The organism is Roseateles sp. P4_D2 (assembly GCF_056401875.1).
The window spans coordinates 1-113,225 of sequence record NZ_JBFUIM010000018.1 but is presented as its reverse complement, the minus strand read 5'-3'; the positions used below and the strand labels follow the sequence as shown (position 1 = coordinate 113,225).

The 113,225-nt window shown below is 67.4% G+C and carries 85 protein-coding genes and 1 tRNA gene; 45 read left to right on the top strand and 41 right to left on the bottom strand.

From position 1 onward, the window contains the following. The 5 genes from AC1DW0_RS26955 to tssK all read right to left on the bottom strand — a co-directional run. Positions 1–464, bottom strand: a 464-nt coding sequence (locus AC1DW0_RS26955; protein ID WP_477949099.1) for a type VI secretion system contractile sheath small subunit, incomplete at its 3' end; no start/stop codon positions are given. A gap of 167 nt (positions 465–631) precedes the next feature. Next, a complete protein-coding gene (gene tagF, locus AC1DW0_RS26950) occupies positions 632–1,240 on the bottom strand; it encodes a type VI secretion system-associated protein TagF (protein WP_477949097.1) in 609 nt (202 codons plus the stop codon). Further along, positions 1,237–4,779, bottom strand: a complete 3,543-nt coding sequence (gene tssM / locus AC1DW0_RS26945; protein WP_477949095.1) for a type VI secretion system membrane subunit TssM — start codon at positions 4,777–4,779, stop codon at positions 1,237–1,239. Before tssM ends, tagF begins: the two co-directional genes overlap by 4 nt. Before the next feature lie 2 nt (positions 4,780–4,781). Next, a complete protein-coding gene (locus AC1DW0_RS26940) occupies positions 4,782–6,128 on the bottom strand; it encodes a DotU family type VI secretion system protein (protein ID WP_477949093.1) in 1,347 nt (448 codons plus the stop codon). 35 nt (positions 6,129–6,163) lie between these two features. Further along, positions 6,164–7,501, bottom strand: coding sequence for a type VI secretion system baseplate subunit TssK (tssK, locus tag AC1DW0_RS26935; protein WP_056194134.1), 1,338 nt, complete (start codon positions 7,499–7,501; stop codon positions 6,164–6,166). A 169-nt stretch (positions 7,502–7,670) separates the two neighbouring features. Between tssK and AC1DW0_RS26930 the strand changes: the two genes are divergently transcribed. Next, positions 7,671–8,231, top strand: coding sequence for an OmpA family protein (locus AC1DW0_RS26930; protein ID WP_477949091.1), 561 nt, complete (start codon positions 7,671–7,673; stop codon positions 8,229–8,231). Positions 8,232–8,292: 61 nt separating this feature from the next. Here the strand turns inward: AC1DW0_RS26930 and AC1DW0_RS26925 are convergent, their stop codons facing one another. The 19 genes from AC1DW0_RS26925 to tssA form a co-directional block, all read right to left on the bottom strand. After that, positions 8,293–8,700 carry a DUF4280 domain-containing protein gene (locus tag AC1DW0_RS26925; RefSeq protein WP_057297205.1) on the bottom strand — a complete coding sequence of 136 codons (408 nt, stop codon included), beginning with the start codon at positions 8,698–8,700 and terminating at the stop codon, positions 8,293–8,295. Positions 8,701–8,710: 10 nt separating this feature from the next. Beyond that, entirely contained in the window at positions 8,711–9,460 is a 750-nt protein-coding gene (locus tag AC1DW0_RS26920; protein WP_457356284.1) for a PP2C family protein-serine/threonine phosphatase, read from the bottom strand. 10 nt (positions 9,461–9,470) lie between these two features. Next, complete coding sequence (gene tagH / locus AC1DW0_RS26915; protein ID WP_477949089.1) at positions 9,471–11,237, bottom strand: type VI secretion system-associated FHA domain protein TagH; 1,767 nt, start codon at positions 11,235–11,237, stop codon at positions 9,471–9,473. A 61-nt stretch (positions 11,238–11,298) separates the two neighbouring features. Next, on the bottom strand, positions 11,299–12,117 hold the full coding sequence (locus AC1DW0_RS26910) for a hypothetical protein (protein ID WP_477949088.1): 819 nt from the start codon (positions 12,115–12,117) through the stop codon (positions 11,299–11,301). An 80-nt stretch (positions 12,118–12,197) separates the two neighbouring features. Then, positions 12,198–13,937 carry a hypothetical protein gene (locus tag AC1DW0_RS26905; RefSeq protein ID WP_477949087.1) on the bottom strand — a complete coding sequence of 580 codons (1,740 nt, stop codon included), beginning with the start codon at positions 13,935–13,937 and terminating at the stop codon, positions 12,198–12,200. Continuing rightward, positions 13,937–14,479, bottom strand: a complete 543-nt coding sequence (locus tag AC1DW0_RS26900; protein WP_457356280.1) for a DUF4123 domain-containing protein — start codon at positions 14,477–14,479, stop codon at positions 13,937–13,939. The genes AC1DW0_RS26905 and AC1DW0_RS26900 overlap by 1 nt, the downstream gene beginning before the upstream one ends. Then, complete coding sequence (locus AC1DW0_RS26895; RefSeq protein ID WP_477949086.1) at positions 14,476–17,028, bottom strand: type VI secretion system Vgr family protein; 2,553 nt, start codon at positions 17,026–17,028, stop codon at positions 14,476–14,478. Before AC1DW0_RS26895 ends, AC1DW0_RS26900 begins: the two co-directional genes overlap by 4 nt. Positions 17,029–17,193: 165 nt before the next feature. Beyond that, positions 17,194–19,869: a type VI secretion system ATPase TssH gene (gene tssH, locus AC1DW0_RS26890; protein ID WP_477949085.1), complete on the bottom strand. Its 2,676-nt coding sequence runs from the start codon at positions 19,867–19,869 to the stop codon at positions 17,194–17,196. Between the two features lie 59 nt (positions 19,870–19,928). Then, positions 19,929–20,987 carry a type VI secretion system baseplate subunit TssG gene (gene tssG, locus AC1DW0_RS26885; protein WP_477949083.1) on the bottom strand — a complete coding sequence of 353 codons (1,059 nt, stop codon included), beginning with the start codon at positions 20,985–20,987 and terminating at the stop codon, positions 19,929–19,931. Further along, a complete protein-coding gene (gene tssF, locus AC1DW0_RS26880) occupies positions 20,984–22,855 on the bottom strand; it encodes a type VI secretion system baseplate subunit TssF (protein ID WP_477949081.1) in 1,872 nt (623 codons plus the stop codon). Before tssF ends, tssG begins: the two co-directional genes overlap by 4 nt. Before the next feature lie 117 nt (positions 22,856–22,972). After that, entirely contained in the window at positions 22,973–23,509 is a 537-nt protein-coding gene (gene tssE / locus AC1DW0_RS26875) for a type VI secretion system baseplate subunit TssE (RefSeq protein WP_056194104.1), read from the bottom strand. Continuing rightward, positions 23,509–24,351 carry a type VI secretion system accessory protein TagJ gene (locus AC1DW0_RS26870; protein ID WP_457325120.1) on the bottom strand — a complete coding sequence of 281 codons (843 nt, stop codon included), beginning with the start codon at positions 24,349–24,351 and terminating at the stop codon, positions 23,509–23,511. Before AC1DW0_RS26870 ends, tssE begins: the two co-directional genes overlap by 1 nt. Continuing rightward, complete coding sequence (locus AC1DW0_RS26865) at positions 24,341–24,910, bottom strand: double zinc ribbon domain-containing protein (RefSeq protein WP_056194100.1); 570 nt, start codon at positions 24,908–24,910, stop codon at positions 24,341–24,343. Before AC1DW0_RS26865 ends, AC1DW0_RS26870 begins: the two co-directional genes overlap by 11 nt. Before the next feature lie 6 nt (positions 24,911–24,916). Then, positions 24,917–25,786, bottom strand: a complete 870-nt coding sequence (locus AC1DW0_RS26860; RefSeq protein WP_457447920.1) for a hypothetical protein — start codon at positions 25,784–25,786, stop codon at positions 24,917–24,919. Then, positions 25,786–26,313 (bottom strand): hypothetical protein, encoded by a 528-nt coding sequence (locus AC1DW0_RS26855; protein WP_457356272.1) that lies wholly within the window; start codon positions 26,311–26,313, stop codon positions 25,786–25,788. The genes AC1DW0_RS26860 and AC1DW0_RS26855 overlap by 1 nt, the downstream gene beginning before the upstream one ends. A gap of 44 nt (positions 26,314–26,357) precedes the next feature. Continuing rightward, entirely contained in the window at positions 26,358–26,858 is a 501-nt protein-coding gene (locus AC1DW0_RS26850) for an Hcp family type VI secretion system effector (protein WP_056194090.1), read from the bottom strand. A gap of 95 nt (positions 26,859–26,953) precedes the next feature. After that, positions 26,954–28,447: a type VI secretion system contractile sheath large subunit gene (tssC, locus tag AC1DW0_RS26845; protein ID WP_056194087.1), complete on the bottom strand. Its 1,494-nt coding sequence runs from the start codon at positions 28,445–28,447 to the stop codon at positions 26,954–26,956. Between the two features lie 44 nt (positions 28,448–28,491). After that, positions 28,492–28,986 (bottom strand): type VI secretion system contractile sheath small subunit, encoded by a 495-nt coding sequence (gene tssB, locus AC1DW0_RS26840; RefSeq protein WP_457394438.1) that lies wholly within the window; start codon positions 28,984–28,986, stop codon positions 28,492–28,494. A gap of 104 nt (positions 28,987–29,090) precedes the next feature. Continuing rightward, positions 29,091–30,194, bottom strand: coding sequence for a type VI secretion system protein TssA (gene tssA, locus AC1DW0_RS26835; protein ID WP_477949077.1), 1,104 nt, complete (start codon positions 30,192–30,194; stop codon positions 29,091–29,093). A 156-nt stretch (positions 30,195–30,350) separates the two neighbouring features. On the opposite strand from tssA, the gene AC1DW0_RS26830 reads away from it, so the two are divergent. From AC1DW0_RS26830 to AC1DW0_RS26815, 4 genes are all read left to right on the top strand, one after another. Then, the gene (locus AC1DW0_RS26830; protein WP_477949075.1) at positions 30,351–32,171 is read left to right on the top strand and encodes a serine/threonine protein kinase; all 1,821 of its coding nucleotides are present in this window, start codon (positions 30,351–30,353) and stop codon (positions 32,169–32,171) included. A gap of 162 nt (positions 32,172–32,333) precedes the next feature. Further along, positions 32,334–32,822, top strand: a complete 489-nt coding sequence (locus AC1DW0_RS26825; protein ID WP_477949073.1) for a hypothetical protein — start codon at positions 32,334–32,336, stop codon at positions 32,820–32,822. Positions 32,823–32,969: 147 nt separating this feature from the next. Further along, on the top strand, positions 32,970–33,533 hold the full coding sequence (locus tag AC1DW0_RS26820; RefSeq protein WP_056194288.1) for an RNA polymerase sigma factor: 564 nt from the start codon (positions 32,970–32,972) through the stop codon (positions 33,531–33,533). Between the two features lie 109 nt (positions 33,534–33,642). Beyond that, positions 33,643–33,719: transfer RNA gene (locus tag AC1DW0_RS26815), tRNA-Met, on the top strand. 182 nt (positions 33,720–33,901) lie between these two features. Here AC1DW0_RS26815 and AC1DW0_RS26810 read toward each other — a convergent pair. Continuing rightward, positions 33,902–35,401: a protein adenylyltransferase SelO gene (locus AC1DW0_RS26810; RefSeq protein ID WP_477949071.1), complete on the bottom strand. Its 1,500-nt coding sequence runs from the start codon at positions 35,399–35,401 to the stop codon at positions 33,902–33,904. A 299-nt stretch (positions 35,402–35,700) separates the two neighbouring features. Between AC1DW0_RS26810 and AC1DW0_RS26805 the strand changes: the two genes are divergently transcribed. The 27 genes from AC1DW0_RS26805 to AC1DW0_RS26675 all read left to right on the top strand — a co-directional run bounded on the left by AC1DW0_RS26805 (position 35,701) and on the right by AC1DW0_RS26675 (position 71,281). Further along, positions 35,701–50,196 carry a LysM peptidoglycan-binding domain-containing protein gene (locus tag AC1DW0_RS26805; RefSeq protein WP_477949070.1) on the top strand — a complete coding sequence of 4,832 codons (14,496 nt, stop codon included), beginning with the start codon at positions 35,701–35,703 and terminating at the stop codon, positions 50,194–50,196. Between the two features lie 900 nt (positions 50,197–51,096). Next, the gene (locus tag AC1DW0_RS26800) at positions 51,097–51,744 is read left to right on the top strand and encodes a tetratricopeptide repeat protein (RefSeq protein WP_477949068.1); all 648 of its coding nucleotides are present in this window, start codon (positions 51,097–51,099) and stop codon (positions 51,742–51,744) included. 296 nt (positions 51,745–52,040) lie between these two features. Further along, positions 52,041–52,307 carry a flagellar biosynthesis protein FliQ gene (fliQ, locus tag AC1DW0_RS26795; RefSeq protein WP_457323196.1) on the top strand — a complete coding sequence of 89 codons (267 nt, stop codon included), beginning with the start codon at positions 52,041–52,043 and terminating at the stop codon, positions 52,305–52,307. Positions 52,308–52,312: 5 nt separating this feature from the next. Continuing rightward, on the top strand, positions 52,313–53,071 hold the full coding sequence (locus AC1DW0_RS26790; RefSeq protein WP_457323195.1) for a flagellar biosynthetic protein FliR: 759 nt from the start codon (positions 52,313–52,315) through the stop codon (positions 53,069–53,071). After that, complete coding sequence (locus AC1DW0_RS26785; protein WP_477949066.1) at positions 53,068–54,156, top strand: EscU/YscU/HrcU family type III secretion system export apparatus switch protein; 1,089 nt, start codon at positions 53,068–53,070, stop codon at positions 54,154–54,156. The genes AC1DW0_RS26790 and AC1DW0_RS26785 overlap by 4 nt, the downstream gene beginning before the upstream one ends. After that, positions 54,153–56,195: a flagellar biosynthesis protein FlhA gene (locus tag AC1DW0_RS26780; RefSeq protein WP_477949064.1), complete on the top strand. Its 2,043-nt coding sequence runs from the start codon at positions 54,153–54,155 to the stop codon at positions 56,193–56,195. Before AC1DW0_RS26785 ends, AC1DW0_RS26780 begins: the two co-directional genes overlap by 4 nt. Continuing rightward, positions 56,192–56,899: a flagellar hook-basal body complex protein gene (locus tag AC1DW0_RS26775; RefSeq protein ID WP_477949062.1), complete on the top strand. Its 708-nt coding sequence runs from the start codon at positions 56,192–56,194 to the stop codon at positions 56,897–56,899. Before AC1DW0_RS26780 ends, AC1DW0_RS26775 begins: the two co-directional genes overlap by 4 nt. Further along, positions 56,896–57,657 (top strand): flagellar hook-basal body protein, encoded by a 762-nt coding sequence (locus AC1DW0_RS26770; RefSeq protein WP_477949060.1) that lies wholly within the window; start codon positions 56,896–56,898, stop codon positions 57,655–57,657. Before AC1DW0_RS26775 ends, AC1DW0_RS26770 begins: the two co-directional genes overlap by 4 nt. After that, the gene (locus AC1DW0_RS26765; RefSeq protein ID WP_477949058.1) at positions 57,654–58,340 is read left to right on the top strand and encodes a flagella basal body P-ring formation protein FlgA; all 687 of its coding nucleotides are present in this window, start codon (positions 57,654–57,656) and stop codon (positions 58,338–58,340) included. Before AC1DW0_RS26770 ends, AC1DW0_RS26765 begins: the two co-directional genes overlap by 4 nt. Next, positions 58,337–59,008, top strand: coding sequence for a flagellar basal body L-ring protein FlgH (locus AC1DW0_RS26760; protein WP_477949056.1), 672 nt, complete (start codon positions 58,337–58,339; stop codon positions 59,006–59,008). Before AC1DW0_RS26765 ends, AC1DW0_RS26760 begins: the two co-directional genes overlap by 4 nt. A gap of 1 nt (position 59,009) precedes the next feature. Further along, entirely contained in the window at positions 59,010–60,116 is a 1,107-nt protein-coding gene (locus tag AC1DW0_RS26755; protein ID WP_477949054.1) for a flagellar basal body P-ring protein FlgI, read from the top strand. A 15-nt stretch (positions 60,117–60,131) separates the two neighbouring features. Then, positions 60,132–60,491 (top strand): flagellar basal body rod protein FlgB, encoded by a 360-nt coding sequence (locus tag AC1DW0_RS26750; protein WP_457391243.1) that lies wholly within the window; start codon positions 60,132–60,134, stop codon positions 60,489–60,491. After that, positions 60,491–60,922 (top strand): flagellar basal body rod protein FlgC, encoded by a 432-nt coding sequence (locus AC1DW0_RS26745; RefSeq protein WP_457323201.1) that lies wholly within the window; start codon positions 60,491–60,493, stop codon positions 60,920–60,922. Before AC1DW0_RS26750 ends, AC1DW0_RS26745 begins: the two co-directional genes overlap by 1 nt. Continuing rightward, positions 60,919–61,224, top strand: a complete 306-nt coding sequence (gene fliE, locus AC1DW0_RS26740) for a flagellar hook-basal body complex protein FliE (protein WP_457323202.1) — start codon at positions 60,919–60,921, stop codon at positions 61,222–61,224. The genes AC1DW0_RS26745 and fliE overlap by 4 nt, the downstream gene beginning before the upstream one ends. A 4-nt stretch (positions 61,225–61,228) precedes the next feature. Beyond that, positions 61,229–62,677 carry a flagellar basal-body MS-ring/collar protein FliF gene (fliF, locus tag AC1DW0_RS26735; protein WP_477949051.1) on the top strand — a complete coding sequence of 483 codons (1,449 nt, stop codon included), beginning with the start codon at positions 61,229–61,231 and terminating at the stop codon, positions 62,675–62,677. Next, positions 62,674–63,129 (top strand): hypothetical protein, encoded by a 456-nt coding sequence (locus AC1DW0_RS26730; RefSeq protein ID WP_477949049.1) that lies wholly within the window; start codon positions 62,674–62,676, stop codon positions 63,127–63,129. Before fliF ends, AC1DW0_RS26730 begins: the two co-directional genes overlap by 4 nt. Before the next feature lie 11 nt (positions 63,130–63,140). Then, positions 63,141–63,842: a FliH/SctL family protein gene (locus AC1DW0_RS26725; protein ID WP_477949047.1), complete on the top strand. Its 702-nt coding sequence runs from the start codon at positions 63,141–63,143 to the stop codon at positions 63,840–63,842. A gap of 39 nt (positions 63,843–63,881) precedes the next feature. Beyond that, positions 63,882–65,156: a FliI/YscN family ATPase gene (locus AC1DW0_RS26720; RefSeq protein WP_477949045.1), complete on the top strand. Its 1,275-nt coding sequence runs from the start codon at positions 63,882–63,884 to the stop codon at positions 65,154–65,156. After that, a complete protein-coding gene (locus AC1DW0_RS26715; RefSeq protein ID WP_457323207.1) occupies positions 65,153–65,686 on the top strand; it encodes a hypothetical protein in 534 nt (177 codons plus the stop codon). The genes AC1DW0_RS26720 and AC1DW0_RS26715 overlap by 4 nt, the downstream gene beginning before the upstream one ends. Position 65,687: 1 nt before the next feature. Next, positions 65,688–66,887: a hypothetical protein gene (locus AC1DW0_RS26710; RefSeq protein ID WP_477949043.1), complete on the top strand. Its 1,200-nt coding sequence runs from the start codon at positions 65,688–65,690 to the stop codon at positions 66,885–66,887. Beyond that, positions 66,877–67,263, top strand: a complete 387-nt coding sequence (locus AC1DW0_RS26705) for a flagellar hook assembly protein FlgD (RefSeq protein WP_457323209.1) — start codon at positions 66,877–66,879, stop codon at positions 67,261–67,263. The genes AC1DW0_RS26710 and AC1DW0_RS26705 overlap by 11 nt, the downstream gene beginning before the upstream one ends. Before the next feature lie 20 nt (positions 67,264–67,283). Further along, complete coding sequence (gene flgF, locus AC1DW0_RS26700; RefSeq protein ID WP_477949041.1) at positions 67,284–68,477, top strand: flagellar basal-body rod protein FlgF; 1,194 nt, start codon at positions 67,284–67,286, stop codon at positions 68,475–68,477. Further along, positions 68,474–69,187, top strand: a complete 714-nt coding sequence (locus AC1DW0_RS26695; RefSeq protein ID WP_477949039.1) for a FliM/FliN family flagellar motor switch protein — start codon at positions 68,474–68,476, stop codon at positions 69,185–69,187. Before flgF ends, AC1DW0_RS26695 begins: the two co-directional genes overlap by 4 nt. Positions 69,188–69,203: 16 nt before the next feature. Further along, entirely contained in the window at positions 69,204–69,518 is a 315-nt protein-coding gene (locus AC1DW0_RS26690) for a FliM/FliN family flagellar motor switch protein (protein ID WP_477949037.1), read from the top strand. Then, entirely contained in the window at positions 69,515–69,850 is a 336-nt protein-coding gene (locus AC1DW0_RS26685) for a flagellar biosynthetic protein FliO (RefSeq protein WP_457391258.1), read from the top strand. The genes AC1DW0_RS26690 and AC1DW0_RS26685 overlap by 4 nt, the downstream gene beginning before the upstream one ends. Continuing rightward, entirely contained in the window at positions 69,847–70,587 is a 741-nt protein-coding gene (fliP, locus tag AC1DW0_RS26680) for a flagellar type III secretion system pore protein FliP (RefSeq protein WP_457323214.1), read from the top strand. Before AC1DW0_RS26685 ends, fliP begins: the two co-directional genes overlap by 4 nt. Next, positions 70,541–71,281, top strand: coding sequence for a sigma-70 family RNA polymerase sigma factor (locus AC1DW0_RS26675; protein WP_477949035.1), 741 nt, complete (start codon positions 70,541–70,543; stop codon positions 71,279–71,281). Before fliP ends, AC1DW0_RS26675 begins: the two co-directional genes overlap by 47 nt. A 103-nt stretch (positions 71,282–71,384) precedes the next feature. Here the strand turns inward: AC1DW0_RS26675 and AC1DW0_RS26670 are convergent, their stop codons facing one another. After that, positions 71,385–71,990, bottom strand: a complete 606-nt coding sequence (locus AC1DW0_RS26670; RefSeq protein WP_477949033.1) for a hypothetical protein — start codon at positions 71,988–71,990, stop codon at positions 71,385–71,387. A gap of 102 nt (positions 71,991–72,092) precedes the next feature. Here AC1DW0_RS26670 and AC1DW0_RS26665 point away from each other — a divergent pair, with 102 nt between their 5' ends. The 10 genes from AC1DW0_RS26665 to AC1DW0_RS26620 all read left to right on the top strand — a co-directional run bounded on the left by AC1DW0_RS26665 (position 72,093) and on the right by AC1DW0_RS26620 (position 86,862). Further along, positions 72,093–72,980 (top strand): LysR substrate-binding domain-containing protein, encoded by an 888-nt coding sequence (locus AC1DW0_RS26665; protein ID WP_477949031.1) that lies wholly within the window; start codon positions 72,093–72,095, stop codon positions 72,978–72,980. A gap of 52 nt (positions 72,981–73,032) precedes the next feature. Next, positions 73,033–73,929, top strand: a complete 897-nt coding sequence (locus AC1DW0_RS26660; protein ID WP_477949029.1) for an HpcH/HpaI aldolase/citrate lyase family protein — start codon at positions 73,033–73,035, stop codon at positions 73,927–73,929. Beyond that, positions 73,926–76,307, top strand: a complete 2,382-nt coding sequence (locus AC1DW0_RS26655; protein ID WP_477949027.1) for a sodium:solute symporter family protein — start codon at positions 73,926–73,928, stop codon at positions 76,305–76,307. The genes AC1DW0_RS26660 and AC1DW0_RS26655 overlap by 4 nt, the downstream gene beginning before the upstream one ends. A gap of 47 nt (positions 76,308–76,354) precedes the next feature. Continuing rightward, positions 76,355–77,230: a LysR family transcriptional regulator gene (locus tag AC1DW0_RS26650; protein WP_056194060.1), complete on the top strand. Its 876-nt coding sequence runs from the start codon at positions 76,355–76,357 to the stop codon at positions 77,228–77,230. A 163-nt stretch (positions 77,231–77,393) separates the two neighbouring features. Beyond that, positions 77,394–79,571 carry a TonB-dependent receptor gene (locus tag AC1DW0_RS26645; protein ID WP_477949024.1) on the top strand — a complete coding sequence of 726 codons (2,178 nt, stop codon included), beginning with the start codon at positions 77,394–77,396 and terminating at the stop codon, positions 79,569–79,571. A 35-nt stretch (positions 79,572–79,606) separates the two neighbouring features. Beyond that, positions 79,607–80,818, top strand: a complete 1,212-nt coding sequence (locus AC1DW0_RS26640; protein ID WP_477949022.1) for a serine hydrolase domain-containing protein — start codon at positions 79,607–79,609, stop codon at positions 80,816–80,818. Continuing rightward, complete coding sequence (locus tag AC1DW0_RS26635; protein ID WP_477949020.1) at positions 80,815–81,705, top strand: ribokinase; 891 nt, start codon at positions 80,815–80,817, stop codon at positions 81,703–81,705. The genes AC1DW0_RS26640 and AC1DW0_RS26635 overlap by 4 nt, the downstream gene beginning before the upstream one ends. Before the next feature lie 4 nt (positions 81,706–81,709). Next, positions 81,710–83,827, top strand: coding sequence for a formylglycine-generating enzyme family protein (locus AC1DW0_RS26630; RefSeq protein WP_477949019.1), 2,118 nt, complete (start codon positions 81,710–81,712; stop codon positions 83,825–83,827). Further along, complete coding sequence (locus AC1DW0_RS26625) at positions 83,817–85,628, top strand: glycoside hydrolase family 127 protein (protein WP_477949017.1); 1,812 nt, start codon at positions 83,817–83,819, stop codon at positions 85,626–85,628. The genes AC1DW0_RS26630 and AC1DW0_RS26625 overlap by 11 nt, the downstream gene beginning before the upstream one ends. Before the next feature lie 79 nt (positions 85,629–85,707). After that, positions 85,708–86,862 (top strand): CaiB/BaiF CoA transferase family protein, encoded by a 1,155-nt coding sequence (locus tag AC1DW0_RS26620; protein WP_477949015.1) that lies wholly within the window; start codon positions 85,708–85,710, stop codon positions 86,860–86,862. On the opposite strand, the gene AC1DW0_RS26615 is transcribed toward AC1DW0_RS26620, so the two are convergent. Continuing rightward, positions 86,859–87,233, bottom strand: coding sequence for a VOC family protein (locus tag AC1DW0_RS26615; RefSeq protein ID WP_056194037.1), 375 nt, complete (start codon positions 87,231–87,233; stop codon positions 86,859–86,861). The genes AC1DW0_RS26620 and AC1DW0_RS26615 overlap by 4 nt on opposite strands. A gap of 103 nt (positions 87,234–87,336) precedes the next feature. On the opposite strand from AC1DW0_RS26615, the gene AC1DW0_RS26610 reads away from it, so the two are divergent. The 3 genes from AC1DW0_RS26610 (at position 87,337) to AC1DW0_RS26600 (ending at position 89,137) form a co-directional block, all read left to right on the top strand. Beyond that, complete coding sequence (locus AC1DW0_RS26610; RefSeq protein ID WP_477949013.1) at positions 87,337–87,810, top strand: Lrp/AsnC family transcriptional regulator; 474 nt, start codon at positions 87,337–87,339, stop codon at positions 87,808–87,810. 110 nt (positions 87,811–87,920) lie between these two features. Continuing rightward, positions 87,921–88,649, top strand: coding sequence for an NIPSNAP family protein (locus AC1DW0_RS26605; protein WP_477949011.1), 729 nt, complete (start codon positions 87,921–87,923; stop codon positions 88,647–88,649). Between the two features lie 5 nt (positions 88,650–88,654). After that, a complete protein-coding gene (locus tag AC1DW0_RS26600; protein WP_477949009.1) occupies positions 88,655–89,137 on the top strand; it encodes a DUF1579 domain-containing protein in 483 nt (160 codons plus the stop codon). Here the strand turns inward: AC1DW0_RS26600 and AC1DW0_RS26595 are convergent. The 14 genes from AC1DW0_RS26595 to xylB all read right to left on the bottom strand — a co-directional run. Next, on the bottom strand, positions 89,134–91,650 hold the full coding sequence (locus AC1DW0_RS26595) for a hybrid sensor histidine kinase/response regulator (protein WP_477949007.1): 2,517 nt from the start codon (positions 91,648–91,650) through the stop codon (positions 89,134–89,136). The two genes, AC1DW0_RS26600 and AC1DW0_RS26595, sit on opposite strands and share 4 nt — an antisense overlap. A gap of 160 nt (positions 91,651–91,810) precedes the next feature. Beyond that, positions 91,811–93,031 (bottom strand): glycoside hydrolase family 5 protein, encoded by a 1,221-nt coding sequence (locus AC1DW0_RS26590; RefSeq protein WP_477949005.1) that lies wholly within the window; start codon positions 93,029–93,031, stop codon positions 91,811–91,813. Beyond that, entirely contained in the window at positions 93,028–94,611 is a 1,584-nt protein-coding gene (locus AC1DW0_RS26585; RefSeq protein WP_477949003.1) for a GH39 family glycosyl hydrolase, read from the bottom strand. Before AC1DW0_RS26585 ends, AC1DW0_RS26590 begins: the two co-directional genes overlap by 4 nt. Beyond that, the gene (locus AC1DW0_RS26580; protein ID WP_477949001.1) at positions 94,608–96,212 is read right to left on the bottom strand and encodes a family 43 glycosylhydrolase; all 1,605 of its coding nucleotides are present in this window, start codon (positions 96,210–96,212) and stop codon (positions 94,608–94,610) included. Before AC1DW0_RS26580 ends, AC1DW0_RS26585 begins: the two co-directional genes overlap by 4 nt. Before the next feature lie 61 nt (positions 96,213–96,273). Beyond that, positions 96,274–97,284: a glycoside hydrolase family 62 protein gene (locus AC1DW0_RS26575; protein ID WP_477948999.1), complete on the bottom strand. Its 1,011-nt coding sequence runs from the start codon at positions 97,282–97,284 to the stop codon at positions 96,274–96,276. A gap of 122 nt (positions 97,285–97,406) precedes the next feature. Further along, a complete protein-coding gene (locus AC1DW0_RS26570) occupies positions 97,407–98,855 on the bottom strand; it encodes an MFS transporter (RefSeq protein WP_457391291.1) in 1,449 nt (482 codons plus the stop codon). Positions 98,856–99,080: 225 nt separating this feature from the next. Beyond that, positions 99,081–100,544: a GH1 family beta-glucosidase gene (locus tag AC1DW0_RS26565; RefSeq protein WP_477948996.1), complete on the bottom strand. Its 1,464-nt coding sequence runs from the start codon at positions 100,542–100,544 to the stop codon at positions 99,081–99,083. Between the two features lie 75 nt (positions 100,545–100,619). After that, positions 100,620–101,987 (bottom strand): GH1 family beta-glucosidase, encoded by a 1,368-nt coding sequence (locus AC1DW0_RS26560; protein ID WP_477948994.1) that lies wholly within the window; start codon positions 101,985–101,987, stop codon positions 100,620–100,622. A gap of 103 nt (positions 101,988–102,090) precedes the next feature. Beyond that, positions 102,091–103,407 (bottom strand): GDSL-type esterase/lipase family protein, encoded by a 1,317-nt coding sequence (locus AC1DW0_RS26555; protein WP_477948992.1) that lies wholly within the window; start codon positions 103,405–103,407, stop codon positions 102,091–102,093. A 41-nt stretch (positions 103,408–103,448) separates the two neighbouring features. Next, positions 103,449–105,767, bottom strand: coding sequence for a glycoside hydrolase family 95 protein (locus AC1DW0_RS26550; RefSeq protein ID WP_477948990.1), 2,319 nt, complete (start codon positions 105,765–105,767; stop codon positions 103,449–103,451). A gap of 4 nt (positions 105,768–105,771) precedes the next feature. Then, positions 105,772–107,412 (bottom strand): DUF5597 domain-containing protein, encoded by a 1,641-nt coding sequence (locus AC1DW0_RS26545; protein WP_457356487.1) that lies wholly within the window; start codon positions 107,410–107,412, stop codon positions 105,772–105,774. Between the two features lie 51 nt (positions 107,413–107,463). Further along, positions 107,464–110,508 carry a TonB-dependent receptor gene (locus tag AC1DW0_RS26540; protein ID WP_457356488.1) on the bottom strand — a complete coding sequence of 1,015 codons (3,045 nt, stop codon included), beginning with the start codon at positions 110,506–110,508 and terminating at the stop codon, positions 107,464–107,466. 175 nt (positions 110,509–110,683) lie between these two features. Further along, entirely contained in the window at positions 110,684–112,000 is a 1,317-nt protein-coding gene (xylA, locus tag AC1DW0_RS26535) for a xylose isomerase (RefSeq protein WP_477948987.1), read from the bottom strand. 10 nt (positions 112,001–112,010) lie between these two features. Further along, the coding region (xylB, locus tag AC1DW0_RS26530; RefSeq protein WP_477948985.1) for a xylulokinase at positions 112,011–113,225 on the bottom strand (1,215 nt) is incomplete at its 5' end.

Sequence of the window (113,225 nt, the reverse complement as noted above, 5' to 3'; positions counted from 1 at the left end):
GCGCCGGCCGACGGGCTGGCGCCGCGAGCGCGCGCGCCGCGGCCCGCGCGCGAGGCCTTCTGGGTGCTGCCGGCGAACTTGGCGACCTCGGCGGCGGCCTTGTCGAAGCTGGCGGTGTTGTTGAGGCGTTTGCGCAGGTCATTGAGCTTTTTGAACAGGTCGAGCTCGCGGAACAGCGTGTCGGGATGGAAGGAGTCCAGGTCGGCGAGCGGGATCTCGACCGGCGCGCCGTCGGTGCCCACCGGAAGGTTCAGCGTGATGTTCTGCTGGCCCAACCAATCTTCGAGCGAATCGAATTCGACGGCGCGCGGCTTGCGGCGGGTGAGCTCATCGCCGGTGTCCAGGCGGCCGGCCGCGGCGCCCGCGCCGAAGTCGCCCAGCAGCGCGATGCGGATCGGCCGCTTGGCAGCCCAGGCAGGAGCGGGGGCCGAAAGTTGGCCGTAATTGGGGGTCCAGTCGCTCATGGTGTCCAGAAGCTGTGAATGGGCTCGGCGCGGCCGAGCAGACCGTTGCGGCGGCGCCAATCAAGGCGCAAAGCGCAGCCGTGGCGTGGGCTACGGCGAGCATTTGCAACGCCGAGTGGCGGCGTTGCGGCGGGATGAGCGGCTGTGCGGAGTCCGTTCACAGCTTCTCAAGGTCTGAAAAGGGCGGCGAAGGCCGCGCCTTGGGGGAGGGCGGGCTGCACGCTCGGGCCGCCACCGGCATGCAGCCACAGGCTGCAGCCTTGCAGGCCGTCCCAGGCGGCCTGGCTGAGCAAGGCGGCCAGTGCCGGCGGCAGGCCGTTGTCGGGCAGGGAGGTCGGAGGCGGAACATCGGCCAGGGCCGCATCCAGCGTCTCCGCACTCCAGTCGTCATGCAGCGCGTTGACGGCGATCTCCTCGATCTGGCCGGCCCATTGCCACAGCGCGGCCACCTGGGCGCCGTCGTTGGGGCGCGGCAGGGGCGGGCTGATGACGACCAGGGGGAAGTAGCGGCCCACCCGGTCCACCGAAGGGATCATCACGCCGACGCGCAGGCCTTCACCCGAACCGTCAGGCAAGGCGCCGGGCAGCAGCGCGAAGCGCCAGGCAGGGCTGGCGAGGTAGTCGTTCAGCCAGGTATCGGGCGCGTCCACGCGCAACTGGTGCAGGCCGGCGGCCAGCCAGCCATCCCACTGCGCGATCCATTCCGGAGTCAGCCGGCGCGACGCGAAATCGCCGAGCGCCGGCAACTTGCCATACCAACCGGCAACGCCGCTCACAACGCCCCCGGGCAGCGGAACTGCTGCAGCTCGCGCAGCCGGAACGGATTGAAGACGCTGCTGGCCGTGACCTCCAGCCGGGCGCGATGGCCGTCGAGGTTGATGACGACGACGAAGCGCTCGGGCTGTTGCGGCGAGCCCTGCACCTCGAAGCGGTCGAAGAGGCGGAACAGCGCCCAGGGGCCGTCGAAGGTCACCGGCGTGCCGCCCGGCTGGCCGCTGAGCTTGATCTGCGAACTCAGGCGCGCGCCCGGCCATTGCAGGCTGACGGCCTGGTTGCTGCCGGCGGTGAACTTGCTGACCTGGCCGTCGATGTCCAGCGTCAGCTCCTTCAGGCCGTCATTGAGCTCCAGCACGCGCACGTCGACGCGGAAGGCCGGGGCCTTGCCGCCGCCGCGGAAGAAGACCTCGCGAATACGGGTGGCGCGCTGGAAGTCGGCCAGGGCGGCCGGCGACACCGGCTTCGCTCCATCACCCGTGGGCCGGAAGCTCCAGGGGTTGGTGCCGACATCGACCAGGGGGCTGAGCTTGCGCGTGAAGAAGTCATCCATCATGCCGCCGGGGGCAAAGAACTGGCCGAAGTCTTCCGGCAGCACGTCGACCTTGGAGCCCTGTGCGACCGGATAGCGGCCGGCGATGGCGCGGCTGCAGAACTCGCTGACCGGTTGCAGTTCGCCGGTCAGGCTCTGGCGCTCCACCAGGCGGCTCTGGTTGTCGGCGGCTTCGGCCAGCGTCTCCAGCGCACCGCGCAGCGGCTCGGGCTGTTGGCCGGCGGCGGCCTTGAGCTTGCCGCCACCACCCCCCGCGGGCGGCGGCGATTTGCTCTTCAAGGCTTCCTGCACGGCGCTGAGCTGCACATAGACCTCGTTGAACATCTTCATCACATCGTCCAGCGGCGGCGGCGTGCCGGTCACGAGGCGGCGCAGCGCGGCGAAGTGGTCGTCGACGATCTTCTCCAACGGGCCGTCGCGCGAGATGGACGTCGGTGCCTTGGCCTGGTTGCCGGCCAGGCGGGCCAGTTCGCCACCCTTGGCGAAGACGGCGTCGTCGGCGCGCTTGTTCAACTCCTTGTTGATGCTGTTGTCGTTGCTGACCGGGTCGATCAGCGTCGTCTCCTTGGACGCGGCGCGCAGGAAGGCGGCCAGCGGCGAATCCACCGCCGACACCAGGCGCGACACGGCAATGCCGCGGTCCAGGCCGTTGAGCTTCACGAGGCGCACGTCGGCCAGGTAGGCGTCCCAGACCTTGACGTATTCCTCCAGGTAGAGGCGGCGCACGCGCTCCACCAGGGTCTTGTCGGCCGCCTGCCGCTTGGCCGTGGCCGCGTTGGTGCCCAGCACCCAGGCCTCCTCGTCGGCGAGCTGCTTGGCCGTCTTGTCCACCGAGGTCTGGAAGGCCTTCTTGTAGCCGTCCTTGGTGAACATGCCCGGGATGCCATGGGTCAGCGGCTGGCCGCTGGCACGCACGAAGACGTTAGGGCTCTGCGGGCCGGCCGCGGCCGCCACCGTGAAGGGCGGCAGGTCGCCGTCGATCTGGGCGCGGCGCAGGCGGCTGAAGATGCGGTACTCCAGCGGGTAGGCGCCCAGCATCTCGCGCACGCTGGCCACCAGCGTCTTGTCCATCGGCTGGGCCACTTCAAACGCGCCGCGCGACAGCAGGGCGTCGAGGTGGTTCTTCAGCAGGGCCACCTTCTCGGCGCCCAGGCTGCCTTCGAGGTTGGCGTCCCAGTCCAGGCCCACCCAGGCCTGCAGGCCTGGAGCGTCCAGATGCTCGGGCGTGTAGAGCATCAGATAAGCCTTCAGCGACTCGTAGGCGAACTCGAGGTTGTCGCGGTTGGCGGTGCGCAGGCGCTCCTCCAGGCGCGCTGCGACGCGTGGTGCCAAGCCGCGTTGCAGCAGGCGGTGGTAGGACACCTGGGCGCCGGCGTCGAGCTTGTCGCCCTGGAAGAGGCCGAAGCCCAGGGACAGCGGCGGGTTGTCGAGTGCGAAGCCGGGCGGCTGGGCCGCGTCGCGGATGGCAGCCAAGGCCTCGGGCAGTGCCGAGGGGTCGCTGCCGCTGGTCGGCGGCAGGGCCTTGATGGTGTCCTGCAGGGCCGGCAGCTTGGCCTCGATGTCGGTGATGTAGCGCTGGTTGCCGAAGTAGCTGAAGCCCCAGCCGACCAGCAACGTCAGCGTGACGAGGCCCAGGGTCGCCAGGCCGGCCAGTCGCAAGCGCGCGCTACGGCGCTCGACCTGGGCGTTCTGGCCCACCAGCCCTTGCTCGACGAACACCACCTTGCGAAGCAGGTGGTTCAGGAAATAGCTGCGGCCCTTGGCCGCGGCGGGTGGCGTCAGGCGCCGCTCGACGCCGAAGGTGCGGGCCAGCGCGCCGAGCACGCGGTCGATGGGCGTGCCCTCCTGCGTGCCGCTGGTGAAGTAGACGCCGCGCAGGCGCGGGGCTTCGTCGAGCGCACCGCTGCCGCCGAAGACGGTCTCCAGGTAGCCGCCCAGCAAGCCCTTGAGCCCGCCGAACTGCTGCGGGAAGGCGAACAGGGTGGCGCGCTTGAGGGTGTCGCTCTCGGCTTCCATGCGTTCGATGAGGCGCTCGCGCAGGCGCTTCTCCAGCGACGCGAACTCGCTGCCGAAGTTGGCCAGCGTCTCCTCGCCGGGCGCCATGGACACCGGGAAACTGAAGCCGAAGACCTGGTCGCGTTCCTCCTTGCCCATGGGGCCGAAGGTCTCGTTGAAGCCGGCCAGCAGGTCGCACTTGGTGACCATCACATAGACCGGTGCGCGTACACCCAGGCGCTGCTGCAGCTCCTGCATGCGGCCGCGCACGCGCGAGGCCTGCTCCTTGCGCTGGTCGGGCGGCAGGGCCAGCAGATCCTGCACGCTGATGGTCAGCAGCACGCCGTTGATGGGGCGGCGCGGGCGTGCCTTGCGCAGCAGGTCCAGGAAGGTGTTCCAGGCCGCGGCGTCCGTTTCCTTGTCGGAGTCCTGTGTGGCGTAGCGGCCGGCGGTGTCGATGAGGACGGCCTCGTCGCTGAACCACCACTCGCAGTTGCGCGTGCCGCCGACGCCGCGCACGCTGGCCTGGCCTAGCTTCTCGGTCAGCGGGAAGTTGAGGCCTGCATTCAGCAGCGCCGTCGTCTTGCCCGAGCCCGGTGCGCCGACAAAGATGTACCAGGGCAGGTCATACAGCGAGCTGCCGCCGAACAGGCCCTTCTTGGCGCCCGGGGCCTTCTTCAACAGGCTGAGGGCCTGCGTGAAGCGCTCCTGCAGCACCGCCTCTTCCTTGGCGGAAGCGGAAGGGCCGGAGCCCATGCCCTTGACGAGGGCAGCGTTGATGCGGCGGCGCCGCATCTGCGTCCACACCAGCCGCAGGCCGCCCAGCAGCCAGACGATGGCCAGAGCAATCCAGCGCGAGAGGCTGGTGTCCAGCGGCCGGTGCTCGCCGAAGGCGATCAGCGGGCCGACCCACCAGACCAGGGCCGAGATGACGAGCAGGCCGAACACGCCGAGCGTGACGGGATGGAACAGGAAGGACAGGACTTTTTTCATGATCAACGGCCGTCCTGCACCATCAGGGTCACTTCAACGCGGCGGTTTTTCGAGCGGCCGGCCGGTGTGCTGTTGTCAGCCACCGCCTCGGCGTCGGCGCGCCCTTCGGCGCGCAGGCGGCCGATCTCGACGCGCTCGGCCAGCAGGTTGCGGAAGGCCTCGGCGCGGGCCTGCGACAGATGCCAGTTGGACGGGAAGCGCAGCGAGCGGATGGGCTGGTTGTCGGTGTGGCCGGTGATCTGCACCTGGCCCTTCATGCGCTGCAGGGCCTCGGCGATGCGCAGCACCAGCGGCCGCAGCTCCGATGACACCTCGGCGCTGCCGGGGTTGAACAGGCCATCGCCCTTGATGATGACGATGGAGCGGTCGGCCAGGTCGTTGACCTGCACCAGGCCGGCCTTGACGTCGAGGTCCAGCAGGCCGGCCAGGCGCGGCGCTGCGGGTGGCGGCGTGGGTGCGGCGACGGCGGCGGTCTTCACATCGAAGCCGCGCAACGTGGCGAAAACGGTGTCCGATGCGCCGTTGATGCTGAAGCGCAAGCCGATGTAGACCAGCAGCAGCACCAGGGCCGTGGCGGCCCAGATCACCCACAGCGGCAGCTTCTGGCGCAGGCCACCCTCGCCGGGTTCGGCACCCTGCCAGCGAGGTGACAGCGCCGGGTCGGGGTTGAGGCCTTGGCGCAGCATCTGCGCCAGGCGGGCGCGCACGCCGTCGAGCTGGGCGCGGCCGTTGTCGACGACGCGGTAGCGGCCCTCGAAACCGAAGGCCAGGCAGACGTAGAGCAGCTCCAGCAGGTTGCGGTTGGCCGGCACGTTCTCGGCCAGCTTGGCCATCAGTGCGAAGACCTTCTCGCCGCCCCAGGATTCGTTGTGGAACTGCACCAGCAGGCTCTGCGCCGCCCAGGCGCCCGAGCCGCCCCAGGGCGTGCTGGCGGCCGATTCGTCGAGCAGGGTGCACAGGATGTAGCGGCCGGCAATGACCTGCTCGTTGGGCAGGCCTTCCGCACGCGCCTTGGCCTCGAAGGCGCGGATGCCTTCGGCCAGGGCCTCCTTCAGCCCGGCGGGGTTGGGATGCTGGGCGCTGTGGCGCACGCGCGGCGCTGCTGACAGCAGCGGCATGGCGGCGGCCACCAGCGGGTTGAGGCTGGCGGTGGTGAGTGCCTCCAGCGCCATCGGGGCCTCTTTCCCGATCGGGCCGGCGGGAATGCCGGCTGGCGCGTGGCCTGGGGCCGCGGCCGGCCGGACCGGCGGCTGGGGCGCCGTCGTCGCCGCCCGGCCCGCGCTGGGCTTGATGACGGTGCGGTCCTGCCCGAAGGCGGCGAAGGGGTCGTCGTTGTTGGGATCGCTCATGGGGCGGACCGATCAGGGATCAGGGTGAGAGGGGGTCAGGCACGGATGGCCCAGAACTCCAGCTCAAGGCCGGGGAACTCGCCGGCGATGTGCATGGCCAGGCCGCCCGAGCTTTCGAGCTGCTTCCACAGCTCGTTGCCGCGGGTCTCCAGCTCGAAGTAGTTGTGGCCCGCGTGATAGGGGATCTGGCGCGGCGCGACCGGCAGCGGGCGCAGCGTGACGCCGGGCAGCTGCAGGTTGACGAGGTCGCGGATGCGCTCGACCGGGCCGATCTTGACCTGGGTGGGGAAGCGCGCCCGCAGCGCGTCGCCGGGCAGCTGGGCCGACACGGCCAGCACGAAGGTGGCGCTGCGCTGCAATTGCACGTCGGGGATGAGGGCGACGCGCACGCCGTAGGCGCGGTCCTGCAGCTCGATGGGGATGGCGGTCTGCTCCATCACCATCGACAGCGACTGGCGCAGGTCGTCGATGACCGGGCGGAAGGTGGCGGCGAGGTCGTCGTGCACATACTCGGCGTATTGGGCCGGGCGGCGGCTGTCGCGGAAGGTGGCGAGGTCGCCGGCCAGCGTCAGGCAGTCGCTGTAAAGCCGCTCCGGGTGCAGCAGCGAGACTGAGCGCAGGTGGTTGAACAGGGCCTGGTTGCGGTTGACGGCTTCCAGCAGCAGGAAGTCCGAGATCTCGCCGACACCGCCGCGGCCGGGAGCGGCCAGGCGGGCGGCAAGCGCTTCACCGCGCTGGTTCAGCAGGCCGCAGAGTTCGCGCACATAACCGTCCAGCACCGGGTGGGCCGGCGCATGCAGCAGCGGCGGCACGAAGCTGGGGTCCAGCACGACGCGGTTGTCGGCACGGCGCTCGACGACGCGGGCCACGCCCAACGTGGCGTAGCCCTCACCGGCATCGCGTTGCAGCATCAGGCGCAGGTTGAGCCGGCCGATCTGCAAGGCGGCGTCGCGGTCGAGCTGGGAATTGCTGTCGCCGACATTGACCTCGGCGGCCATGAAGCGCGGGCCCATGGCGCCGGCGGCCTGTTCGGCATCGGTCTCGACGACGCCCGGGCGCTGCAGCGTGACGGCCAGCACGACGATCTCGTTGCGGGCATCGGCCGGGATGTCCAGGGCCGCGGGTGCGGCATCGCCGCCGGGGGCGGAGAAGGCCGTGCCGTCGGGCAGCAGGCCCTGTGCCGAAGCCAGGCCCACCTTCCCCAGTGTCAACGAGGCCTCGTCCAGGCTCAGGGCACCGAAGCCCCAGGCATAGGCCACGGCCTGCTGCAGGCGTTGGCGCCACTGGTGCTCCCAGTGGCGGTCGTGCTGCTGGAAGTGCTGCGGCTGGAGGAACATGCCCTCCGTCCAGATCACTCGGTCACGCCAGGTCATGGATGGGATCGCCTCAATGGAGCAGAAAAACAGACGGTAAGCAGCCACGGCGGCCTGCGATCAGGCACTGAGTGACTGTGGGGCGCGCTTGGTTCCCCGCTCCATCGGGAACCAATCGGCAGCGACGGTCACTCAGACAGCGGTTCATTCCGCCACACGAGTACCCGTCATGAAGAAGTTTCGCCCCCTCCTGATCCTTTCCTTGTGCGGTCTCACCCTGAGTGCGGCAGCCCAGACGCCGGAGATTCCCCCTCCGGCGGCGTCCGCTGCCGACGCGGTCGACCTGGGCAAGACCGTGCCCACGGCAGAGTCCATCGCCGAAGGCCTGTTCCCTGACGACAAGTGCAAGGAACTGGAGGCTTCGGGCTTCAAGTGCATGGGCTTCAAGCCGGCCATCAAGTACTCGCTGCCGGCCACGGCCTTCAAGGTGGGCTCGGCCGAACTGCCGCCTGTGCTGAAGAAACAGCTCGACGTCTTCGCCGACGTGCTCAAGACCAAGAAGAACAGCGACCGCAAGGTGCGCGTCATCGGCCACGCCGACGCCTCGGGCACGCCGCAGGCCAATCAGGCCCTGTCCATCAAGCGAGCCGAGTCGGTGCGCGACTATCTCGTCAGCAAGGGCACCGATCCGGCCTTGCTGGTCATCGAAGGCGTGGGCTCCAAGGACCCGAAGAATCCCGCCAAGCCCAACGCCGACGAGAACCGGCGCGTCGAAATTGGCCGCAAGTGAGCTGACACCGACGCCAACAGAAAAGCCGCCCGAGGGCGGCTTTCTCTTTGCGCTTGCCGGTTCAGGGCACCATCTCGGTCATCTGACCGGGTGACACGATGCTGACGACGCCGGCATAGGCGCACATCAGCTTGGAGGTGTTGTTCAGCACCGGCATATTGGCCAGCATGACGGTCGGGGCGCCTGGCACCCAGGGCGCGGGAAAGACCGGCACGCAGGGCATGGGCGTCAGCGTGAACACGCCCTGCGCCGCCGCCGTGGCGGCCGCGGTGGCTGCGGCGACCGTCGGGTTGGCCATGCTCTTGCACGGGCCGAAGGGCTGGATGTTCACCATGGGCTTGTTGTCCATGATGTTGGCCGCAAACTGGTTGCTGGTCTTCATCTTGTTCAGCGGCAGCACTTCCAGCGCGCTGGGCTTGGAGCCGAAGGTGCACATCAGCTGGGCACCCTTGCAGACGTGTTGAGGCATGACGGTCTCCTCAATCGGGCCTGAGCCAGAGGGCCAGGCCGGTGAAGTTGTCGTGGTTGGGCTTGTCGGCCGCGGCCAGCCGCACGCGCTGGCCGAGGTCGTTCAGCCAGGCTTGCGGCTCTGCCGCAAAGGACAGCGCGATGGCGATCTCGTCGTCGGTCAGCCATTCCCACAGGCCGTCGGTGCACAGCATCAGGGCCTCGCGACCCTCCAACGGCCAGGGTTGGGGCGCGACGCTGATGTGCAGATCCTCGCCCTGGGTGCCCAGGGCCGAGTAGAGCTCGCTGCGCTTGGGATGTACCCGAGCACCGGCCTCGTCAAGCAGGCCGCCGTCGATGAGGGACTGCACCAGGCTGTGGTCGCGCGTGCGCTGGGCGAGAACGCCATCGCGGAAGGCATAGAAGCGCGAGTCGCCGCAGTGGCCCCACAGCGCGGTGCGCTCCTGCAGGTCGATGGACAGCACGACCACCGTGGAATGCATATTGCGCAGCTGCGGGTTGGCGGCGCGCTGGGCGAGCAGCTCGCGGTTGGTGTCCGCCAGCAGGGCTTCCAGCGCCTGCGGGTGGTGGGCGGGCAGGCTGGCATAGCCCTGCAGCACATGGCTGACGGCGAGCTTGGACGCGATGTCGCCGCCGCCATGGCCGCCAGCGCCATCGGCCAGCACACAGCACAGGTAGCGCTCGGAATGCCAGTGGCCGCAGGCGTCCTCGTTGTAGTCGCGGCCGCCCTGTTCCGACATCAATGCGAGCTCGATTTGCACGGGGCTCCTTCTATCGTTGTTCTTGCTCAAGCGCGTCGAGCTGCGCTTCATAGGCGCGCAGGAACTCGCGCCCGAAGACCTGGTGGAAGTCGTCCGACAGTTCACCGGCGATCTGCTGGTATTCGTTCTGGAACACCGACCAGAGCTGGGCCTTGCGCGCCGCGGGCAGCAGGCTGGACAGCACCGACTTCTGCGTCAGCCGCGATTCCAGCTGGGCGGGGTCGAAGCGCTGCAGCAGGCCTTCGAGCGCCGCGCGCATGCCTGCCAGGAAGGCGAGCTGGTGAGCGCGCAGGTCGTCGAAGGCGTCGCGCAGGGCGCGATGGGGTTCGATGAAGCCGCGCACCGACGGCCCAAGCAGGTGGCCGAGCGCCACCTCGGCCGTGGGTGAGAACTTCAGCGGGTTGTTCTCCTTGGCGACGATCATGGTGGCCTCGGCGCGTACTTCGCGCTTCAGGGCCGCACGAGCGACCAGCAGATCCACCGTGCCGCGCGCCGACTCGTGGACGAGCTGGCCCAGCAACCGCATGAACTCGGGCGTGAGACCACCGGCCGGCAGGTTGGGAATCCCCAGACCTTCACGGAAGGCGGCCAACAGGGCGGCTTGATCGGCGGGCATGCCTGGAGCCATGGGTGTGGGCTGGGCGACCGGTGCTGCCATGGCCGGCGGAGGGGGCGGCGGCATCAGCGGTGCGGCGGGCGCGGCCACGGGCGCGGCGGCTTCGGGCTTCTTGCCCGCCCGGATGATGGTGCGGCCCTCGCCGGCGCTGTCGTTCCAGGACACGACGGCGCCCGACAGCGTGCCGGATGGGTCGAGTGCGTTCAGCGCGGCCATCGAGGCAGCAGAAGGCCGCGGGTGCTGGGCCGACGAGGAGGGTGACGCGGCCGGCTTGGTGGGCGGCAGGAAGGGCCGGTTCAGCTCCGAGGTCGTGTCCGGCAGCGCCTGCCCGGCCGCGGCGGGCAGCATGCCCAGGGCCTGCATCGGGTCGGCATGGCCCGCCATATTGGGCTGGGCGACGGCCTCGCCGAGCAGGGATTGGGCCAGCGGGTTGTTGCTGGCGGGCGTGGGCGCGCCCAGGCCGAACAGCATGTCCAGCGAATCGCCGCCGGCACCGCGGCCACTGCTGGCGCCGGGCAGGTCGGGGATCAACGGTGCGGGTGCGCCGGCGCCCAGGTCCAGGCCAAGGGCACGTGCGCCGGCCGAAGGCGCCGGGGCGGCTGCCTGCCTGGGTGCGGCCACCGGCGCGAAGGGGTCCCAATCGGCCGGGATGCCACCCATCGCCGCGGGCGGTGGCGGTGCGGTGAAAGACGGCGCAGGCGCGGGCGGGGCGGGAGGGTTGGGGCCGCCGAAAAGGCCGAGTGGGTCGGCGGCCGCCACGTCACGCCGAATGCCGGGCTGGGTCAAGGCCGTGGCCGGTGCCATGCCGAAGAAGTCGGCAAAGGGGTCCGCCGCTGCGCCGCTGGGATTGCCGGCTTCGACGACGAGGACATAGCCGCCGATCTGGATCTGGTCGCCCGGCTTGATGGCGGCCTCGCGGCCCTTGCCAAGCTGGATGCCGTTCACGCTGATGGCATTGCTGCCCTGGTCGACGATGCCGAAACCGCTGCTGGCGCGGAACAGCACACGGGCGTGCACGCGTGAGATCGTGCGCTCGGGGTCGGGCAGCACCAGCTGGTTGGTGTCCGCGCGGCCGATGTCGCCGCCGAGTTCGTCGAACTGGGCGGACAGCGGCTGGCTCACGGGCAGCCCGTTGAAGGTGGTGACGTTGAGGCGAATCATGGTGAGCGATTCTCAGCGCGGCATGGGTCTGCGACGACCCCTGCAAAGCGGGTATGGATGCTCATCTGAGCACATAAACCTTGCCTTCGATCAGGGTCAGCCGCAGCGGCCAGGCGATGTTGCCGAGCGTGGCATCGTCGTTCTGGCTGCTGAGCACCGGGGCGCCCAGGGGATTGAGGCATTCCAGCAGGCGCCCGCCGGCCACCACGCGCAGCAGCAGGTTCTCCGTCATGGGCGGCTGCAGCGTCGCCAGAGCTCCCGCCTGCCAAAGCTGCTGCACCTGCTCGCGCAAGGCGGTGACGCCCTGGCCGGCAGGGCGCTGGTAGGCCTGGTCGACCTCCTCCAGCTTGAGGCGGCATGCGGCGAGAAAGCTGTCGGGGTTGCCGCGTGACAGGTCGAAAGCGAGGCGCTGCACGGCGGCGAGCACGGTCTGGCGGTCCTGCGGGCCGGGGTTGAGCACGGGGGCGTCCAGCCAGCGCCAGCGCGGGAAGCCAACCGGCAGCTCCAGGTCCTGGTGCACGACGGTGGGCGCCTCGAAGCCCTGACCCTCCTCGATGCCCCAGGCCACCTCCGCCAGCACGCGCACGGCCTCGTCGGCCAGGCTCTTGCCCTGGCGCAACAGCACGAGGCGGGCACGCGCCTGGGCGGCGCGCGCGGCCATGCGGGGCTGGGCGGGTGCGTTCGGCGCGGCCACGGCCTGCGCGATGGGCGGCGGCGCGACGACCAGCGTGATGCGGTTGCTGCCGTTCTGCAGGTATTCGTGCACCGTCACCGACTGACTGCCCGCGCCGGCCGGCAGGCTGAGCACGGGCACGCCGTTGACCTGCACCTCGACGGGCTCGCCGCTGGTCTGCACGTGCAGGCACATCAGGCGGTCCATGTCAGCGCCGCCCGGCCGCCCGAAGGCGCTGACGCGCCCCCTCGGGGGGCAGTGAATGGAATGAGCGTGGGGGCCTCATATCAGCCTCCACTCCAGTCGATGAGGGTCAGAGCCGGGATCAGCTCGCGCTGCTGGCGCTGCGCGCCGCCGAGCGGGTCCTGGCGCAGCAGGCAGACGTTCACCGGCTCGATCGCCAGGCGGTAGAACCATTGCTGGCCACGTCCGTCCGGGCGCGGACGCAGGCCGCATTCGCCGACGATGGCGCCGCGCAGCGGCTCGGCCAGCGGGCCGGCCGACAGCAGGGCCGGCTGGCCGTTGGCAATCGCGTCGAGGCTCAGCGTGAAGGGGTGGCGCCAGGACGCCTTGGCTTGCTCCAACGCGGCGCCGTCAGCGAGGCTCATGCGCCACTCGCTGCGGCCCTGGGCGCGCAGGCTGACACGGGCTCGGCTGCCGAGCCAGTCGAGTTCGCCGCTCAGGCGCAGGTCCAGCACCAGGGCGGCAAAGTCGATGGCGCCCTGCACGCGCAGCGCGACGGCGCCGTCTTTTTCGTGTTGCCAACCCCAGGTGATGCCGGCCTGGCCGACGAGGGGCGCCAATTCGGCCTCCATGCGGCCGCTGCTGCCGGCCATGTGGCGAGACCAGGCGATGAAGAGTTTTTCGAGCCCGGCGCGGCTCAACGGCTGGAGCGTCTGCCAGGCCTTCAGCCAGGCCGGTGCGGGTTCGGTATGGCCATCGGCTTCGAGATGGCAGGCGGTACCTGCCGCGTTCAGCAGCGGGGCTTCGCCTTCGACGGGCCAGGCCTGGGCGGGCAGTGCGCCATGCCTGACTTCGACAAGGCGCTGCGTGGCGGCATGCACCTGCAGGCCGAGCTCGATGCGGCCCAGTGGCGCGCCCGCGTTGCGGATGCCGCAGCTGCTGATGCTGACGCTCTGCACATCGGGCGGCTCGCCGTGGGCGATGCCGGCGGGGCCGAGCTTGGGGTCGGGCGGCGGGCTGGGCGGTGCATGCAGCGTCAGGCTCAGGCGGGCAGTGTCGGCGCCGCGCCAGGTCAGGCGGCCGGCGCCGGTTGCGTGCAGCACCTCGGGGTGGTGGGCATCACAGGTGGCTTCGGTGCTGACCGCGAGCTGCAGCCGCGCGCTCGCGCCTGCGCCCACGGCGCGGCTGAGCACCGGCAGCAGGCGGGGTTCTTCCAGCGGTGTGGACAAGGTTTCTGGCTGCGGCGCCCAGGGCGCCAGGTCGACGCGCCGCCAGCTGCCGTCCTGGCCCTGGTAGGCCTGCAGCGGTTTTGGCTCGGCGACGGCGAAGGTGATGGCGGCGAGATCGCAGGCCTTGGGCCGGGGCGGCGGCGGCTGGTCGAGAAAGATGGCTCGGCCACGCGCTGCACGGCCGAGCCCCGCTTCAACGGCGGCCAGGGCCTTGTCGTAGCCGGCGGGTGTCATCGCGTCGCCGGTTGGGGCGGCCTTGGCGGCGCGGCGCACCAGTTCCTCGCGGGAGCGATGGGTGAGCTGGTGAAGGCGCAGCGTCGGGCTCAGCGTGGCGTCGGCAGCAATGGCCGCTGCCCATTCGAAGCGCGGCTTGGCCTCGAAGCCCGCGCCCCACAGGCAGCACAGCGAGGCATAACGGGCCAGCTCAGCGACATGGCGCAAGCCGATTTGCTGTGCATGTTCCAGCGCCACTTCGATGAAGGCTGGCCAGCGGGCGTGGAGCTGTTCGGCGACCTCGGGCCAGGCGCTGCCCAGCAGTTGCAGCAGCTCGCGCGAGTCGCGCTTGAGCTGCAGGGCCTCGACTTTTTCCAGCTGATCCGCGTTGAGTTGGAGCATCAGTTCACCCGCTCCCGGACTTGGCTGTCCAGCACGCCGTTCAGGCGCTGCCACCAGGTCCAGCGCTTCGCGGCCGGGCAGACAAGCTGCTGCCCGGCCGCGAAGAAGGCGTCGAGCTGCGACGGCGCGAGGCCGGGTAGCAGCAGGGCCAGCAGCTCGGGGTCCCACCAGCGCCAGGGCCGGCGGCGGCCCTCGGGCGTGCGCACCTCCGCGAGGTCACGGCTGTGCTCGCGCATGGCGAGCAGCGGCCGGTTGGACGTCATCAGCACACCCCATCCCTCGAAGGCGGTGCAGGCTTCACCGAGCAACCAACGGGTGAGATCGGCCTCGGGTTGCAGCTCGACGATGTAGGCCGCCTGCGCGGCGGCCTCGGGCTTGAGGGCGCCGCGCTGCAGGCAGTCCCAGCCGACGGACTGCCCGGCCTGCAGCCGTTCCAGCAGGCCGGGGATGACACCACCGTCGACGACGGCATGCACGCGCCCGTCCGGCCGGTCCCACAGTGCTGATCGGATCTGGGCCGTGGCCAGAGCGGCAGCGTTCAAGCCGGCCCTCCGCCGCCCTCGGGGCCTGCGGCGTCGTCGGGAGGTGGGGCGGCTGCGTCGGCGTTTTTCGCGTCGTCCTCGTTGTCCTCCGCCCCGCCTCCGCCGCCGGCCGCGGCCGCGGCCAAGGCGGCCGCTGCAGCGCCTCCTGCTGCAAGGGCGGCGGCTGCGCCGGCAAGGCCGGCAGCGCGGATCTTCGCCGCACGGGCTGCAGCGGCCGCGGCGGCAGCAGCGGTATCTGCGGCGGCCTTGGCCGCTGCTGCGGCGTCCGCGCTCGCATTGGCCGCGGCGGCGGTGTTTGGCGCCTCTTGGCCGACGGTCAAGGGGTCTTCAAAAAGCTTGTCGTAGTCCGTGGCCTTGGCGGACGTCAGCAGTTCCTGGTTCATGGCGTCTTCCGGCGCCTTGGGCTCGGCCGCGGCCGCGCTCTCGGCTGCGCCGGCGGAGCCGCCGCCACCGCCACAGTTGACCTTGACGAGGGGGCCGTCGATGGTGACGCCCGCCGGGCCCAGCGTGATGACCGAGCCGCCGCAGACGATCTTGATGCCGGCCGTGGCCTCCAGCACGATCTCGGCGCTGCCCTTGGCCTTGATGTTGACGGCTTGCATCAACAGGTCGGCTGTGGCCTTCAGCGACAGCTTGGCACCGGCCTCGCCGACCAGGTTGCCGGTCGTCTTGAAGTTGCCCGCGCCGCCGCTTTGCAGGTTGATGTCGCCGCCGGCCTTGACGGCCGTCTTGCCGGTGACGTCAAGCCCGTAGTCGGCACCGACCTTGGCGTTGAAGTCTTTCTCAAGCTTGAGCTGGTAGGTGGCCGCACCCGTGGTGAAGATGTCGCCGGCGACCTTGGTGTGCAAGTCCTTGCCGAGGTCGTGCATGACGTCCTTGCCGACGTTGACATACCAGTTCTCGCCGACGACCTCCTTGCGCGTGAGCTTGACCTTCTTGGTCTCGTTCATCTCGATCCAGTCGAAGGCGTCTTCCTTCACGTGGCGATGGAAGTTCTTCTGCGACTGCAGCCAGACGTATTCCTTGCCCGTCTTGTCGTCGAAACGCAGTTCATGGCGAGCGTCGGCCGCGCCGTTCTTGGTCGAGTGGGTGCGCCAGCCGCTGATGTCGGAATTGGCGGGCAGGGGATAGATGGGCGTGTTGATGTCGTTGTGCACCGAGCCCGTGATGAGGGGCCGGTCGGGGTCGCCGCCGATGAAGCTGACGACCACTTCGTGGCCGACGCGCGGGATCATCCACAGCCCCATGCCCTTGCCCGCCCAGGGCTGGGACAGGCGCACGAAGCAGGAGCTGTTTTCGTTGTTCTCGCCCAGGCGGTCCCAGTGGAACTGCACCTTGATGCGGCCGTGCTTGTCGGTCTCCACCTCGTTGCCCGAGGCGCCGACGACGATGGCCGTCTGCGGCCCGTACATGATGGGCCGCGGCGTGCGGCGCTGCGGGCGGAAGGCATTGCCGCCCGTGCTGATGCACATGAGATTGGCGATCACGCCGTCGCGGCGGCGCGGCAGGGACCTGAGATCGTCGATGGCCTCGTGGTCGGCGAACTCGGCGTGGAAGTTCATGCCGACGATCAGGTAGCTGTCGTCGTCGGCCGCATTCAGGGCGTCTTCGAGATCGAAGGTGGCGCCCACCGTGATGTCGTTGCAGTTGGTGGTGCCGGTGTAGATCTGCTGCAGCGACTGCAGCTCTTCCAGCCGCATCTTGGCGACGCGAATGGCGGCCGCCGCGGTCGGCTGCGCGTCGGGCTTGACCTGGTTTTGCACCGCACGCGCCGGGAACTCATAGACCTCGGCGTCGCCGAGCTTGGCGGTCGCCGCCGTGGGCAGCGCGCTGTGCTCCTGCTGGATGGCAGACGCCGTCGCGAGGTAGTCGTAGTCGCGCACCACGGCCTTGACCGAATGCACTTCCTCGACCATCTTCCAGTCGACGAGGGTGGGCTTGGTGGCATCGAGCTTGTGGGACCATTTGACGGTCTTGTCGCCCGTCTTGGCCTTGTGCTTGCCCATCGAGTCGATCAGCACCAGGGTGTGGGTGGTGCTGGTGTGCTCGAAGAAATAGTAGATGCCGAACTCTTCCAGCAAACGGCTGACGAAGTCGAAGTCCGATTCCTGGTACTGCACGCAATACTCGAGCGGCTTGTAGACCGCGGCGTCCTGCAGCCGCCAGGCGAAGTCGGCGCTGTAGGGCGTGAGGACGGCGGTGACGATGTCCTTCACGCTCTTGTTCTGGAACACCTTGGAGTTGCGCGTGCGCGTGGCGAACCAGGTCCAGGGCCGCATGGTGATGCGGAAGGAGTCAAAGCGGCCATGGCGTTCACCGCGCTGGACTTCGGTGATGAAGCCATTGAAGTGACGCTTGGCACCATGCTCGATGCTGACATTGGCACGCGAGCCCAGCAGGGCGTGCAGGTCGATGGACTCGCGCACGCCCAGCAGGCTGACGTTGCCGACCAGGTCGACCTGCCACTCGGGCAGCGCGCCGAGCTGCTCCCGACCCTCCATGCGCAAGACCAGCAACTTTTCACCACCCAGCTTGGTGGTGATGGACATCACACTAGACATGTGTCGGCCCCTCGTCCGATGAGTACATCGACCGGTCCCCCGAGGGGACGGCGATGCTTGCGGCGTTGAGCCGCAAGCACATCGCCCGGCGGGCCGGCTTGGGAGCGGCCCGGCGCTCGGCCCGGGAAGTCACTACGGCCTTCATCTGCGGCCTCAATCGAACGCGTAGGAGAAATCCCCGTCCGCCACGCCCAGGGCGACGCGTGCCAGCGGCTGACCCGAGGCCGTGCGCGACAGGTACTCGATCGACACCTTGGGCAGCACCGTGTTGGTCAGGATGGCGTCGATGATGCGGCCGCCCGACTCCGCGTTGTTGCAGCGCTTGACGATGAGCTCCACCGCCGCGTCGCTGTACTCGAACGGGATGCGGTGGTTCTCGGCGACGCGCTTGACGATGCGGCCGAGCTGCAGGCGCACGATGCGGGCCAGCATCTCATCGCTCAGCGGGTAGTACGGGATCGTGACGATGCGGCCCAGCAGCGCCGGCGGGAAAACCTTCTGCAGCGGCTCGGTCAGGGCCGTGGCCAGCGACTCGGGGTCGGGCAGCAGCTCGGGGTCGCGGCACATGTTCATGATGAGCTCGGAACCCACATTGCTGGTCAGCAGGATGATGGTGTTCTTGAAGTCGATCATGCGGCCTTCGCCGTCCTCCATCCAGCCCTTGTCGAAGACCTGGAAGAAGAGTTCGTGCACGTCGGGGTGGGCCTTCTCGACCTCGTCCAGCAGCACGACGCTGTAGGGCCGGCGGCGCACGGCCTCGGTCAGCACGCCGCCCTCGCCGTAGCCCACGTAGCCCGGAGGCGCGCCCTTGAGCGTGGAGACGGTGTGCGACTCCTGGTACTCGCTCATGTTGATGGTGATGACGTTCTGCTCGCCGCCGTACAGCGATTCGGCCAGCGCCAGCGCCGTCTCGGTCTTGCCCACACCCGAGGTGCCGCACAGCATGAAGACGCCGATGGGTTTGTTGGGGTTGTCCAGCTTGGCGCGCGAGGTCTGGATGCGCCGGGCGATCATGTCCAGGCCATGCTGCTGGCCGATGACGCGCTGGCCTAGCGTGGCGCCCAGGCGCAGCACGGCTTCCAGCTCGTTCTTGACCATGCGGCCGACGGGGATGCCGGTCCAGTCGGCGACGACGCTGGCCACGGCCTGCGCGTCGACCGAGGGCAGGATCAGCGGGGCGTCGCCTTGCAGCTCGGCTAGCTGGGCCTGGGCGGCGTGCATCTCGCCCAGCAGGCCGTCGCGGTCGGGTTGGGCTGAAGCTGCTTCGTCCACCGGCTGGCCATCACCGCGCAACTTGGCGCGCAGCTCCAGGATCTTGGCGACGACATCCTTCTCCTGCTGCCAGCGCACTTCCAGCGTCGCGAGGCGCGCGCGCTCGTTGGCCAGCTTCTCTTCCACCGACACGCCGCGGTCGCCGATATGCACGCCCACCTGGGCCTCGCGGCCGATGATGCCCTGCTCGATCTCCAGCGATTCGATGCGACGCTTGCAGTCCTCGACCTCGGCCGGCATCGCGTGCTGGCTGACGGCCACGCGGGCGCAGGCGGTGTCCAGCAGGCTGACGGCCTTGTCGGGCAGCTGACGGGCCGGGATGTAGCGGTGCGACAGCTTGACGGCGGCCTCGATGGCCTCGTCCAGCAGCTGGACCTTGTGGTGCTTCTCCAGCACGGTGGCCACGCCGCGCAGCATCAGGATGGCCTTCTTCTCGTCGGGCTCCTCGACCTGCACGGTCTGGAAGCGGCGGGTCAGGGCCGGGTCCTTCTCGATGTACTTCTTGTACTCCGCCCAGGTCGTGGCGCCGACGGTGCGCAGGTTGCCGCGCGCCAGAGCGGGCTTGAGCAGGTTGGCCGCGTCGCCCGTGCCGGCGGCGCCACCCGCGCCGACGAGGGTGTGGATCTCGTCGATGAACAGGATGATGGGCGTGGGGCTGCCCTGCACCTCGTCGATGACCTGGCGCAGGCGCTGCTCGAACTCTCCCTTCATCGACGCGCCGGCCTGCAGCAGGCCGATGTCGAGCGTCAGCAGCGTCACGCCCTGCATGGGCGGAGGCACGTCGCCGCGCGCCAGGCGCAGCGCAAAGCCCTCCACCACGGCCGTCTTGCCGACGCCGGCCTCGCCGGTCAGCAGCGGGTTGTTCTGGCGGCGGCGCATCAAGATGTCGACGATCTGGCGGATCTCGTCGTCGCGGCCCGTCACCGGATCGATCTCGCCCTTGCGCGCCTTCTCGGTCAGGTCGACGGTGAACTTCTTCAGCGCCTCCTGGCGGCCCATGGCGGCGGGAGCCATCGCGCCCTCGGCTTGGCCGGGTTGCGCGCTGTTCAACGCGCTGCCGTCGGTGGCGCCCAGGCCCGCTTCGCCGGTCTTGCCGACCAGGCTTTGCAGCTTGTCGGCCAGGTCATCGGCCTTGATTTTCTCGAACTGGCGCGAGATGCCGAACAGCGCTTCACGCAGCGTGCGCGTGGACAGCAGCGCCAGCAGCAGGTGGCCGCTGCGCACCTGGGCGTCGCCATACATCAGCGTGGCATAGACCCAGCCCTGCTGAATGGCGTGGGTGATGTGCTCGGAGAAGTCGCTGATGGCGGTGGAGCCGCGCGGCAGGCGGTCCAGCGCCGTTGTCACGTCACGCGCAAGCGCGGCGGCGTCCAGCCCGTAGTGGCGCACGATGGCGCTGACGTCGGACTCGTTGTTCTCCAGCAGCTGGGTGATCCAGTGCACCAGCTCGACATAAGGGTTGCCCCTGAGCTTGCAGAAGACGGTGGCGCCTTCGATGGATTTGTAGGCCAGCGGGTTGAGCTTGCCGAACAGGGCTTGGCGGCTGATGTCAGTCATTTCCAGTTCTCCTCGGTGCTAAGTGACCAAGGGCGCCGTTCGGTTCCGCTCTGAGCGCGCTACATCTGATGCTTGGGGGCAAGCGAGGGTTTCAGCGCCCCCCGGCAGATGCTCTCGACGTTCATCAGCAGCTGGTCGGCACGCTTGCGCGGGCGCTGGCTGTTGAGCCAGGCGCTGCGGCCCAGCATGCCGACGCCGGGACGCTTGCCCAGCGGCCAGGCCGGCACCTCGGCGGGCTTGAGGCGCAGGCGCACATCCCAGGCGAACTCCTGGCCGACGTATTGCCTCACCATGGCCTGCAGGGCCGGCAGATGCGGGCCCGACGGCAGGAAGGCCTGGAATGCCTCCCAGCCCAGGGGGCCGATCTCGATGCGGAACTTGTGCTGCACATCCCAGACCTGGCGGCCCAGCACGGCACCGCGACCCAGGGCCACGCCGTCGTGCTTGACGAGACGGGTGCGCTCCTCGAGCCCCAGCGGCATCCAGTGGCCGCTGAACTGCTGCACCAGGGCCGGCACGCGAAAGCGCAGCGCGATCCAGCTCTGCAGGCCATCGGCGTCGCGCGCCGAGCGAGCCAGGCGGCCGGCGAAATAGAGCTTGGGGAAGTCGCCCAGGGCGTCGCGCTCGCGCAGCGACGGCTCGGCCAGGCCGATGAGGGCGCCCACATGGCGCACGATGGGCGCGTCGCGGCTGCGATCCATGCCCACCACCGGGTTGGCGCGCGCCCAGGCCCGGTAGAAGAGCAGGCCGAAGCGATGCAGCAGCATGTCGGCAAAGGCCGCGAAGGTGCGGTCGCCGTGGTGCATGGCCCGCTCGCGGGCGTATTCGGTCAGGTGCGTGGGCAGGGCACCATTGGGGCCGAACAGGCTCAGCACCCGCTGCACCAGGCGTGGCGGTCCGTGGTCGTTGGCTGCCAGTTTGGTGATGGCCGTCGGCGCGAAGTTCAGCGCCGGTTCGCTGGCAAAGCGCACCGGCTCGTCGCCTGGGCGCAGCGCGTCGCCCAGGCGCGGCTTGTCGGCGTGGGCGGCCTCGATGCGGCGCAGGGCCTGGAAGAGGTCGAAGCGGCCCGGGCGCGCGGCCAGCGCGTCGAAGATCGATGGCTCAGGCTTTGCGCTCACAACACTGCCCTGGCGCCCGGCAGCGGTTGCCAGCGCTTCAACTCGCCGCGGGTGCGCGAGACCAGCAGCGTCTGGACAAAGCTGTTCATCGACACGTGGCGGCTGAAGTAGTGGTGCAGCACGGCGCCCAGCAGCGTCGCGCTGCCACCTTCGAAGGAGAGCTCGTCCACCGTCAGCTGCACCTCCAACCCGCGGCCGAAGGCGATGGGGCCTGGCGCTGGATGGCGGCGCACGATGGGCAGTGTGGTGACGGAGCGCACGCCTTCGATCTGCCGCAGCAGGCCGGCGCCGGAGCTTTGGCCGAACAGGCCGAGCAGTTCGCGCAGGGCCAGCGCACCGCGCTCGGGGTCCTCGTCGACAAGGGACAGGTAGTTCAGCGATAGCAGGGACAGCAGCCGCCAGGCCAGTGCGCCTTCGCGCGCCGCGCTGCCGGGCCGCGACGGGCCGGCCACGACGGCGACATGGTCGACGGGCGCACGGGTCTCCAGCGTCAGGCCACCATGATCGCGGCCGGCGGGCATGAAGAGCGGCAGGTCGCGGTTGGTGCAGCGGATCTTGGCGGCCAGCTGGCGCAGATCGGCCCGGTAGGGCGCGCGCTGCAGGTCGACCAGGGACAAAAAGACCTCGCTGCCGACATAGGCCGAGCGCGGCCCCTCGCGCTTGGCGCGGTCGCTGGCCAGACGCGGCTCGCGCAGCAGGCTGAAATAGCCGGAGGCGCCGGCTGGGTCGGCATGGGGCACGTCGAACAGCGGCAGGAACTGCAGCTCGTCGGTGTCGCTGGAGAAGCCGGTGACCGAGGCGACGTCGAACACCTCGAAGTCGGCGCCGGCCAGTCGGTCGGGAATGACCTGGAAGGCGGTAGCGCTGTCGTCGACCGTGATGCGTTCGGCGCGGCGCTCGAAGAGGTTGATGGCCGGCACGCAGTTCAGGCTGAAGTTGGCCGGCTCGCCGCCGCCCTCCAGGCTGGCTTCGTAGCGGTCGAACAGCAGCACCAGCTCGAAGCTGTTGCCCGTGCAGGCAGCGAAGCTGGGCTTGAGGCCAGCAACGTCGATGAACAGGAAGCGCTGCGGGAAGGCGAAGTACTCCTGCATCAGCCGCGTGCCGGACAGGCCGCGCAGTGTCACCGGCAGCATGGCCTCGTCATCGGCCAGGCCGACGTGGCGCACGCGGTTGGCCGGGATGAACTGGCGCTTGGCCGCAGCCTCCTTGCCACCAGGCCCGGCCAGCACGCCCACGCAGCGGCAGGTGGCGAGCTCGTGCAGCTTCAGCGCCACGTCCTGCAGCCCGCCCATGAAGAAGCGCAGGCTGTCCAGCGGCAGCCGCGAGAAGCTCATGCCGCTGGGCAGCTCCATGCGCACACGCACGCCGCTCTTGGGTCGCTCGCGCAGCGGCAGGCCGCTGAAATTGATGTCGGTGGCGCTGAGGAAGTACTCGACCTGGCTGACCCGGATGGGCGTCAGCGTGACCGGCTGGGCGGTGCGGAACTCGCAGCGCGTCGGCCCCAGCGGCGTCTTGGCGCCCATCAGCGCGCTGCCGCGCGGCAGCGTGAAGCCGGCGATCAGGTTGGGGTCCTGAGCGGGCTCGAGCTGAGCCACCAACATAGACGGGATCGGTGCGCCAAGGTTGGGGCAGACCATGTCCAGCAGCGCCTGGGCGAGCTGGGGGAACTCGGCATCCTGCTTGAGCTGCACGCGCGCGGCCAAGAAGGCCGTGCCTTCGAGCAGGCGTTCCACATAGGGGTCGGCAACCTCCAGGCCCTCCATGCCCAAGCGCCCGGCGATCTTGGGAAACTCGCGCGCGAACTCACCACCCATCTCGCGGAGATAGCGCAGTTCCTGGTTGTAGTAGCGAAGGAGGCGGGGGTCCATCAGGGGTTCCGACGCAGCCGGGAAACACAGCCACAGAGGCACAGAGGCACGGAGGAATACGAGACTCTTCCTTCAGTTTCTCTGTGCCTCTGTGTCTCTGTGGCCATGTTCATTGTTTCAGCCGCGCATATCACGCACGGCGGCTTGACCAGTATCCACGTCTACGTCAGCGCTGAGCAGCAACTCCAGCGGCACTGGCTGGTTCCACATCTGGCCCTTGATGGTCAGGCGCAGGCTGGTGGGGCGCAGGCCGGTGCTCATGTCGTTGGCGATGCGCACCTCCACCGTGTCCGGGTCCAGTCGCGGCTCGAAGCGGATGATGGCCTGGCGCACCTGGGCCTCGATGAGGGGGAACTGGTGGATGGTCATGGTCTGCCCGGTCAGGGGCAGGATGCCGAAATTCAGCACCGAGTCGCGGGCATGCGGCAGGCTCTTCCATAGCGCCGTGCGTTCGGGGTCGTTGCGGTTGCCGATGTCCGGCTCTTCACACACCGCGTTGAACAGCCAGGAGAGGTCGCGCAGCACGGCCTCACGCAGCTGCTTGCGGCTCAGTACGCGGGCCTCGAGGGCCTCGACCTTGGAGCTGGCATCGTTGTCGGTGAGCCGGTCCAGCAGCGAGGGTTGGAGGCGGTCCTGGGCACCGAAGCTGGCCATCAGTTGCCTTCGGTCTGCGTGGCCTCGCTGGCGTCGAAGAGAATTTCTCTGACGGCCATCAGGTCGTGGTCGCCGATGTCGCTGGTCAGCACGCGCTGGCCCAGGCCGGCATAGCGGTCCTCGCCTGGCAGTGCTTGCCATTCGGTCTTGCGCGCCAGGTTGATGAGGCCATCCTCGCTCTTCTCGGAGCCCGGGTAGCGCGTGGGCACCAGGGCAACGCTGTTGCCGCCATTGGTGAAGCTCAGCTGCGCCGGCATCCAGACGCAGTCGCGCAGGTCCTCGGGCGCGTCGAAATGGATCTTGGCCAGGTGCTGGAAGGGCACCCAGGTGTAGTGGCCGTTGAGGCAGACCTCGAGCACCGGGCCGAGGCGTGAATCGGCGTCGGCGAGCCACTCGAAGCGCTGGCCGTCGATGCTGCCCGCACTCGTCGGCGCGGCCTCGAAGGCCTTGGTGGCGAGGTCGGCCGCGAGCTGGTGGTTGCCCTCGGCCTGCTGCTTGAGGGACTCGATCAACTGGGCCACCCAGGCCTCGGGCTGGCCGAAGACAACCGGCGTGCGCTTGCCGGCAAACACCTGGGCGCGCAGCAGCTCGCAGCGGATGGCGTGGCCGACGGTCTCGCGCATCGGGATGGCCAGCTTGTCCATGTCGGCGACGACATTGAGCTGGGTGTGGGCGCGTTCCCACTGGCCGAGCACGCTGAGCAGCTGGGACATGAAGGTGCGCAGCTTGGGATCGGCCGGCTTGGCGCGCACGGCCTCGGTCAGCTTGGCGAGTGCGGCGCGCGGGTCGCCGGCGCGGAGTAGCTCTTCGGCGGCTTGTTGGGGAGAGAGATCAGAAGCCATGGCCGCAGTCCGTGCAGAAGCGGGCTTGCCGCGAGAGGGTGATGCCGCAGGCCGGGCAGCTCTTGTGCGTGCTGGCCATGTCGAAGCCGCATTCGTGGCAGAAGCGCCCGCCCTGGCTGGGCGTCTGGCAGTTCGGGCAGGCCGAGCCGCCGCCGCTGGCAGCGCCCTGGCTGGCCGAACCCGCATCCAGCGCGGAACGGGCGGCGCAATCGCGGCAGCTGTTGCTGCTGCTGTTCCAGCATTCGCGGCCCACCCATTTGCGGCAGCCGGTGCATTTCTCGTACAGCGGTGCCGCGGCGGCCATGGCTTCGGCCAGGGCCTCGGCCTTGGCACTGCCACCACCGGCTTCGGCAAACGCACCGGTGGCGCGGCTGGCCTTGTTCAGGTCGTAGAACATGAATGCGAAACGGCTCAGCCAGCCCGTGATCTGGCCCTTGCGATAGGGCCTGAAGGCCGAGCGCGAGCTCTCGCCGCATTTCTCGCAGAAGAACTCGAACTGGAAGCCGGCCGACACGTCGCTCATCGACGTGCTGACGTCCCGGTAATTGGTCAGGGCCATGGGGGCTTAGATTGGAGAACCGATGTTCTTCATCGTGAAGGCGCGCGTCGTGTTCTGCGACGCGGTCTTGGCGACGGCCTGGCCGGTGTTGCTGTGCGAATAGTGAGATGGCGGGTTCTTGTAGACGTAGGCGAGCGAACCGAATTCGCAGGTCCACTTCTCCATCATCTCCGTCATGGTCTCGTTCACGACCACGTCCAACTCGTATTCCAGCAGGCGGATCTTCTGGATGGTGAAAATCAGCGAAGTGCCGTCCAGGAACGTCGCCGAGCGCCGGTGGATGGTCAGCGTGCCCGAGGGGAAGATGTTGCCCGCCTTCATCGAGTTCAGCATCTGGGTGCTGGCGATGTCGACCCGCTTGGTGAACGTGAACTCGAAATTGCGGTTGCGTTCGAGGTCCGCGTACTGCTTCTCCCGCTCGCCTTGCAGCGTGGCCGCCTTTTCGGCTTTTTGCGGGTCGGAAGGCGCGAAGGCGTTGGGATCCCTGGCGATGCTTTCGAGCTTCTTGTTGAAAGCCGCCCCGAGGGCATCGCGCTGGTCCTGGTGGGCTTTCCAGTCCGCCTCGGAAAAATTGCCGCCACGCTGGGCTTTCGCGAAGGACTCCTGCAGCCTCTTGTCCCGCTTCTGGTAATCGTCGCTGGCCGCATGCATCGCGCGCAACTCGTTGCTGCCTTGCTTGTCTGCTCTGCCGCTCGCGAGGGTGAAGGCCGCTGCCGCCTTGCTGGCGCTCTTGCGCTCGTCCTCGTTGTGCAGCTTCCAGTTGAGCGTCTCCACCAGGATCTGCCCCTGGAAGCCTTCGGACGCTGCTTCGCCCACGACCGGCACGCGGGTGGGGCGCAGCAGAACCAGGAAGATGTCGGCGCCGTTGTTGGACATCAGAGGGCCAATGGGTGGAAGAAGGGGGCCGTGGGCAGGTTGTCCTTGCCGAGGGTCTTCAGATACATCATCTTGATGTTCTTGAAGTTGAGGGTCCAGCTTTCCCTCACCTCCTTGGACAGGCCATCGTCTGACACCTCCAGGGTGCAGTCGGCAAAGTAGCCCTGGGTACAGACGACGGTGAAGCCAGGTTGATGGATGGCCCGGCCTTGCTGCTTGATGTGCAGCACCGTGATGGACGCGCTGAGCACGGGCAGGTGGTTGTCCAGGCAGAAATGCATCTGCGAGGAGCCGACGTCAAACCGCTTCTTGAAGGTCAGCGGCTGCATCTTGATGCTGACGGGCGTACCCAGCCCTGCCATCGAGGCTGCAGCGGCGGCAGCCGCTGCGGCCAGGCCGCTGGCTTTGCTCTTGGGGTCCTTGAGGGCCTGCATGCCCCAGCCGAACTCCAGCAGCTCGATCGAGCCTTCCCAGCCTTCGAGCAGGCCCTCGCCCACCACCGGCCCGGCGCCGGTGATGAGTTGCATAAAAATATTTGAACGGCTCATGGTGCCGGGCGCCGCTCAGGGGATCACGCCGACGGCGAAGCCGTGCCGGCCGGGATGTCCCAGTTGTAGGTCTTGGGCGCGCCGAGCTTGCCGGTCTTGTTGTCCTGCGGCTTGTATTCGATCTTGACGGTCTTGAAGACCATTTCGACCTTCTGCGTGACGTTGCCTTCCTCGGTGCCGCTCTGGTTGACCTTGGTGATGAAGCAACCTTCCATCGTCATCGTGAAGTAGGTCTCGGGCGTGGCACTGCCCGTGGTCTTCATCATCTGCAGCTCGACCTTGGGGAAGGCCTTGCCGGTGCAGATATAGCCCAGGATCACGGTCGACGAGGTGTCGAAGTAGTGCTCCCAGTTCATCTTGCCGGGGTTGGGCTTGCCGACGGAAGCGCCGCCGCCCTTGGTCCAGCTGGTCTCGGCTTCGACTTCCCAGTCCCAGCCCTGGATCTCGATCCACTTTTCCTTGCCCTTCTGGATGGACTCGCCATCGGCCTTGTCGAAGAAGGTGAGGAATGCATTGACTGCCATGTTGATATCTCCTTAGGGGTTCAAAGCGCGGGTGTTGTGGTGGTGGTGAGAGATGACCCGTCCTGCTCCCGCGCCGGCGAGTTCTCCCAACTGTCTTAGGCGGACTTCTCGGACGGCAGCTTGGACACCAGCCGCAGCGACACGGTCAGGCCTTCGAGCTGGTAGTGCGGCTTCAGGTAGAACTTGGACTGGTAGTAGCCCGGTGCGCCTTCCACTTCCGAGACCTCGACCTGGGCGGCCGCGAGCGGGCGGCTGGCCTTGGTCTCTTCCGACGAGTTCATCGGGTCACCGTCGACGTAGTTCAGGATCCAGCTGTTGAGCCAGTCTTCCATCGCGTCGCGCGACTTGAAGGAGCCGACCTTGTCGCGCACGATGCACTTCAGGTAGTGGGCGAAGCGATTGCAGGCGAACAGATAGGGCAGGCGGGCCGCGAGTGCGGCATTGGCGGTCGCGTCGGCGTCGTCGTACTCGGCGGGCTTTTGCAGCGACTGGCCGCTGATGAAGGCCGCGAAGTCACTGTTCTTGCGGTGCACCATCGACAGGAAGCCGTTCTTGCTCAGCTCGGCCTCGCGGCGGTCGGAGATGGCGATCTCGGTCGGGCACTTCATGTCCACGCCGCCGTCGTCGGTCGGGAAGGTGTGCGTGGGCAGGCCGGTCACCGCGCCGCCGGATTCGATGCCGCGGATGCGCGAGCACCAGCCGTACTGCTTGAACGAACTGTTGATGTTCACCGCCATCGCATAGGCGGCGTTGGACCAGGTGTACTTGCTGTGGTCGGCGCCCTCGGTGTCTTCCTCGAAGGCAAACTCGTCGACCGGGCTGGTCTTGGCGCCATAGGGCACGCGCGACAGGAAGCGCGGCATGCACAGGGCCAGGTAGCGGGCGTCGTCGGACTCGCGCAGGGACCGCCAGGCGGCGTACTCCGGCGTTGTGAAGATCTTGGTCAGGTCGCGCGGGTTGGCGAGTTCCTGCCAGCTTTCCATCTGCATGACGCTCGGCGCGGCACCGGTCACCAGCGGCGCGTGGGCGGCGGCGGCGATCTTGGACAGTTCGCCGAGCAGCTCGACGTCGGGGGGCGTGTGGTCGAAGTGGTAGTCGCCCACCAGGCAGCCATAGGGCTCGCCGCCGAACTGGCCGTATTCCTCTTCGTACAGGCGCTTGAACAGCGGCGACTGGTCCCAGGCCGTGCCCTTGAAGCGCTTGAGCGTCTTGCCAAGGTCGGTCTTGGAGACATTCATCACGCGGATCTTGAGCTGCTCGTCCGTCTCGGTGTTGTTGACGAGGTAGTGCAGGCCGCGCCAGGCGGATTCCAGCTTCTGGAAGTCCTCGTGGTGCATGATCTTGTTGATCTGCTCGGTGAGCTTGCTGTCGATGGCCGCGATCATGGCCTCGATGGTCTTGACGGCGTCGTCGCTGAGCAGCGTGGTGTTGCTCAGCGCCTGCTGGGCCAGCGTCTGCACGGCCTGCGCCACGGCGCCGCGCGCCTCCTCGGTCTTGGGCTTGAATTCCTTGTTCAGCAGTGCCGCGAAGTCATTGCCTTCGAAGGTCACGCCCGCCAGGGCCGATGCTGACTGTTCCGCTTGGGTCATGTTTGAAACTCCGGTCGTTTCAGGGTGTTCTTGTGGGCTGCGGCTTACTCAGCCTTGGGCGCGTCGGTCAGTGTCTTCAGCAGCGTGGGGTCGGCCAACACCTTGGCGATCAGGTCGCCGGCGCCGCTCTTGCCGTCCATGTAGGTGATCAGGTTGGACAGTTGCTGGCGGGCCTCGAGCAGCTTGTTCAGGCCTTCGACCTTGCGCGCCACGGCGGCGGGCGAGAAGTCGTCCATGCTCTCGAAGGTGATGTCCACCGGCAGGTTGCCCTCGCCGGTCAGCGTGTTCTCGACCTGGAAGGCGACGCGCGGCTTCATGGACTTCATGCGCGAGTCGAAGTTGTCGACATCGATCTCGAGGAACTTGCGGTCGGCCACCGGCGGCAGCGGATCCTCGGGCTTGCCGGACAGGTCGGCCATCACGCCCATCACGAAGGGCAGCTGCACCTTCTTCTCGGCGCCGTAGAGCTCGACGTCGTACTCGATCTGCACCCGCGGGGCCCGGTTGCGGGCGATGAATTTCTGGCTGCTCTTGCTCATGTCATTGCTCCTTGCGGATGGGATTCAGGGATTCAAAAGGCGGTGCGCCACGACGGACTGCAGGAGGGGCTTTGATGAAGACGACATCGCGGCGTTCCTTGCGACTACTGCAGGCTTTCAGGGTCCACGCCCAGCATACGGGCCACCTCGCCGACGGCCTCGGGGGCAAACTCTCGTACCAGCTGCAGGAAGTTGCGGTCGATGAGACGTTGCGCACGGCGCAGCAGATCGGCCGCGGGGTTGGTGGGTTCGTTCTTCTCGAGGTAGGCGCAGACCAGGTCAATGGCACGCACGGCATCGGCGCGGCTCTCGATCGCGCCCAGGCCGCCACCGCCGCCGCTGCGGCCGCGGCGGGCAGGCGCGGGCGAGTCGCCACCGCCGTCCTGGCCCTGGGCGATGCCCAGGTCGTTGAGCATGCCGGCGAGGTCGTCCGCTGAAGCGTCGATGCTGACCGGGCGCGGCGAGACGGCGATGACGGCGTCCAGCATCGCGCGCAGCGCCGAGAAGTCGGGCACGTCGCCATAGTTGAGGCGCACGGACAGGCAGGCCACCAGCGAATCCAGCGCCGCAACGGCGGCGGGCGCCTGGGTGGCGAGCAGCGGATAGCCGGCCACGGCGTCGGCCAGCATGTTCTCGATCTGGCTGCGCGAGGGTGTCGATTCGTCGTCGCGCGCCGCCAGGTCGCCCATGGCGATCTCGATGTCGCGCACACTGATCTGGCCGATGCCGCGGTCGTTCAGCACCAGGCTGGCGCGGACGTCGCCCAGCGTGGTGTCCAGGCTGGCCAGCTCGTTGAGGACATTGACCCGCGCAAACGCGTCGCCATCCTCGGGGCGGGGGTGGAGTTCGTCCCACCAGCGCGTCAGCAGCTCTTCGAACAGGCGCAGGCCCGGGGCCAGCACCGCGAAGCCTTCCAGGCGCAGCCGGGCGCGCAGCAGCAGGTTGGCCACGCGCAGGTCGCGGGTGCGGGTGTTGATGTCGTCGGCCAGGCTGCGCACGGTTCGCCAGTCGGGCGGCTCGGCGGACGCGAACTGGGTTTCGGGTTTGCCCGCAGCCGCCTGGGTCAAGGCCAGGAAGTCGTTGTCGTATTCCAGGTCGGGGCCGCAGACCTCATCCTCGGACACGGGCTGCAGCCACGGCGCCAGCGCGGGGTCGCTGCTGAGCGACTGTGCGGTGTCGGGCGACGGGTCGAAGGGATTGCTGTCCATGGTGGTCCGGGTGAGCTTGCCGATCAGGGCAGGCAGGAGTTCGGGCGGTAAGTAACTGGGGCCGCCGCTTAGTTCCCTGCGGCAGCTCTGTCTGCCGGCAAGGGGAACGGAATGGCGTGTGGCGTCACTCAGCAGGTTGGACGTCCCGCCTGAACGATGAACTCCTCCAGCGACCCGGAAGACAACGACGCGACCATCATCCGGCCCAGTGCCGCCACCGGCCCCGTCGCCGCGGCGCCTGTTCCTGACGAAGCCGTGCCCGCCGTGATGGCAGGCGGCCCGGCTACGCCCGGGGCACCACCTGCGAGCCTCGACCGGCTGGACGGCGGCAACGCCTTGCCCGTCGGCAGCCGCCAGGGCGAGTTCGAGGTCATCCGCGTGCTCGGCGAGGGCGGCTTCGGCATCGTCTACCTGGCCCGCGACCACGCGCTGGAGCGCACGGTGGCGCTCAAGGAATACATGCCCGCCGCCCTGGCCTTGCGCGGCGACAGCTCCCAGGTGCGCGTGCGCTCGGAACGCCACCGCGATACCTTCGAGGCCGGCCTGAAGAGCTTCATCAACGAGGCGAAGCTGCTGGCGCAGTTCGACCACCCGTCCCTCGTCAAGGTCTACCGGTTCTGGGAGGCCAACGGCACTGCCTTCATGGTCATGCCCTTCATCGAAGGCAAGACGCTGAAGGAGACGCTGAAGGAAATGCCCGAGCCGCCCGGTGAAGCCTGGCTCATGGACATGCTGGCCTCGCTGACCGAGGCCCTGCTGGTGCTGCACGGCGAGCATTGCTACCACCGCGACATCGCACCCGACAACATCATCCTGGTGGCCGGCAGCGGCCGCCCCCTGTTGCTGGACTTCGGTGCTGCGCGCCGCGTCATCGGCGACATGACGCAGGCGCTGACCGTCATCCTCAAGCCCGGCTATGCGCCCATCGAGCAGTACGCCGAGGTGCCCAGCATGAAGCAGGGGCCGTGGACCGATGTCTACGCCCTGGCCGCCGTCGTCTACTGCGCCATCACCGGCCGCACGCCGCCACCCAGCGTCGGCCGCATCGTCAAGGACGACTACGTGCCGCTGGCCCGGCAGGGTGAACTCACGAAGGGCCGCTACAGCGAGCGCCTCGTCAAGGCCGTGGACCGCGCCTTGCAGGTGTTGCCCGACCAGCGCACCCAGTCCATGGCCGAGTTCCGTGAGGACCTGGGCCTGGCAGGCCACTACGCGCCCAAGCCGGGCCAGATGGCGACGCTGATCCAGGCGCCCGCTGCAGCGGCGCCGGCTCCAGCCGCCGTCAAGCGGGCCGCGAGCCGCGGGCCACTGTGGCTTGGCCTGGGCTTGGCCGGCCTGGCGGCTGCCGGTGCAGCGGCCTGGTTCGCGACGCGGCCTGCAGGGCCAGCCGAACCGATTGCCGCGGCGCCGGTGTCGGTCCCGGCAGTCGCTCCGGCTCCCGCGCCTGCGCAGGCCGAACCCGTTGCGCGAGATCTGCCCAGCCAGTTCCGGTCCCTCGTGGCGCGGCACAGCGACGGCTTCGACGTGCAGGCGCAGGCGGAGCGCGCCAGCCTGCGCATCGACCGCGACGAGCTGCGCTTCAGCGTCAGTGCCTCGCGCGAGGGCTATGTCTATGTGCTGCTTGCCGGCCCCGACGGCAGCCTGGTCCAGCTCTACCCCAACGACAAGGCCAAGAACAACCACATCGGTGCTGGCGAGACGCTGCGCCTGCCCGGTGCCAGCTGGCCGCTCAAGGCCAGCGACCCACCGGGCCCGGAGCACTTCTTCGTCCTCGTTGCCGCCGAGCCGCGCAGCTTCGCGCCCTGGTCCACCGAGAAGGAGCCGAGCTACGGCTTCCTGACATTGCCGGCCCAGGGTCCGGCCGGTGGCACGGCGCCGGGCACATCGAGCTGGCTGCTGGGCCAGCCGGATTGCGGCCACCCCAATTGCGCGGCTGACTATGGCGCCGCGGTGTTCAGCGTGGAAGCCGTCAAGTAGCCGATGTTGCGGAACCCGGCCGCGGTCGCGGTTACCTATGGTGTGCCGGCCGCTTCTGCTGCCGACGCCCTTCGCCGACCTCTGGACCGTGTTCTGAACCCCACCCAAGCCCAGGTCGCCCAGCTGCTGGCGACGCCTCAAGCCCCTCAGTTGGGCGCATTCGTGAGCGCCGCGGCCGTCGGGCAACTGCTTTGGGCCAGCCCGGTGGAAGGTCGGCTCGAAGTCTGCAGTGGCGCCACGCCGTCGGGCGCGGTTTCCGCTGACATCGGCCGCCTCTTCGTCGCGGCGCTGCGCGAGCATTTCGGCGACGCGGCCAGCGCCATCGCTGAGCGCGAATGGCGCCTCAGCCAGCGACCGCGCCGCCTGCTGCCGGCGCGCACCGTCAAACGGGCCGTGGCTTGCGCGGAGTCAGCCCTGGGCCTGCTGATGGCCCAGTCCTATCTTTTGCAGATCGAGTTCTCGGCCGTCATGCTGGGCTGGCGCTTTCGTCGCGTCGCCGACGGCCTGGGCCTGGATCCCGCCAGCCTCGCCATCGAGCGCCGTCGAGCTTTGGACCAGGCCCTGGCCCCCGACTTCAGCCTGCCGCCACCCGCCGATGCCGACGCGCTCGCCGCGCGGCTGCGAACCCTGCTCAACCAGCTTTCGCATTGACTTCGTGATGTAGTTCACGGCCTCAGGGGTTAACCCATGCCCGTAAATGTGGGGTAGGGCGGGTCTGCCTTGTCGCAAGCTTTGCTGCGACGGCGTCTGATCAGACAGGGCGGCCACTTCGGCCGCTTCATCCGCTCGGAGCCCGTCATGCAGCCCCAGTGTCAACCGATTCGCCACCCCGCAGCAGCCGACCCCAACGTCATCTTCTCGGAGCTGTTCGGCGAACACCGTGACCGCCTCTACCGCTTCGTGCTGCGCCATATCGGTGACAGCACCGAAGCCGAGGAACTGGCCCAGCAGGCGTTTGTCGAGGCGGCGCGCACCTATGAGCACTTCCGCGGCGAGTCGCAGTTGTCGACCTGGCTCTACGGCATTGCGATGAACCTGGTGCGCAACCACCTGTCTCGTGCGCCGTCGCGGCTCTACCGCTTTGAGGACGAGTCAGCGTTGGAGGCCACGGCCTGCCTGCACGCCAACCCGGAGCAGCAATGCCATCTGAACCAGTTGATGGCCTTGCTGCAGATCGAACTGGACGGCCTCATGCCCGAGATGCGCGAGGTATTGCTGCTCGTCGCCATGGACGACATGAGCTACGAAGACGCCGCCGCCCTGCTTTCCGTGCCCATCGGCACCGTGCGCAGCCGCGTGTCGCGCGCCCGCTCGCACCTGCGCACCCGCCTGCAGGCCCGCGGCGCCCAGCTGCCCTTCTGATTGCGGGTCATTTCATCGATCGCGGGTGACGTGCCGCTGCGGTTCGCTGGAAGCACCGCCACGGGATTTGCCTCAACGGCCGAATCTCGTATATACTGCTAGCTTCAGTCGCGGGGTGGAGCAGTCTGGTAGCTCGTTGGGCTCATAACCCAAAGGTCGTAGGTTCAAATCCTGCCCCCGCAACCAAGAAATAAAGAGTCCTGTGAAGGACTTAGCAAAGCCCGCCAAGTGCGGGCTTTGTCGTTTCTGGCTGGCTTTTGACGGGTCTTGTGGCGTCCCAAGATGGGATTCGGTCGAACAGGCCGTTGTCATCTCGTCGGCATCGCAGGCGCAGCGGGACGCTTCCTTGGTTGTGTGGCCGGTGCGGTTCAGGTGCCGCAAAAGGTGCGGAATCGCGCAGTCACCTCGGTGGGCGCCGGCACCGCATAGCGCGTCAGCAGCGCAGCCTCTTCCCAGGGGTTGAGCAGCGCGCCCAGCAGCGCGTTGAAGGGCTGCAGATTGCCCTCGGTCGCGGCGGCCAGGGCTTCCTCGACGAGGTGGTTGCGCGGAATGACCGCAGGGCTGGCGCGGCGCATGCGCGCGACGCGCTCGACGACATCGACCTCGCCATCACGGACGCAACGCTCGCGCCAGCGGGACAGCCAGGCGTCCAGCGCCGCGCGGTCGGCGAAGAGGTCGCGCAGCGGCTCGGGGCGGCCTTCGGCTGCCGAGGCCAGATGGCGCCAGGCGAGCGTGAAGTCGACCGCTTGCATGTGCAGCAACTTCAGCCAGTCGTCCGCCAGCGTGGCATCGGCCTCGTCGTCCGCTGGCGTGGCAGCGAGCAAGCCCAGTTTTTGCCGCTGGCCCCGCAGCAGTTCGCCGGCCAGCAGCGCGGGAAATTCGTCGATGACGGCCGTCGCTTCGGCCACGGCGCGCTCGATGCCCGGCTCGTCGTCGGCGCTCGCCATCAGCGGCAGCAAGGTTTCCGCGAAGCGCGCCAGGTTCCAGCGCGCGATGCCGGGCTGGTTGCCATAGGCGTAGCGGCCGGCGTGGTCAATGCTGCTGAAGACGGCTTGCGGGTCATAGGCCTCCATGAAGGCGCAAGGGCCGTAGTCGATGGTCTCGCCGGACAGCGCCATGTTGTCGGTGTTCATCACGCCATGGATGAAGCCCACGTTCAGCCACTGCGCCACCAGCCTGGCCTGGCGCTCCGCGACGGCGCGCAGCAGCCCGAGGTGGCGGTCGGGCGCTCCGGCGAGCGCGGGGTCATGGCGGGCGATGGTGTAGTCGGCCAGGCGGCGCAAGGTGTCCAGGTCACCACGCGACGCGAAGAACTGAAAGGTACCCACGCGCAGATGGCTGGCGGCCACACGGGTCAGCACCGCGCCGGGCAAGGGCGTCTCGCGGTACACCGGCTCGCCGGTTGCCACCACGGCAAGGGCGCGCGTGGTGGGGATGCCCAACGCATGCATGGCCTCGCCGATCAGTACCTCGCGCAGCATCGGGCCGACGGCCGCCTTGCCGTCGCCGCCGCGCGAAAATGGTGTGCGGCCCGAGCCTTTGAAGGCGATGTCGCGGCGCCGGCCCGACGTGTCGACCACCTCGCCGAGCAGCAGCGCGCGGCCGTCGCCGAGTTGCGGTGAGAACCCGCCGAACTGATGACCCGCATAGGCTTGCGCGATGGGCTCGGCATCGTCTGGCAGCAGATTGCCGGCGAAGAGTGCTGCAGCGACCGGGCCGCTCAACACTTCGGCCGGCAGGCCCAGCTCTTCGGCCAATTCAGGATTGGCGAACAGCAGGCGCGGCTCTGGAACCACGTCAGGCTTCCAGGCCACGGCGGCGCCGGGCAGTTCGCGGGCGTAGGTATGGGTGAAACCGAAGCGATGCATCTGGACCCTGATATGTCGGACGCCAGTGTGCCCGGCAAACAGTGGGCCTTTGCGGCGGAGGTTTAAGCAGGCTCGCCTGCCTGCCCGCAGAAGGCGCAATCTCGTTCAAAGGCGAAATGACCTGCGCAAAGGACCGCGTTCTCTGGGCTGCCAGGGTTGTTTTGCCAAGCCCGCGATGAACGCCTGCGACCTGCGGCCGCGCACCGACGATGTAACAAATTGCGTCAATCGCTAAACCGAAGCGAAGCGGTCTGGATAACCGTCTCTGGTATCCAAACTCCAAAGAGCAGGGAAGCAGCATGGTTTCGGTCGTGACGGGTAGTGGCAACGGTTTGGTCAACACGTCCAAGGACGTGTTGGGCGGGGCGGGCGGGATAGGGCAGGCCGTCACGGGGCGCGCCGGTGAACAGATCACCGTCAATGCGGCCAACGGCAACCTGGTCATCCAGGACCGCGACGAATATCTGGTGGGCGTCGGCCCGGACGTCGACCTGCTCCGTACCTACAACAGCCAGGGCGGCTGGGACGGCGACAACAACGACGGCTGGCGGATCGGCTACTACCGCCAGGTCACGCTGACCAGCGGCTCGTTCAACGCGGACGGCAGCGTGGCCAAGCGCGTCGAGGCTGACGGCACGGAGCGCAGCTACACCTGCAACGCCGGGGTCTACGTCAGCAAGGAAGGCGGTGGGCAATACGACACGCTGAGCTACGCCGGCGGCGTCTGGACCTGGACGGACGGCGACAGCGGCGTCAAGGAAACCTACGCACTGGGCAACGGCATCTACCGCCTCACCCAGGTCACGCAGCCCGAAGGTCATTTCGTGGCGGTGACCTACAACGCCAGCGGCCTGATCGACACCCTGGGCACCTACAAGGCCGGCAGCGTCGTGGGCACCAACGCGCCGGACGAGAAGGTCACGCTCACCTACAGCGGCAACCAGCTCGGCAGCATCACCACCAGCTACCTGGAAGCGGGGCAGAGCAAGACCCGCAGCGTCACCAGCTACACCTACTACCCGGCCGGCTCGGGCATCAAAACAGGCAAGTTGCAGGCCGTCACGACCGACCTGACGCCGACGGACACAACCGACGCCAAGGCCTACACCGTCACCTACGACTACGACGCCAACGGCCGGCTCAGCAGCCTGCAGCAAACCGACGGCAGCCGCTTCACCGTCGAGTACTACGGAGATGGCCGCGTCAAGTCGCTCAAGGACGACCAGAACCGCCTGACCAGCTTCAGCTACGACGCCGCCAACGGCACCACCACCGTCACCGACCCGCTGAGCCAGGCCACCACGCTCAAATACGGCGCGGCGGGCCAGTTGCTGGAAGTGGCGGGGGCGGCCCTGGGCGGGGCCAGCTTCAAGCAAAGCTACACCTACAACGCCAGCGGCGACCTGCTCACCAGTACCAACGCCAAGAATGAGACCACCACCTACGCCTACGACGGCACGGGCGGGGGCAACGGCGCCTGGACGCGCCGCACTGACGCGGCCGGCAACGTCACCGAGCGCAGCTACGACGCCACCAGCAAGCTGCTGCTGAGCGAGACCGTCTACAGCGTGGCCGACGCCGATGGTCCGGGCGGGCCTGCCCCTATCGGCGGGAGCACCACCCGCTACATCTACGGCAGCAACATCGCCAAACGCCAGCTGGCCTATGTGGTGGGCCCCGGCGGGCAGGCCACCAGCTACACCTACGACGCCAAAGACCAGCTCCAGCGCCGCACGACCTACACCGCGGCCTACTACACCTCCACCTCCTTCACGCTCAGCTCGCTGTCCAGCTGGGTGGCAAGCCAACCCGCCAGCGCCGCCCGCCAAGTCACCGACTACGCCTACGACCTGCGCGGCCAGGTGACGCAGGAGACCCGCTACGCCACCGGCAGCAGCGGCGAGGCCAGCATCGCCCAGACCACCTACAACGCCTTCGGCCAGTTGCTCAGCCGCCAGGACGGCTCCGGCGTCAAGCTGAGCTACGAATACGACGGCCTCGGCCGCGTCACGAAGACGACGGACACCAACGGCGTCCAGACCCTCTACAGCTACGACGACCAGAGCCGCAAGACCAGCGTCCAACTCGACAACGGCCAGACCACCGTCCAGCTCTTCGACACCCAAGGCAACCTCGTCAGCAGCGATGTGCTCGGTGCGGGAAACACAGCCGGCAACCCGAAGGCCCTGGGCCAGACCCTCTACAGCTACGACGCCCTGGGCCGCCTGTGGCGCGTGCAGGATGCCACCGGCGTCGCCAGCTACAGCCTCTACGACGTGAGCGGCCGCAAGAGCGCCGACATCGCGCCCAACGGCCAGCTTACCGAGTACTTCTACGACGGCGCCGGCCGCCTCATCCAGAGCATCGCCTATGCCAGGCTGCTGGACAGCACCAAATTGCAGGGGCTCGGCGCCTCCAGCACCATCGCCGGCGCGCGCCCGGCGGCCGACACCGTCAACGACCGCATCACCACCTACTACTACGACACCGCCGGCCGCCTGCAAGGCCGGCTCGATGCCGACGGCTACCTCGTCGAGAACCAATACGACGGCGCCTCCAACCTCGTCAAGGAGACCCGCTACGCCACGGCCCAGGCCGTGGTGCGCCTGGACCCTGCCAACGGAACCACCCAAAGCACCGCCCCGTTGCTCACCCGCCCTGCGTTGGATGCCGTCAACGACCGCGTCACCCGCAACCTCTACAACGGCTCGGGCCAACTGGCCGCGCAGATCAACGGCGAAAACGTCCTGACCGTCTGGACTTATGACGGTGCAGGCAACAAGCTCAGCCAGCTGCGCCGCTCCGCGCCCCTCAGCGCCACCGAGCAGACCTACTCTCTCAGCCAACTGCAGACCCGCAACTTCATGCGGAACGAGAACCTCCAGGGCCTTAATCCGCTGGCCGACGATGAGTTCACGCAGTGGATCTATGACGACAAGGGCCAGCTCATCGCCCAACTCGACGCTGAAGGCGCCCTCACCGAATACAGCTACGACGGTGCCGGCCGCCTGCAGGACACCTTGCAATATCTCAAGCAGGGTGCGAAACCCATCGGGATCGCTTTAGTCAACGTGTTGCCCCCGCCCATTGATCCGGTAACACACGTCCCGACAGGACAACCTACCCCGGTCTACGGCCCCGCGTGCTTCACCTTCGTCCGCTCCGGAAGTGGCAGCGCGACTGTGCCACTGGACACCCTGCGCGCAGGCCTCGGCACCCCCCTCAAGACCAGCCGCAGCTACAACACCCTCGGCCTGCTGCTGCGCGAGACGGCGGTCGACGGCACCCAGACCCTCTACCAATACGACAACCTCCAACGCCTGCAAAGCGTCACGCGGGCCGAAAGCCAGCCCGACGCCCGCACCCAGCTCATCGGCTACGACGACTGGGGCCGCGTGCAGACCACCAGCCTGCAAGGCGATGCGACGGGCGTCACCGCCACCTACGACGCCGCCGGCCGCAAGACCAGCACCACCGACGCGCGCGGCACCAAGACCGTCTACTACTACGACGCCCAGGGCCGCCAGCAATACGCCATCCTCATCGACCCCCTGCTCGGCGGCGAGGTGAGCGAGACGATCTACAGCAACTTCAACGAACTCGCCGTCACGGTCACACACGCGCAGCGCCTGGGCACGGCCATCGCCAACGGGCTGGCCGGCGGCGCCTCCACCGCCACCCTCGCCGGGCAAGTGGGTGCGCTGGCCAGCGGGGTCAAGGACAACAAGCAAACCGTCCTCTACAACCGCCGCGGCCTCATCCAGCAAGCCATCGACGCGCTGGGCTACAAGACCGACACCAGCTACAACGCCTTCGGCCAGGTCGACAACACCATCACCGACACGGGCACGGCGGCGTCAGGCCTGCGGCGCCTGACCACGACCTACACCTACGACCGTCGCGGCGACGCCGTGCGGCGTGAGTTCAGCGGCACGGGTGTGAGCAACGTCGCCACACAGGCCTACTTCGACGCCCTGGGCCGCCTGCAGTACAGCATCGACGAGCGCAACCAGACCACCAACTACACCTACCTGCGCGACACCGGCAATGGCCGGCAAGTGACGGTGAGCGATCCGGCGGGAGACGTCACCACCACCTACGACGCGCTGGAGCGTGTTGTCAGCCGCAAGGATCGCAACAACCACACGGTCAGCTACACCTACGACGCCGTCGCTCGCACGATGACGATGACGACCGAGGAGGGCGTGCAGGTGGTGACCGAGACCACGCGCCACGGCCAGGTCTACAAGGTCACAGATGCCTTTGGCACCACCACCTACGCCTACGACACCCACGGCAACCTGTTGACTACGACAGACGCAGCCGGCAATGTCACCAAGAACACCTACGACCTCAACGACAACCTCACCCAGGTCATCCATGGCCTGAAGTCCAACGGTACGGCGCTGCCGACCGACGACGGCAGCGCCGTCACCACGGGCTACAGCTACGACGCGGCCGACCGGATGCTCACGCAGACCGTGAACCCCGGGGCGCAGCAGCTTGTGACCACCTACAAGTACGACGGCCAGGGCCGCCGGGTCGAGATCACGGACCCGCGGGGTACCGTCACGACGCAATCGTTCAACGCCAAAGGGGAGCTTCAAGAGGTCGTCATTGACCCCGTCAACGCCACTGACTCGCCTGAAGTCGCCGCAAAGCGGCTCAAGCTCAGGACCAGCTACAGCTACGACGCCCAAAGCCGCGTGCTCACCGTCATCGAAGGCGACGGCACGGCAGCGGCACGCCGGACCGACTACAAATACGACGCGCTGGGGAACCGCACAGAAGAGATCGTCGACCTCAATGGCATCGCGCTGCGCACCCGCTACGAGTACGACGCGGCCGGCCATGTGCTCATCAAGCGCAACAATCTCAACGAAGTGGTGAGCCGCTACCGCTATGACGGCGCGGGCCGGTTGCTGGACAGCATCGACGGCACGGGCGCCGTGACTCGCAACGTCTACGACAAGGGCCAGCTCAAGGCCATGCTGGCACTGCCCACCCGCCTGGGCGCGGGATGGGCGACCGACCTCGACAGTGCGCTCAGCGCCAATCTCAATGCATTGATCGACGGTGGAGAGGCTGTCAACCTTTTCGTCTACGACAAGGACGGGCGGCTCACCTACAGCGTGAATGCGGCCGGCGAAGTGAGCCGGCGCATCTACGACAAGGCCAACCGGGTCGTGGAGACGGTGCGCTACGAAACCAAGCTCAGTAGCCCAACGGCAGCGACCGTGGACGCGTTGGCCGCGCAGGCAGCTGGCCTTACCGAAAAACCGCTCAATCAGCACAGCTACGCCCGCTACGACGCCATCGGCCGCCTGACCTACAGCGTCGATGCGACGGGTGCCGTCAGCCGCTTCGAGTACGACCGCAACGGCCACGTCGTCAAGCAAAGCCGCTACGCCAACCGAATCACCTTGCCGCTGGCCGACGGTGTTGACCCCAGCGTCACGCTTGCGCCGAGCAGCGATCGCATCGACTACTTCCTCTACGACCCCACGGGCCGCGAGCAGTTCCACGTCGATGCTGAAGGCTACGTCACTGAGACGCTCTACGACGACGCTAACGGCACCACCACCACCCGACGGTATGTAGATCGCCTTTCGTTCAGCGGCACGCCCACGGCCAGCGCGATCGCGGCCATGAATCGGACGGGTGTCGCCACCTTCGGCCGTCAGGTCGACCGGGCCGGCCGCCTCAGCGTCGAATCCGACAATGGCGTGAGGACCGTCACCGCCTACGACGAAGCTGGGCGGGTCAAGAGCGTGACTCAGGCGGAGGGTCTGGCTGAACAGACCATCACCAGCTACAGCTACAACACTGCAGGCCAGCGCACCGAGATGACGGTCGCATCGGGCAGCGCTGCTGCGGCCACGACGAAGTATCGGTACGACGGACGCGGCAATTTGCAGTGGGTTGTCGATCCGCGCGTCGTGCCGCTCACCACAGGCGATACGGCCTGGGAGCGCGCGGAGCGCAAACGCCTGGGCTATATGGAGGCCCTCAGCGACGTCTCGGAGGGCGCGAAAGAAACGCTGAGGAACATCTATTCCACTGAGTTCACCTTCGACCTGATGGGTCGCGTGATTCAGTCCAAGCAGTACCTGGATACCTACAACCAGGTCATTACCGCCACTGAATACGACGCCTTCGGCAACGCATCGGTCATCACCGACCCGCGCGGCAACAAGAGCTACCAGGTCTTCGACAAGGCCAACCGCCTGGTCCAGAGCATCGACGCTGAAAGCTATCTCACCGTCTACTCCTACGACGCCTTCGGCAACCTTCAGAGTTCCCGGCACGTGGACGCCAAGGTGTCAGGCACCGTGGCGGGCAAGCCTGTGGCCTATGCCGCCAACGACGCCCTGGACAGCGTCTCGTCCGCCAGCTACGACAAGGCCAACCGGCTGCTGACGCGGACCGAATGGGCCAACAGCGACAACGAGACCTATACCGAGGGCGCGTCCGGCCCGCTCAACGCCTTCGGCGAGCGCGACGCGGCGATCAACAAGCTGGGCGGCGTCACGAGCTACAGCTACGACAAGCTCGGCCGCCTGACCCAGGAGATCCTGCCTGTCACCTCGACCAACGAGGAAGGCGTGGAGGCCAAGAACGGGCAGGGGGAGGCGATCAAGGTCACCAACGCCTACGAGTACGACAGCCGTGGCAACCGCATCAAGGCCACCGAGGCCGTCGGTCTGCCTGAAGAGCGCGTCACGGAAATGCGCTACGACGAAGCTAACCGCCTCGTCTACCGCATCGGCCGCTCCTACACCGCCACCAAGGCAGATGGCAGCGCCGTCACCGTCACGCCGGTGGACTACACCGGCTACGACCACCTCGGCCGCGTTGTCGAAGTCGTGCGGCGCGGCAACTGGTCGGGAAGCGGCGTCGTCAGCGGCACCGGTAGCCGCAGCCTGAGCTATTACAACGCGCGCGGCGACGTCGTGGCTCGCGTCGCGCCGGACGGCGCCTACACCACCTACACACTGGACGCGGTCGGCAACGTCTTCACCGAGACGGCTCTGGCCCAGGTCGTGACCATGCCCGCTGCAACGGGCACCCCACCGGCGGCGGTCACGACTGCTGGCAAGGACCGCACCACGCTGCGCCTGTACGACCAGCTCAACCGCATGGTCGAAGTCCAGGTCGTCGGCATGCGCTACTGGGAATCCACCGGCAGCGACGACAGCAACTTCACGACCGCCCTGCAAACGCCGGGTGTCGTCAAGGTGCGCAAGCTGGCCTACGACGCCAGCGGCAACATCGTGCAGGACACGGATGCGCGCGGCAATTCGGTGTACCGGTACTACGACAAGCTGGGCCGCCAGACCCTGAGCATCGACCAGGAAGGCTACGCCACTGCCTGGGACTATGGCCGCCACTTCATGGCCGCCACGAGCCAGACTCGCTACGCCGGAGCCTTGACCTCAACGCAATACGTGCGCCAGGATGACTTCGCCAGGAATGCTGCGCTGCGCGACCCGGTGGGCATCCTGGGGTACCTGAGCCCGATCGACCGCCGCAAGACGGAATATGACCTGGACCGCCTGGGCCGGGTCACCGAGCAGCGCGTGCTGGACGTCGCTGCGAGCGTCGTCGACGCCAACGGCAACATCAGCACCAGCTCGCAGACGGCCCGCACGCAATACTTCTATAACGGCCTGGACGCAGTGCGCTTGACGCGCGAGTATGTGGGGGCTGGCACGGGCGGCACCGGCTGGAACGAGACCACCGTCAAGTTTGACCTGCTGGGCCGCGAGACCCAGCGTATCGCGCCCGCCTTCAAGGACTACCGGGGCACCGATGTCCAGCCGACGACGGACACCAAGTACGACGGCTTGGGCGCCGTCACTCGCATCATCAAGCTCGGCGAGACGTCCTCCCAGGACCGCGTCACCAAATACCGCTACGACCACCGCAACGGCGACCTCGCTGGCATCGTCGATGCCAACGGCAACCTGACGAGCTACGCCATCGGCACCAACGGCCAGCCCAGCCGCGTCACGATCAATGTGAGCGACGCGAATGGCGCGACCCACAACGTCATCAAGACCTATGTCTACGACGCCATGGGGCGCGTGACCACGGCCAGCGACATCGGCACCGGCGAGGTGCGGCGCACGCGCTACAGCGCCTTCGGCGAGGTCGAGGCCCGGGGGCTGGGCACTGCGGACGTATGGCAGGAACGCATCGACTACAACGCGCTCGGCAAGATCGAGCGCAGCAACAGCGGCGACGGTGTCACGCGGTTGTACATCTACGACCGCAACGGCAATGCCACGCGCCAGATCACGAGCACGGGCGTCGATCTGCGCACCGCGTCGCTGGATACGGCGGCGGTAGACGCCACGCTCATCCACGCCTTCAGCGCCTACAACAATCGCAACCTGCTCATCAAGACGGCCGACATCAAGATCAGCTACTTGAAGGACCAGACCACGCTGTCGGCCGCCTTCGTCAAGCAGATGACCGACCTGTACGGCGCGATCACGGTGGCGCCGCCCGATCCGTTGAAGAACCTCCCGACCGAGATCACGGGCACGGGCGGCGCCTTCTACGCCAATCCCAATACCGGCGGGGCGGCCAGTTCGCTGTATCCAGCGAGTTCCGGCGTAGCCCAGATGGATCGACTCTTCGTCCTGGCGCCCGCCAAGCGAACCGCCCAGGTGAATCAGGCGAATGACGTCGTGAAGGACCCAGGCAGCGGTGGCAATGCGACGTACCTGCTCTTTTCAAGGGATCTGCTTCCCGGCCAAAGCGGGGTTGTCTATGTCCGCAAGGTGGGCATTGGCGATTGGGCGACTGTGGGTATTGCCGCACAAGGTGGCCAGTCCGTGTCTGGCGCATTGCCGGCGGGCGAAGGCCAATGGGCCATCGTCGTTGCTTCTTCGGATGGCAAGCTCTATCGGACCAGCTACACGGTGACCAATGGCGTCGCGGTCGTGGATAGCGCGATGACGACCGTCATGACGATGGTCGCTCCGATCCCAAGCCTGAACATCCCGCTCGCGTATTCCACGGCGCTGTCGAGTCAGGCGGTGATCACCATGGACGTGCGACTGAATGGCTCGACGTTCAAGGCAGTGCTGGACGGTTCAACGCTGACCTTCCCGTATGGCTTGACCGCCAAGTATGAGAGTGGCAAGTTGTCCATCCCCTGGGTAACGCTCAAAGCTCTTGTGCCGGGGCTCGACGAATTCTCGACGCGCTCGATCAACTACGACATCACGGTTTACGGGGCGCCAACCATCACGACGGACAGGCGCAACATCCTGGGCAATGCCAGTGGTACTTGCGAGGCAGGATTTGACGGTACAGAGAACGTCGCCAGCACGGTCACTACGCAGACCAAGTATTTCCCGTGGGTCCAGCTGCCATTTCTCAACACCAGCATCCCGGGCTGGATCGATCTCAAGGATGAGGGCCAAGGCCCCAATGGCCAGTACTCCGGTCTGCCGGATCGGGACCTGCGGCGCTACGACGCTGGCTCCAATACGCTGATCAACCTGCAGGATTTCGTTCCTGCCAGCGGCATGCGCACGATCACGGTGAGCTTCACCGCCAACGCATACGGCAGCTCGGTCGCGTACAAAGGCCATATCGACCTGTATGCGAATGGGTACGCGTCGCTTCGCGATCTGAATGTGCCGGCACCCGGCGTGATCCTCACGCTGCCCGGTGGCGCCAAGACACTTTCGGTGTTGCGCCTGCTTCAGCCTGGACAGGGGGACCCGCGCTACGTCGGGGGCAACCTGACGCAATGGTGTCCGCCAGGTGCAGCGCCGGGGACTTGGACCTGGCCGGTCTACACCAACCAGACCGGCGAGTGGAACATGTACTACGAGGCCCTAGGGGCCGATGGCAGCATTGTGGCCAAAGGGACGGGTTGGTACGAGTTCAAAACTGACGGCACGATGAGATCCGCTACGGTCGCGCCGGATGTCATTCCGGACTACCTGACGCTCACGCCGCCGGCCAATTCGGCGGACTTCACGCTGAAGTACCGGCTGAAGAACTCCACCGGTGCCTGGACCCCGGTCAGTCGCGGCAACGGCCTGGTCATTGACGGCAGCCGCCTGAAGTTGTCCTCGGCGAACTTGCTGCCGCCCAACGGCGGCTCCATGGTGGAGTACGAGTACACCTACGAAGCCAAGACGGCCAGCGGCGGCATTTTGAGCAAGGGTGGTGGCGAGTTCCAGGTGATGAAGTACGGGGCCGTGGTACCCACCAAGATGTATCAAGACCGCGTGCCGCTGCAGCCCATTGTCTTCAAGGGCTCGCCCGGTCGCGGGGACGCGAAATTCATGCGGCTCACCTACACATCGACGGCGACCGGCCTTGCCGTTACCCCGCCGGACATGGAGGGCGCCTGGGTGGGCGATCAGGTCACCGGTTATTACCAGTACACCTGGACCACGCCCTTTGACAGCCGATCGATCGCCGCAGAGGAAACCTACAACATCGAACTTGCGCTGCTGAACGCCTCGAAGGCGGCGGTGATGGACGAAGCCGGCAACGCCATCGTCACGCACGGCACCATGAAGGTGGGTGGCTCCTCCGAGAAGCCCTGGGAGATCAAGCAGAACGTGGTGTCCATCACCAAGGACGCCCAAGTCAAGCGCTTCCAGACCTGGAATGCCTTTGGTGAGATCGCCTCGGAATTTGACGAACGCGTGCTGGAGCGCGCCCAGGCCCAGGTCGCCTTCTACAACAGTACCGCCAGCGGCCTCAAGGGTGCCAGCCCGTATGTTGTCGACGCCAGCGCGGTGAAGACCGAGTTCGTCTACAACACCCTCGGCAAGCTGATCAAGAAAACGGATCCGCAGACGTTTGAGACGATGGAAAACGGCTTCATCCGCCGTATCCGCCCGGTCACCGAGTATGGATACGACCTGCTTGGGCGCCTGACCGTCAGCACCGACGCCAACAAGCATCAGAGCAAGGTCCACTACGACGGCGATGGCGATGCCAATCGCATCCAATGGGCTGCTGACAATGGCCAAAGCAAGCAGCTCACCGACATTTTCGGGGACGTGCGCCTGCTCGAGAACGCACTCCACGCGCAGACCGAACAGGGCTACGACGCGCTTGGTCACCTCACCTCGGTGCATCGCAAAGGCGTGTCCCGGGTGCAGGAATTTGGCGCGACTGAGTTCTCCGGCACCGCACCGGTCACCGCCGATACGTTCACCTACTACGCCTATGACGCGCTGGGCCGGCGAATCAGCCACACCGACGCCCTCGGTCAAGTCGACAAGACCTGGTACGACGACCTGGGTCGCATCACCAAGGCACGGAGTGCCGCTGGCCTGGAAACCGGCCACCGCTACGACTACGTCGAAGCCAGCACCACCGGCGCTGGCGCCGTGTTGGGTGTGGGCGGAATCAGCGTCGGCGGGTACAAGCTCACTACCACTGGCGCCGATGGCCGCACCACGGTCGACAAGGCGGACTACTTTGGCCGCACCACGTGGCACGCCGACCTGAAGGGCAGGGACTTCACCTACAGCTACAACATGGCCGGCCAACTGTGGAAACAGACCAGCACCGCCAGTGGACAGAACATTGAGTACAGCTACCTGCAAAACGGCCTTATCGCTGAGGCGCGTGACCAGGCCACGCACGTATTGAGCCGCTATGGATACGACGACGCAGGCAACCGCACCAGCGAGTCCTACGTTCAACTGCTTGACGACAACACAACCGTCAGCAGCAGCTACCAGACCAGCACGATCGCCTACGACGAACTCGGTCGCATCGCCCGCGTGTGGGACGGCGTTGTAGAAGGCACCGGCTACGACTTGTCCCGTACCCATGACGTGCGCTACGAGTACGACGCCGTGGGCAACCGCCGCGCCGTTCACGCTTTCTACTGGAATCCGCTGGACCGCAGCGTGCGTGGTGAAGACGTCTTCTACTACACCTACGACGAAGCCGACCGATTCACCACCACCAAAGGCATGCTTAACCGCCGCGGCACGTCCGAAACCGACGATGGCGCCAGCATCGGTTTAGGTTTTGCTGGCTCTCAGGCCGTCAAGATCGGCTATGACAAGGCCGGCCAGCGCACCTCGGCCACCACGGTCGATGGCACCGTCGAGACCTACACCTACAGCTCCGACGGCTATCTCGAAGACACCTACATCAAGACCGCGGCCATCACCGCCCCGCAACTGCGCGCGCGCCGCCGTGTCGATGCCATTGGCCGCACCGTCGAGTACAAGGAATGGAGTGCCGACAACCGCACGATTCAGTCCACCTCCAGCAGCTACGACAACGACAACCGGCTGCTCACGCAGAAGTTTGTCAGCAGCAATAGCCTCAATCCCACGGACACCAGCAACAACTACACCCTCAGCTATCGCTACTACCAAAAGTTCGATGCGGCAAAAGGCACGAACGACGTCCTGACCGACGCCAACCAGACCGGCGCGGGACAGCTGGCGAGCATTCTCCAGACGCCAGCCCCCCAGCCTGGCCAACCCCTGACGGTCAGCACCACCACGACCTACGCCTATGACTACTGGGATGACGCCAAGCAATCGGTCATCACCAAGTACATGCTCAACCAGAACACGACCAGCACGCTTGGTTACGACGTCAACGGTCACCTCAAGAGCAACACCGATACGGGCACCGGCGTGACCCAGATCTACGTCAACAACGCCAATGGCCAGGTGTTGCAGCGCACCAGCACCGGTATGGCCCACTACTTCTACTATGCGGATGGGCACCGTATCGGCGACGTGGGTAACACCCCCGACGACAAGCTGCGCGTGAGCTACGCCGAGCAGCTTGCCCACCGGGGGGCTGAAGACGCCGAGGCGCGCCGTGAGCGCTACAAACACCCCAATCCCGTCACCAGCGCCGACTTCGATCAAAACTACGAGCCCATCAACGCCAGCTATCCCGGTGCTGCCGCTGGCGTCTACACCGTGCGCCGCAACGGCGAGACGCTGCGCACCATTGCGCAGGCCTTGTGGGGTGACTCGAGCCTCTGGTACGTCCTCGCCGAGGCCAACGGCATGCTCAATGACAGCTCGCTGATTGCGGGGCAGGTGGTCGTGATCCCTAACAAGGTCACCAACATCCACAACAACAGCCAGACCTGGCGGCCCTACAACCCCGGTGAGGCCATCGGCAACGTGGACCCGAACTGGTCCGAGGCCAACACGGCGGGGTTCAAGAAGCTGGGCGAGGACATCCAGCGCTCGATCGGCAGTGCTATGAACAACTTGGCCACGGGCAATTGGATGATGCAGATGAGCGAGCAAATCGTCGCTTCTCAGGCCATGTTCTCCATGACGATGTATCAGCAGAGTGCGGCTTTGTCATTGTGCAACCAGGCAGCCGAGGCGCAGAAGAACAACGCACCGCCACCACCGCCCAAGCCCACGGGAGACCCGGCCAAGGATCGGCAACTCCTCAAGGATTTGTTCAACGACCCGCGCTACCGCAACGACGTGAAGGACGCGGTCTACGCCGTCACAGGCGGGGGCTCGGTAACGTTGGCCCAGCACATGTCAACGTTGGGCGAGGGTGTGCGCTTGGGAGCAGTGAATGTCGACGCGTTCTGGTGGCGCGAGACGGCGCTGGGCGCGTTTGGCAATGCGATTGGGGACAGCATTGCGCAGTCCTCGCGACCTGAAACCCAGGGCGTTGGCCCGTACTCGGCGGCGGACTACCGCAACGGCTCCGATATCGAGAGCGACAACTACTCGCCACCGAGCCGGCCGTACACGGGTGGACAAGCGTGGGCTTCGGACGTGGCTGCGCGCAAAGCGGGCGCGAGTGCGCAACAGCTCGACGAGCTGCTAGCTGGCGTGGGTTCTGGTGGCGGCGTCGATACCCGGCCGGGCAGCATCTACGTGCAGCCGGGGGACAGCCTTAGCAAGATTGCTGCGAGGTTCTCGGAGTACGGCGGCGTCAACGACCTGAAGAACCAGCTCATCGCGGCTAACCCACAACTACGCGACCCGAACGTGCTGACCGAGGGGATGGCGCTGAACTTCCCGAGTGCCGGAACGGTCGTTGATAGGGCCGCGATGGGGCGTGCCGTTGGAGCGGATGGGCGATATCAGATGGCCTTGGCTCTGAAGGAGTCAGCGGCGCGCGCGGAGATGCTGGGGCTGAGCGGTGGCGTGGATGCGGTGCCGGCCGACCCCGATGCTCTGCGTTACGCTGCCGAATATCAGGCGCGCATAGACAGAGGCCCACAGGCTTCGGCATTCGATGCGTCGGCAGCGCGGGCACGGCAAGAGGCGCAGCAGAAAGCTGCGACTTCCATAGGCTTGGCGGCGGGAGGGCTTCTTACAGGCTGGGCAGCTGGTGCTCAGCTGGTAGGCGCGCCGGACAACGTTGTGAACGACATCGGTGTTGCGCAGGCTGGTTTGGTAATGTCCCTAGCACCGGCATTGGCCAATCAAGGCACCGTTATTGCGAAACCAGTTGACCCGAGGTTCGACCCGTCAATTGACGCGTTCATCAACCCAGGCAAGCAATCGCGTCATGTGCTTGGGGAGAAGGACTATGAAAGTCCACGCGGCGGAAAGAGCTACTTCGGTCAAATGAGTGATGCACAGGATGTGCTATCTGCCTACCAGAGTAGGCAGGCTGTTGTCGTTGGTAGGGGTAGCGATGGAGGGCCGATTGTCCGCTTCGACGCGGGTGTCGGCTTCAACCACAACCCGGGCGCCGGTTACCCCAATCAGCCAACGAACATCTTCTGGATTAAGGGAAGCTCCAGCGTGAGTGTCGTTCCCCTGTCGCCAACAAAGGGTCAATAGCATGGTCGATGTCCATTTGAAGAACAAGGCGTTCGTCAACTTCGCGGCGGCTTGCCTTGGTCAGGTGAGCAGAAACGTCCGACGAATAGACTTTGCAATGGATTCCCCTGGGGCCTATCGCGTTCGAGTCGTCCTGCGGGAAGAGTCGTCTGAAGATAGGACTGCGCTGGGGGAGGTTCTGGAAGACTTCGAGGGGACCCGTGAACCGCCATACGAAGGGCAATTTGAGATTGCCTTGGAGGTTCGAATTGAAGCAGGACAAATCAGCAGGCCTGCAATTGACGCCGGATACCTTGGGCTGTACTGCGAGAGGCCGGTTGACGAGAAGCCGCGTTCTTGACGGCTGGTTCAGGTGGCCGCGCGAATTGCTTGGCCAGCCGCTGCCGCAGGACAGCGGTCAGTCCCGGCCGGCGCCGGGGCTGACCCGAAGGAGCGCCTGCCCCAGCAGGCCGACGCAGGGCCGGGGGAGCCGTCATCCTCGAAGCCCCGGTCCAAGGGGCTGGTGCGGCCCCAGCCGCACGAGGGTGACGGGACCGCATCTTTGCCGACGAAACCGACCGCGATCGCTTCCACTCATTGCGGGGCGCGACGGCCGCGCACAGGTCTTGTGGCTACGTGCCCGTGGTCGCCACGCGCGACACGCTCCAACCCCATCTGGCTCGCGCTGCGGGCGCTGCGAACTCCTTCAACTCCAGGGTGGGATCGACGCGGGCAGGCATTCAGGTCTCATGGTTGTTCCAACCCCAATTCGGCCTTGCCCGCGCCGTCCCTTCTGCGAGCGCTGCCCGGCACTCCAACGCATGCTGACGCGGCCCACCCCTCATTCAGGGCGTCCGGCGATGACGCTCGATCGCCGCACAATCTCGCGCCTAGCTTCAGCCTCAACCGCCCCCGCTCTCCATGTCGGACGTTTTCCTCAACTTGACCCAAGCCGAACTCCTCGCCTTGGCCCTGGACGCTTCCCGCCGCAAAGACGCAGGGCACGCACTGGCTTATCTGAAGGAAGCCGCCAGCCGTGCCGACGTCTCGGCCAGGGCGCTGTTCATGCTGGGCAGCGAGTACGCCCAGATCGGCCTGGTGCAGGAGGCCAAGGCCAGCATGGCCAGGGCCGTGGAGCGAGGAGCGGACTTCCCGCTGGCGCGGTTCCAACTCGGCATGCTGCATGTGACGACCCAGGAGCATGAGGCTGCCAAGGCGGTCTGGCAGCCGCTGGCCGAGTTGGGAGAGCGGCACCCGCAGGCCTATCTGGCGACGTTCGAGCGCGGCATGCGGCATCTCATCGCTGACGAGTTCGATGCGGCGATCCAGGTCCTGGGTGAAGGGGTCGCCAAAAACCAGGAGAACGCGCCGCTGAACGCGGAGATGCGCCGCATCATCGATGCCATCGAACACCTGCCGGGCCGTGTGAACCCGCCCTTGGCAAGTGCAACACCGGCGTCCGCCGAAACGCCACCCGCGCCGGTTGCTGAAGTGCAAGGCCCAGAAGCGGACTCGGACCCGAGCCATCTCTTCATTTCGGCCTATACCCAGAGCGGCAAGCCACACTGACACCCGCTAAGGGCTGACAGCTTCGGCTGGAAATTCGAGTCGCTCAGAGCGTCGGCGGAGCTGCCGGCATCCACGCGCAACCCCTCCTCGCAGGCACGGCGTTCGCGTAACCGTTTACATGGTGTGAACCCGCGGCATACCCACCCCCTGCCTAGGTGCCCGCCCCCTGAAGCACGGGGCCCTAACCGCTAAATCGAACGCGGATTCGCCGGAACAATCGCGCCTCGCAAGATCGGCAAAACAAAACCGCCGACGTACGAAAAACAAGCGGGGCACGCTTTGGGGAGGGTGGCGCTGTGACGCCAGATGTTTCGCTGCAGCTATTCGCGCAGCTGATGTGGAAGGCCGTGATGGTCTCCGCGCCGCTGCTGTTGACCGTCTTGATCGTGGGTTTGGGCGTGAGCATCTTCCAGGTGGTCACGCAGATCCAGGAGATGTCGCTCACCTTCATCCCCAAGCTGCTGGCCAGCGTGGCGGTGCTGGTGCTGGCGGGACCGTGGATGCTGGGCCAGTTGGTGGCCTACAGCAGCGCCCTGATCCGCGCGATTCCCCGACTGGTGTAACGGCAATGCCCTGGATCGACCCCGCTTGGGCGGTGGCCGTGCTCCTGTTGTGGGCGCGGCTCGGCGCCCTGTTGACCCTGAGCCCGCTGGCTCAGGCCGTCAAAGCGCCGCCCATCTTCTGGGTGCTGTTCACGCTCGCGCTGTCTGGCAGCTTATGTGCCGCACTCGGCTTGCGCACTGCGGTGCCGGCGGGGTTGGGCGGGCTATTCCTGTTGTTGCTGAGTGAAGCCGCCTTGGGCGCGCTCCTTGGCCTGTCCTTGCATGCCGCCTTTGCCGCACTCGCCATGGCGGGGCGCCTGCTGGACTTGCAGATGGGCTTTGGCATGGCGACGGTGCTGGACCCCGTGACGCGCGCCAACGTGCCCGTGATGGGCGTCGCGCTGACCCTGGTGGGCATGAGCGTGTTCTTCGGTGTCGACGGGCACCATGCGCTGCTGCGTGGCATCGCGCAGGTGGCGCAATGGGTGCCACCTGGCGCGCTTTGGCGCTTGCCCGATGCCTCGGCCCTGGCGCGCGCCATGGGTGCGATGTTCAGCATGACGGTCGTCCTGGTCGCGCCTGCGATGTTCATGCTGCTGCTGATCGAGCTGGTGCTGGACTTCGTTTCTCGGGTGCTGCCGCAGATGAATGTGCTGTTCATCGGCATGCCGGTGAAAGCTCTGGTGGGTCTGTCGACTCTTGCCATTGCAGCGCCTGGTATGGCGCCTGCGCTCAGGAAGCTCTACGCCGGCGTGTTCGACTTCTGGCAAGTGGTGCAACCATGAGCCGAGAGCAGGACCTCGACCGCAATGAGCAGGCCACGCCTCACAAGCTCGACGAGGCGCGCAAGCGCGGCCAGGTGGCGCGCAGCCAGGACGCAGCGAGCTTTGCGGTGCTGGTCACGGCGATGCTGGCCTGCTACGCCATGCTGTCGCCGGCCGTCAAAGGGCTGGCCGGGCTGTTGGCGCGCGGGTTGGCGTCGGCACCCAGCCTGATGGACGATCCCGCCGCTGCCTCGCAACTGATCGGGAAAGAGCTGCACGAAGCCATGCTCGTGCTGGCGCCTCTGCTGTTCGCGGTGGCCGTCGTGGCGCTGATGGCAGGGCTGCTTCAAAGCGGTGGGCTGGTGTTCTCGTCGTCGCCGATCACGCCGGACTTCACGCGGCTGAACCCGGCGCAGGGCTTCAAGAAGCTGTTCTCGATGCGCGTGGTCTATGAGGCTTTCAAGAGCACGTTCAAGCTGGCGGCGCTGATCGGCACGGCCTATCTGGCGCTCCAGGCCTTGATGCCGGGCGCCTTGAAGCTGCTGGGGCTGCCGGGCAAGGCGCTGCTCTTCCGTGTGATGGAGTCCTCCGGCGGCCTGATGGCCAAGCTGTGCGCGGTGCTGCTCGTTTTCGTGCTGGTGGACCTGCTGTTCGTGCGTTGGGACTTCCTGCGCAACCTGCGCATGAGCAAGCGCGAGATCGAGGACGAGCACAAGAACCGCGAAGGTGACCCGCGCATCCGCAACCGCCAGCGCGAAATCCGCATGCAGTTCCTGAAGGCCGCCAGCTCGGTGCGCAAGGTGCCCGATGCGCAGGTGGTCGTCACCAACCCCACGCACGTGGCCGTGGCGCTCCGCTACGAGCATGGCGTGACGCCTGCGCCGCTGGTCGTGGCCAAGGGCGCGGGCATGTTGGCGCGGCAGATCCGCCGCGCCGCCAACAAGGCCGGCGTGCCCATCGTGCACAGCCCGCGCCTGGCCCGGGCCCTCTACAAGGAGGTGCCGCAGGATGCCTATGTGCCGGAGCAGTGGTACCCGCCGGTGGCGCGCATCCTGGTGTGGCTGCGCAGCCTGCGCGAAGCCCGCAACGGCATGAGGCCGGCATGAACAGCTTGCGCCAGGCGTTCGGCCGCCATTCCGACGTGTTGCTCGTCGTGCTGGTGCTGGGTGTGCTCACGATACTGTTCGCGCCCATCCCCGCGGGCCTGCTGGACTTCCTGATCCTGGCCAACGTCGGCTTCGCGCTGACGCTGCTGATGCTGACCTTCTACATGCATCGGCCGGTGGAGTTCTCGACCTTCCCGTCGCTGCTGCTGATCGCCACGCTGTTCCGGCTGTCTCTGAACGTCGCCGCCACGCGCCTGATCCTGACGGACGCTGGCGCCGGCCAGGTGATTGGGGCGGTGGGCTCCTATGTCGTCGCGGGCAACTTCGTCATTGGCCTGATCGTCTTCCTGATCCTGGTCGTCGTGCAGTACGTCGTCGTGACCAGTGGCGCGCAGCGTGTGTCGGAGGTGGCGGCGCGCTTCACGCTGGACAGCATGCCCGGCCAGCAGATGAGCATCGATGCCGACCTGAACATGGGCTTCATCGACCAGGCCGAAGCTCAAGCGCGCCGCAAGACGCTGGAGCGCCAGGCAGCCTTCTACGGTGCCATGGACGGCGCCAGCAAGTTCGTCAAGGGCGATGCCGTGGCCGGCATCATCATCCTGCTCATCAACATCGTCGGCGGCCTCGTCATCGGCGTGATGCAGCGCGGCATGGGCTGGAGCGAGGCGCTGCAGACCTTCACGCTGCTGACCGTGGGCGACGGCATCGTCACGCAGATTCCGGCGCTGGTCATTTCAGTCGGCACCGGCATCATCGTCACCCGCTCGGCCTCGGACAGCAACCTCAGCGGCGAGGTGCTCAAGCAGCTCACCAGCTTCCCAAAGGCGATCTGGCTGGTAGTGGGCGCGTTGATGGTGCTGTTGATGCTGCCGGGCATTCCCGCGCTGCCCGTGCTCACGGTGGCGGCTGTCCTTGCTCTGCTGGCCCTGATGGCCGGCCTTCGCGACCGCGACGCCAATGAGGCAGCAGCCGACACCTCGACAGAAGAACAGCCCAAGGGCGACGATCTGGTGCCGCGGGTCCATCCGGTCGAGGTGCGCATCGGCAGCGCGCTTTCCACGTTGGCCCAAGGCGAGGAATCGGCCTTCATGCAGCGCATCGCCGCGCTGCGCAAGCAGTTCGCCCAGGACTTCGGGCTGCTGCTGCCCGCTGTGCGCTTCATCAACGAAGCCCGCCTGGCGGCGAACGCCTACGAGCTGGCCATCTATGGCGTGGTCTATGGCCGCGGCGAGTTGCATGAGGACAAGCTGCTGGCCATCCATCCCAGCGGCGATACCAAGCACCTCAAGGGCATCGAGACGCGGGAGCCGACCTACGGGCTGCCGGCCGTGTGGATCGAAGAAAGTGAGCGCGAGAAGGCGCGCGCGGCGCGCTACACGCTGGTCGATACGCCCACGGTCTTCGTCACCCATCTGAGCGAGACGGTGCGCCAGCATTGCGCCAACCTGGTCACGCGTGCCGAGACGGACCGCCTGCTCAATCGGGTCAGAGAGGCCCAACCGGGCCTGGTCGAAGAACTGGTGCCCACGGTGCTGGGCGTCGTCGATGTGCAGAAGGTCTTCCAAGCCCTGCTGCGCGAAAAGGTCAGCCTGGTGCAGGTCGAGGGCATCATCGAGACGCTGGCCGACGCGGGCCGGGGCACCAAGGATGCGGCACTGCTCACTGAAGCGGTACGACAGCGGCTCGGGGCGTCGATCTGCCAGCAGCTCATGGGCGAGGCCCAGGCCCTGCACGTGCTGACGCTCGACCCGACCGTGGAGCAACGCCTGCGCCAGGGCACGCAGGACGCCACGCCGACCGACCCCCGTTTTGTCGAGCAGTTGCTGGCGCGGGCCATCGTGCTGGCCGAGCAGATGGTGCGCAGCAACTTGCTGCCCGTGCTGCTCTGCGCACCTGACCTGCGGCGCCATCTGCGCAGCCTCACGGAGCGTGCGCTGCCGCATATGCGCATCCTGGCAGTCACCGAGGTGCCCAACCTGATCTCGCTCAAGGCCTTTGGCAGCCTCAACCTGCCAGCCAACGAAAGCTCTACATGAACGCCATGGAAATTGCTGCTATCGGCTTGCAGCACGACCTGGATCGGCTCAAGCTGACCAGCCACAACGTCGCCAATCTTTCCACGCCAGGCTACAAGCGCCAGGTCGCGGTACAGATGCCGTTCGCCGACCTGATGAGCGCAACGAGCGAACTGCAAGTGCAGACAGACGCCCGCACAGGCAAGCTCAATGCGACCGGCCAGGCGCTGGATGTTGCCCTGCCGGACGGGCGCTATCTGCTGCTCGATGCCGATGACGGCAGCCAGGCATTGAGCCGCCAAGGCACGCTTCAGATCGACGCGCAAGGGCTGCTGCGCACGCTGGCAGGCCACAAGGTCATGGGCACCCGCGGAGCGATCAGTCTGCGCGCGGACCAACGCGCCGGCTTGGAGATCGATGCCCAGGGCCAGCTCAAGCAGCAGGGCCAGGTGCTCGACGCGCTGCGACTCATCGGCACCAAGGCCAATGTGGCCCTGCGTCCCTTGGGTGACGGGCTCTATGCCGCGGACAACAGCCAATGGGAAGCCGAGTCTGCAGCGATTGGCGTGCGCAGCGGGCACCTGGAGCAATCCAACGTTGTCCCCAGCCAGGAGATGGTGACCTTGATGAGCACCACCCGCCACGCCGAAACCATGGTGCGCCTGTTCCAGGCCGCCGACGACATGCAGGCGACCGCGATCCGTCGCTTCGGGGAGAACACATGAACGACGCCCTCTACATCGCCGCGACGGGGATGAAGGCCCAGACGGCCCAGCTCGACACGATTGCAAACAACGTCGCGAATGCCAGCACACCGGGCTTCAAGCGCAGCAACCTGCGCTTTGGCGACCTGGTCAGCGCCGGCCTCGATGGCCAGCAGTCGGCCGAGGTTTCGACGGTGTCGGCCGGCGTCAAGATCGGCGCCGTGCAGCGCTCCTTCGTGGCGGGCGAGCTGCGCCGCGTCGACGACACGATGTCCGTCGCCGTCCAGGGTGACGGCTTCCTTGAGGTGCAACTGCCCGACGGCAGCCCGGCGTTCACGCGCAGTGCCCGGCTTGAGATCAACGCCGACCGGTTGCTGGCGGCGTCTGAGGGCTTTGTGCTGCGCCAGCACATCCATGTGCCCACCGACGTTCGCAGCTTCAGCATTGGCGAAGACGGCCAGGTCACGGGGCGTGATGACGCCGGCCGCATCACGACCTTGGGGCGCATCGAGCTGGCCGTGTTCGCCAGCCCCTCCGCGCTGACGCCGACCGGCGAGGGCCTGTGGCGAGCCAGTGCGGGTTCAGGCGAGGCCACGTTGGCACCTCCCGGCGAAGCCGGAGCAGGGCGCGTGAAGCAGGGCTATCAGGAGGCATCCAACGTCCAGCTGGTGGAAGAGATGGTGCAGCTGATGGTGGCCCAACGCGCCTACGAAATGAACGTCAAGGTCATGCAGGCGGCCGATGAGATCGCCGGCATGACCAACAACCTGCGCAAATGAACCGCGCCGTCGTCCTTGCGATCTGCGGCATGACCCTTGCCGCTTGCGCTCAGGCCAATCCCTTGTGCGATGTGGCCGAGGCAGGCCTGCAGCGGTTTGCCCAAGCCCGCGGCCTGGCTGCCGACATGCGCTGCCGCGCCTCGGTGGGCCAACCCTTGCCGGCCGACGCTTCGTTGAGCGCCATGGACTGGCCCAAGGGGCAGGTGCCGCGCAGCGGGGCCTTGACCTGGCCCGTGCGTGTGCAGGTCGGCCAGGGGCGTTCCTATGTCCAGCAGGTGCCGTTGTCCGTGGCCTGGACGGCGCCGGCCTGGGTCGGTGTGCGCAATCTGGAGCCGGGAGCCGAACTTCAGCCGGGCGATCTGGAGTTGCAGTCGCGGCGCTGGCCCGAGGGAATGGCCGTGCAGGCCGCGGATGCGCAGGCCCAACCGCAGGGGCGACTGCGCAGCGCCGTGCGAGCCGGAGACATCCTGACCGCGGTCGCTTTGCTGCCTGCCGGCGCGCTGGTGCGGGGCGACCGCGTCACCGCCGTTCTGGCGCAGGGTGCGATGGAGATTCGTATGCCCGCGCAGCTGTTGGCACCCAGTCGCGTTGGTGAAGTTGCGAGAGCGCAGGCAACCGGCCGCACCACGCCGCTTGAAGGGCGGCTGGTCGATGCGCAAACCTTGATGGTGGTGAGCGAATGAAGATCCTTTTCGCCGCCTTGGCCTTGTTCTGCGCCGGGGCATGTGCCGACCAGTTCGATGCCCCGGCGCCCCAGGCTGAGAGCGTGGCCGCGCTGCCAGCAGCGGCATCGGCCAGCCCGGTCGCGCCAGCGGGGCCGGCGCCACGCCCGCGAGCACGGGGCAGCTTGTATTCCGACGCGCAGTTCCAGTCGCTCACCGCCGACCGGCGTCGCTTCGAGGTCGGCGAAGTGCTGACGATCATGGTCTACGAAAGCACGTCGGCCACGACGTCGGCCGATACCGGCACGAACCGCGATTCCAGCGTGGGCCTCGGCATCAGCCTGCCCAGCTGGAACAAGAGCGCGGGTGCCACGGCCAGCAACGACTTCAACGGCACCGGCCGCACGCAGCGTGCCGGCCGTGTGCTGGCGCAGATCACGGTGCTGGTTCGGGAGGTTTTGCCCAACGGCGACCTGCGTGTGGGGGGCGAGCAGCTGCTCGAGATCAATGGCGAGAAGCAGACGATCCGCGCCGAGGGCCGCGTGCGCCCGCGTGATGTCAGCGAGCAGAACGTCGTGCTGTCGAGCCGGCTGGCCGACGCCAGGCTGGCTTTCGTGGGCGACGGCGTGCTCGGCGACATGCAGCGCCCACGCTGGTGGCAGAAGCTGCTGAGCCTCTTCGGGATTTGACATGCGTGCGGCGATCTTTCTTTGCCTTGCTCTTGCTGCCGTGCTGCCCGCCCAGGCACAGTCTGTGCGGCTCAAGGACCTTGCTCGCGTCGGTGCCCAGCGCGAGAACGCCCTGGTGGGCTATGGCGTGGTGACCGGCCTGTCCGGGTCGGGCGACAGTTCGCGCAGCAAGGCGACGCGCGTCACGCTGTCCAACCTGCTGAATCGGTTCGATCTCAACATTGCGTCGGATGACATCGCCAGCCGCAACGTCGCGGTCGTGATGGTCACCGCGAGCCTGCCAGCCTTTGCCCGCCCGGGGGACCACGTCGACGTCTCGGTGAGCTCCGTGGGCGATGCGCGCAGCCTCGAGGGCGGCACCTTGCTGATGGCTCCGCTCAAGGGCGCGGACGGCCGTGTCTATGTGCTGGCCCAGGGAGCGATGACGGTGGGCGGCTTCCGGCACGACGCGCAAGGCAACCAGGTGCAGAAGAACCACCCGACGGCCGGGCTCATCAGCGGCGGCGGCACGGTCGAAGTGGCATTGCAGGAGGAGCCAGAAGCTCAGCCCGTGCTTTCGCTGGTGCTGAACCAGGCCGACTTCGGCACCGCCGGCCGCATGGCGGACCGCATCAACGAGAGCTTTGGTGCCGAGCTGGCTGAGGTGCGCGATGCCGGCGCCGTCGAAGTGCAGGTCCCGCGCGGCTATCGCGCCAAGGTGCCTGCCTTCGTGCGGCAGATCGAAGCGCTGGCCGTCGAGCCGGACCATCACGCGCGTGTCGTCATCAACGAGCGCACCGGCACCCTCGTCGCCGGTGGCGATGTGCGCATTTCGCCGGTGGCCGTCGTCGTGGGCGAGACCAAGGTGACCGTCACCGCCGAAACCGCGGTGTCCCAGCCCATGCTTTTGCGTGCGCCCGGCGCGGGCGTCAGGACCGAGGTCTATACGAACAGCCAGCTGCGGGTGCAGGAGCCGGTGGCACCCAAGTTCGTACCGGCCGGGCCGACACGGGTGTCCGATTTGGTTCAGTTGCTGGCCAAAGGCAAGACGGCGCCGCGCGACATGATTTCCATTCTTCAGGCGATCAAGGCGGCGGGTGCCCTGCATGCCGAGTTGATCGTTCAGTAAACCCAGGGAGCACTCTTGAACTTCATTGACCCTGCCACCTTGCAACTGGTGAGCCGTGCCCTGGATGCCGGCGCGATGAGGCACCAGGCCATTGCGCAGAACATCGCGAACGCCAACGTCACTGGCGCCAAGGCCCTGCGTGTGCAGTTCGAAGAGCTGCTCGGCGACGTCCAGACCGAACTGGCGGCGGGCCGCGGCTTCAAGGCCGAGAACGTTCCGGCGCCACAGGTTGTGGCCACGACTGACAGCGCTATCGCACTCGATGCCGAGATGGCTGCGCTGTCAAGCAACAGCTTGCAGTACCAGGCGCTCCTGAAGGCCATGGGCCGGCAGCTGAGCATCCTTTCCGTGGCCGTGCAGGAGGGTCGTCGCTGATGGACTACCGCGCCGTATTTCAGATTGCCGCCGCCGGCATGGACTTCGAGAAGCGCCGCGTCGATGTCGCCGCGCTCAATCTCGCGAACATGCACAGCAGTGCGCCCGCCGGTCAGGCGCCCTATGCGGTTCAAAAGGTTGTCGCCCAACCCCTGCAGGTGAACTTCAATCGCGCGCTGGGGCTTGCCGAGCCTGCGGTGCTGCCACGCGAAGTCAAGCTTGTTGCGGCGGATCTGGCTGCTCGCCTGGTGCATGACCCAGGGCATCCCCATGCCAATGCACAGGGGTTCGTGGCCTACGCCCCGGTCGATCAGGCCACCGAAATGGTCAGCGTGAGCACGGCGCTGCGGGCCTACGAAGCGAACGTGGCGGTGGCGAGTACCGCCAGGGCCATGGCCGCCAAGGCGCTGGATCTGGGAGGCCAGGGATGAGCTTTCAAGCGATCGAGGCCCTTGAGGCCATTCAGCCCCAGGCGCTGCAGACGCCGCAAGTTGGCGTCACGGGTGCTGCGGCACCGGGCTTTGCAAACTGGGTGGAGCGGGAGCTTGGCAGCCTGAACACGCAACTGGTCAGCGCTGAGCAAGGCATCAACAAGCTGGCGTCGGGCACGGCCGAAAACCTGCACGACGTGATGTTGCAACTGGAGCAGGCCCGGTTGGCGCTTCAAGTCGCCAGTCAGGTGCGGTCCCGAGTGTTGGAGGCGTATCAAGAAGTGATGCGCATGCAGGTGTAATTTGATGGCAACGCAATCTCGAACCGCGATGTTGGGCGGTTTCTTCGCTGGATGGTCGGCCCGCAAGAAGCTGGGCTTTGGCCTGGGCTTGGCAGCCATCCTTGCAATCGTCCTGGCTTTTGCATGGTGGGCCCAGCGCGCACCCAAGGCGGTCTTGTTCTCCGACCTGGCCGAGCGTGACGCGGCGGTGCTGACCGCCGAGCTGGACAAGCTCAAGCAACCCTACAGCCTGAGCGAGGATGGCCGCGCCATCCTCGTCGCGGCGGACAGCGTGCACCGCACGCGGCTGGCGGTGATGGGCAAGCAGCTGCCGTTGCATGGCGCCGTGGGGTTCGAGCTCTTCAACAACGCTGATTTCGGCGTCAGCGACTTTGTGCAGAAGGTCAACTACCAGCGCGCGCTGCAGGGTGAGTTGACGAGAACCATCCTCGCCATCGACCAGGTCCAGGACGCCCGGATTCACCTGGCGCTGCCTGATCAGACCCTGTTTCGCAAGGACGGCCCCAAGGCCAAGGCGTCGGTCAGCGTGTCTCTCAAGGGCGGCCAGTCCCTGCGTGCCGATCAGGTCGTGGGCATCCAACGCCTGATTGCGGCGTCTGTGCCTGAAATCAAGCCTGATGACGTCACGGTGCTGGACCAGCACGGTGTCGTGTTGTCGAAGGCCGGTGGTGAGGACACGACCCAGGCAGCCGGCCAGCTCGATGCGCGCCAGGGCCTGGAAGCGCATCTCTCGCGCAAGGCGGCGCGCCTGCTCGACCAGATGTTCCAGCCTGGCGAAGCGATGGTCGCGGTGGACGTGGTGCTCAATCACGAACAGTCGCGCGTGACGACGGAAGAAGTCTTGGGCGCGCCGCAAGGCGAGCGCGGAGGTCATCTCGCGGGTGTCATCACGCGTGAACGCACCGTGGTCAAGGAGCCTGCTGGCGACGCGAACGCGAATGGCGGCGCTTCCACGCAGGTGCAGACCCAGGAGACCGACTACCAGCCTGGCAAGCGCGTGGCTCAAACGGTGTCGCAGGGCGGCCAGATCTCGCGTCTCAACGTGGCGGTCGTGGTCAGGCGCAATCTGGGAGAAGCTGAGATTGCGCGCGTGCGCCAACTTGTCGCGACGGCCGTGGGCCTCCAACCTTCGCGTGGCGACGTGGTGGCGGTGCATTCGATGGCCGAACTGGGAGCGGCCGCATCTGTGCCGGTTGCGGCGGCCAGCCAGGTAGCTGTCACCACGCCCCAACCGCTCACTCCGCGCGCGCGTTCCAGCGAGCCTGTCGCCGAGCGGGCAGCGGCGCCAGTGGCGGTGGTTCTCACCGTCATGCTGGCCTTGACGCTGGTTGTCGTCGGCGTGCTGTGGTGGACCCGGCGTGCGCCGAAGGCTGCTGTCGGGCCCTCGCTCAGCGAGCGTGAGCGCGAGGCCATGCTGGCCAAGCTGAAGCAATGGCTGGAACCGCAGGCATGAACCTGGATTCGGACACTCCTGCAGGCTTGCGCCGCGCCGCGCTGGCCCTGCATGCGCTTGGCCAAGCGGATCGCGAATGGCTGCTGAATCAGCTGCCGGTGCCGTCTCGGCAGACGCTGGGCGAGCTTCTGGCCGAGTTGAGCGAGCTGGGCATACCGCCCGATGACGAGGTGATCCGGGTTGCGCTGAGCGAGGCTGCGCCGGACCATCCGATGTCGACGGGCGAGGCGCGAGCCCTTTGCTTGGTACTTGCAGACGAGGCCCCCGCGGTGCAGAGCCTGCTCCTCGCCGCACTGCCCGTGCCGCAACGGGACGCCGTCCTGCAGCATTGGCCTCATGAACTCCTGGCTCGCCCCAGTGCTGTCGCCGGGCCTGGCTGGACGCCCGCACTCCATGAGGCTGTGATGCAAAGCTGGCGTGAGCTGGCGCAGCTGCCGGAGGCCGCGTCGTGAAGGCCGTATCAGTGCTGAAGGCCGGCCACGCAATGGATGCCCTTGCGTCACGCGTCATCTTGCGCGGCGAGACGACGCAACCCGTCGAGCAGCCCACCGAGCCAGGCGTCTGGATCAGCCAGTCCGAGCTGGAGCTGCTGAAGACGCGTTGCATGGAGCAAGGCCGCAAGGAAGGCGAAGAGCAGGGCCGCCGGGCGGCTCAGCAGGCCGCGCAGCAACAGGCGGAGCGCGAGGCCAAGGCGCGGTTCGACCTGGAGCTCAAGGAGCGCCAGGACCGGCATGTCAAGGAACAGGCCGAGAAATGGCGGGGCCTGGCGACTGCCCTGGCCGGCCAGGCGCAGACGCTGCGTGAGCGGCTGGCGGCGGAGGTCACCGAGTGGACGTTCATCGCCATCGCACGCCTGCTGGGGCAGCAGGCGCCTGAAGACGTTGCCGCTGTCGTGCGGCGAGTCCTCGATGAGGCGCAGGTGGAGGGGCTCCTGACCGTCTTGCTGCATGCGCAGGACCTGGCCGGCCTCCAGGCCTGCCGGGCGACCGAAGCGGAAAACTGGCCGCAGGGATTGAGCTTCGCGGCCTCCGACCGCGTCAGCCTGGGCGGGTGCCTGATTCAATCCGACCTCCAGACTCTGGATGCGCGCCTTGAGGTGCAGCTCGCCCTGTTGCGCGAGACCCTGGACACTGCCCGGCGCGAACGCGCCGGGACCAAAGGCTGAGCTGTGTCTACCTGGCCCCAAGCGCTCGCTCGACTGCCGATGTACAGGCGCGTGGGACGGGTCACGCGCGTGACGGACCTCGGCGTCGAATCCTCGGGTCCGGCGGTGGCCCTTGGCGATATTTGCGAGCTGCGCACGCCTGAGGGCGACCGCATCGAGGCCGAGGTTGTCGCCATCCACGACCAACGTGTGACGCTGATGCCGTATGGGCACTGCAAGGGTTTGATCGTCGGAACCGAAGTGCTTGCTTTGGACGCTCAGCCCAGCGTGCATGTCGGCCCAGGCTTGCTGGGCCGAGTGGTCGACGCTTTTGCTCGCCCGCTGGAAATAGTTCCGGTGGGGCCAACGCTGGAGATGCCGCTACATCCGCCTCCCCTCAACCCGCTTGCCCGCGCCCCTATCAGCGAATCGCTGGAGACGGGCATCCGTGCCATCGACGCCATGCTGCCGCTGGGCAAGGGCCAGCGCATGGGCATCTTCGCGGGCAGCGGCGTTGGCAAGAGCTCCCTGCTGGGCATGCTGGCGCGCAACCTGACGGCGGATGTCGCCGTGATCGCTTTGATCGGCGAGCGTGGTCGCGAAGTGCAGGATTTCATCGAGAAGCGGCTCAGCCCCGAGGCGCTGGCGCGTACGGTGATCGTTGTCGCGACTGCCGAGCAACCCGCGGTCGTGCGTGCTCGCGCCGCGCAAACCGCGACCAGCATTGCCGAGTACTTCCGGGCCGAGGGACGGCATGTGTTGTTGATGATGGATTCGATCACCCGCTTCGCCATGGCCAGGCGCGAGATCGACCTCGCGGCAGGTCAGCCCCCTACCGCACGCGGCTACACGCCGTCGGTGTTCTCCGCAATTCCCTCTCTGTGCGAGCGCTGCGGCGGCCTGCAGGGAATGGGATCGATCACCGCGCTGTACACCGTGCTGGTGGAAGGCGACGACATGAATGAGCCCGTCGCGGATGCGCTGCGGGCCACGCTGGACGGGCACATCGTTCTGAGCCGCGAACTGGCCAGTGGTGGCCACTACCCGGCCATCGACGTCCTGAGCAGCGTCAGCCGCCTCGACGCGGATCTGCTGGACGCTGGTGATCACGAACTGGCTCAGCAGCTTCGCTCGCTGCTCGCGGTCCACAAGCGTCAGCATGAAATGGTGGACATGGGCCTGTACAAGGCCGGCAGCAATCCATCGTTGGATCACGCGCTTCAGAACTGGGACCGCATCAACGGTTTCCTGCGACAGGCGACGGCAGCCCGCTCCACCCTTCAAGAAACGCGCACGGCATTGGCTCATGCGCTCGCCAGGCAGGCCGCCTCATGAAGCCGCGCAAGACTTGGCTTCATACCGCGGTCCGGGCTCACCAGGCCAAGACCCTGGATCACCTCCAGCGCACCCGGCATGCATGGGACGAGCTGTTCGAGGCTGAGCAACTCAGGGACAGCGCGATGGGGGACCTCAAGTCGTTGCGCCAGGACTGGGCGAATCGGCGCCATGCTGCCGCCTCGAGCCGGGAAATCGATGCGGTGTACTTGCGCTTCCACGGCTTCCTGAGCGACGAGGCCGTGAAAGCCGAGCACGCTCAGCAGGCGTGTCGCGAGCAGGTGGATGCAGCGGTGGCTGAACTGAAACAAAGCCACGCCGTCCAGCGCACATTGGAAAAGATCGCCAGACAGTCGGCAGAGCAGTTGCGGCGCAGCGCGAGGGCCACCGAGCTTCAGAGCAATGCGGAAGCATGGCTGCTGGGACGGATTGCTGGCGGCGCCGCTCACGCTGAACGGAACGGGGCGGCTGGAGAGTCCTTCGACGTTGTCGACGGTAAAAAACGGAAAGCTTCTTTGTCGGAAGGTTGAAATGACTCAGATACATGGCAATGCCCCGCCGAAAGATCGGCTCGACGACAGCGCGGTCATGCAAAGGCGGCTGCTGCAGGACCTCGAACGCCAATGGTTGGACACCTGGGGACAGGCGCAGCAGCTTCAGCCCCAAGCCGGGTTCCAGATGGAGGCCTCGAACGCAGAGGCGGATTCCAGTGCCACCAGCTCCAGCGCCGCCGCTAGCGTCTCTGGCTTGGCTTCTCGCCCTGCTTCGCGTCAGGCCGGCACCCACGTTGAAGCAAAGGCCGGCACTCACGTTGAAGCGAAGGGCGGCGGCGCCCATGCAGATTACGCAGCCCCCGCCAGGATGGCGAAAGATGCAGCACGCATTTCGCAGGGCGCCGATGCCCGAACCGATGATCCCGGTTTCGCAGATGGTCCCCCGTCACGACCCGTCGCGATGGAATCACCGAGATCGGTCCACGCTCTTGGACGGCCTGGCGTCTTTGACGGCTCGCGCAGCACCGCGCTTGAGACCGCAGCAGCCATCACCGGTGCGCTGTCTGGCGCGCCGGGCCAGGGTGCCCGCACGGGGGATGGGAAGGTGGCAGACGCCAAGATCGCGGCGCCGACGGCGATCGATTCCATGCCATCGCTCGTGCAGTTTGACGCGGGCGTTGGCTCCGACATGAGCGCCTTGGAGATCAACGTCATGGCCGGCGCGGCCATCATGTCTCCCGGTCGCAACTGGGGTACGCAAACCCTGGCCGGCAGCGCTACCGCGGAAGAAGCCCCGGCATTGGCGACGGGTATGTCAACCGACGCTCGGTCGGCGCCTCTTGCTTTGCTCAGCAAAGGCCCGTCGGCCTTGCCATCTCCCATCGACGAAGGTGATGCGCAAGCTTTGGCCCGGGCGCGGCCTCGCTTTTCGGCCACCAATCCGGAGAGCGAGCCCGCGTCGCAGCACCTGATGCTGCGCGAATTGAACGAGCAGCAAGTCCTTGCGTCCATGAGAGATGCCCAACTGAACTCCCTCGAATCGCAGGTGGCGGCGCAGGAGCTTGCCAGGGCGCTGATGCAGGCCGGTTATGCGCGTGTGCAGGTTGTTGTCAACGGACACCAACGCAGGCATGGCGACGCTGCAGTGGAAGACGGCATGGCAAGCGATGGCAGCTCGTCCGCTGAGCCGGCCCCACAACAGACTTCCAACATTCAAACCACTCCCCATGGCAACTAGTACCGCCGCTGCAAACGCAGTCACTCAGATCGGCATCCAGGACTTTCTAAAGATCCTTGTCGCCCAGCTGGGCAACCAGGATCCGCTCAAGCCCATGGATAACCAGGAGTTCGTGACCCAGTTGGCGCAGTTCACATCGCTGCAGCAAACGCAGGAGATGAACGACAAGCTTGGCTCGTTGCTGACAGCACAGGCATCGATGCAGTCGGTGGGCCTGCTTGGAAAAACCGTGGATGTGACGACGGAAACCGGCGCCACATCCGGAACCGTCACCGCGCTGTCGTTCACCTCAGGAGCGCCGCGCCTCACCGTCAAAACCAGCAGCGGTGGCCTTGTCGCCGACATCAACCTGGCCAGCGTCACGGCCGTCCGTTAGACGAATCCAAAGGAATCACCATGCTCGACTCCATCTTCATCGGCACCAGCGGATTGCAGACCTTCTCTGCAGACCTCAAGGTCATCAGCAACAACATCGCGAACCTCAACACACCTGGGTTCAAGGCCAGCGACTCGCTGTTCGCTAGCCGCTATTACGCCAGTCCTGGCGACGGCTCGGGGCAGGCCACCGATGGCGCGACCCAGTTCGGCGGTGGCGTGGCGCTCAGCCACACCGTCGTGAACTTTCAGAGTGGTGAGCTCCGTCAGACGGGCAACCCGCTGGATCTGAACGTGAACGGTGAGGGGTTCTTCGTTACCCGTGAGAAGGACTCTGGCGAGGCGGTCTACACGCGTGCCGGTCAGTTTGAATTCGATCGCGACGGCGTGCTCGTCACACGCGGAACGAACAGGCAAGTGATCGGCCTGACGACCGCAAGCGCCCAGGCGCCCATCACGCTGGACGGCCTGCGCATCTACGCGCCGAAGGCGACGACGGCGGTGAAGATGACCGGCAATCTCTCGAGCAGCGCCACGGAGTTCAACCTGTCCAGCCTCAAGCTCGTGGACGCCGTCGGCGGCGAGCACACGCTCAAGGTCAACTTCACGCCCAAGGCCGGGGCGGCCGGTACCTGGGTGGTCAAGGTCACGGACGGGACCACCGATGTGGCAAGCGGAGAGATTCAGTTCGTCAGCGGCATTCCGTCGCCCATTGCAAACACGCTGAGCTTCACCTATACGCCCCCGGGCGTGGCCGGGACGAGCGTCACCCTCGATTTTTCGGGCAACGTCACCAGCTTCGATACCGGCTCCTCGTCGACCTTGGCCATTGGCAGCAGTGACGGCTATGCCGTAGGCACGCTCAGCCAGATCGCTTTCGAGGCCGACGGCACGATGAGCCTGACCTACTCGAACGGCCAGACTGCGAAAGGCTCCAAGGTCGCGCTGGCCAGGTTCGATGCCAACGCGGAGCTCAAGCCCCAAGGCGGCAGCGACTTCACCTACGACTCCCGGCAGGGCGTGCATGTCGGGCAGGCGAATCAGGCCGGCTTCGGCAGCATCGGCTCCAACCAGATCGAAGGCTCCAACGTCGACCTCGCGACCGAGTTCTCGGACCTCATCGTTGCCCAGCGCGGCTATCAGGCGTCTTCCCGGATCGTCTCGACGGCCAACGAGCTGCTGCAGGATCTCTTCGACATGAAGGGTCACCGTTGAGCACTGTTCGTCGCCTCTCCTGGCTGCCTGAGGCGATCTGCCAAGAGATCGCCAAGGAGGTGGACGGCCTGCTGTCGAGCTGGGCGGTCAGGTGGAACGTTCCTGCGCCGGGGCCGGTGCAATGCCGGCCGGTTGCCGCTGGCGCCACGGATGCGCTCGACTTTGTCGATCTGTTGGGCGAGCTGCCTCCGGCGTGGAAGCAGTCCCTGGCTCAGGCACTCTTCAGCTTCGACGCCCATGGATCGCCGCTGGTCGGCGTAGTCGTCCAGCGTGTGATCGCCTCATTGCAGCTTCAGGTCCGTGAGGTATTTGGGGTAAAGCCGGCGGCCGCAGAGGAGCATGGGCCCTTGGGTGACCAAGGCATTCGCATCGCGGTTGACATGCTCGGCCAACGCTGTGGATTTGTAATGACATGCGCGCAGTTGCGAGCGTCCGGGAGGCTGAAGTCGCCGGCGCCTGAGGCATTGCCCAAAGTGAACCTCGAACAAGCTCTCGCCGATACGCCTGTGCCCCTGATGGCCGAGCTGGGCAAAGCAGACATCAACGTCGAGGAGTTGATGCAGCTCGCGCCCGGTGATGTCCTGCTGCTGAAAGAGTCGCTTGATGCGCCGCTTCGTGTCCTGGCGCTCGGCAGCTCGCTTGAACTGTCCGGCCATCTCGGCACGATCGCCAACCCGCCCCAGCGTGCCTTGCGCTGGCTGGCTTCCTGATCTGGTTCCTACTGCCATGACGATCCAATCCGTTGAACTTCCCGCGCTTGCAGAGCAGCCCGGCTCCCAATCCGCCGCTCCCAGCCAGCGCCTTGCCGCCCTGGCAGGCGTCAAGGCCCAGCTGACCGTGGTTGCTGGTCATGCCAGCAGCAAGGTGGGCGAGATTCTTTCTCTGCGGGAGGGCGCGGTGCTGACGCTCGACCGAGCCCTCAATGCGCCCTTTGACGTGATGCTGGGCGGCAACGTGATCGCCCGGGGCGAGCTGGTCGCCGTGGGCGAGCAGTTCGGCATCCGCATCGTGCAGGTCGCACCCCACGAATCCCAGTCATGAACCCTCCGGGCACTTCAGCCAGCGCGGCCATTCCCTTCCGGGTAGCCGAGGACACAGGGCTTCCAAGCGGCTCCCAATGGGGTCTGGCGACCATGCTCTGCCTCGTTGCGCTCGTGGTGATCATCTGGGGCCTGCGTCGCCGCAGCCTGGTGTCGAAGGCATGGCCGCGAGGTCGGTCGACGTTGATTGATGTGCTGGAGAGCCGGAGCCTGAGCGGGCAGACCCAGCTCGTCGTCACGCGCTATGCCGGGAGGCGCCTGTTGCTCAGCGTCGGTCCTGCAGGGACGCAATGCCTGCGCGACGACCCAGAGGACGAGGTAAAGCAGGCATGAAGTTGCATCGTTTGTTCGCGGCGAGCCTGCTGCTCACTGCCGGCGTGGCATGGGCTGCGGGTACACCACCTTCGCCTTGGAACCTGGCCGAACAAGGGGCACAGTCTCCGGAGATGGCCTCGGCCCTGCGCATCTTCCTGGGGCTCACGGCACTCAGCTTCATTCCTGCTGCGCTGATTTGCATGACCTGCTTCGTGCGCATCGTCGTCGTGCTGTCCATGCTGCGCCATGCCATCGGGTTGATGGAGTCGCCGCCGAACGTCGTCATCATCACCCTGGCGCTGTTCCTGACGCTGTTCTCCATGCAGCCGGTGCTGCAGCGGCTCAACGACGAGGCGGTGCAGCCCTATCTTGCCGGCAAGGCCAAGATGGCGGTCGCCGCCGAGCGCGGCATCGAACCGCTGAAGGAGTTCATGGTCAGGCAGACCCGCGAGCAGGATCTTGGCCTGATGATCGAACTGGCCAAAGCCGAACGGCCCCAGAGCCTGGCCGATGTCAGCATGCTGCACCTCATCCCGGCCTTCATGCTGTCCGAGTTGCGCATGGCCTTTCAAATCGGCTTCATCATCTTCCTGCCCTTCCTGCTCATCGACCTCATCGTCGCGAGCGTGCTGATGGCACTGGGCATGATGATGGTGCCTCCGACCACCGTATCGGTGCCCCTCAAGCTGCTGCTGTTTGTGCTGATCGATGGCTGGAACATCGTCACCCGTTCCCTCCTCGGCACCATCCACTGAGCACGCTGCGAGCTGGGCCAGCCGCCAGTCTCCTGCGGAGCGAGCCAGGCTGGTGGATGCCTACACGCCCCTCGTCCGGCGCCTGGCCGCGCGCGTCTATGCGCGCAGGCTGGGCAACGAATTGGAGTTCGCAGACCTCGTGCAACTGGGTGTCGTGGGCCTGCTTGAGGCGATTGATCGCTACACGCCCGCACGTGGCGTGCGCTTCGAGACGTTTGCCACCTATCGAATCGAGGGGGCCATCCTCAATGGCCTGCCCAGCTACAGCGAATTCCAGCGGCAGTTTGCCGCCCGCCACGACCAGGCGCGAGAGCGAGCGGAGTCTTTGCGCCAAGAAGATGCCGAGGAAGATAGATCCGCGCTTGAGCGGCTGGGCGACCTAGCGATCGGGTTGGCTCTGGGTTTTGCACTTGAGGGCGAGTACGAGCAAGCGGGTGAGCCGGGTGAGCCCGATAACGCGTATGCACGTATTGAGTTTGCTCAACTGAGCCGGCAACTGGCCGAACTTGTCGAGCAGCTACCCGAGGCGGAACGGCGAGTGATCTTCAGACACTACTTCCAACAGCAGCCCTTCGACGAAATTGCACAGGGTCTCGCGCTGACCAAAGGCCGCATCTCGCAGATCCACCACGCTGCATTGCGACGACTGCGTGAGCGTTTGCGCGAGCTCAAGGCAGGCAATGTGTTGGGCTGATACCGAGTCGCCTTGATGCATCTGACGCTCAGCAGCCCCGAAGCCCTGGGCCTGCTGATGAGTGGTCGACTGTGTCGGACCGCGGGCTTGTCTTCCGGGGAATTCAGGACCGCCGCGGCCGTCCCTGGTCGCAGAGCCGGGCCGGATCTGCGCGCGTGAACTCGGCGGTCCAGTTGGTCTCCCAGGTCTTGCCGTCGTAGGAGAAGGCCTGCGCCCAGCGGGCGTGGTCGCGGTCCAGGTTCTCCCAGATGAAGCGCACCTTGACCGGTTTGTCGCCGTCCTTGTCTTCGCCATAGAACTCACCGCGGCCGCCCTGAAAGCCGCCGACGACGGGGATGGGATCGAGCCGACCCGACGGGCTGCTGACCCAGTAGATGGACCACTGGCGCTTTTGCGTGTCAAAGGCCCGCAGCGTCAGGCCACGGCGGCCCAGCGTGGGCATGTGGAGCTCGTCGACGTTGGCGATGCCGTCCAGATAGTGCGTCAGGCACAGGTTGGCCGGGAACTCCTCCCAGTCGCGGCTGCCGGTGTTGCGCGCCTTCAGGCGGCGCTGCACCGTGGTCCAGGCGCCGCCGAGGAAGTCGAAGTCGTGCATGTCGCCCTGGCGCGCCAGCGTGTAGCCGGGCGGGTCGGCAGCGGCTGCAGGAGTGCATGCCAGCGCGGTGAGCATCGCAAAGGCGGCGAGGTTTTGAGTCGATGATGTGGGCATGTGGCGGTCTCTTGCTGGTTGGAAACCCAGTCTAGGAATCTCTCCGGTGCCGCTCAAAACGATGAATCCTGCGCTTGATGTGAAGCCGCTCTTCAAATGGCCATGAACTCGCCCGCGCTGCCGCTTGAGTCGCTGCGCGTGCTTGCGGCCTGCGTGCGACATGGCAATTTCTCGCGCGCGGCCGACGAGCTGGCGATCACGCCGACCGCGGTCAGCCAGCGCATGCGCGCGCTCGAAGTTCAGCTGGGTGTCAAGCTCTTCGGCCGCCACGGCCCCAGGCTCATCGTGACGGCGCGCGCCGCGGCGCTGGCGGCCGGTGTGGAACAGGCGCTGGCGCTGATGCGCACGGCTGTCGACGCCTGCCGCCGCGCGCGGCCGCCGCTGCGCGTGACTTGCGCGCCCACCTTCGCTGCCTGCTGGCTGGTGCCGCGCCTGGCCAGCTACCAGGTGCTGGCCGGAGCAGACGCGATCGAGCTGGACGCCGGCCAGGGCTTGTCACCGGCCGGCAGCTTCGATGTCGCCGTCCGCAGCGGCAGCGGGCCCTGGCCCGGCTATCGCGCCACCCAGCTGCTGCCCGAGCAAGGCACGCCCATGCTCAGCCCGCGGCTGGCAGGGCAGAACAAGAGCTGGACGGTGGACGACCTGCTCGGCCTGCCACTGATCCCCGACCCGCGCTGGCCCGCCTGGTTCCAGGCGGCAGGCCGGCCTGGCGCGCGACCGAACTTTGTCGCGACGCGCTTTCCGAACTACGAGCTGGAGGCGCGGGCCGCCGTGCAGGGGCTGGGCGTTGCGCTGCTGTCGCCGGTGCTGTTCGGCGATCTGTGCGAGCGCGGCGAGCTGCTCGCGCCCTTTGCCACGCTGGTTCAAGGCCCCGACAGCTATTGGCTGCTGGCGCCCGCCGAGGCGCCGCCGTCGCATTTCGAGCAGTGGCTGGCGGCCCAGCTCGCCGCCGCTGCGCCGCCGCCGGGCGCAAGCAAAACTATCGTTTGAAGATGCCGGACAGCAGGTTTGGTTTGGGGTCTGTTAGCCCACACTGCCGGCCATGTTCAGCCCACCTTCCGCCGCCTCCTCGCGCGGCTTTCGCAGCAAGCTCTTCGTGCCCGGTGCGCGCCCGGAGCTGTTCGACAAGGCCTTGAGTGGCGCGGCCGATGCACTGTCCTTCGACCTGGAAGATGCCGTCCTGCCTGAGGCCAAGCAGCGGGCGCGCGCCGACGTTGCCGGGGCCCTGGCGCGCGCGGCGGCCCTGCGGCACCGGCCCCTCGTCATCGTGCGCGTCAATGCGCCGGGCACGCCCTGGTTCGAGGACGACCTGCGGGCGCTGATGCAGCCGGGCCTGGACTGGATCAACCTGCCCAAGGCCGAGTCGGCCGCCGACGTGCTGCACGCCGCCAAGCTGCTCGGCGACCTGGAGGCTGCCGCGAACCGCGCCACGCCGGTCGGCCTGCTCGTCAACATCGAAAGCGCCACCGCTCTGGCGCGTGCCGCCGACATCGGCGCCGCCCATCCATGCGTCACCGGCCTGCAACTCGGCCTGGCCGACCTCTACGAGCCCCTGGGCATCGCCCGTCACGACGGCGCCAATGTGCATGCAACGCTGCACGCGCTGCGCATGGGGGCGGCCGCTGCCGGCGTGCCGGCCTATGACGGCGCCTACCCGGACATCGCCGACCTCGACGGCTTTCGCGCCGAGGCTCAGATGGCGCGGCGCCTGGGCTTTGCCGGCAAGAGCTGCGTCCATCCGCGCCAGGTCGCGCTGGCCAACGAGGTCTTCGGTGCCAGCCCCGATGAGCTGGCCTGGGCCGAGCGCGTCGTCGCCGCGGCCGGTCAGGCCGCGGCCGAGGGTCGTGGCGTCGTCGTGCTGGATGGCCGCATGATCGATGCTCCTTTTGTCCAGCGTGCGCGCCATCTGCTGCAAGCTTCCCGCGGAGTGACCCCTTGACCGACCGATTCCTGGCCTGGGGCCGGCCGTTCTTCGTGTTGCTGCTGCTCGCCCTGCTGGCCGGCGCGGCGCGCGCCGACAGCCTCGTCAACCTGCGCCGCTCGGCGCTGCCAGCCTTGCCTGCGACCGCCCAGGTGCTGGCCGCCGTCGATGGCCGCGCGGTCGCCTTCAGCGGTGATGGCGCCTGGCTGCTGGACGTGGACGCGGCACGCTGGAGGCCGCAGGCCTGGACGCAACCGGTACTGGGCGCGGCGACGGCGGCAGGCCAGTCCGTGCTGCTGCTGGGCACAGCAGGCCAGACCACCGGCGTGGCCCGGCTGACGCTGCAGCAGCAGCGCCTGGTGCCGCAAGCCTTGCCGGCCCTGCCAACTCCCCTGCGCGCAGCCCGCACGGCGCTGACGGCCGACGAGCTGTGGCTGACCGGCCTGGACGGCCAGGGTCGCCCGGTGCTGCTGCAACTGCCCCTGCAAGCCGCCGATGCGCGCTGGCAGATCCATGCCGCCCGGCCTGGCGCCAACCCAGCGCGCGCCATGTTCGCGCAGACGCGCGCCGTCTTCGTCGTGGAGGAGGGCGCCACGCCCACGGCGCCCGACAGCCTGTGGCGCTGGACGCTTGAGGCCGGCTGGGAGGCGCGCGGGATGCTGCCCGGCCGCCTGGCTGGCCCCTGGGTGCGCGCAACCGGCCAGGCGCACAGCCTCTTCGTCATTCAGCCCCTGGCCGGCGGCGCGCCGCGGCTGATGAGCTGGCAGACCATCACCCAGTCCTGGGCCGAGCTGCCGGACAGCGCCTTGAGTGGCGTGGCCCAGGCCCTGCCCTGGCAGGACGGCTGGCTGTGGCTGGACGGCGCTGGCAAGGCAGCGACGCTGGAGGTCGAGTCCGGCAAGCTGCTGCTCAAGCCGCTGGACTGGGCCGTCATCGTCGTCTACCTCACCGCCATGCTCGGCATGGGCCTGTACTTCTATCTGCGCGAGAAACGCCAGTCGACGACCGAGTTCTTCGTCGGTGGCCGCAAGATCCCGTTCTGGGCCGCGGGCGTCAGCCTGTACGCGGCCAACACGAGCTCCATCAGCTACATCGCCATCCCCGCCAAGGCCTTCGAGACCAACTGGCAGTACATGACGAACAACCTCATCGCCGTGCTCGGCCTGATGTTCGTCGCCGTGTGGATCGTGCCGCTGTTGCGGCGCTTGGACCTGATGAGCGTGTTCTCCTACCTGGAGACGCGCTTTCACCCCGCCATCCGCATGCTGGCCAGCGGGCTGTTCATGCTGACCCAGCTCGGCAGCCGCATGAGCGTCATCCTCTACCTGCCGTCGCTGGCCATCGCCACCATCACCGGCGTCCCGGTGACGTGGAGCATCCTGATGATGGGCCTGTTCACCATCTGCTACACGGCGCTGGGCGGCATGAAGGCGGTGGTGTGGACCGACGTCGTGCAGCTCGTCGTCAAGATGGGCGGCGCGCTGTTCGCCATCGCCTTCATCGTCTGGTCGCTGGACGGCGGTATGGCCGAGTTCATGCGCACGGCCGCGGCCGAGAGCAAGACCCGCGTCTTCGACTTCAGCTTCGACCTCAGCAAGGCCACGGTCTGGGGCTTCCTCTTCCTGGTGCTGTTCGATGTGGTGCTGACCTTTCCCAAGGACCAGGTGCTGATGCAGCGCACGCTGTCCACCGCCAACGCCAAGGAGGCCGGCCGCTCGATCTGGGCCTTCGCGGCCATCATGATCCCCGGCGGCATCGTCTTCTACACCATCGGCACGGCGCTGTTTGTCTTCTACAAGGCCCACCCCGAGCGCATGAACCCGCTGCTCAGCATCGACGCGACCTTCCCCCTCTTCATCGCGGCTGAGCTGCCCACGGGCCTGACCGGGCTGATCATTGCCGGCATCTTTGCCGCGGCGATGGCGACGCTATCCAGCATCATCAACAGCGTGTCGACGCTGGCTTCGGTGGACTTCTACGAGAAGCTCGTGAAGAACCCCGACCCGGCCCGCAGCGTGCGCTTCGCGGAGTGGATGACGGTGGCCGCGGGCCTGCTGGGCATCGCCTTCGCGCTGCTGCTGTCGCGCTACGACATCCACTCGCTGTTCGACGTCTCCATCGAGCTGGCCGGCCTGCTCGGTGGTGGCTTCGCGGGCGCCTACACGCTGGGCATGTTCACGCGCCGCGCCAATTCGCCCGGCGTGGCCATCGGCGTCGCTGCGGCCATCCTGCTGACGACGGTGGCCTGGTATTTCAAGCTGCTGCACCCCTACCTGTATCTCGGCATGTCCATCATGCTGTGCATCGTCGTCGGCTACCTGGCCAGCCTGTTCTTCCCGGTGCCGACGCGCTCGCTGCGCGGGCTGACGATCTACCGGCAGGACGCCGTGGAGTAACCTCCCAGCCACAGGCAGCCGCCCAGAGCTGCATCAGGACACGCACGTTGGAGACCCAGTTCCTGCACACCTTCGTGGCCGTCGTCGACCACGGCTCGATGGCCGCCGCCGCGCGCGTGCTCAACATCACGCCAGCGGCGGTGGCCCAGCAGATCCGCACGCTGGAGCGCGAGATCGGCGCGCCGCTGATCGCCCGCGCCGGCCGCTCGGTGCACGTCACCGAGCCGGGTTCGCGCATCCTCGAGCGCACGCGCGAACTGCTGCGCGGCGTGGCCGACCTGAGCACCATCGCCACCGATGAGACGCCGGCCGGCGAGTTGCGCCTGGGTGCCGGCACCAATGCGCTGACCGGCCTGGTGCCCGACATCCTGGCCCGCCTGGTCGAACTGCATCCCAGGCTGAAGGTCTTCATCCGGCCAGGCTATTCGCCCGAGCTCTACCGCGCCGTCGAGGCGGGCGACCTGGACGCCGCTGTCGTGCTGGAGGCGCCCTTCCCGCTGCCCAAGACCTGCGGCTGGGAGCTGCTGCGCGAGGAGGAGCTCGTCGTGCTCGCGCCCCGCAAATGGGCCGGCCGCGACCCGCACGAGCTGCTGGCGAGCGAGCCGCTGGTGCGCTACGACCGCACGCAATGGGGCGGCCGCGTCGCCGACCAATACCTGCAGCGCGCCGGCATCGTGCCGCAGGAGCGCTTCGAGCTGAATGCACTCAACGCCATCGCCGTCATGGTGGACCGGGGCCTGGGTGTGTCGCTGGTGCCGGACTGGCTGCGCCCCTGGCCGGAAGGGCTGGATGTCGTCTGCCTGCCGCTGCCCCTGCCCAGCGAGCCGCGCCGCATTGGCGTCGTGTGGTCACGCGCGACGGTGCGGCACCGCCTTGTCACGGCCTTTCTGCGCGAAGCGCGTGCGGTGTCCGGCCTGGCCTGAGCCGGCCGCATCGGCACACAACAAATTCTTGGGCTTGAACATAGGCGGCAAGGGTGTGAGCTTGTCACGCCCTGGCTGAGACTGCGGCCACAGCGCCCGCCACGCCACGCCCAGCGGCGTCATGAGCTGCAAGCGCGCCCACAGATCGATGGAAAGCACAAAGATGACGAGACAAGCACCGGCCGGCCAGGGCCACACCCCGACTTCTTCCCGCCACGCCATCGCGTTGGCCGCTGTTGCCGCGCTGGCTGCGGCTGGCGCACAGGCCCAGCAGGCCGCCGCCGATGCCGACACCAATGCGGACGGCAGCGAGCTCCAGCGCGTCATCGTCACCGGCACGCGCGTGCCCAAGGCCGTCGACAAGATCCCGGGGGCCGTCACGCTGATCACCAAGGAAGAGATCGGCCACACGCTGAACATGACCGACGACATGACGGCCGTGCTGTCGCGCACGGTGCCGGGCTATGCGGAGTCATCTCAGGCCATGAGCAACACCGGCGAGAACCTGCGCGGCCGCATCGCGCTGCGCCTGTTCGATGGCGTGCCCCAGGGCTCGCCGCTGCGCGAGGGCACGCGCAACGCCAGCTTCACCGACATGGGCCTGGTCGGCCGCATCGAGGTCATCAACGGCCCGTCGGCGTCCGAAGGCATCGGCGCGGCAGGCGGCATCATCAACTACCTGTCCAAGTCGCCCACCAAGATGGGCAGCGAGGTCACGCTGACGGCGCGCTACACGACGGCCTTCGAGGACGACAGTGCCGGCTGGAAGCTCGGCGCCAACTACGCCTTCAAGGCCGAGGACTGGGACTTCATCGGCGCCGTTTCGCGCATCGACCGCGGCATGACCTACGACGGCCACGGCCGCCGCATCGGCTTGAACACCAGCGGCTCGGTCGCCGACTCCACGGCCAACAATGTCTACGCCAAGGCTGGCTTCAATTTCGGCGCCAATCGCGAGCAGCGCATCCAGGCCTCGCTGTCCAAGTTCAAGATCGAGGGCAAGGGCAACTACCACCTCGTCGACGGCGACCGCACGGCGGGCTCCACCAACACCTCCGAGCGGCCGGGCCTGTTCGGCACCCTCAGCGAGATCAACGACTTCTCGCAGAGCACGCTTTCCTACAAGCACAACGACCTGTGGGGCGGCTCGCTGTCGCTGGACGCCTACTACGCCGACCAGAAGATGCGCTACCCGGCCGAGAACGGCGCCGACCGCCAGGACCCGCTGATCGCGCCGCTGGGCACGCTGGTGGACCAGTCCGAGGTGCGCACACGCAAATACGGCCTGCGCAATGCCTACAGCCATGGCGATGTCTTCGGCGTCGAAGGACTGGAGGTGCGCGGGGGCGTCGACCTGACGCACGATACCGCCAGGCAGTGGCTGGCGCTGACCGATCGCCTGTGGGTGCCGCCGATGAACTACAGCAGCGTCGCGCCGTGGTTCCAGGCTTCCTATGACATCGGGCCGCTGACGATCTCCGGTGGCTTTCGCCGCGAGGACGGCGAGCTGGAGGTGGCCGACTACAAGACCACCTATTTCCGCAACCGCGTGGACGTCAAGGGCGGCACGCTGAACTACAAGGCCAACCTGCCCAATATCGGCGCGGTCTGGAAGATCGGCGGCGGCTGGTCGGCCTTCGTCTCCAGCGGCAAGGGCTTCACACTGCCCAATGTCGGCATCCCGCTGCGCAACATCAACTACCCCGGCCAGTCCGTCGCGGGCATCCTGGACCTGCAGGCCGTCATCGTGAAGAACAACGAGGTCGGCTTCAACTGGCGCGGCGCCATGGGCTCCTTTGGCGGCTCGTACTACAAGAGCAAGTCGGACTTCGGCCAGTCGCTGTCCATCGACCCCGTCACCAATGACTTCCTGCTAGCCCGCCAACCCGTCAACATCAGCGGCTACGAGCTGACCGGCGAGCTGCGCGCCACCCGTGACCTGAAGTTCACGGCGCTGTATTCGCACACCTCCGGCAAGACCTGGTTCACCAGCGGCGGCCCGCTGACCAAGCAGATGGGCGTGCTCGACATCAACCCCGACAAGCTCGGCGCTTCGGCCACCTGGCGCTTCCTGTCCCAGGCCGACGTGACGCTGGGCGCGACCAAGCTGAGCTCGCGCGACCTCAATGTCGGCACCAGCGCCGAGGAGCACACCAAGGGCTACACGCTGTTCGACTTCAGCGCCAACTGGGACTGGGGCCGCGGCGGCAAGAGCTCGCTGGGCATCGAGAACCTGACCAACAAGTTCTATGTGCTGAGCTGGTCGCAGGTGGTGGGATTTCGCAACTACACCTCCGGCCGCGGCCGTGTGGTGTCCGTGACGCACACGGTGACCTTCTGACCCTGCACGTCCGATCCGGCCCCACCCGCCGCCTGATGCTCGCCGGCGCTGCTGCTGCCGCATGGCCGGCGCGGGCCGAGCTGGGCTTGCCAAACTGCACGCCGGCCTCGGCCGGCTTCTCGGTCGAACGCCTGCGGCGGCTGGATGCCTTTTTGGACGCCGACACGCGTGCCGGACCGCGCGGCCCCGGCCACCTTGGCGCCGTCGTGCTGCTGGCGCGCGATGGCTGCGTGCTGCACCACCGGGCCCACGGCCACCGCGACCTGGGGCGCCACGAGGCCATGCCACTGGATGCGATCTTCCGCATCTACTCCATGACCAAGCCGATCGCGTCGGTGGCCGTGCTGATGCTGATGGAGGAGGGCGCACTGACGCTGGACGACCCCGTCGAGCGCCACCTGCCCGAGTTCGTCGGCCAGCACCTGCGTGACGGTGCCAAGCCACGCCGGCCGGTCACGCTGCGCCAACTGCTGACGCACACCTCGGGCTTGGACACCGCGGGCGCGGAGATCGACCCGCAGGCTGCGGCCGACCTGGCGACGTTCGCGCGCCGCGTCGCCGCCGTGCCGCTGGCCGTCGAGCCCGGCAGTCGCTTCCGCTACGACGGCATCAACACCGATGTGCTCTGCCGCGTTGTCGAAGTCGTGTCGGGTCGGCCCTTTGCGCAATTCCTGCGTGAACGCCTGTTCGAACTCCTGGGCATGGGCGATACCGGCTTCACGGTGCCCGCCGCGCAGCGCTACCGCGTCGCCGACATCACGAGCGTCACCGACGACGGCCGCCTCGTGCTCGCCAAGGCCCGCTCGGCCGACGCGCCGGGCGTGGCGCTGCGCGACTACGACGGCGGTGCTGGCGGCCTCTATTCAACGGCGAATGACTATCTGCGCTTCGCCCAGATGCTGCTCGACGAGGGCTGGTGGCGCGGCCGCCAGCTGCTGTCGCCCAGGACCGTGGCGCTGATGCGCATGAACCAGGTCGGCCACCTGGACGTCGGCAACGACCTCGGCCCCGGCGAGGGCTTTGGCCTGGGCGTGTCCATGGTGCTGGACGTCGCCCGCCGCGGCCGGCTGGGTTCCGAGGGCTCCTTCGGCTGGCCGGGTGCGGCGTCAACGTATTTCACCGTCGACCCGCGCGAGCGCCTCGTTGCCCTCCTGCTGATGCAGCATGTGCCGCGCGGCGTCGCCACCGACCCGCCGCGGCCGGCGGCCGCTTTCCACAACCTCGTCTACCAGGCCCTCGAGCGATGAAGCCTCCCGTCATCCTGGTCGCCGGCTCGGCCAATCTCGATTTCGTCGTGCGCGCGCCGCGCATCCCGGTGCCCGGCGAAACCGTGCTGGGCCGCGGCTTCCAGACCTTCCCCGGCGGCAAGGGCGCCAACCAGGCCGTGGCCTGTGCACGCGCCGGTGGCGTGGCGACGGACATGCTCGTCGCTCTCGGCCAGGACGCCTACGCCGCAGAGCTCGAAGCTTCGCTGCGCGCCGCTGGCGTGACGCCCCACATCGTCCGCCCCGAGGGCCTGGCCACGGGCAACGCCTTCATCTGCGTGTCCGACGACGCCGAGAACGCCATCACCGTCGCGCCCGGCGCCAATGCCGGCCTGGCGCCCGAACACCTGCCGCCGCTGAGCCACTACAGCCACCTGCTGCTGCAACTGGAGACGCCACTGGCCACCGTCACGGCCTGCGCGCGCGTCGCCCATGCCGCCGGGCTCAACGTGACGCTGAACGGCGCGCCTGCCCAACCCCTGCCGCGCGCGCTGCTGGGTGCGCTGGACCTGCTCGTCGTCAACGAAGGCGAGCTGGCCGCCATCAGCGGCATCCAGCACGACGTCGACGCGGCCATCGCCTCGCTGGACGTGCCCTGCGTCGTCGTCACGCTGGGCGCACGCGGCGTGCGGGCACGCTGCGGCGCGGCCTGGTTCGAGCAACCCGGCTTTGCCGTCGAGGTTGTCGACACGACCGCGGCCGGTGACACTTTCTGCGGCGCCCTGGTGGCCGAGCTGGCGAATGGCGCCCGCTGGCCCGAGGCGCTGCGCTTGGCCTGCGCCGCTGCGGCCCTGGCCTGCACGCGGCCAGGCGCGCAGAGCAGCATCCCCGCGCGTGCCGAGGTCGAGTCCTTTCTGCAGTCCCGATAAATCCATGGCCGAGTACAAGTTCTCCCACGTCACGACACAGCGCTACCTGCCCACGCCGGGCAAGGCACCGGGCTGGCCGTTCGCCGAGATCGGCCACTGGCAGATGGACGTCAACGGCACCGCCGACGACTGGCTGCGCGACCTGCGCGACTGGCGGCGCGAGCACCTGGTGCGCATCGGCTATGACGACGCCAACTACCGCCGCCCCGAGCTGCAATGGGCGCAGCGCAATTTCGTGCACGCGCAGATGATGGTCGAGGACCGCTTCTTCTTCGACGCGGCCACCGGCGAGTACACGGTGGACCGCTACCTGGACGACCTCGAGCAGCGTTTCGGCGGCCTGGACAGCGTGCTGATCTGGTACGTCTACCCCAACATCGGCATCGACGACCGCAACCAGACCGACCTCGCCCACGACCTGCCGGGTGGCCTGGCAGGGCTCAAGCGCGCGGTGGACGCCTTCCACCGCCGCGGTGTGCGCGTCTTCCTGCCCACCAAGCCCTGGGACCACGGCACCCGCGAGCACGCCGAGAGCGACTGGGAGGCCATCGCCGGCATCGTGCAGGCGGTCGGTGCCGATGGCATCAACGGCGACACCTATAACGGCGTGCCGCGCGCCTTCTTCGACGCCTGCGAGCGGCGTGGCCGCTACGTCGTGTTGCAGCCGGAGTCGACGATCTCCTGCGAGGAGCAGCTGATCTGGAATGTGCAGAGCTGGGGCAAGAAGGTGCCGCAGGATGTCGTACCTGTCGTCGCCAAGTTCAAGTGGCTGGAACCGCGCCACATGATCAACCTGGAGAACCGCTGGAGCCGCGACCGCAACAACGACTTCCAGTACTGCTTCTTCAACGGTGTGGGCTACAACGCCTGGGAGAACGTGTGGGGCATCTGGAACGGCTTCACCGGCCGGGATGCCGCCACGCTCAAGCGCATCGCGACGCTGTTCCGCGGGCTGGCACCGCTGCTGGTCAGCCGCGACTGGCGGCCCTATGCACCGACGCTGCATGCGGGTGTGTTTGCCAGCAGCTTTCCGCTCGATGGGCGGCGGCTGTGGACGATCGTCAACCGCAACGAGTATGTAGTCGATGGCGAGCAGCTCGCCGTTGAACACGAGACCGGCACGCGCTACTTTGATGTGTGGAACGGCGCGGAGGTGCAGCCGCGCGTGGACGGTGCTCAGGCGGTCTTCTCGGTGGCGCTGGAGGCGCGGGGCTTTGGCGCGCTGCTGGCCGTTGCGGCTGGTGAGTCGGTGGACGGGTCTTTGCTGGCTCGCATGGCCGAGCTGGCGCGCACGCCGCTGCAGTCTCTCGACAAGACCTGGCGGCCGCTGACGCAGCAGCTCGTCGCCATTGCACCCACGCCGCGCGTCGAAAAGGCACCTGAGAGCATGGTCGAGATCCCTGCCGGTGAGTTCGACTTCGCCGTCGGCGGCGTCGAGGTCGAGGGCCAGACCTGGGCGGGCCTGGACGTGCAATACCCATGGGAAGACAGCCCGCGCCGCCAGCATCGCCGTCGCATGGACATGCCGCGCTTCTTCATGGACCGCACGCCGGTGACCAACGCGCAGTTCCATGCCTTCGTGCTGGCCGCGCGCTATCAACCGGCGGATGCGCACAACTTCCTGCGCCATTGGGTGAACGGTGAGCCGCCCGCAGGCTGGGCCAACAAGCCGGTCACCTGGGTCGGCATCGAGGACGCCCGCGCCTATGCCGCCTGGGCGGGCAAGCGCCTGCCGCATGAATGGGAGTGGCAATACGCCGCCCAAGGCGGCGACGGCCGCGCCCATCCCTGGGGCGAGGCCTGGGACGCGAGCGCCGTGCCGCCGCCCAACACCGGTCGCACGCTGACCCCGCCCGCCGACGTCGACACCCACCTGCGCGGTGCCAGCCCGTTTGGCGTGCTCGACCTCGTCGGCAACGTCTGGCAGTGGACCGACGAGTACGCCGATAACCACACCCGCGCGGCCGTGCTGCGCGGCGGCAGCAGCTACCAGCCGCAGACCTCGCACTGGTACTTCCCGCAGGCCTACCGGCTGGACCAGCACGGCAAATACCTGCTGATGGCGCCGTGCAAGGACCGTTCCGGCATGCTGGGCTTTCGCTGTGTCGTCGATGCGCGCTGAGGTTCAACTGGGCGGCCTGCTCGGCGAGGCCATCGAGGCCAGCCGCCGCGGCCGGCTGCACCGCTTCATCGCCGGGCCCGATAGCCCGGCCATCGCGCTGTTCCTGCGCGCCGTCGCGGACAAGAACCTGGAGGGGGACTGGTACGGCGAGCATGCCGGCAAATGGCTGGTCGCTGCTTCCCGAGCTGCGGCCCGTAGCGGTGACGCCGAGCTGGAGTCTCACGTGCGCGCCGTCGCCGACTTCCTCTGCGCCCAGCAGGAAGCCGACGGCTATCTCGGCACCTATGCCGCGCCGCGCCGCTTCATGGTCAAGCAGCCGCCCAAGCCGCCGACCTGGGACGGCGCACCGAGCCTGCGCACCTGGGACATCTGGACACACAGCTATCTGATCCTGGGGCTGCTCGAAGCGCACCGCCATTTCGCGGAGCCGGCCTGGCTGGCAGCGGCCCGCCGCATCGGCGACCTCTGCGCGAGCGCGCTGGCGGAGATCGACATCACCGACCTTGGCAACCACCACGGCATGTCGGCCACGGTGCTGATGGACCCGGCTTGCGAGCTTTACTTCGTGACTGGCGAGCGCCGCTACCTGGACCTGGCCGAGCGCATCCTCGAACAGGCCGACCGCCACGCGCCACTGGCCCTGCTGAGCCGCGCGCTGGCCGGCGCCGACGCGGCCGACATCGGCACCGGCAAGGCCTACCAGCTGCTGTGGAACCTCGTCGGCCTGGCCAAGCTGCACCGTGCCACCGGCCGGCCCGAGCTGCTGGCTGCCGTGCATGCGCTGTGGGCCAGCATCCGCGACAAGCACCTGAGCCTGGGCAGCGGCCCCTGGGGTGGCGTGGCCCACCGCTCGCGCGAGGTCTTCAATGCGCCAGGCAGCTTTGTGCCCGAGGCCTATGTCGAGACCTGCTCGACGCTGGCCTGGGTCCAGCTCAATCGCGAGCTGCTGCTGCTCAGCGGTGATGCGCGCTATGCCGAGGAGATCGAGCGCGCGGCCTACAACGATCTCTTGGGCTCTATCGCGCCCAATGGCGAGGACTGGTGCTACTACAGCTTCCCCAATGGGCGGCGTGTGCACACCACGTATTGGCGCTGCTGCAAGAGCAGCGGCGCGATGGCGCTGGAGGAGCTGCCGGCGCTGGCCGTCAGCGGTGGCGAGGGCGAGCTGACGGTGCATCTGCACGGCCCGCTGACGGCGCGCGTCGGCGGCGTGGGCCTGCGCATCGAGACGGGCTATCCGTACGAAAGCGACGTGGCGCTGACCCTTGACCCTGATGCGCCGGCTCGCTTCACGCTGAAGCTGCGCTGCCCGTCCTGGGCCGAGGGTGCCCATGCGGAGGTCGGCGGCGAGCGCTTTGCCGGCCCGCCGGGCGGCTATCTGGCCATCGACCGCGTCTGGCAGCCCGGCGATACCGTCAGGCTGTGCCTGCCGATGAAGGCTGAACTGCACGAGCGCCGCAACCGCAACGTGCAGGAGTCGCGCGCGCCCGACGGCAGCGCCGTGCACCAGACGGTGCTCGATCTGGGCTATGTGGCGTTGACGCGAGGCCCCCTCGTCTTCTCGACTCCACTGATCGACGGCTTCAAGACGGCGGAGACCGTGCAACTGCCCGAGGCGCCGCTCGAACACTGGGTCAGCGAGGTGGCCGGCGCCGACGTGCCGACGCTGCGCATGACCCTGGGCTGCCGGGCGCCGCTGGACTTCCAGCCCTATTTCCTCGCCGGTGGCCGCGAGGACGGCGCCTGGCGCCTGACCTGGTTGTCGACTGCGCCGGCGACCACGACAACCAAGTTTCCGTGATGCCTGAGCGAACGCCAGCGCCCTTGGTTGCACCTGGCTTCTGGCCCAGACTGGCCGCCATCCTGACGAGCCCCCCGCCGTGAACGCCGCTGCCTTCCCTCCCTCTACCCGACCCGGCCCGCCGGGGCCACTGAGCGGCGTGCGCGTGCTCGACCTCAGTGCCTACATCGCCGGGCCCTATGGCTGCACGCTGCTGGCCGACCAGGGCGCCGACGTGCTCAAGGTCGAGCCGCCGGCCGGCGACAACCTGCGCAACTACCCATCCACGCTGGCTGCCGAGAGCCGCGCCTTCATCGGCGTGAACCGCAGCAAGCGTGGCGTCGTGCTGGACCTGAAGCAGCCCGCCGACCTCGCCGCCCTGCTGCGCCTGGTGCGCGAGGCCGACGTGCTGGTGCACAACTTCCGCCCTGGGGTCCCTAAGCGCCTGGGCATCGCCCACGAGCAGCTGGAGCTGCTGAACCCGCGCCTCATCTACTGCGCCGTGACCGGCTACGGCGAGACCGGGCCGCTGAAGGACAAGGCCGGCTACGACCAGGTGCTGCAGACGCTGACCGGCATGTGCGCCCTGCAGGGCAAGCGCGGCGGGCCGCCGGAGATCCTCTACGGCTCGGTGGTCGACTACTACGCGGCGGCCCTGGTCGCTTCAGGTGTCGCGTCGGCGCTGTTCGAGCGCGAGCGCAGCGGGCGCGGCCAGTACGTCGGTGTGTCGCTGCTGCGCAGCGCGTTGACGATGCAGTCGGCCCGCCTGGTCTGGGCCGGCGATGAGCCGCTGGACATCGGCCGCGACATGCGCTCGGGCGGCGTCACCGGTATCCACCCGGCGCGTGAGGGCCATATCTACATCTCGGCCAACACAGCGCGTTTCTGGGCGGCGCTGTGCCGCATCACTGGCCTGGATGATCTCGCCGCCGACGAGCGCTTCGACACCGTCAAGAAGCGCGCCGCCAACGCCGCCGGGCTGCTGACGAGGCTGCATGCGGCCCTGGCCACGCGCACGGCGCTGGAGTGGGAGGCCTTGTTCGGCGACGAGGTGCCTTGCGCAGCGGCCCGCCAGGTCGAGGACATGTTCCAGCATCCGCAGGTGCTGGCCGAGGGCATCGTCGGCGACCTCGAGCACGCGACCGTCGGCAGCTATCGCGGCGTCACGCGGCCCATCGTCTTCGGCAGGACGCCCGGGCCGGAGCCGTTCGCCGCGCCGACCCTCGGCCAGCACGACGACGAGCTCAAGCCTTAGGTCGCGTTCGTCAGCACCTCGATGCGATGGCCGTCGAGGTCATGGAACATCGCGCCGAAGTAGGTCTCGCTGATGTCGGGCCGGGGGCGTGGCGTGAAGATGTCGCGAGCCGCCGAGGCCAGCGCCACCTCATGTATGGCTGCAACGACGATGCGGTCCGGAGCGCCGAGAGCGATGTGGGCACCGCGCGCCGTTACCGGCTCGTCTTCGGGCACCGGGTAGAGGAAGAAGCACCAGCGCTCGGGCGTGCCGAAGGCGGCTTCGCTGCCGGTATCGCGCAGCAGCGCCAGGCCCAGCGGCGCCAGCACGCGGCTGTAGAAGGCCACCGACTCGGCGTAGCGGCGGGTGCCCAGGGACACGTGATCGATCATCGGGAAAAACTCCTGTGGGGACGCCTGTCATCCTAGAAAGGGTGTCGCGGCGAAATCCGGCAAGATGCGCGGCTCCCTTGCCGTTTGGCCGCAATTTCAGAACATGCCCGAGCTGGACCTGGACCGCTTTGACCGCCAGTTGCTGACCCTGGTGCAGCAGGACGCCGCGCTGACGGCCGAGCAGCTGGCCGAGCATGTCAGCCTGTCGGCCTCGGCCATCCAGCGGCGGCTGAAGCGGCTGCGCGAGCAGGGCGTCATCCAGCGCCAGATCGCCGTCGTCGATGCCGCCCAGATCGGCCGACCGACCACCTTCATCGCCGCCCTGCAGGTCGACAGCGAACGCCCTGAGCCGATGGCGCGGTTGCGCGCCTGGTTGGACGCCGAGGCCGCCGTGCAGCAGGCCTTCTATGTGACCGGCGAGAACGACTTCGTGCTTGTCGTCACCGCCCCCGACACGACCGCCTATGAAGCGCTGATGGCGCGGCTGCTGGCCGACAACCCGAACGTGCGCCGCTACACCACCCAGGTCGCCATGGGCGTGCTCAAGCGCGGCCTCAGCTTGCCGGTGCCCGAATGACGCGCCTGCGGTTTTCGGGCGCCGATGTCGGCACGTCGTAAAACACGTCATGCATTGACAGGTATGGCGGCGCAGACTGCACGGACCTTGAACTCCGTGGACTCTGAACCATGCCTCTGCCTCTCGAAACCACACCGCCCGTCGCGCCGGACTGTCAGGTCGTCGAACTGCGCCAGTACACCCTGCACCCGGGCAAACGCGACACGCTGATCGAGCTCTTCGACCGCGAGTTCGTCGCCGCGCAGGAGGCCGTCGGCATCCGCGTGCTGGGCCAGTTCCGCGACCTGGACGGGCCTGACCGCTTTGTCTGGCTGCGCGGCTTCGCCGACATGGCCGCGCGCGGCGACAGCCTGCCTGCCTTCTATGGCGGGCCGGTCTGGACACAGCACCGCAACACGGCCAACGCGACCATGATCGATTCCGACAACGTGTTGCTGCTGCGCCCGGCCTGGCATGGCGCCGCGCTGCCTGAGCCGGCGATGCCCCGCGCCGAACGCGGCGCGACGGCGCTGCCCTCGGGGTTGTTGCTGGCGACCGTCTTCCACCTGAAAGCGCCGGCCGGCCCTGAACTGCTGGGCCTTGCCCGCGGCCCGCTCAGCGATGCGCTGCGCGCCGCTGGTGCCCGACAGCTGGCCTGGTATGTCACCGAGGCCACGCCCAACAACTTCCCGCGCCTGCCGGTGCGCGAAGGCGAACACGTGCTGGTCTCTCTGGCTTTGTTCGATGACGCCAGGGCAGCCCTGTCGCGGGACTTCGCCGCATCACTTCAGCCCTGGCTGGCCAAGCCCACTCAGACCCTGCGCCTGGCGCCCACCGCCCGTTCCGCCCTTCACACCTGAACATCATGAACACGACTTCGACCCCGCAGGACTTCGACTTCTTCATCGGCCACTGGAAGGTCAGCCACCGCCGCCTCAAGGAACGCCTGCTCGGCTGCGAGGACTGGGAAAACTTCGAGGGAAGCTGCCGCATGTGGCCCCTGCTTGAGGGCAGCGGCAACATCGACGACAACGTGCTGGAGCTGCCCGCGGGCCCATACCGCGCCGCGTCGTTGCGCACCTTCGACCCCGTCAAGCGCCAGTGGGCCATCTGGTGGGTGGACGGCCGCAACCCGCAGCAACTCGACCCGCCCGTTGTCGGTGGCTTTGCCGATGGCGTGGGTGAGTTCCAGTGCGACGACGAGTTGCGCGGCCAGCCCATCCGCGTTCGCTACCGCTGGACGGATACCGCCACGCCCACCCCGCGCTGGCAACAGGCTTTCTCGGCCGATGGTGGCCAGACCTGGGAGACCAACTGGGTGATGGACTTCGAGCGGCTGGCGGCCTAACCCTGTTGCGCACGGACGGGTGGTGGCACCCAGGCCAGCAGGGTGCGTACCAACTGCCGCGGGTCGATGGGCTTGCTGACGTGGGCGTTCATTCCCGCGGCCAGGCAGTCCTGCACGTCGTGCTCCATCGCGCCGGCCGTCATCGCGATGATGGGCAGGCGAGCGTGCTGATGCATGGCACGGATCAGCCGCGTCGCCGTCGCGCCATCCATCTCGGGCATCTGCATGTCCATCAGCACGGCGTCGAAGGTCTCGTGCTTGAGGCGCTCCACCGCCTCCAGGCCGTTCTCGGCCACGTCCACTTCCAGTTTGGCCATGGCCAGGAAGGCACACGCCACCTGCTGGTTGACGGGGTTGTCCTCGACCAGCAGCACGCGCGCGCCGTGGATGGGGCGCATGGTCTCGGCCAGGTCAGCCATGCTGCTGCTTGCTGGCGCTGCAGCGGTGGGTTGCTCACCCTGCTGCAATTGCATGAGGGCGTCAAACAGCCGCGACGGCGTGACGGGTTTGACGAGGATCTGGGTACCGGCGCGGCCCTGCAGCTCCTCGGCGACGCGCTCGCTCGCATGCAGGCTGCTCAGCGCGATGACGGCCGGTGGCGGTGCGCCGCGCTCGACCGCGATGCGGCGGGCCATGTCGACGAAGTCCGCGCCGGCCGTCTTCCAGTCCAGCAGCAGCAGTTCGTAGGGGTGCTGCGGGTCGGCCTGACGCAGGCGGTACAGCGCCTCGTCGCCGAATGAAGCCACGCCGACCTGGAAGCGCCAGCTCTGCAGCATCTGTTGCAGGATGAGGCGCTCGGTGGGCTGAGCGTCGACGACCAGGGTGCGCATGCCGCGGATGCGGTGCAGGTCGATGCGCTCGGCGCCCGGTCTGGCCCTGCCGAAGTCGCAGGTGAAGGAGAAGGTGCTGCCCTGGTCGGGCAGGCTGCTGACCTCGAAGCTGCCATCCATCAACTCCACCAGCCGCTTGCAGATGGCCAGGCCCAGGCCGGTGCCACCGTAGCGGCGCGCGATGGAGGCATCGGTCTGGCCGAAGACCTGGAAGAGGCGATCCACCTGCTCGGGCGTCATGCCGATGCCGGTGTCGCGCACGCTGATGCGCAGCCGCATGCGGCCCTCATGCTCGCCCACAAGGTCTGCCCGCACGACGATCTCGCCGCGTGGCGTGAACTTGATGGCATTGCCGACGAGGTTGTTCAGCACCTGGGTCAGCCTCAGGCTGTCGCCCACCAGGCGGTGCGGCAGGCGCTCGTCGAACTCGAACAGCAGGTCCAGCCCGGCCTCATCCAGCCGTGCCGAGAACAGATGGCCGACGTTCTCGATCAGCTCCTCGGGGCTGAATTCCTCGGCCTCCAGCGTGATCTTGCCGGCCTCGGCCTTGGAGTAGTCCAGGATGTCGTTGAGCAGGGTCAGCAGGGCCTTGGAAGAGGTCTGCACCTTGCCGAGGTAGTCGCGCTGGCGCGGGTCCAGGCGCGTCTCCAGCACGAGGCTGGTCAGGCCGATGATGGCGTTCATCGGCGTGCGGATCTCGTGGCTCATGCTGGCCAGGAAGAGGCTCTTGGCGGCGTTGGCGGCCTCGGCCTGGTCGCGCGCCAAGGCCAGCGCCTCGCTTTGGGCGTGGTCGGCCTCATAGGCCTGGAACAGCCGCGCATACAGCGTGCTGTTCTCCAGCAGCAGCTCCATCAGCACGACCGAGCTGGCCAGCAGGCCGTAGATGCGGCCGGCGTAGAAGCCCAGGTCGAAGCGGGCTTCGTTCAGCATGGCCGACAGCGCGATGTCGAACAGCCAGGCCAGGCTGACCACCATCAGCCACAGATCCAGCACGGTCCGCGGCTGCTGGCGCCACAGCGCGGCCAGGGCGACGAGGCTGAAGGCCCAGACGCAGCCGACGGTGACCTGGAAGGCCAGCGAGTAGCGGCCGCCCACCAGCAGCTCGGGCAACCAGTCATGGCCCAGCGTGGTCATCGCGATGCAGCCGGCGCCGGCCAGCAGCGTGAGTGCGGGCCAGGTCAACGTCGGCACGGTGAACTGCGGCCTGCTCTTCAGCGCGACATAGCCGAGCACGAAGAGCGGAAAGCAACCATGCCACAGCATGTAGAGCCAGACGGTGGTTTGCGTCGTCGCACCGAGCAGGCCGTTGGCGCTGAACAGGCCCGGGAAGCTCAGCGCATGGGCCGTCGCCATCGCGGCCGTGAACAGATAGCCGCAGCCCAGCACCAGCAGGGCCTGGGAGCGCAGGATGCGGTACTGGCCGAACAGCAGCACGGCCGTGATGAGGTCGGTCAGCACCAGGGCCGACTCGTAGATGGGGATGAAGGCCGGCACCGCCGCCAGCTTGAGCTTGGCAAAGGGCAGCAGGGCCGCGAACACGGCCACCGACAGCAGCGCGACGATCAGCGCATGACGGCGCTCGCGCGGGCCGGCCGGCTGGTCCAGCAGAAAGGCCGGCCGAGCGTGCGCCGGCGCGGTTTCAGTGGGAACACCGCCCTCCCGGGGCAGGCTGCTTGATTCCAAGTCGGCTCCCTGAGGCGCCCGAGGCTGCCGGGCTTGCTAACAGGATAGTCGAACTGCGTGGCGGCTCGCGCGACGGGTGACGCCCGTTTACACCTTGAGCTGAAGCGCCGCCCTCACGGGATGGCGGCGTCGGCGTCCCGTGACGGGCAGGGTCATGGGGTCACCCCGTCAACGCGTCCAGCACTTTGGCGTCCAGCACGACGTTGCGGCTGCGATCCAGCAGCGAGCCCGTGTCCCAGTAGAACGGCACCAGGCCGAAGGCGCGGGCCCTCTGCGCCACGGTCTTGCAAAAGTAGGCGCGGCTGGCCTCGTGCAGCCGCAGCGCCTCGCCGGTCAGCGTGGTGCGGTGCTGGGCGCCGAACTCGCCGACGATGACGGGAATGCCCTTGTCGACGAAGCGCGTCTTCATCGAGCCGAGCAGGCTGTCCACCGCGTCCTCCTCGCCCCAGGTGGGGTTGTGGGCGGTATCGGTGGTGGAGTGGTTGCCCTGGCCCCAGTAGAAGAACTGGTTGCCCCAGGTTTCGTCCTTGGTCATGCCGGCGAAGTTCCACGGTGTGTAGTAGTGGATCTCCGCCATCAGCCGGCCGCTGGTCGTGTCCATCGGCCAGCCCGTCATCAGCTGTTTGGTGAGCTCCACATCGGTCGACGGCCCTTGCACGACCAGGTTGCGCCGGGCATTGCGGCCGCCGGTGGCGCGCACGGTGTCGATGAAGGTCTGGTGGTAGCTCATCAGCACGGCCATCTGTTCGGCCGTCTTGACGTTGGGCTCGTTGGCGCTGGCAAACAGCAGCCGCCCGTCGAAGTCGCGCAGTTGGGTCGCGATCTGCTGCCAGAAGGCCCGCTGCTTGTGGTTGTTGGCGACCTGCCTGTCGGGCGTGCAGTGCTCCTCCAGCCAGCCGCCGTCCCAGTGGATGTTGACGATGACGTGGAGGTCGGCGTCGATGCAGTACTGGACGACCTCCTTGACGCGGGCCAGCCAGGCAGGGTCGATCCTGGCGGTCGTCGCATCGGCGTACTGATCCCAGGAGGTCGGCAGCCGGACGGCGTTGAAGCCGCTGGTCTTGATGAACTGCACGAAGTCGCGCGTGATCTTGGGGTTGCCCCAATAGGTCTCGCTCTTGCCGCCCATCGCTTCCAGCGTGTTGCCGATGTTCAGGCCGGTGCGCATCTTCTGCGCGGCCTGCACGGCCGAGTCGGCCATGCCGGTGGTGTCGGCCGCCGCGGGCGCGATGTTGTAGTCGGGATAGGGCGAGCCGCCCGGGGCGGGGGCCGGCGCGGGTGCGGGTGCGGGTGACGGTGCCGCGCTCACCGCTGCGCCGCCACCTCCGCCGCAGCCCGCCAGGCCGGCCGCAAGGCCCAGTACGGCCTCGCGCCGCTTCATGGCGCCATCTTGCTCAGGCTCAGCAGCACGACGTCGTGGCTGCGGAGTTTCAGCGTCACCGTGGCCGAGCCATTGGCGCCGACCTGGAGTTCGCGCTGCACTTCCGGCTTGTCGGTCGTCAGCCCCTGCAGCGTGGCGAGCTGCTTGGCATCGAGGTTCTTCGGCGAGCCCATTTTCAGGTAGGCGGTGTGGGCGTCGTTGACCTCGAAACCGGTACGGCGCTGCGTGAGCTGGTAGCGGCCGGGTGCCAGATGGCGCAGTTCGACGGTCGCGCTGCCCGCGTCCCGGGCCGGCTGCGGCTTGCCGAAGAAGCTGCGGTTGCTGGCCGTCTGGTCGGGCTGGCGCCAGTCCCAGACGATGGCTTGCAGCTGGTCGCCGTCGGTCGCGGCCCAGGTGGAGGGGTCACTGGTCGGCACTTCCTTGCCCTGCAGTGCGGCGAGGTAGCGGTAGGCGAACCACACCGGCTTGCGGATGCCTTCACGCGTCATCAGGCCGAAGCCGCCGTGGAAGGGCGCGTCCGGCGGACCGGGTTCCTCGAACAGGTCGCTGTAGACCCAGTAGCTCATGTGCTGGGCGAGTCCTTGCGAAGCTTTCAGCTTGCTCAGCACATAGGGCGCGCTCATGTACGAGTCGTGCACCAGGTCGCGCGGGTTGTAGCTGCTGCTCCACTCGGTGAAGAACAGCGGCAGGCCCGGCAGGTGCGAGGCTTCGATCTCCTTGCGCACGCGCCGCACGTCACCGACGATGGCGTCGGGCGACTTTGACAGTTTCCGGTCTTCCTTGCCGAACTCGTCGAGGAAGCCTTCATCGACGCCATAGGTGTGCGTCGTGATGAAGTCCACCGGCGTGTTGGTGACCTTGGCGTGGGCCAGGAACTCGGGCACCCAGGCCGCGCCGGCCGTGGACGGGCCGCCCACGCGCAGCAGCGGGCTGACGGCCTTGATCGCCTTGGCGGTGCGGGTGTAGAGGTCGAAGTAGGCCTTTTGATCGGCCTTCTCCCAGAAGCCGTCGAGGTTGGGTTCGTTCCAGACCTCGAAGTACCAGTCGTGCACCTCAGCCGCGCCGTAGCGCTCCAGCAGGTGGCGGATGAAGGCGTCGATGAGCGCCACCCAACCGGCGGGCTCGGGGTGGGAGGTGTTGCCCTGCCAGTAGAAGATCTTGTTGTCCGAGGTCTTCAGCGCCAACGGCGTGAAGCCCAGTTCGACGAAGGGCTTGATGCGCCGGGCCAGCATCGCGTCGTAGAGCTTGTCGATGCCGGTGAAATCGAACACCAGCTTGCCCGCGGCGTCGCGTGTCACCGTCTTGAACGCGTCGTGGAAGATGGCGTGGAAGCGCAGGTAGCGGAATCCCAGTTCATCGACCGCGGTCTTCAGCTGCGCGAGCGCATCGGGGCGGTAAGTCGTGCCGGGGTAGTCGGCGCCGACGCAGTGGTCGAAGAAGCGGTCCAGCGGCTCCTTGGCCTGAGCCAAGTCGAGCACGATGCGGCGCTGTTGCGGTGCGGCAAGCGTCATGGGGGCAACCAGGGGCAGGGCGGTGGCGGCCAGCAACTGGCGGCGGCGCAGGGAGCGGAGTGAAGTCATGTCGGGAGTCCTCTGTAGACGAAGTTGCGGGCGCGCACCTCACCGGCGCCGGCGCTGAACAGCGCAGGCCGCAGGCTGACGAAGCCGCCGAACACGTTGTGATGCAGGCCGGAGACCTCCATCTGCCAGGAATGCTGTTTCCAGCTCTTGCCAGCGTCGTGCGAGGTGTGCCAAGTGATGACGTTCTCGCGGTTGACGAGGCGGATGTGCACATGGCGGGTGGCCATGTTCTCTCGCATCCACGAGTGCTCCTGGCCATAGCCATAGGTCAGCATCTGCGTGGTGCTGAAGCCGAGGCCGACGTGGCCGCGCTCCTCGTAGAACAGCGCCAGGCCACCATGGCCGTCGCCGATGATCTCCAGCTCAACACTGACCTCGTAGCTGCGGTCGCCGCAGGCACAGGTCAACGGCGAGGAGTCGGGCAGGGCCTTGCCTTTGCCGCGGATGGTCAGGGCCTTCTCATCAAAGCGCAGGCGCTTGGCTTCATCGGGCCCTGGCGCATGGAAGGCCCATTGCAGGCCCAGCTTGCCGCTGGAGAAATCGTCGGACAGCGCGAAGCCCGCGGGGCCGCGTTTGCCACCGCGCGGCTTGGGCAGGGGCTTGTCCAGCGTGCCGCCCTTGGCGCGCGGCCAGCCGTCCTGGGTCCACTCGACGGGCTCCAGCAGCGCCTGGCGGCCCAGCGTGCGCATGCCGTTCTCGTAGCCGTGATAGACCATCCACCAGTCCCCCGCCGGCCCTTCGACGAGGCTGGCGTGGCCGCGCGACCACCAGGGCTCGCCGGCGCTCTTCGTGCGCACGATAGGGTTTTGCGGGCAGTCCTCCCAGGGCCCGTGGACCGAGCGTGAGCGCGCCACGGTGACCATATGGCTGGTGGGCGGCCCCGCCGTGCCGCCGACGGCGGAGATCAGATAGAACCACTCGCCACGCCTGAGCAGCTTGGGCCCCTCGGGCGCGAACATCTCGACGACCCAGTCCTTGGGGTATTGCCAGGGTGTCCAGGCGTTGTTCTCCAACGCGCCGTCGGTGGCGAGGCCATCGTCCTTGAGCCGCACGCGGCGGCCGCCGTTGACGAAGAGGTAGCGCCGTCCGTCCTCACCCACGACATGGCCGGGGTCGATGCAGCCGGGGATTTTCAGATCGATGGGCGCGCTCCATGGCCCGCGGATGTCGTCGGCGTGGATGACATAGACGCCGGTGCCGGCGTCCTGCAGCACCGGGATGTAGATGAAGTAGCGGCCCTGATGTTTGATCAGGTCCATCGCCCAGACGGTGCCGATGGGCTGATGCAGGGCCGCGGTGACGGGCGTCCAGTTCACCAGGTCCTGGGAGTGCCAGATGACGGCGCCCGGATAGGACTGGAAGGACGAGAACGTCATCCAGTAGTCGGCACCGTCCTTCAGGATGGTCGGGTCGGCGTGGTCGCCTGGCACGATGGGATTCAGATAGGTCCCATTGCCCAGGTCGGCCTTGCGCTGACCTTCGATGCCAAAGGCGAAACTACGAGATCCGGGCGTGGCATCCGTCGTCGACGCGCGGGCAAGCGTGCTTGAGCCGGCCGCAGTGCCGGCCAGGATGGCGGGAAACGCACGGCGAGTCCACATCGATGTCTCCAGGAATGTTGTTCGAATCAGGCGCTTGCAGTGGGCGCGGCAACGCGGTCGTTCACTTCGAGCACATTGCGCTGATGGCATTCGGGGCCGTGGCGGTGATCAGCCCCAGCCGATAGGGCAGTTCGATGTAGTCGTACTTCTTGCCCTTTTCCATGTCCAGGCCCTGGAAGAGGAACTGCAGCGGCTTGCAGGGGTCGATGGTCAGCGTCTGGTCGACACCGTCGCGGATCATTTCTCCATGGGATACGCCTTCGGACCAGATCCGGCCGTTGAACTTGACGTTGTCAGCGCCGGCGAACCTGTTCATCTCGGCGCCGGGAACGGGCTGCCACTTGCCGTCCAGGCGATCAGCGGTCCAGGCCCGGAAATACCGGCCGCCTGGCCGCATGGCCTCGATCAGCGTCAGGTACTGGTTGGTGCCGGCGATCTTGTAGGTGTTGCTCGCCTCGAACATGTCGTCGCGCTTTTCTTTCATGACGACGACCGGCTCGGAGAAGCCCTGGGGGAAGCGCTCGATCGTCGTCTCGCCGCGGTAGAAGCTACCGTTGTCGCCTGTGAAGAAGAGGTGGCACTTCTTGTCGTCACAGATGTTCCAGAAGTCCAGCCAGGTCGCCTGGCCCTTGTCGTCCTTCACGCTCTCCGGGATGGTCTTGTAGAAGGGCTGCGGTGCCGTCCATGAGCGGGGATCGTTGATGTCCTTGGTCGTGGAATACAGCGGGTCGCCGCCCTGGTAGATCAGATACCAGAGCTTCTGCGGCGCGAAGTAGAAGACCTGGGGTGCGGCGCGGTAGCCAGGCCCGATGGGGGACTTGTCGAGCATGAACAGAGGCGCATTGGGTGCGTCCTCCCAGCGGGCAAAGCTCGCGTAGGCCATGCCCCAGCCATTCGTCCCCGCCGTGGTCATGAAGACGTGGTAGCGGCCGTCGTGATAGACGATGGAGGGGTCCTTGACGCCAAAGATGTGCTTTGCGTCGGCCGGCGGCCTGACCAGCGGCTCGCTGGATTTCCATTCGAAATCCTGAGCCCGATTCGTGGGTTCCGCCGCGTGAGCGAAGGTGCTCAATGCCAGACAGGAGGCAAACCAGAGTGCGTTGAAACCGTTCAAGGGAGATTTGTAGTTGCGCATGACTTCAGCGATGGATGTTTTCGGGCTTGATGTTTTCAGTGAATCGGTGCGTGCCGGCGTCATACGCGGCCCCGCGTGGCTTCCAGCTGCACGCGGATCTCGGCCATGCGCTGCTCGGTCAGCTCGAAGCGCAGCAGCGACACCAGGGCCAGCACCAGGCCGATGACCGGGATGCTGGACAGCAGGATGCGGATCATGAAGATGGCATTCGGGTCTTGTGCGCCCTCCAGCTTGGCGTCAAAGCCCGTGAACTGCAGGATCCAGCCCGACGCGCCCCAGCCGATGGCCATGCCGACCTTGGAGATCCACGACTGGCAGGCCGAGAACGAACCTTCGCGGCGTTGGCCGGTCTGGAGCTCGTCATAGTCGACCACGTCGCCGAGCGTGGCGTTGTAGAGCGTCCAGAAGCCCGCGCCCGTGAAGGCGACGAAGCCGCAGGCCAGCAGCTGCAGGTAAGGCAGCGCGGGGTTGTACAGCCACCAGTCGCCGATGAAGGCGCACATGGCCAGCAGCAGCACCGTCGCCAGGCCGGCACGCTTGCCGTGGCGGCGCGCGATCCACGCGAAGAAGGGGATGCCAGCAAAGCCGAAGGCCATGCCCGCCAGGCCCATGGCGGTGTTCCACTTGGCGCCCTGCACGATGTCGCCCTGGCAGACGTAGTAGATGGTGGCGTAGTAGCCCAGGGTGCCGACCATGGCCGTGCCCATGCCATAGGCCAGCATCATGCCCAGCACGTGGCGGAAGGGCTTGCAGCGCAGCGTGCGCCACAGCGTGTCGGCGAAGGGGATGTGGGTCTGCGTGCGCGCCACCAGCTTCTCGTAGTAGCGCTCGCGCACCAGCAGGAAGATGGCGATGGACACGGCCACCATGATGGCGCCAAGGATGGCGCAGTAGGTCTGGGCGCCGCGCAGGAGGTCGGGCTTGCCGGTGCTCGCGTCATTGAAGATCGCCAGCGTCGTGAACTGGGCGGCGAAGAACATCGCCAGCTCCGGACCCTTCTGGATGGCGTTGCGGATCGCCATGACGGTGGTGCGCTCGTGATAGTCCGGCGTCATCTCCGCGCCCAGGCTGCTCCAGGGCATGTTGAAGCAGCTCATCACCGGCACGTAGATCACCATGCTGACCAGCATGAAGATGAAGTACTGCGTGTCGGTCCAGCCCTTGCCGACGGCGAACATCAGCGGCAGGCCGATGCCGGCCAGGATGCCGCCGACGAGGATGAAGGGCCGCCGCCTACCGTAGCGGGTGCGCGTGTTGTCGGAGATCCAGCCGAATACCGCGTCCGAGCCGGCGTCGATGAAGATCTTGATCATCTGCACCGTCGAGATCAGGCCAGGGGCCACGCCGAGGAAGATGTTGAAGACTTGGTAGGCCAGCGACGGGTAGAGCCAGTGGCCCCACATGTCGAGGATGGAGCCCAGGCCGAAGCCGATCTTCTGCCGCATGGGCAGGCGGTCGGCAGGCGGTACGGCTTGCGCCACGTTCAGAGTCAGGGTTTGCGGATTCATTTCAGTGTCCAGAATTTGCGGACCGAGCGCCGGGCCGCTCCCAAGCCGGCCCGCGTTTGGCGATGTGCTCGCGGCTCAACGCCGCGAGCATCGCCGTCCCCGCGGGGGCTGAGGCCGGACACATCGCGCCCGGTGGGCGGGATGTGCCTGCCGAAGGGCTGCGGCGCAAGGCGCAGCGCGGTCTGCAAGACCGGCCAAGGTACGCCTTGGACGAGGGGCTCCATCTCACAGGATTCTTCTCGTCTTGATGACTTCGGCGTAATAGCGCGCCGACAGCTTGGGCGTGCGGACCTGCGTCTTGAAGTCGCAATGCACGATGCCGAAACGGCGCTGGTAGCCGTCTTCCCACTCGTAGTTGTCGATGAAGGACCACAGGAAGTAGCCCTTCAGCGGCACGCCGGCGGCGATGACGCGGTGGGCCTCGCGCAGGTGGCTGCGCAGGTAGTCGCGGCGATGCAGGTCCAGCACCTCGCCGTTGACGACCGGCTCCTCGTCGTAGCCGCAGCCGTTCTCGGTGATGTAGAGCGCCTGGTGGCCGTAGACCTCATGGCTGAAGCGCGTGCCCCAGTAGATGGACTGCGGCACCAGGCGCAGCCAGGTGCTGTCGGCGCGCGGGTAGTTGACGGGGTGGGGCAGGGCCTCGTAGGCGGCGCCGTTCTTGCCGGCGCGCACATAGGTGCCGCTGTAGATGTTCAGGCCCAGGAAGTCGGTCGGCAGGCTGATGAGGTCGAAGTCGCCGGGCCGCACGTCGGGCGCATCCGCACCGACGTGCGCCAGGAAGTTCGCGGTGTACTTGCCGGCATGGATGGCGCCCAGCACCTGGGCGTTCCGGTCGACGAACCAGGCCTTGGCGGCGGCGATGTCGGCCGGCGTTTCCGTCACGGGCACGGGCACGCCGCAGTTGTCGGTCAGGCCGACGACGGCGCCAGCGCCACCGAACTTGCGCACGGCACGCACGCCATGACCATGGCAGAGCAGCGCGTGGTGATAGGTCTGGTTGACGACCTTGGCGCTTTCCTTGCGGCCCGGAGCCTTGCCGCCGGTGCCGTAGCCAAACAAGGTGAAGCAGACGATCTCATTCAACGTGATCCAGTGCTTCACCTCCCCGGCGAAGGCCTTGACGACGGTGTCGGCATATTTCGCAAAGGCGTCGACGGTGACGCGGGAGGTCCAGCCGCCGCGGTCTTCCAGCGCTTGCGGCAGGTCCCAGTGGAAGAGCGTCACCCACGGCTCGATGCCGTGCTTCTTCATGCTGGCAAAGAGGCGGTGATAGAAGTCCAGCCCCTTCTGGTTGAGCGCGCCATCGCCGTTCGGGTAGATGCGTGGCCAGGCGATGGACAGGCGGTAGGTCTTGAACCCCAGCGAGGCCATCAGCGCGAAGTCCTCGTCGAAGCGGTGGTAGTGGTCGCAGGCGACGTCGGGCGTGTCGCCGTTGTGGACCTTGCCGGGGATGCGGCTGAAGCGGTCCCATACCGACTCGCCCTTGCCGTCCTCGAAGGCCGCACCCTCGAGCTGGGCGGAGGCCGCGGCGACGCCGAAGACGAAGTCGGCGGGGAAGGGGCTTTCGTAAGTCAGTACGCCTGGTGCGCTGCGGCGCTGTGGCGTGGCGGCCAGCGAAGCTGTGGCCAGCGCGGGCAACGCGGCGGCGGCGAAGAGTTGGCGGCGGCGCAGGGGGCGAAAGGAAGTCATCTGGATGGTCCTCGGTAGGCCGCACGTGGGGCGAAGGCCCGCCGCGGTGCGAGGGAATATAGGACCCGCTTCATTTCAGAGGATGCGACGTTCGCGGATCACATCGGCGTAATAGAGCGCCGACAGCTTCGGGGTGCGCACCTGCGTCTCGTAGTCGCAATGCACGATGCCAAAGCGCCGCTGGTAGCCGTCCTCCCACTCGTAGTTGTCGATGAAGCTCCACAGGAAGTAGCCCTTCAGCGGCACGCCGTCGCCGATGGCGCGGTGGGCTTCGCGCAGGTGGCTGCGCAGGAAGTCGCGGCGGTGCAGGTCCAGCACCTCGCCGTTCACGACCGGCTCGTCGTTGTAGCCGCAGCCGTTCTCGGTGATGTAGAGCGAGGTGTGGCCGTAGCACTCGGCGGCCAGGCGCGTCGCCCAGTAGATGGACTGCGGCACCAGTCGCAGCCAGGGGCTGTCGGCGCGCGGGTAGTTGACCGGGTTGGGCAGGGCCTCGAAAGCGGCGCCGTCCTTGCCGGCGCGCACATAGGTGCCGGTGTAGATGTTCAGGCCCAGGTGGTCGGTCGGCAGGCTGATGAGGTCGAAGTCACCGGGCTGGACCTGTGGGGCGTCGGCGCCGACGCGGTCGAGGTAGTCGGCCGAGTAATGGCCGGCATGCATGGCGCCCAGCACATGGGCGTTCTTCTCCAGGAACCAAGCCTTGGCCGCGGCGATGTCGGCCGGCGTCTCGGTGACGGGAATGCAGACGTCCAGGTTGTCCGTCAGGCCGACGACCGCACCCGCGCCGCCGAACTCGCGCACCGCGCGCACGCCGTGGCCGTGGCACAGCAGCGCGTGGTGGAAGGTCTGGTTGACGACAGCGGCACTCTCGGTGCGGCCCGGCGCCTTGGTGCCCCAGCGATAGGCCAGTTCGGTGAAGCAGCGGATCTCGTTCATCGTGATCCAGTGCTTGACGACGCCGCCGAAGGCCTTGACGACCGTGTCGGCATAGCGACCGAAGGCGTCCACTGTCACGCGCGACGTCCAGCCGCCGCGGTCTTCCAGCGCCTGCGGCAGGTCCCAGTGGAAGAGCGTCACCCAGGGCTCGATGCCGTGTTTCTTCATGCTGGCGAAGAGGCGGTGATAGAAGTCCAGGCCGGCCTGGTTCAGCTCACCGTCGCCGTTCGGGTAGATGCGCGGCCAGGCCAGGGACAGGCGGTAGTGCTTGAGCCCCAGCGACGCCATCAGCGCGAAGTCCGCGTCGAAGCGGTGGTAGTGGTCGCAGGCGACGTCCAGGGTGTCGCCGTCATGCACCTTGCCGGGCTGGCGGCAGAAGCGGTCCCAGATGGATTCGCCCTTGCCGTCCTCGAAGGCCGCGCCCTCGATCTGCGGCGCGGCGGCGGCAACGCCGAAGAGGAAGTCGGCAGGGAAGGGGCTGGAGTAGGTCAAGGTGAGGTTGTCTGTCAAGGAGCCATCCTGCGGCAATGGGGCGGTTGCGACGATGCCGCGGATGAAATCGGAGGAGCTAGAGGCAGTCATAGCGATCCAGGAGAGGGAGAGTGCTCGGCCGTCAGGGCGTCAGCCACGGGGTCAGGGTCGCTGTCAGGCTGCGAGCCCATATTTCATAGCCTTGCGGGCTGAGGTGCAGCCAGTCGGGCAGGATGTCTTTGGAGAGTGTGCCGTCCGGATTCGCGAGCGCGCGGCCGATGTCCAGGAAGACGATCCGGCGGCCATCGGCCAACGCGGGCAGCAGCGCATTGATCCTGTCGTTGTGCCTGCGGGTCAGGTCGTCGGGCTTCTCGCCGCGTGGGAACAGGGCCAGCAGCAGCACCTTGGCCAGGGGCTGGCGCTTGCGGATCTCGTCGAGGTTCTTCTGGATACCAGCCACCGTGAAGGCCGGGTCTTCCAGCCGGTCGCCGGTGTTGTTGGTGCCGATCATCATGACGACCGCCTTCGGCGCCATGCCGTCCAGCTCGCCATGCTGCAGTCGCCACAGCAGGTTTTCGGTGCGGTCGCCGCCAAAGCCTAGGGCGACGGCGTTGTGCTTCGCAAAATGCGTTGCCCACGCAGCCTTGCCTTCGTTCTCCCAACCCTGTGTGATGGAGTCGCCAAGGAAGACGAGGTCCACGCGCCGGCCCGCTTCGCGATGAGCCTTGATCTCGGCGAGCTTCTGTTCATGGCGCGGCAGCCACCAGTCCGCGGCCCAGGATTCCTGCAGCCGTTCGGGCGTGACGGACTGGGTGCGGTAGTCGGGGCAGGCGGTGGTCGCCTTGCCATTTTTGTTGATGCGCAGGTGGGCAATCTGCAGCTCGCCGTTGCCCGTGCCTTCCAGCGCGAAGGGCACGTTGACGGCGCTGAAATCGTCGCCCTCGCGCCAGAAGCACTTCAACGCAAAGGACAGGTGCTGACGGCCTTTGCCGATCAGCTCTCGGCCGGCGAACAGGAAGGGGATCTTGCGCTCGCAAGGAAACGCCGGGCCGTCCCAAGTTTCCTTGGCCCCCTCGGGGGGTGGGCTGGGCGCAGCCCGGCTTTGGGGGCGTCCACGGCCATTGCCGCAACCCAGCTTGAACTTCATGCCACCATGGGCGAGATCGATGACATTCAAGTCGAATTCGACGGTGCCTTCGGCCAGATAGGGCCGCAGGTCCAGCGGCGGGCCGTCCTGCCAGCGGGCCTGGGCGATCCAGGAGTTGCTGAACTGCAGCGTCAGCGCACCGTCAGCGCTACGGCGGGCCGCGACGTGGCTGTCCGGCACGCGTGGGTTGGCGGGCTTTGGCACGGTGACGCGGTCGCCGACGAGCTTGGCCTCGCCCTCGAAATCGGTGACGGCGATCTGCCAACCCTTGGCGGGGCGGCCGACGTCCAGATCCAATGACTGCGCTGTCATTGGGAGCAGGGCAGCGAAAGCGAGCAGGAAGCGATTCATCATCAGAGCAAGTCTTGGGACGACAGCGTGCGCGACTGGCCGGGCTTGAGCTTCAGTGCGACGACGCGCTCGCCGATGCGAACGCGGCCGCCGCCCGCGCCGGCCACCGAGCGTACGGTGGCGCTCTTGATGCGACCGTTTGCCCAGGCGATGTCGACCTCGAAGCCGCCGCGGGCGCGCAGGCCCTTGACCGAGCCTTGCGGCCAGGTCGCAGGCAACGCGGGCAGCAGGTCGATGACGCCGTCCTGCGATTGCACCAGCATCTCGGCGATCGCGGCGGTCGCGCCGAAATTGCCGTCGATCTGGAAGGGCGGGTGGGTGTCGAAGAGGTTGGGGTAGGTGCCGCCCTGGTTCACCTCACCACCGGCGCGGGCGGCCCGGGCACCCGGCGTGGCCAGCAGGCCGCGCAGCAGCGTGTGCGCATGGTCGCCGTCGCGCAACCGCGCCCAATAGGCCATCTTCCAGGCCATGGACCAGCCGGTGCTGACGTCGCCGCGGGCCTCCAGCGTCTTGCGCGCCGCTGCGGCCAGCTCGGGCGTGCGCGCCGGAGAAATCTGCCGGCCGGGGAAGAGCGCGAACAGGTGCGAGACGTGGCGGTGCGTGTCCTTGGGCGTGTCCAGCACAGCGTCCTTGAGCTCGGCCTGCCATTCCAGCAACTGGCCCCAGCTGCCCACACGCGGGCCGGCGAGGCGGTCGCGCAGCGAGGCGGCATGGTCGCGCGCGGCACGGTCGCCGAGCGCGTCGGCGGCCTGCACCATGTTGTCGAAGTGGTCCCACAGGATCTGCTGGTCGTAGGCGACGCCGTCCTGGATGGGGCCGTGCTCGGGCGACCAGCCGTTGGGTGCCACCAGCTTGCCGTCAGCCGTTGCCTTCAGCCGGTCTTCCCAGAACTCGCCGACTTCCTTCAGCACCGGCCAGGCCACGTCACGCAGGAAGGCCTTGTCCTGTGTGAAGGCGTAGTGCTCCCAGAAGTGGCGGGCATACCAGGCGTTGCCGGTCATGTTCCAGAGGTAGGTCTGGGCGCCGAAAGGATTGGTCGCGGTGCGCAGCGCCCAGCCGCGCATGGGCTTGCCCGCAGCCGTCACGAAGGTCTCGATGGGGGGCTGCACCGAGTTGTCCCACGGGGGTGTCTCGGGCGGCAGGGCCTTCGGGTCTTTCAGTGCCAGCGCGGCGCGTTCGGCGACAGGCCGGCGCCAGGCGGGGATCAGGTTCTGCACGAAACGGTGCAAGGGCTGCGCCGTCTCTGCCAGGTTGGTCGGCTCGGCCGGCCAGTAGTTCATCTGCAGGTTGATGTTGCTGTGATAGTCCGCATTCCATGGCGGCGTGAGGCTGTCGTTCCACAGGCCCTGCAGGTTGGCCGGCAGGGAATCGCGCGAGCTGGAGACCAGCAGGTAGCGGCCGTATTGGAAGTACAGCGCCTCCAGCTCGGGGTCGCCGCCGTCCCGGGTGTAGGCGGCCAGGCGGGCGTCGGTCGTCAGCGCCCGGCGCTCGGGCGGGCTGGTGCCGAGGTCCAACTGCACGCGGCCGAGCAGGCCTTTGACGTCGGCCTCGTGCTCCGCCTGCAGCGCCGGCCAGGATTTGGCGGCGGCCGCGGCGACCTGGGCCTGCACGCGTGGCAGCGGCGCCGGGCCGTCGACCCGGCCGTCGGCATGGCTGGTGCCGGCGCCGAGGACGACAGTCAGCGCGTCGCAGCCGCGGAACACCAGGGTGTTGCCGTCCACCGTCACCGAGCCGCCTTCCGGCACGACGCGCAGCTGGCTCGCATAGGCCAGGCCGTTGGGCAGGCGGCCGGTGGCGGTGAGGGCGGCGCCCGCCGCGGAGAGCGCCGCGCCGTGCCGGTCGGCCAGCGTGATGCGGCCGTTGTAGCGGCCCGGCTGGTCGGCGCTGAGGCGCCAGGCGATGACCTGGGCCGGCTGGCTGGCCAGGGTTTCGCGCGTGAAGCCGGCGCCGGCCTGGCGGTAGCTCAGGCGGTGCCGGGCGTGCTGCAGGTCGAGCTGGCGGCGGTAGTCGGCCACGGGCGCGTCGGCGCCGTCGAGTTCGAGCACCACGTCGCCAAACGCCTGATAGGCGCCCAGCGCCTGGGCATCACCCGTCCACAGCGTGATGTCGTTGAACTGCAGCCGGTCGCGGGCGACCTGGCCGAACAGCATGGCGCCGATGCGGCCGTTGCCGATCGGCAGGGCCTGCTGCTCCCAGCCCTGGGCCGTGTCGGCTGCGGGGCGGTCGTAGCGCAGCACCAGCTCGCCCGCCTGCAGCGGCAGGGCGAGGCAGCAGGCGAGCAGCGTTGCAGCGGCCCGCAGTGATCGGAGGCTCTGCTTCATAGGCTCAGCGCGGGCGGCCCATCTTGACCTTGAGCATGACGGGCTCGGCGGGGAGGTTCAGGCCGTAGTCGACCTGGTCGCCGTTCCAGACGCGCTCCATGACCCAGCGCCCCTGGTCGTCGAAGCGGCCCTGCTCGGTGCGCAGCATGAAGCCGTTCTGGCCCGGCGCCGCCTCCATCCGCACGCGGGTGCGTTGGCCGATGACGAGGAATTCGTCGTCGCCGATCTGCGCGATAGCGACGCCGCCGCCGGGTTGCTCGGTGCCAGCGGGGAACTTGTCGGTCATCTTCCAGCTGGTCTCGCCGAACTGCCATTCGCGATAGCTCAGCTTCGCGACCCAGCCGGGGAACTCCAGCAGCTGCGGCTTGCGGTCATCGCTCTCGGCGGCGCCACGCGTGCGGCCATCAAAGGCCCATTGCGCCCATTGCCGCTGGATCGGGGCGAACATCTTGAAGACGCGAGCGAAGGGCTCGACCATCTCGCGGTCGGTCGATGTGGAGCCGAGCGGGAAGTTGCTGTAGTTGAAGTAGTCGATGCCGAACGGCGCCACGCCGAGGGCGCCGTGCCCGAGGACGGGGTAGAGGTAGCGCGCGTAGATGGCCGCGTTGCCGATCTCGGGCACCCACAGCGCGTTGTCGACGCGCTGGAACAGGCGCAGGTTGGCGTTCACCTGCTCGGACTCGGGCCGATAGATGTCGGGCGCGACGATGTCGAGCGCGGGTGCCGCGGCCTTGTAGATGTCGATGACGTCCCAGGTCGGGCCGCCACTGGCGAAGTCCTTGTTCCAGGGCTTGGGCGGCTGGTCCAGCGGGTTGCGCAGCGCGTTGTTGACGTACATCGGCAGGTCGTAGACGGCTTTGCCGGCCGCGGCGATGTCGCCGATGTAGCGGGCGATGGCCCAGGCGTGGAAATACTCGTCGGCGTAGTCGCCGTAGACGGCGCGCCAGTTGCCGCTTGCAGCGCCCGGCACGGCGGCTTTCTTGCGTGCCAGCACGGCGGCGGGCACGGGCTGCGCGAAGGCCGCCTCGGCCACCTTGCCGAAGTCGCGCACCAGGCCATAGGTGCCGACTTCATTCTCGACCTGCACCATCAGCACGGTGCGCTCGGCCGAGTCGATCTTCTTGAGATGCGCCATCAGCGCGACGAAGGCGCGCTTGTCGGCCTTGAGCGTCTCGGTGCCGAAGGGGCTGAGGCTGTAGTTGGACTTGCCTTCGCGGTCGACGTTGAAGGGGAAGCGCTTGGGGTCGAGCTTGACCCAGGCGGGCGTGTACTGGGCGCTGGTGTTCTTCCAGGTGGCGAACCACAGGATCACCAGGCGCTGCTTCTGTCGGCGCGCCTCCTTGACGAGCGTGTCGACGAAGCTGAAGTCGAATTTTCCTTCCTCGGGCTCGACCTGCTCCCAGGCCACCGGCATCAGCACGGTGTTGGCCTTGACGTCCTTGGCCGCGTCCCAGACGGGCTTGAGCGCGCCGGGGTAGTTGCTGGAGTTGTGCGCCTGCGCGCCCAGCATCAGGAAGGGCTTGCCATCCACCAGCAGTGCGTGGCGGCCGTCGCGCTCGACGAGGCGGGGCGCCTCGGCGGCACCGGCGGCTTGCAGGAAGAGCAAGCCGGCCAGCACCGCCGAGAGAAGTGCGTTTCTTTTCATCGGGATTCCAGGCGCCCGGCGATCCTGCGGACCGCCGGGCGCAAACCAAGGTCAGAACGTGTAGCGCGCCGTGACCACGTAGCGAGGGCCGGTGTAGAACAGACCACGGGTCATGTAGCCGACATGCTGCTGCATCAGCTGGCGCTGGCGGGCGGAGTTGAGGTTCTGCGCCTCCAGGCCAAGTGACAGCTTGTCGTCGAGCAGCTTGTACGACACGCTGCCGTCCAGCTGGCCATAGCTTTCAGCCCAGACCGGCAGGCCCCAGGCCACGTTCCTCTGGCCGAGGTTGGGGCTGCTCGGGTCGGTCACCAGGCCGTCCGTGCCCTGCGTGCCGTTCACGTTGACGGCCTGCAGGTAGCGCGAGCGCCAGCTGTAGGCCAGGCGTGCGGACAGCGGGCCTTGGTCATACATCAGCTGGAGGTTGAAAGCCTTGCGCGACAGGCCTTGCAACGGCAGGTTGCCGAACTGGCGGCCGTCGGTGTCGCAGCCGTTCAGGTTCAGGACGAAGTTGTCCGCCGAGTTGCCACCGCTGCAATACATCGAGCTGACCGGGGTGTTCAACTTGCTCTTGCTGTCGACGTAGGTCACGTTGCCCTGCACGCCAAAGCCCGAGAGCCAGCCCGGCAGCTTGTCGAAGTAGGTCTGGAAGGCCAGCTCGATGCCGTTGATCTTGCCGTTGGCGCCGTTGACCGGGCTCGTGACCTGGAAGTCCTGCAGGTTGCCGCTGACATCGGGCAGGCGGAAGGTCGACGTCTTGTTGATGACGATGTCCTTCAGGTCCTTGTGGAAGACCGCCGCCGTCAGCGAGCCCACGCGGCTGAAGTACCACTCGCCCGTCAGGTCGGCCTGCGTCGAGCGGGTCGGCAGCAACATCGGATTGCCCTTGGCCGAGCCGGTCTGCGTGACGCTGGTGACCGTGGTGCCGGTGGTGTTGATCGTCTGGCCCAGCGTGGTGCTCGCCTGCAGCCTGTCGAAGTCGGGGCGCGAAATGGCCTTGGCGAGGGCGAAACGGAACTGCAGATCCTGCGCGGCCTGCAACTTCAGGTTCAGGCTGGGCAGAACGTCCGTGTAGCTGTTCTTGAAGGTCTCAAACTTCTGGTATGCCGGGATGTTGGACACCGGCACGCCGCCAAGGCCGAGCTTGGCCTGCTCGGTACCGGCAAAGGAGGTGTAGCCGAGGGCGCTGTTCTGCGTCCGCACGACCCGTACGCCCACGTTGCCGTCGACCGGCACATTCCATTCCTCGAAACCGAAGCGCAGCTGGCCGTAGGCAGCCTGGGTCTTCTCGCCCTGCTGGTTGCCGCTGCCGTTCTTGATGTCCTGGTTGAGGTCACTGCCCAGTCCTTCCGGTGTGAAGGCGAACGGCCACTGGCTGCAGGCGTCGGTGCTGAGGCCGGCCGCAGTCTGCTTGGCCACGCAATTGTCGGCGCCGTACTTGTGCAGCACGGAGTAGGAAGCCGGGAAGCCGGCGGCCTGGGCAACCGACGGGAAGACGACCGACGGCGGATTTGGTACTTTGCCGCCGAAGAAGTTGTTGAAGGTGTTGGTGGTGGTGCCGCCGGGGTAGTCGCTCAGGTACGCCGGGCCACCGGTCGTCCAGGGCGCGGAGATGGCCTGCCAGTGGTAGCCGGACGGGTTCGTCGAGCTCTTGGCCACGCGGTCCGTTAAGCGAAGGCCGAAGCGCAGGTCCTGTAGCACCGGGTGTTCGAAGCGGTACTTGGCATCGCCCTTCCAGCTCTTCTGCGTCCCGATGCCGCGGTCCAGGTGCTCCATCGTGAAGCTCCAGTAGTAGTTCTTCGGGTCCGCGAGGTAGGCACGGTCGGCCGCGTCGAAGCTCAGGCTGGGCGTGCTGCCGCTCAGGTCCAGGACTTCCTTCTGCATGCCGACGCCGGTCGCGACGGTGGAGTCCAGGCTGCGGGTGGAAGCCTTCACGTACTGCAGGTCGGACGTGAAGCTCCAGCGGTCATTCGCCTTCCAGTTCACGCGCCAGCCGAAGTCTTCCGTCTTGGAGTTGCGGGTGGCCGTGCGGGTGTCGTCGTTGAAGTTCAGCAGCGACCCGTCCCTGTTGGTCAGCGTGCCCGAGACCAGGGCGCCCTGGTCATTGAACTTGCCGTTGTTGACGACGATCAGGTAGGGGTCGGTGCCTGCAAAGATGGCCTGCTCGTCCCACTGCATGCGGTACTTGGACTGGAAGTACGTGAACGAGCTGTCGATGTCGCCCTTCTTCCACTGCAAGGCGCCGTACAGGCCGTCGCGCTTGCGTTCGAACTCCAGCGTGCGCCATTGCGCGCCCTTGGGCACCCACAGATAGGTGCCGGGCGGCTGGCCGGCCACGGCATCGGTGCGGGGGTAATAAGGTTCGATCTGGAAGAAGTCGGAGCGTGTCGCGCTCTTGGAGCTGGCGACGTTCAGCAATGCACCGAAACGGCCGAAGTCGGTGTCCCAGCTGTTGGCCAGCAGGCCGCTGGCGGACGGCTTCTTCTTGCGGTTGAGGCTGGTGTAGGCCTCCTGCACGGTGACCGAGCCCTTGAAGCCCTGGTAGTCGAAAGGCAGCGCCGTGCGCAGGTTGACGAGGCCGCCGACAGCGCCCTCGATCTGTTCGGCCGACGGGTTTTTGTAGACGTCGATGCCGGCCATCAGCTCGGGCGGCACGTCTTCGAAATTAAGTGCGCGGCCGCCGTTGGCGGAGAAGGTGTCCCGGCCGTTCATTTCGGAACGCACGTAGGACAGGCCGCGGATGTTGACGCCGGAACCTTCCACCGAGTAGTGCTCGGGGTCGTTGCGAGCCATGGTGCGCTCGATCGTCACGCCGACGATGCGCTGCAGCACTTCGGTGACGGAACGGTCGGGCAGCTTGCCGATGTCGTCGGCCACGATCGAATCGACGATCTCGTCGGAATTCTGTTTGATCTTCTGTGCCGATTCGAGCGCCGCTCGGCGGCCGCTGACGACGACGGTTTCCAGGTTGGTGGTGGGTGCGGATGCGGCGGCGGCGGGGGCCGGCGCGGTCTGCGCCATCGCCATGCCGCTGCAGAGCAGGGCGGCCTGGGCGGCGGCAAGGGATACAGCGGTTCGGCGGGGATGGTGATGTGTCACTTTGTCTCCTCTCGTTGTCGTAGGGCTCTAGGCCCGTGTCGTACTGCTGGTTCGGGGAAGCAAGGAAATCAACATCGCCCAGGTCGACAGGCGCATGGCTTTTGAGCGAGGGTGTTCGTCATGGGCAGCGTGTCGGCTCGGGTGTGTTGGGCGGGGGTGAATCGGTGATCGGCGGTCAGCCGCAGAAGCGGTTGACCAGGTTCTCGAAGACTTCCTGGCGGCCGGACACGGGCGCCACGTCGGTGTTGGCGGCGAGCACCTGGTCGGCGAGTTCGGTCAGCGAACGCCGGCCGTTGAGGATGTCCTGCCCGGCGGGCGCGTCCCAGCCGGCGTAGCGGCTGTCCACGGCGGCCTTCAGGCGGCCGTCGTTGACCATCTTCTCGGCGATCAGCAGCGCCTGCGCGCACACGTCCATGCCGCCGATGTGGCCGTGGAACAGGTCTTCGGCATCGATGGACTGGCGGCGCACCTTGGCGTCGAAGTTCAGCCCGCCCGAGCCCAGCCCGCCGGCCTGGATGACGTGGTACAGCGCGATGGCCGTCTCCGGCACGTTGTTGGGGAACTGGTCGGTGTCCCAGCCCAGCTGCGGGTCACCGCGGTTCATGTCCAGGCTGCCCAGGATGCCCAGCGCCCCGGCCGTGGCGATCTCATGCTCGAAGCTGTGGCCCGACAGCGTGGCGTGGTTGGCCTCGATGTTGACCTTCACTTCCTTCTCCAGGCCGTAGCGGACCAGGAAGCCGTAGACGGTCGCGGTATCGAAGTCGTACTGGTGCTTGGACGGCTCGCGCGGCTTGGGCTCGATGAGGATGGCGCCCTTGAAGCCGATCTTGTGCTTGTACTCAACCACCATGTTCAGGAAGCGGCCGAGCTGGTCCAGCTCCTGGCCCAGGCGCGTGTTCAAGAGCGTCTCATAGCCCTCGCGGCCGCCCCACAGCACGTAGTTCTCGCCGCCGAGCTTCAGCGTCGCGTCCATCGCGTCGCGCACCTGCAGCGCGGCCATGGCGAACAGCTCGGGGTTGGGGTTGCTGGCCGCGCCGCTCATGAAGCGGCGGTGGCTGAACAGATTGGCCGTGCCCCACAGCAGCTTCAAGCCCGTGGCCTGCTGCTTCTCGCCGAGCACGTCGACCATGCGCAGGAAGTTCTCGTGGCTCTCGCGCGGCGTGGCGCCTTCCGGGGCGACGTCGCGGTCATGGAAGCAGTAGTAGGGCGCGCCGAGCTTGGCAAAGAACTCGAAGGCCGCGTCGGCCTTGAGCTTGGCCAGCTCCATCGGGCTGCCGCCCTGGAACCAGGGGCGCTCGAAGGTGGCGCCGCCGAACGGGTCCAGGCCGGTCCAGACGAAGTTGTGCCAGTAGCACACGGCAAAGCGCAGGTGGTCCTCCATGCGCTGGCCCAGGACGATGCGGTCCTTGTCGTAGTGCTTGAAGGCCAGCTCGCTCTGGCTGTCGGCGCCCTCGAAACGGATGGGGGCGATGGCGTGGAAATAGCTCGTCATAACTCGGGGGTCAGGCACCGCGCAGGCGGCGGTAGAGGTCACGGAAACGCGCCAGGCGGGGRGCCAGGCGGGCATGGCGTTCGGGGTCGGGAGARAAGAGGGCCGCCACGGGCGGGCGGGTGCAGACGGTCTCGACAGCACCCCCGGTGGCCAACCAGCCCAGGCGTGCCGCGCCGAGCGCGCCGCCGGCTTCGCTGCCGGTGTGCAGGACGAYGTCGACCTGGAGTGCGTCGGCGATCAGCTGGGCCCAGAARYGGCTGCGYGAGCCGCCGCCCACCAGCGACAGCTGGTGSACCTSGGTGCCYGCSGCYCGCAGCGCGTCCAGCCCRTCGGCCAGCCCGAAGGCSACGCCYTCGAGCACGGCATAGGTGCAGTCGGCGCGATTCGTCTGCGCCTTCAGGCCATGGAAGACGCCGGCTGCAAACGGGTCGTTGTGCGGCGTGCGCTCGCCGGCCAGGTAGGGCAGGAAGATCGGCGCGTGGTCTGAGGTGCTGACTGCGCTGTCATTTGATGAAAGTTCAGCCAGCAAGGTGGTTTCATCGGCGCCGACGAGCTGGCAGAACCAGCGCAGGCAACTGGCGGCCGACAGCATCACGCTCATCTGGTGCCAGCGTGCGGGAAGCGCATGGCAGAAGGCATGCACGGCCGAGGCCGGGTTGGGCCGGTAGCGGTCGTTGACGACGAAGAGCACGCCCGAGGTGCCCAGCGAGATGAAGCCATCACCSGGCTGCGTGGCGCCGATGCCGATGGCGCTGGCCGCGTTGTCGCCGGCGCCACCGGCGACGACCACCTCCGCGCCCAGGCCCCAGGCCTTGGCGAGTTCGGGCTTGAGCACGCCGCTGGGCTGGCTGCTCTCGACCAGGCGCGGCATTTGCGCGCGCGTCAGGCCGCAGGCGCCGAGCAGTTCGTCGGACCAGTCGCGCCGKGCCACGTCCAGCCACAGGGTGCCGGCGGCGTCCGACGGGTCGGAGACCTTGTCGCCGGTCAGCTGCAGGCGCAGCCAGTCCTTGGGCAGCAGCACGCTGGACACGCGCTCGAAGACTTCGGGCTCGTGCTTCTTGACCCACAGCAGCTTCGGCGCGGTGAAGCCGGGCATGGCGAGGTTGCCGGCGATGTCGTGCAGGCGCGGCGCGGCGGCCGTCAGCTCGTCGCACTCGGCGTGGCTGCGGCCGTCGTTCCACAGGATGGCCGGGCGCAGCACGGCGTCGTCAGCGCCCAGCAGCAC

Coding starts and splice junctions, on each gene's coding strand:
- tssM (WP_477949095.1), bottom strand. CDS start 4,779: ATGAAAAAAGTCCTGTCCTTCCTGTTCCATCCCGTCACGCTCGGCGTG.
- AC1DW0_RS26940 (WP_477949093.1), bottom strand. CDS start 6,128: ATGAGCGATCCCAACAACGACGACCCCTTCGCCGCCTTCGGGCAGGAC.
- tssK (WP_056194134.1), bottom strand. CDS start 7,501: ATGACCTGGCGTGACCGAGTGATCTGGACGGAGGGCATGTTCCTCCAG.
- AC1DW0_RS26930 (WP_477949091.1), top strand. CDS start 7,671: ATGAAGAAGTTTCGCCCCCTCCTGATCCTTTCCTTGTGCGGTCTCACC.
- AC1DW0_RS26925 (WP_057297205.1), bottom strand. CDS start 8,700: ATGCCTCAACACGTCTGCAAGGGTGCCCAGCTGATGTGCACCTTCGGC.
- tagH (WP_477949089.1), bottom strand. CDS start 11,237: ATGATTCGCCTCAACGTCACCACCTTCAACGGGCTGCCCGTGAGCCAG.
- AC1DW0_RS26910 (WP_477949088.1), bottom strand. CDS start 12,117: ATGGACCGCCTGATGTGCCTGCACGTGCAGACCAGCGGCGAGCCCGTC.
- AC1DW0_RS26905 (WP_477949087.1), bottom strand. CDS start 13,937: ATGCTCCAACTCAACGCGGATCAGCTGGAAAAAGTCGAGGCCCTGCAG.
- AC1DW0_RS26895 (WP_477949086.1), bottom strand. CDS start 17,028: ATGTCCATCACCACCAAGCTGGGTGGTGAAAAGTTGCTGGTCTTGCGC.
- tssH (WP_477949085.1), bottom strand. CDS start 19,869: ATGACTGACATCAGCCGCCAAGCCCTGTTCGGCAAGCTCAACCCGCTG.
- tssF (WP_477949081.1), bottom strand. CDS start 22,855: ATGGACCCCCGCCTCCTTCGCTACTACAACCAGGAACTGCGCTATCTC.
- tssE (WP_056194104.1), bottom strand. CDS start 23,509: ATGGCCAGCTTCGGTGCCCAGGACCGCCTCCAACCCTCGCTGCTGGAC.
- AC1DW0_RS26870 (WP_457325120.1), bottom strand. CDS start 24,351: ATGGCTTCTGATCTCTCTCCCCAACAAGCCGCCGAAGAGCTACTCCGC.
- AC1DW0_RS26865 (WP_056194100.1), bottom strand. CDS start 24,910: ATGGCCCTGACCAATTACCGGGACGTCAGCACGTCGATGAGCGACGTG.
- AC1DW0_RS26860 (WP_457447920.1), bottom strand. CDS start 25,786: ATGTCCAACAACGGCGCCGACATCTTCCTGGTTCTGCTGCGCCCCACC.
- AC1DW0_RS26855 (WP_457356272.1), bottom strand. CDS start 26,313: ATGCAACTCATCACCGGCGCCGGGCCGGTGGTGGGCGAGGGCCTGCTC.
- AC1DW0_RS26850 (WP_056194090.1), bottom strand. CDS start 26,858: ATGGCAGTCAATGCATTCCTCACCTTCTTCGACAAGGCCGATGGCGAG.
- tssC (WP_056194087.1), bottom strand. CDS start 28,447: ATGACCCAAGCGGAACAGTCAGCATCGGCCCTGGCGGGCGTGACCTTC.
- tssB (WP_457394438.1), bottom strand. CDS start 28,986: ATGAGCAAGAGCAGCCAGAAATTCATCGCCCGCAACCGGGCCCCGCGG.
- tssA (WP_477949077.1), bottom strand. CDS start 30,194: ATGGACAGCAATCCCTTCGACCCGTCGCCCGACACCGCACAGTCGCTC.
- AC1DW0_RS26830 (WP_477949075.1), top strand. CDS start 30,351: ATGAACTCCTCCAGCGACCCGGAAGACAACGACGCGACCATCATCCGG.
- AC1DW0_RS26820 (WP_056194288.1), top strand. CDS start 32,970: ATGCAGCCCCAGTGTCAACCGATTCGCCACCCCGCAGCAGCCGACCCC.
- AC1DW0_RS26810 (WP_477949071.1), bottom strand. CDS start 35,401: ATGCATCGCTTCGGTTTCACCCATACCTACGCCCGCGAACTGCCCGGC.
- AC1DW0_RS26805 (WP_477949070.1), top strand. CDS start 35,701: ATGGTTTCGGTCGTGACGGGTAGTGGCAACGGTTTGGTCAACACGTCC.
- AC1DW0_RS26800 (WP_477949068.1), top strand. CDS start 51,097: ATGTCGGACGTTTTCCTCAACTTGACCCAAGCCGAACTCCTCGCCTTG.
- AC1DW0_RS26790 (WP_457323195.1), top strand. CDS start 52,313: ATGCCCTGGATCGACCCCGCTTGGGCGGTGGCCGTGCTCCTGTTGTGG.
- AC1DW0_RS26785 (WP_477949066.1), top strand. CDS start 53,068: ATGAGCCGAGAGCAGGACCTCGACCGCAATGAGCAGGCCACGCCTCAC.
- AC1DW0_RS26780 (WP_477949064.1), top strand. CDS start 54,153: ATGAACAGCTTGCGCCAGGCGTTCGGCCGCCATTCCGACGTGTTGCTC.
- AC1DW0_RS26775 (WP_477949062.1), top strand. CDS start 56,192: ATGAACGCCATGGAAATTGCTGCTATCGGCTTGCAGCACGACCTGGAT.
- AC1DW0_RS26770 (WP_477949060.1), top strand. CDS start 56,896: ATGAACGACGCCCTCTACATCGCCGCGACGGGGATGAAGGCCCAGACG.
- AC1DW0_RS26765 (WP_477949058.1), top strand. CDS start 57,654: ATGAACCGCGCCGTCGTCCTTGCGATCTGCGGCATGACCCTTGCCGCT.
- AC1DW0_RS26760 (WP_477949056.1), top strand. CDS start 58,337: ATGAAGATCCTTTTCGCCGCCTTGGCCTTGTTCTGCGCCGGGGCATGT.
- AC1DW0_RS26755 (WP_477949054.1), top strand. CDS start 59,010: ATGCGTGCGGCGATCTTTCTTTGCCTTGCTCTTGCTGCCGTGCTGCCC.
- AC1DW0_RS26745 (WP_457323201.1), top strand. CDS start 60,491: ATGGACTACCGCGCCGTATTTCAGATTGCCGCCGCCGGCATGGACTTC.
- fliE (WP_457323202.1), top strand. CDS start 60,919: ATGAGCTTTCAAGCGATCGAGGCCCTTGAGGCCATTCAGCCCCAGGCG.
- fliF (WP_477949051.1), top strand. CDS start 61,229: ATGGCAACGCAATCTCGAACCGCGATGTTGGGCGGTTTCTTCGCTGGA.
- AC1DW0_RS26730 (WP_477949049.1), top strand. CDS start 62,674: ATGAACCTGGATTCGGACACTCCTGCAGGCTTGCGCCGCGCCGCGCTG.
- AC1DW0_RS26720 (WP_477949045.1), top strand. CDS start 63,882: ATGTACAGGCGCGTGGGACGGGTCACGCGCGTGACGGACCTCGGCGTC.
- AC1DW0_RS26715 (WP_457323207.1), top strand. CDS start 65,153: ATGAAGCCGCGCAAGACTTGGCTTCATACCGCGGTCCGGGCTCACCAG.
- AC1DW0_RS26710 (WP_477949043.1), top strand. CDS start 65,688: ATGACTCAGATACATGGCAATGCCCCGCCGAAAGATCGGCTCGACGAC.
- AC1DW0_RS26705 (WP_457323209.1), top strand. CDS start 66,877: ATGGCAACTAGTACCGCCGCTGCAAACGCAGTCACTCAGATCGGCATC.
- flgF (WP_477949041.1), top strand. CDS start 67,284: ATGCTCGACTCCATCTTCATCGGCACCAGCGGATTGCAGACCTTCTCT.
- AC1DW0_RS26690 (WP_477949037.1), top strand. CDS start 69,204: ATGACGATCCAATCCGTTGAACTTCCCGCGCTTGCAGAGCAGCCCGGC.
- AC1DW0_RS26685 (WP_457391258.1), top strand. CDS start 69,515: ATGAACCCTCCGGGCACTTCAGCCAGCGCGGCCATTCCCTTCCGGGTA.
- fliP (WP_457323214.1), top strand. CDS start 69,847: ATGAAGTTGCATCGTTTGTTCGCGGCGAGCCTGCTGCTCACTGCCGGC.
- AC1DW0_RS26675 (WP_477949035.1), top strand. CDS start 70,541: ATGGCTGGAACATCGTCACCCGTTCCCTCCTCGGCACCATCCACTGAG.
- AC1DW0_RS26670 (WP_477949033.1), bottom strand. CDS start 71,990: ATGCCCACATCATCGACTCAAAACCTCGCCGCCTTTGCGATGCTCACC.
- AC1DW0_RS26665 (WP_477949031.1), top strand. CDS start 72,093: ATGAACTCGCCCGCGCTGCCGCTTGAGTCGCTGCGCGTGCTTGCGGCC.
- AC1DW0_RS26660 (WP_477949029.1), top strand. CDS start 73,033: ATGTTCAGCCCACCTTCCGCCGCCTCCTCGCGCGGCTTTCGCAGCAAG.
- AC1DW0_RS26645 (WP_477949024.1), top strand. CDS start 77,394: ATGACGAGACAAGCACCGGCCGGCCAGGGCCACACCCCGACTTCTTCC.
- AC1DW0_RS26640 (WP_477949022.1), top strand. CDS start 79,607: ATGCTCGCCGGCGCTGCTGCTGCCGCATGGCCGGCGCGGGCCGAGCTG.
- AC1DW0_RS26635 (WP_477949020.1), top strand. CDS start 80,815: ATGAAGCCTCCCGTCATCCTGGTCGCCGGCTCGGCCAATCTCGATTTC.
- AC1DW0_RS26630 (WP_477949019.1), top strand. CDS start 81,710: ATGGCCGAGTACAAGTTCTCCCACGTCACGACACAGCGCTACCTGCCC.
- AC1DW0_RS26625 (WP_477949017.1), top strand. CDS start 83,817: ATGCGCGCTGAGGTTCAACTGGGCGGCCTGCTCGGCGAGGCCATCGAG.
- AC1DW0_RS26615 (WP_056194037.1), bottom strand. CDS start 87,233: ATGATCGATCACGTGTCCCTGGGCACCCGCCGCTACGCCGAGTCGGTG.
- AC1DW0_RS26610 (WP_477949013.1), top strand. CDS start 87,337: ATGCCCGAGCTGGACCTGGACCGCTTTGACCGCCAGTTGCTGACCCTG.
- AC1DW0_RS26605 (WP_477949011.1), top strand. CDS start 87,921: ATGCCTCTGCCTCTCGAAACCACACCGCCCGTCGCGCCGGACTGTCAG.
- AC1DW0_RS26600 (WP_477949009.1), top strand. CDS start 88,655: ATGAACACGACTTCGACCCCGCAGGACTTCGACTTCTTCATCGGCCAC.
- AC1DW0_RS26590 (WP_477949005.1), bottom strand. CDS start 93,031: ATGAAGCGGCGCGAGGCCGTACTGGGCCTTGCGGCCGGCCTGGCGGGC.
- AC1DW0_RS26585 (WP_477949003.1), bottom strand. CDS start 94,611: ATGACTTCACTCCGCTCCCTGCGCCGCCGCCAGTTGCTGGCCGCCACC.
- AC1DW0_RS26580 (WP_477949001.1), bottom strand. CDS start 96,212: ATGTGGACTCGCCGTGCGTTTCCCGCCATCCTGGCCGGCACTGCGGCC.
- AC1DW0_RS26570 (WP_457391291.1), bottom strand. CDS start 98,855: ATGAATCCGCAAACCCTGACTCTGAACGTGGCGCAAGCCGTACCGCCT.
- AC1DW0_RS26565 (WP_477948996.1), bottom strand. CDS start 100,544: ATGACTTCCTTTCGCCCCCTGCGCCGCCGCCAACTCTTCGCCGCCGCC.
- AC1DW0_RS26555 (WP_477948992.1), bottom strand. CDS start 103,407: ATGACAGCGCAGTCATTGGATCTGGACGTCGGCCGCCCCGCCAAGGGT.
- AC1DW0_RS26550 (WP_477948990.1), bottom strand. CDS start 105,767: ATGAAGCAGAGCCTCCGATCACTGCGGGCCGCTGCAACGCTGCTCGCC.
- AC1DW0_RS26545 (WP_457356487.1), bottom strand. CDS start 107,412: ATGAAAAGAAACGCACTTCTCTCGGCGGTGCTGGCCGGCTTGCTCTTC.
- xylA (WP_477948987.1), bottom strand. CDS start 112,000: ATGACGAGCTATTTCCACGCCATCGCCCCCATCCGTTTCGAGGGCGCC.